Source organism: Chitinophaga sp. (assembly GCF_039596135.1).
In the GTDB taxonomy this organism is placed as follows: domain Bacteria; phylum Bacteroidota; class Bacteroidia; order Chitinophagales; family Chitinophagaceae; genus Chitinophaga.
Map to the genome: position 1 here is coordinate 57,672 of NZ_JBCNKH010000010.1, position 96,427 is coordinate 154,098.

A 96,427-nucleotide genomic window follows, 5' to 3' on the forward strand; every position below is an offset into this window, starting at 1 on the left:
TATCCACGTATTGATTCGCTTGACAACCGGTATGAAAAGATCACTGCGCGGATGGTATTGTCACATAGAACGGGTTTTCCTAACTGGGGAGATGATCAGCATTTGCCTTTATTGTTTACACCAGATAGCTGTTTCTCCTATTCAGGAGAGGGGTTTCTATTTTTGCAAAGGGCAGTGGAGAAGTTGACTGGGCAAACTTTAGATGAGGTCGTGGCGAAAGAGGTGTTTATTCCGCTGGGCATGAAGAATTCGAGCTATCAATGGCAGAGCAGGTTTGATACGATTAGTGCTTTTGGTGCAAAAAATGGAAAATGGCATATGACGCAAAATGCAGCTTCCAGTTTGCTGACGAATGCGCATGATTACTCTTTATTTTTGCAGGCATTATTGGCAGATAACAAAGGAATGTTTACAAAATACAGCCAGGGAAATTGGTTCAGACATGAAAAGCCTGGTGTAATGGAACATATTGGCTGGGGACTGGGAGTGGGTTTGACGCAGGATGACGGGCACCAGTGGATTTGGCACTGGGGGGATAATGGCGATTTTAAATGCTTCTTCCTGTTATCGCCGGATACACACGAGAGCCTGGTATACTTTACCTACAACAGGTATGGACTGCAGATAATGCCGGATGTGTTGAGCCTGTTCTTTGGTAATCATACCTGGTGGCCGTCTAAGTGGTTGAGTTATGACTTTGAGAAGGCGGATGAGATGCGTGCTTTCAGGGCGAAGTTGAAGCAGGAAGGTTATGTTAAGGCCGGTGCAATTATAAAAAAGGCGGGATACCATTTTCCGGAGGATGATCTGAATAATTTTGGATTTATGCTGATGCGAAATAAGCAGATCAACGAAGCGCTGGAAATATTCAAGCTAAACTTGGAATTGTACCCCGGTAGTGCGAATGGATATGATAGTCTTGCAGAGGCATACGAGGCGGCAGGGAATAAGCAGTTGGCGCTGGTGAATTTTAAAAAGGCATTGGAGTTGAATCCAAAGAATAAGTATGCAGCGGAGCATATAAAGCTGCTGGAGAAATAGCCACTTTTTCTTAAAACATGGGCGGCGTTGGGTTCAGGTCAGAAGTCAGAAACTCATTGACCATAGGAATCCAGTAATCTGTATGCACCATCATGCCGATATGTGTGGTACCTGGTAAAATCGCCAGCCGCGACTTTGGCAGCCCATGCAAGTCGCCCATCCTACCGCCGCCTTTGGCGCGGAATAGTTCCAGCGCATGTTCATATTGAACGCCATCTGCATCGCCGATGATCATTAATATGGGTGCTTTGATATTCTTCACTTCTTTTGACCAGTCGTATGGTTTCACATCGATACTGAGTACCTTCTTCACCCATGCAGGAAACTGCGCAGGGTCATTGCCATAGCTTTCATATTGTGTCTGAATAGGCGAGCCTTTGAACATCTCTGCATTCATAGTAGCGAAACTTGCTTCCACATCCGGCCACCAGCCATTATGTGCATAGGTACCTGATAATATAATTAACCTGCGTACCTGTTCCGGATGGCGTACTGCTACCTGGAAGGCCACACCACCACCCATGCTGTAACCTAATATATCTGCACTATCTACCTTCAGTAGTTTGAGCAGCCCCGATACGTCGTCAGCCATCGCTTCGTAACTAAATTCTCTTGCAATGTCTTTTGTGTGCCCGTGACCCTGTAATTCAGGGACGATTACCTTGTGTGTTTGGGCCAGTATAGGAATGACCTGCAACCAGTTCATAGCAATATTCATAAAAGAGCCATGCAGGAGCACGATAGGTTTACCTTCACCATATACTTCATAGTACATCTTCAGCCCGTTTACGTTTGCGTAGCCCGAGTCTTTATTTGCTTTACTATAGAGGGTCATGAGCAGCAGTATTACAGTGATAATATTTTTGCGCATATCTTTAATTGTTATGATACAAATTTCTGAAAGATTATTGTAGGGAGTGGTGTGTGCCTGCGACAATTATGTGGGGTGAAGGCGACATGTGGGAGAAATAAGTCAATAAGCAAAAAGCGCTCGGTTAGTTTAATTTTTAAACGGGTATTTCAGCCATATCATAATTAACGGCATGGCTAAAAATGGGATCTCTGTCAAAGCCATTTTCAAATTCCCTGTCCGTAAGGCCAATGCCATAATAAGAACAATTGTCATTGCATTTAACAGGTTGCCTAAGAAAAATGTTTTAGGGATCAGTAACAGCACGCCAATCGCAATAGTCAAAAACCCCAGGAACGGAATGGCTGGTTCACTAAGGCCCAGTCCCGTCATCATTTTGACTGTTTCGGGATTGTTTTTGTAGTTAAATGCGTCCCAGCCATGTTTGAAACTTAGCGACACCGAGACGATCAATAATAATAGAGAGATGATGTTCTTGGCCATATAAGTGTTTATGATAGTTGAAAGTTACAAAATAAAATGGCTGATGAGGTCCTTTATTGGATACGTTCTCACCCCCACGTTTTTCAGGGTCTTAAAGATTGTGTATATATGAAAACAACAGACCTGTGGAGAAAAAAGTGCCTTTTACATCATGTGCAATCCCAACCAGCAGATCAGCATCTTTAGGACTATCAAAATTAACAGGTTGCCTATATTTAGTCGTACGGCCATAACTTAGCAGCAGTCCGGCGCGGAGGTTGAACTTCCTTCTTTTGAAATTCCCGCCCAGTTGTGCATGAAAGTTATCCCAGCTAATCACATAGGGTAATCGCCCATTGTATTGTGCTGGCATGGGAGCGGCATAACTGAAATCTGTACGGAAAGAACCATAAGCAGTGAAATTGGAATTTAAATAATGACTGATGCCCAAAGCAAAGTTCGTTACCCGCTTATGTTCATTCCGGAATTGCAGGTAGCCTGGCGCATAGAAATCTGCATTACCGGTATCAGGCCGTATAAAAGATTCTTTTCGCGGAGTAATGATATCATAGCTGTTCACATTATGGAAATATTCTGCGGCCAGGTACACCTGGCCCTTATTATAATCAATAGCGTATGCGGCCGCTATGCTGAAAGGAAGTTTATATTTTGCCGAAAGCCCGGTTTGCCGGTCGTTTGCCATGATATTTAGAATGATACCGTTATCGGCGCTTATGCGAAGGTTGGATATAGCCATATCACTTTGTACAGTGGCAGTCCCTTTGATCGATATCATAGGAGAAGACAGTAGTAACCCGAAATGATGCCGGCCGGCATCATAGGAGAGTCCTGCTTTGAAACGAATGCCAATATGCGTGTATGAGGCTTCATAGGAAGACGTAACGCCTGTAAAAGGAGTTAATTCAATGGAGTCAGTATTGATAAGGGCTCTTGATTTGTAGTCTTCAAAAAAGCTCTGGGAGCGCACCTGCCCTTCGGCAGACAAGCCCACAGCCAGTTGCTCATTTAATTTTATGCCTGCACTTGCTACTGCGATCGTCTGACTAACGTTGTTGTATGCGGAGTACTGTCCCACGTAATACTCGGGTCCGGGGCTATACGAATCGTCCAGCACATTCATTTGCTTATCCTGTCTTTGATTGACGCTGTAGCTGAGCACCGGGTTATGGATCAGCGCATAGCCTATTGAAAGGTGCTTATTAAAGGCAATGGTGCCAGACACCATCTGGGGAACCATACGGAGCTTGTTGCTCTTCAGCGGTTTTCCACTGGCTATACCATCTTGTATATTCACATGCTCCAATTCATAAATAGTCGCAGAAATGGAAACACTGTTTTTAGGGTTAATAGCAAGCAGAGCGGGATTATAAAAGAATAGTCCGCTGTCACGGTTGTTGGCAATCACTGATCCGGGCAATAAGAATCCTCCGGGAGAGAACCCCGATTCCCAGTAGTGAGAATCCTGTCCGCTGGCTTCGTGTAGCATAAAAAACAGGGATGCAAAAATGGTAAGTAGTTTTCCTTTCATCTTCAATATTTGAGTTAACACAATTCGGGTTATAACAATTGAAAAAAGCAAAAGTTCAATGATTATCAAACACTTTTATGATCTATATTTGTACGAACTGATAAACATGTTTCCTCTGTGATTGTTCACCTTATTGTATAGCTTATGCTTAAGTGGCCCCTTTTCTTTTTATTGATCATCCTCTTTAATACCAGTTTAAGTGCCCGGAGCTTATCTTTCACAAAACCAGTGAGTTTCTTTGCGGGTGCCAGTTCAGATAAAGCGATCGATATTACCAATTTTAAGGATCATTACTTTGTTTGCTGGAAAGGAGCAGGCCAGTATGGAAACATACATATAGGGTACCTGGGCACCAAAATGAGTACAAAGTTCATTCAGACACAAAATACAATAGATAGTGCGGTGTCGGGTTTTGCGCCTGTTTCCCGTACTACAGGTAACCACATTTATCTTTTCTGGATAACCAAAGAGGGGACCCTAAAGTACCTGGTCAACACTTCAGATACCGGGTTCGCGAACGGCGCTGTTCATACGTTGGTTACCAATACGCCCATATCATTCCAGAAAGGGATCAATGCTGCATTTGCCGGAGGCAAAGTCATCCTGGCCAGCCATGCTGGTAACAGGGACGGGCTTTTTATAGCGGTTACCCAGCCTGATAAAGACGGTATATTGGGAGAGGCGGCTATTATACCGGTAAAAGATGCAAAATCCTGGGATTACCCTTTTATAGTGGCAATAAATGAGAATTCCAGGGCAAGGTGCTGTTGGGTAGGGAGTAAAGACAAACAGGTGTATTATGCTGATTTTGATCCTGCGGGCAATAACTGGTCCCTGCCGCAAACCCTGCCGGGAGCTGTCACCGAAATGACGCCTGCTCTGTACAGCGTATTTCATAATGACCGCCTCTTTTATGTGTGGAAAGGATCGGGCAAAGAAAACAGGTTATCTTACAGGGAACAGATCAATGGAATGCTTGCTGACCGCGAGACATACCTGCCAGCTTATTTTTCAACGGATAACCCGGTGTCCGTTAGCTTTATTGACCGGAACAATTTTATGATGGGCTTTACCGGCAAAGACCATCAATTATACATCAGCTATTTTTCAGACTATAATCCGGCCTCCTGGATAGGAGATCTCCTGTATCCCGAAAAGGCCGGTTACAGCCTGCGGGATATCGTCATCCCCGGCTCACATGACGCAGGTATGTCCGTGTTGAATGGCGTGGGTGGAAAGGGTAGCAAATCCATCAATGAATGTAATACACTGACCCAAAAACTGAATATCGAAAAACAATTATATGCAGGCATCCGGATGTTTGACCTGCGGATTGATAGTTATAACGGGGAATTATATACTAAACACGCTTCGTCAGATTGCATGGAAGATGCTATGGGTGGGGGATGGGGAGAAAAATTAAGTGACATATTGAAAGCAACCCGGTCTTTTCTCAGCGCAAACAGCAAAGAGTTTGTGATCCTGAATTTCTGCCACTTTTGTGAAAGGCATATATCCATAGAGGAGCAGGCCCGGTTCATAACGGATATGCTGGGCAGGGAACATATTTATTACAGTCAGGGTGGAAAACTCGAAGACGCAAAGCTGGAAGATCTTGCAGGGAAAGCGGTTATATTATTTGAGAACTATTCCTACCCGGAATTAAAAGTAGACTCAGGCACAATGGTCAGCAGTTCGAAGGCTTTTATTAATTATCGCAGGGAATATGCCGCCACTAATGATCTTGACAGGCTATTAGCAGCACAGCAGGCATTCTTTAAAAGGCTTAAAGGCGATGTGAAGGAGAATGATCTTATCCGGCTGGACTGGCAGTTGACCGAAGCAAGTAGTGAAGCAGCCATGATCTGCAACGATTTTCAGTCTGAAAAAGCGAATCCATTGGTAGATGGCGCTTTATTGCTGACTAATGTGATAGCGCATCACAAAAGCATAATCGATCTTTCCCTGACAGGAAACAGATATCTCATTCCTAAAGTAATGGAATGGATAGAGGATGGTACTATTGATAAAGAGAATAAACCTAACATACTGTATGTGGATGTATCCGGTAACTGGATCACCGATTTTTGTATTGACCTGAACCATATGCTATTGTATAATACCCCATCAAAGTAATATTCAACCTCCCTTTTCCTCATTTTAGTTCCCAATCTCATCACTTCAGTCTGATTTACCTTGTTGTAAGAAAGATGCTGTTCTACTTTTGGCTTTCGTAATTGCCAAAACAAAGAACCGACGAAGCGTTTGACAAAGAAAAAAATCAATGTACTGCCCTTATTTGTTACAGCTATACTCTTTTTGCAGGCTTGTAAAAATTCAGAAAAGGATACAACACAGCAACCCGAAACCGTACAGGCCGAAATTCTTGCGTTGCAACCCACAGCAGCCGTCATAGACCAATCCTTTCCGGCAGGTTTGCAGGGGAAAGACAACGTGCAGCTTCGTCCACAGATTAGTGGTTATCTCGACAAAATCTATGTCGATGAGGGAAGTTTTGTACAAGCGGGACAGGCATTATTTCGCATCAATGCCAGCGTTTACCGGGAACAGAAAAATATCACTTTGTCGCAGGTAAATATAAAAGAGATCAATAACTGGATGGTCCCTTCATAGCCGTTCCTTACACGCTGGAAGAATTGGAAGAACAGCTCGATCCGCAATATTTCTTCCGTGTAAACAGGCAGTATATTTTGCACATCAACGGTATCGAGAGCGTTCATAAGCATTTTAACGAAAAACTGAAAATCATTCTAAAAAGGGACCGAAATGCGGAGGTCATTGTAAGCCACATCAGGATGCCGCAGTTTAAATTGTGGTTGGATCGGTGATGGGGTTCTGTAAAAATTAAATGTTCATTTTATTTTTGTGAGTGCAGATGCTTTATGTGCAGCAATATGATTGGATTTTAAGCTTTTGATTTCATATTGAGGTGCTTCTTTGGACGCGTGATGGGTATAACCTTTGTATTCAAAATCCTGCGTGTGAATTTTGATGATGATGCCGGTTACGATTCCGGCTTCGGAATTCCAGCTTACTTTGTCGCCTATTTTGAAATCTGTTGCCATAACATTAATTATTTATTATTAGTGGAACAATCAGCATCGGTGTAACAAACATTCCCATCAACAATTTTGGCGGCCGATGTATAAGGATGCTCTTCAGCTTTCCCTTTTGCCATAATATGATACACTGTCCAGCCTTTTGCTTTCAGATAGTCTGAAACCATGGAACGGTGGCACCGCCACCAAACGGCTTCCGCACACATATAAGCTGTTGGCTTTTGCAGGGCAATCTGCTCCAGCTTTTCGATGGCATTTTTAAAATTTTCGGTCTCCATATAATCGGCGTACCCCCGGAAAGACTCATTTCTCCAACGGTTGTTCCTCGAATCTTTCTTTACTTTCCGTCTTCCGCCCAAATCGGGAAAATAAAGATATTGGATTCCTTTTTCTTCCAGGGACTTTTGCAAATTATCCTGATCGAATTGCGGAAATTTTCTGGAACCGGGCAGGCTCCGGATATCGACCACTGTCTTGATCCCGAACGATTCCAGCATCAGTAAAAAGTCTTCAATGCTGTGTGTGGAATGACCAATGGTGTAGATTGTATGCTTGTTCCCGTTATCCATTGTGATGTACTGTTGCTGCTCTTTGGATTTGTATAGTTATATGTATCCCGGATTGCTTCAACAAAAACCGGTACCCTAATTTACGTATATTGATTGGGCACCAGTCAGAATAATAAAAGATGACTTAGAAGTCTGCTCTATAATTGCAAAAAGAGGCTGCTCAATCTACTGAGACAGCCTCTTCTATTTACATCTGATTAATTTCAACTGGTGACGTTGAAACTATCATCATATTCCACAGTCCCTTCCGGTATCTTTCCAGTAAATGATTGTACCTGGAAATACTCAGCAGGAGCATGCAGGTACTGCAAACTGGCATCGCTCCTGAATCCGAACCGGCCATAATAGGAAGGCTCGCCCAGCACGACACAGCCGGCTGCATGCAGTTTCCCCAATGCGTCAATGGCAGCCCTGATAAGGTCGGAGCCTACGCCGGATCCCTGTTTAGAAGGGATCACGGATAAAGGCCCCAGTCCAAACCAGCCTTCGCTGCCTGAAGAAATGGTTACAGGCGATATAGCAATATGTCCAATCAATACTCCCGCCTCCTCTGCTACCAGGGAAATAGTCAGCTGACCATTTGCGCGCAGGGCTTTTATGATGAACGATTCCGTTCCACTGCTATATGCTGCTGAGGCAAATGCAGCCTTTGTTACCTGATCGATAGCCCCGATATCAGAAGGCTCTTCTCTCCTGATAGTATAATTGTATTTGTGCATTACTGATAGAATTGAATAAAAATAAGAAATGCTTCCGCTGCCGAAGGCGCAGAAATCATGAATAAAATTATCAGTTGAAGATGTAATTACCAGGACGATAATTACTGTAATACAATATCCATCATAGCTCAAATTGAAGAAAAGTAGAATTCCTCCCGAAGATAAAGAAAAATGTGATAAGCCCTTCATAACGGGCGTCTGCCGGTTATATCGGCGACACCTGCCTGTCGCATTCAATGGATCGTTACATTCAATGCATAAAAAAAGCGGCCCTAAAGCCGCTTCTGTGATCCCGTTGGGACTCGAACCCAAGACCCATACATTAAAAGTGTATTGCTCTACCAACTGAGCTACGGAATCATACCCCGTTTGTAATTGGGAGTGCAAAGATAGGAATTATTTAATATCTCCCAACTTTTTGACAACTTTTTTTAAAACATCCATACAATTTTACTCCAGGTCTCATATTATCCAATATCCCACCTATTTTTGTGATTGCTAAAAATTTCTAATGCAACAACCTTTCGAAAACAAAGTAGCCGTTATCACCGGCGGAACTTCCGGCATCGGCAAAGCCATCGCAATTGACCTTCTCCGCTCCGGCGCCAAAGTTGCCGTATGCGGCCGTAAGCAGGACGCCCTGCAGGCCCTGAGCGATGAGCTGAAAACAAATGCCCTGTTTACCTATGTAGCCGATGTCAGTAAAGAGGATGATTGTAAAGCTTTTATCGGACAAACGATTGCCCATTTCGGTAAAATAGATATTCTCATCAACAATGCGGGAATCTCTATGCGCGCCCTCTTCAATGGTGTCAATTTGTCTGTTTTAAAGCAACTGATGGATATCAATTTCTGGGGAACCGTGTATTGTACCAATTATGCACTACCTTCCATCCTTGAAAATAAGGGAACGGTTGTGGGTGTGTCTTCCATCGCTGGCTACCGTGGCCTGCCCGGCAGAACCGGTTACTCCGCCAGTAAGTTTGCCATGCAGGGTTTCCTGGAATCACTGAGAACGGAACTCCTGCATACAGGCGTAAACGTAATGTGGGTATGCCCCGGCTTCACGGCCTCCAATATCCGCAATACGGCGCTGAATGAAAAAGGAAATGTGCAGGGTGAAACACCGCTCGATGAAGGAAAACTGATGACTGCCGAAGCTGTAGCATCAGCTATCAATAAATCGATTGCTAAACGTAAACGTACATTGGTATTGACAGGACAGGGAAAACTGACCGTGTTGCTGAGTAAACTAATGCCCGGATTCCTCGATGGAATGGTATACAACCACTTTAAGAAAGAACCAAATTCTCCTTTAAAATAATTGACATTCAGTCCGGAACTGACTATTGTGCAGTTCCGGATTTTCTTTACACCGCCCCAAACCCTTATCTATACAAGTTCACAGAGTTATGCACATCTGAACAAGTATTTTCACAATGACAGTCTCCCGCATCTAAATATTATCTTACTTTGCATTAAAATCAACGCCAGTCTTCAATGGCATCAAATTTGAAGATAAAGCGAATCTAATAATCACGAATGTCCATTATAACACTAACATCAGATATCGGTTTACAGGATTACCTCGTTGGCGCCATGAAAGGGCAGCTGTCGCAGGACTGCCCCGGTGCTCAGTTAGTGGACGTTACTCACCAGATTTCTCCGTTCAACCTGCCGCAGGCTACGTATATCTGTAAAGGTGCTTTCGCCCATTTTGCAGCAGGTACATTTCATATAGTACTCATTAACCTGTTCGACAGAAAAGCAGATCATGTGCTGCTCGCCCAGCACAATGGTCAGTATATCGCCTGCGCAGATAACGGGCTGATTACCATGATTGCAGAAGGATTACCTGGAGTAGTAGTCAAATTACCGCTCGAAAAAGATCAGCCTAAAGATACCTTTGGCATACTGAAACGTTTTGCCCAGGCATTCAATGATCTCAAAAGCGGGAAGAAATTAACTGACCTGGGACAACAGGCAAACGAATACGTTATTAAGAATAATTTACAGCCCATGACCGGGCAGGATTATATCGATGGTCAGATCATTCATATCGACAACTTCGAAAATGTTGTGGTGAATATCACCCGCAAACAATTCGAAGAGCAACGCCAGGGTAGAAACTTTTCCATCTATTTTCGCAGGGATGAAGTCATCTCTTCCCTCAGCGAAAGCTATTCGGACGTACCGGAAGGGCACAAACTGGCCATGTTCAATGCCGCCGGTTACCTGGAGATCGCTATTAATAAAGGGAATGCTGCCGGTTTGTTTGGTTTGCAAGGTTTCCGGAGAGACCAGTTGACGGGTCAGCAGCACACCGGGTACCAAAAGCTGTCGTTTTACCAGACGGTCAGGGTCATATTTAACTGATTTTATGCCGGCCCCAGGGCCGGCATACGTCCTTCTCATTAAAAAAGCATTAAAAATCCCCATCCTAACTCCCATAAATCCCTGGAAATCTTCATTTTTTTTCACTTATTAAAGAAAAAGTTAAAACTGTTATCTCTAATTATCATAATTTGCCACTTTTTCTATTTTTGTCGGACCTAAAACATCTCTATGAATTTTAAAAGGACCAACAACATTGTGGGTTGGGTTATTTGTATCATTGCCTGCACTGTCTACATTATGACTATGGAGGCGACCGGCAGCTTATGGGACTGCGGTGAGTTTATTAGCACCGCTGCCAAGGTGCAGATCCCTCACCCTCCAGGGGCTCCGCTTTTTGTGCTGTTGGGTAGGCTCTTTATTATTTTCTTCGGCCAGAAGCATGCCGCTATTGGTGTTAACACAATGTCTGCCCTTGCAAGTGGATTTACTATCCTGTTCCTCTTTTGGACCATTACCCACTTCGCACGCCGCCTCATGGTAAAAGCAGGCGAATCGATCTCCGGCGAAAAAATGATTGCTATCATGGGCGCAGGTGCTGTAGGTGCCCTCGCCTATACTTTCTCTGACTCTTTCTGGTTCTCTGCTGTGGAAGGTGAGGTGTACGCTATGTCTTCTTTCTTCACCGCCATCGTATTCTGGGCTATCCTGAAATGGGAACACGAATCCGAAGAGGCTTATGCCGACCGCTGGATTGTGTTCATCGCTTTCATGATGGGCCTCTCTATCGGTGTCCACCTGCTGAACCTCCTCACCATCCCAGCTATTGTGATGGTATACTACTTTAAACGTTACAAAGCGACCCCAATGGGTACCTTCTGGGCGTTTATTATTGGTTGTGCCGTAACCGGTCTGATACAGAAATTCATTATCCAGGATACTATTAAGGCGTCTGGCTACATGGACGTGTTCTTCGTGAACTACCTGGGCCTGCCTTTCTTTACTGGTTTTGGATTCTACTTCGTTGCACTGGCTGCTGCCCTGATATATGGCCTGAAAAACCCGAAATTCGGTATTTACGGTCCATTGATCCTGATTTCTTCCGTGATCCTCATCCCTGCATTTATCGATGCTGATGGTGGTGGCATGATATTCTTCAAGATCCTTATCGCAGCTGCTGTATTAGGTATTCCATGGCTGGTAAAACAGTTCGGTGGTAACCTGCTGGCACAGGAAGCCATTCACGCAACCAAGCTGACGATCTATTGTACCCTCTTCCTCTTACTGGGTTACTCCACTTATATTACCACCATGGTGAGGTCTACTGCTAACCCTGCTGTGGATATGTATAACGTAGATAACCCGATCTCCCTGGTAGGTTACCTGGGTCGTGAGCAGTATGGTGACTTCCCGCTGATCTATGGCCAGGTATTTACTGCCCGCCCTACCGAATACAAAGAGACCGGCAACGTCTACGCACGTGGCCTGGATGAAAAAGGTAAATCTAAATATGTAGTTGCCGGCAAGAAACAGGAACCTGTTTATGCCCCGGAAGATAAAATGCTGTTCCCACGTGTTTGGGATGCATCGAACGATCAGGGCCATGCGGACTACTATCGTAGTTTCCTGGGCTTACAACAGGGTGAAAAGCCAACCTTTGGCGACAACGTGAAGTTCTTCCTCGAGTACCAGGTTAACTTTATGTACTTCCGTTACTTCATGTGGAACTTTGCTGGTAAGCAAAACGATACACAGGGTTATGGTAACGTGAGAGACGGTAACTGGATTTCCGGTATTCCTTTTATAGACAACTTCCTGTATGGTGACCAGTCAGCCATGCCAGATAGCCTGAAGAACAACAAGGCGCACAATACCCTGTTCCTCCTGCCGTTCCTCTTAGGTATTTTCGGTTTGCTGTATCATTATAAATACCACCGCCGCGATACACTGGTAGTAGGTCTGCTGTTCTTCTTCACAGGTTTTGCGATCGTACTGTACCTGAACCAGGCTGGTAACCAGCCCCGTGAGCGTGACTACGCTTATGTAGGATCTTTCTATGCTTATGCAGTGTGGATCGGTCTGGGCGTACTGTCAGTGTACCAGTTCCTGAAGAACAAAACCAAATTGCCCGTTGCAGCACCAATCGCTACTGTCATCTGTCTCCTGGCAGTACCTGTACTGATGGGTGCACAGGAGTGGGATGATCATGATCGTTCTACCAAAACTATTGCTAAAGACGTAGCATCTGACTACCTTGAGTCCTGCGCGCCGAATGCGATCCTCTTCACTGTAGGTGATAACGATACCTACCCACTGTGGTTTGCACAGGAAGTAGAAGGCGTTCGTACCGATGTACGTGTGATCAACCTGAGTTTATTGGGTGTTGACTGGTATATCGATCAGGCCCGCCAGGCGGTAAACCAGAGTCCTGCTATTCCAATGAGCTGGACCGCTGATAAATACCGTGGCGAAAACCACAACTATGTACAGTTCTATGATGGTGGCAACTTCCCACAGGATAAATTCTATAACCTGAAAGAAGTATTGGCATTCATGGGTTCAACTGACCCACGTGCCATGGTGACCACACAGAGCAACGAACAGATGAACTACCTCCCTGTAAAGAGACTGTTCATTCCTGTTGATAAAGCTGAAGTGCTGGCTTCCAATACGGTAAGCCCTTACGACAGCAGCCGTATCCTGCCACAGCTGCCATTCCAGATAAGCAAAAGTTACCTGCTGAAGAATGACCTGGCTGCACTGGATATTATTGCTACCAACGCATGGAAACGTCCTATCTACTTTACCAGCCCAACCGACCTGGGTCTGAACGACTACCTCCGTATGGATGGTCTGACCTACCGCCTGGTGCCGCTGAAGAAAGAAGAAAGCGAAGATCCAATGGGTGCTGAGAAGAATGTGAACGTTCCGATGATGTACGATGTGATGATGAAAAAGTTCACCTTCGGTGGTGCGAATATTCCAACTACTTACTTCGACGAACCTAACCGTAAACTGCTTCAGTACCTGAGAAATGCTTATACCCGCCTGGGTACTGCACTGGCGCTGGATAATAAGAAAGAGCAGGCGTTGCAGGCACTGAACAAGGCTGATAGCAACCTGCTGCCATCTACATTCCCTTACGCTATGACCACGCCGGGTCAGATGCATAACTACAGTTCTATGCAGACTGTATATGCTTACTACCTGGCAGGTGATAAGGCGAAAGCTGAGCAGATTGCCAGCCTGATCAAGAAGGATTGTCAGCAGCAGATTAACTACTATCGTAGTCTGCCTGAAAACAGGATGACCAGCGATCTGCAACGTGATGGACAGATGGCGCAACAGTTTATTTCATTACTTGATCGTATGAAGGCTGATTTCAGTGATACTACACATCATGCGCAGGATATGCCTGGCGGCAATGTGATTAGTACGGATGATACTACCGGCAAATAAGTATATTATTCAATTGTAAGCACAAAGGGGATGTATCAATACGATGATACATCCCCTTTTTCTTTGGCCATTTTTTTTATCTTAGTAGCTATCAAACCCCCAAAACATGCCCGCGCAAACTATTGACGAGGTGATCCTCCGCCTGGAGGCAATTATCTCAGAAGCTATCACCACAGGCAACAGGGCCGGCTATTTCGCTGCCTTATACCACAAAGTCACCTGCCGTGTAAAAGAAGGAATTGCAATAGGAGAGTTCCAGGATGGCCCGAGAATGGAAAGACTGGATGTGGTCTTTGCCAACCGGTACATTGCTGCTTATGATGAATGGACGGCGAAAAATACTGCCGGTGTTTCCCTGTCATGGCAATGGACGTTCCAGCAATTACAAAAGAAATCAGTATTGGTTCTACAACATCTGCTATTAGGCATGAATGCGCATATTAACCTGGATCTTGGAGTAGCAGTGGTGCAGATTGCACAGGAATACAATACTCCTTTGCAGCAAATTCATCACGACTTTAATAGTATTAATACCATCCTGGCAGCATTGAGTTATGAAGTGATCAATGAGCTGAACCGTATTTCGCCGTTACTTTCTTTATTAGGAAAGCATTCGGGAAATAATTCATTGCTGATCCAATTTGCATTGAGCAATGCAAGAGATGGTGCATGGTGCTTTGCAGAGGAGTTGTATAATAATGGCAATACGATTGCCTCGAGGGATCAGGATATTCATAAACTGGGTGGAAGTATTGTAAAAACGCAGGGGTTTATAAAACTGACAGTATTTATTATTCACCTGTTTGAGTTGAAAAACCCGTCTAAGGTCACCAGTATTTTAAGAAATTATCAAAAGACGTATATTAAGGTACGGCAATAGTTATTTCGCCTTGCTGCCGCAGGTCATTCAAATATTAGGTCTAAAATCCCCGTCTAAGATCACCAGTATTTTAAGAAATTATCAAAAGACGTATCTTAAGGTGCGGCAATAGTCATTTTTTCTCCTTGCCGCAGGTCAAAAACTAAATATGAGATACGTCGTTACCAGCTTATTATTAATAATATCCTTAGCCATACATGCCCAATCCACCTTCCTTTTTAAACCGGATCGTGTGTTTGACGGCACTGCCATGCATACGAACTGGTGGGTATTGGTAAAAGACAGCCAGATTGTGGCTGCGGGCGATCCGGCTACCATCCGGGTTCCTGAAAAGGCAACCGTCGTCAACCTGGAAGGTATGACCCTTATGCCCGGTCTTATAGAAGGTCATTCACATCTTTTCTTACATCCTTATAATGAAACCAGCTGGAACGACCAGGTCCTTACCGAATCGGGAGCTGAGCGTACAGCCCGTGCCGTAGTACATGCCCGCGCTACCCTCATGGCGGGTTTTACCACGGCACGTGATCTTGGTACCGAAGGTGCCATGTATGATGATGCAGGGTTAAAAGAAGCCATTAATAAAGGTATTATTCCCGGACCGCGCCTGCTGGTAGCCACCCGTGCCATCGTGGCTACGGGTAGTTATGGCCCTAAGGGGTATAATGGTGGGATTCCCCTGGGGGCTGAGGAAGCCGATGGCAATGATGGACTTATTAGAGCTATCCGCTCGCAGATCGGCCATGGGGCCGATGTTATTAAACTATATGCAGACTACCGCTGGGGACTCAATAAAACACCTGCACCTACCTTTACTGCTACAGAACTTAAACTTGCTGTAGCAGTAGCCGGCAGTAGCGGCCGCTATGTAGTGGTACATGCAGGTACTGAAGAAGGGATGCGCCGGGCTATAGAAGCCGGGGTACGCACTATTGAACATGGTGATGGTGGCACACCGGAACTTTTCAGGTTGATGAAAGAAAAGGGGATTGCACTGTGTCCTACATTGACTGCTACTGAGTCTATCGCCAGTTATAAAGGCTGGCGCAAGGGAATAGACCCGGAAACACCAGCTGTCAAACAGAAGCATAAAATCTTTAATGATGCAATGAAAGCTGGTGTTACTATTTGTATGGGTGGAGATGTGGGGGTGTTCGCTCACGGCGATAATAGCCGGGAAATGTTGCTAATGGTAGAATACGGCATGAAACCTATTGATGTATTACATGCTGCTACGGCTGTTAATGCCAGTGTATTTGACCTGCCATTGCTGGGAAATATCAAACCTGGTTATATCGCGGATCTCATAGCTGTACCCGGCGACCCGGCTGTAGATATATCTATTGTAAAGAAGGTGGCTATGGTGATGCAGAATGGGGTGATGGTGTCGGATGTTACCCGTTAATTGTATTATTCACCTGTTGTGAAAGAGGTTTTCATGATAATGCAGTGCTGTGTCATGCTGTCGCCTTATACCCGTGAATTATATTATTCACCGGGGTTTCCGTGGTGATGCAGGTACCTCCGTTATACTGTCGCATTTTACCCATTAATTGTCTTTTTCACCCCCGGTGAACCGTTTATAATGATCGTATGTTTACTGTATGGAAACAACGACATTACAAAACGATATTCTTGTTTACTGTGTCACTGCCAGTTCCTTTCCGGAAGGAGTGAAGCAGGCCCATGAAACCTTGCATAGCCTCGTGCCATTTGACGAAAAAAGGAAGTATTTCGGCCTGTCCTGGCCAGCCGGAGATGGTCGCATTCTCTACAAGGCGGCAGCTGAAGAACTGCATCCTGGTGAGTTGTCTAAACACAACCTGGAAACAAAAGTGATCTCAAAAGGAGAGTACCTGTATATTGATGTCCACGATTTTATGCGCGATATTCCTGCCATTGGCAATGCTTTCCAGCAATTAATTCATGATAGCAGGATTGACCCCGCCGGCTTTTGCATTGAATGGTATATGGGTATGGACCTGTGCCGTTGTTTGGTAAAAATGGCTCCTTAAAGAGTTGTATTGCAAAGCCTTCCTGAAAAGTTGCATTGCTAAACAGCTCCATAAAAGATGCATTGCACAATGACTCGTTAAAACGTTAAATGCAAAATGGCGCCAAAGTTGTATTGCAAATCAGCTCTTTAACAAGTTGTAACTACTTCTCAAAAACATAATTTATCACCATGAACAATTCCATCTATCCTTGCCTCACCATCAAAGGCAAAATTGCGGAAGCTGCTGACTTTTACCTGGATACTTTTGGAGACGGCACCATTACCTCCTCCAACCCAATCGTCATCACCCTCAAACTGAGTGGTCAGCAGTTTATGTTACTCAATGACGGACCTTCATCCACTCCTAATCCATCTATTTCCTTCATGGTATCGAGCGAAAATGAAAAAGATACAGAAGCCTATTACCAGAAGTTAATCAATGGTGGCAGCGCCCTCATGCCTTTAGATAGCTATCCCTGGAGTTCCAAATACGCCTGGGTACAGGATAAATTCGGCATCTCCTGGCAGCTATATACAGGTGGCCCAAATGAGATGAACCAGAAATTCAGTCCAACCCTGATGTTCACCGGTCCGAAAGCCGGCAAGGCAGAAGAGGCGGTAAATTTTTATAAAGATTTATTCCCCGAATCCAATATACAAGGCATTCTGAAATACAGCGAAGGAGAAGGTAACACTAACCATGTAAAACATGCCCAGTTCAAAATCAAAAACTTCGTGGTTATGGCCATGGATAACCCTGCAGAACATGGATTTGGCTTTGTAGATGCTGTCTCACTCGTGGTACTCTGCAAAGATCAGGCAGAGATTGATAAGTACTGGGATGGTCTGATTGCCAATGGCGGCCATGAGGTAGCTTGTGGCTGGCTGGTCGATAAATATGGCGTGAGCTGGCAGATTGTTCCTGATAAACTGGGACAGTGGATGAGTGATCCTGCTAAGTTTCAACGGGTACTGAGCGCACTGATGAAAATGAAGAAACTCATCTACGCTGAAATGGAAAATGCCTGATCATAATCGGACGTCTGATTAAATCAAAGCCATTCACCTGGCTAAATCAATCCATTCACCCGACCAAATCAAACTTTTTTTTCGCCTCCTAAAACCTCCAACCCCGCGCACCCCGCGGGGTTTTCTTATACAATTGTTTGTTAATATTTACCATCCGCTTGTTTGTTTTTCTCAGCTGTATTAGATTGGACCCCTGATGAGTATTTCAATTCTACACAAACAATTCGTATTACTAATTCTCCTGATCGCCATCCGATCGCTGGCCTTCGCCCAGGTAGTGCAGGTCAAAGGTACCGTGTATGAACGTACGGAACGCTACGGCATGGCAGGCGTGAGCGTAATGAGCACCGGCGGTGGTGGTGCTGTTACCGATTCCATGGGCCATTATACCATTCGCCTCAATTTAAAAGATTCCCTGAGTTTCTCCTACCAGGGCAAGGTAACCATGAAATTCCCCGTAAAGGAAATTAACATCAACCGCCCCTTCGATGTGGGATTGCACATAGATATCAAAGTGCTGCCTACTGTAGAAGTACAGCAAAAAAGCTATAAACAGGACTCTGCCGAATTCAGGCAGGAGTACAGGAAAGTATTCGATTATTCCCGTGAATACCTTGCCACCGGCATGGGCGGGGTAGGAGTGAACCTGGACCTCCTGTTAAGCTGGCGCAAGGCCAAAAGAATGGAGCACTTCCGCGATCAACTCATTGCCATTGAACAGGATAAATATATTACTCACCGTTTTAATATGCCCCTTGTAAGGCGACTGACAGGTCTTGAGTCGCCCGCCCTTGACACCTTTATGGTCGAATACCGACCCACCTACGACATGCTGATGGACTTCGAAAACGAATACCAGTTTTATGAATATATCAAAGGCTGGGGCGCCTACTTTGCTTCAAAGTGGAAAAAGGAGCATTCACAACTATAATCACTACTTAGACTGACGACGAACACAAATATCCACCCTCACGGGGGTTAACTTTGTATCATTATCTAGAGAATAAATAAAATTCAAGGATATGATAAAAGATGTGACCGCTGTTCCTTTCAAATCAGGTGATTGGAATACTACAATGAACGTATATGATTTCGTTGTAAAAAACATCAGACCTTACCAGGGTGATGCTTCATTCCTGTCCGGCATTTCAGCAAAAACTAACCGCCTGTGGGATGTCGTAAAAAAAGAATTGCTCAAAGAAAGAGCGAACAATGGTGTTCTGGCCATTGACACAGAAACCATCTCCAATATGACCGCCTTTGCGCCGGGCTATATTAAGAAGGATGATGAAGTAATTGTTGGCCTGCAAACAGATCAGCTGTTAAAACGTGCGATGAAGCCTTTTGGTGGTATCAAACTGGTTGAATCTGCTGTAAAGGAAAAAGGACTGACCGTTTCCCCAAGAGTGATCGACATTTTCAATTATGCCAAAAACCATAATGAAGGTGTATTCAATGCTTATGACAGCGAAATCAGGGCATTCCGTTCCAAACACGTACTGACTGGCTTACCTGACAACTATGCGCGTGGCCGTATCATTGGTGACTTCCGCCGTTTGGCCCTGTATGGTGCTGACCAGCTGATTAAGTTCAAAAAAGCTGACCTGAACAAGGTTGGTGGCGAAATGACTGAGCACAAAGTGCGCCTGCGTGAAGAAATCAATTACCAGATCAGCGCGCTGAAAGACATGATCACGATGGCTGCCGGCTATGGTTGTGATGTGGCCCGCCCTGCAGAAAATGCCCGCGAAGCTGTACAATGGGTATACTTTGCTTACCTGGCAGCTGTAAAAGAACAGGATGGTGCTGCAATGTCTTTGGGTAATGTATCTTCCTTCCTGGATATATATATTGAAAGAGACCTGCAGGCCGGACTGATTACTGAAGAAGAAGCGCAGGAAATCATCGACCAGTTCGTAATGAAACTGAGACTGGTACGCCACCTGCGTCCAGGCAGCTACGACGAGATCTTTGGTGGAGACCCTACCTGGGTTACTGAAGCCCTCGGTGGTAAACTGCACGACGGCCGTACGAAAGTAACCAGGACTTCTTTCCGCTTCCTGCAAACCCTGTACAACCTGGGTTCTTCACCAGAACCAAACCTGACTGTACTCTGGGCTGACAGTCTGCCAGAAGGTTTCAAACGTTTCTGTGCACAGGTATCTATCGATACTTCTTCTATCCAGTACGAAAACGATGACCTGATGAGGGGTACCCGTGGTTCTGATGACTATGGTATTGCTTGTTGCGTATCCTACCAGGAAATTGGTAAATCTATCCAGCACTTTGGTGCAAGAGCAAACCTGCCTAAGGCATTGCTGATTGCCCTGAATGCCGGCAGAGAAGAAATAGACGGCCTGGAAGTGATTAAGAACATTCCTGTACTGCCTGATGGCCCGCTGGAATACAACAAGGTATTGGGTGTGTTTAAACAAACTTTGACTGAACTGGCGAGAGTTTATGCCAAAGCAATGTTTATCATCCACTACATGCACGATAAATATTATTATGAAAGAGCCCAGATGGCATTGGTAGATACAGATCCTCATATCGATATTGCTTATGGTGCTGCCGGTATCTCCATCATAGCAGACTCCCTCTCTGCTATTAAATATGCGAAGGTTACACCAATCAGAGATGATCGTGGCCTGACTGTAGACTACAAAATCGAAGGAGAATTCCCTAAATATGGTAATGATGATGACAGAGTAGATAACATTGCAAAAGAAATTACTCACTTCTTCATCACAGAGCTGCGCAAGCATGCTACCTACAAGAATTCTACACCAACCCTGTCTCTGCTCACCATTACTTCCAATGTAATGTATGGCAGCAACACAGGTGCGACTCCTGACGGACGTAAGAAAGGCGATGCCTTTGCGCCCGGCGCCAATCCAATGCACGGCAGAGACTGTAGCGGTGCTATCGCATCTCTCAACTCTGTTTGTAAACTGGACTATAGAGATGCACAGGATGGTATTTCCAACACCTTCTCTATGATCCCTAAATCACTGGGTGATACGAGAGATGAGCAGATTAATAATCTGGTGACTACCATGAATGGCTACTTTAACAAAATGGCGCATCACCTGAACGTAAATGTGCTGAACCGCGAAACATTGATGGATGCTTATGAGCACCCTGAGAATTATCCTCAGCTTACCATCCGTGTATCCGGCTACGCTGTAAACTTCGTGCGCTTATCCAGGGCGCACCAGCTTGAAGTGATAACACGTACTTTCCACGAGAGTATGTGATCAATTGGGACTAAGTAAGACAACAGCGGATCGCGTCTGCGGTCCGCTGTTATGTCACCTTCCTTTTTTAAGACTATGTTGTACTTTCCTTTACAGGACCTCGAGGCTGCCGCGCTAAACCTCGATGATCCGGAACATCTGCGTATTCACTCTCTTGAAACATTCGGCACACACGACGGACCAGGCGTCAGAATGGTTGTATTCGTACAGGGTTGCCAATTCCGCTGCGTTTACTGCCAGAACCCTGATACACTCGATGTAAAAGGTGGAATGTTGATTGGCATTGATGAATTGGTAAAAAGAGCTGACAGACAGCGCTCTTATTTTGGAAAAGACGGCGGGGTCACCGTTTCGGGAGGGGAACCCCTGCTGCAACGGAACAAGATCACTACGTTTTTTAAAGCCCTGCATGAGATAGGAATCAATACCTGCCTGGATTCCAATGGCCGTCTTAATGACGATGCTACCCACGGGTTACTGGAACATACCGACCTGTTACTGCTGGATGTAAAGCACATCAATGATGAATGGCACCATAAACTTACGGGTCTGAGCAACCGGAATACGCTGGACCTGGCGGCCTATCGTGAATCAACAGGTAAACGCATGTGGTTGCGGTATGTATTGGTACCCGGGTGGACAGACCAGGTAGAATACCTGGAAGAATGGGCCAAACACTTTACAAGATATAAAACAGTGGACAGGGTGGAGATTATTCCTTTCCATCAGTTAGGCAGCCATAAATGGGAATTGCTGAAAATGAATTATCCTTTGAAGAACGCGGAGACGCCTACACTAGAGGTCAAGAGAACAGCTGTACATATATTTAATAAGTACTTTAACAACGTGGTGCTGAAATAAGAATATTTACCCATGAGTGATCAGCAACTCTCTCACCGTTTCATTTCCCGGCAAATCTACCACCACTACTATCACTTTGCCCCCTGGTGGCAGATTAGCCGCCTTATAATACCAATCCACACCATTCCGGCCTAAAACTGCCGACCCCCTTTCAATGACAACACCAGCTGCATCTACCACCCGTACCTGCACTTCAGCTACCCTGAATTCATCTTTCGCAGTCACTACTACAGTTTCTTCTTCAAATTGAATATTCTGCACTTCAGGAGACCTGTAAGCATCCTTCACTGCCATATTATAAGCATTCTGCCCCGGGCCTGCCAGCGACTTATAATAAGCCTTTATCTCCGGGTCTTCCAGGATCACCATGGCATAAGCCGCCGCTACCCGCATTTTATACCGGGCTTCCAGCTGCTTCTTCGTCGGCTTCTTCTTAGACGGGCCGCGTTTCTTCGCCATAATTATCTGCCCGTTCCTTTCGTAAATCGTGATCTGATCGCCCAGCGTACCCCGGACGAGTTGGAGAAGTATGTTGTCTTTAACAATGGCCATAAAAATTAGTTTTTGGGATTACAAGATCAATATTAATGATCTCACCCAAACTATAGTGAAGCTTTAACACTAAATGAGTACTAATACATCACTAAATGTGCACCTCAATATCCAATCGATATAGAAATGTACTTTTAATGTACTATTGATGACGTTATAGAAATAAAGCTATGCTATAAAAAAAGCGGCTGCTACCAGCAGCCGCTTTTTTTATAGAGTACTAATACCTAATTGATAAAATATAATCCAATCCCTCCAAATAAAAAAAACGAAAACCCTATAAAATTTCGTAATCTGCCACATTAATCTGAGTAGCGTAGTAATAATCCCCTGCAACCCCGAACCAGTGTAGAACCCTGACAGCAGGAAACACCACATTTTTTAACAACCAAAACTTGTAATACCATACTGTAGTCTGTAACCAGTCAAATTTCAACTCACATCTAAATCTCCAAGCTATGCTTTTGCAAAAATTTAGCTTGCTGCTACTGTTTTGCCTATTCAGTACTTATGCATTATTTGCGCAGCAAAATGTGACCGGACAAATAAGGGATGCGAAAACCGGTCAGCCAGTGCCCGGGGTGACCATCCGGGTCCCCAATACCAGCAGGGGCACCATGTCCGACGCCACCGGTAAGTATTCCATCGCCGTTCCTGCCGGCGCCTCCACGTTAGTGATCAGCTATACAGGGTACAAAACCCAGACGATCCGCCTCACCAGCAACCAGGCTGTTCTCAACCTTACCCTCGAAGAAGACCTGGCACACCTCGATGAAGTAGTGGTCACCGGCGCCGCTACCAGCATCAAACGAAGTAACCTGGCCAATGCCGTCGCCACCATATCTGCCAATCAGCTCAGTGGCGTGGCACCTGCCCAGACCTTCGACGCCGCCCTGAGTGGCAAGGTCCCGGGCGCCCTGGTCTCTGCCAACTCCGGCGCGCCCGGTGGTGGTTTCACCGTCAAACTGAGAGGTATCACCTCGGTATTCGGCAACTCCCAGCCACTATATGTCGTAGATGGTATCTTCTTTAATAACAGCAGCATCCCGGCCGGCCTCAATGATGTAACCGGTGCCGCTACCGCCGGTAACCCCAATAACCAGGACAACCCCTCCAGCCGTATTGCTGACCTCAATCCCACAGATATCGAGAACATAGAAATCCTGAAAGGTGCTTCTGCCGCAGCCATGTATGGCGCCAAAGCAGCCGCCGGTGTGGTGATCATCACCACCAAAAAAGGGAAGTCCGGCAAGACAAAGGTGAGCCTCAACCAGGAATTAGGCTTTGTGAAGGTGCGGCACCTGATGGGTGTAAGGCAGTTTACAGCCGAAACGGCGGCCGATCTCGCCGGCAGTGCAGACAATACTGACCCCGCTGTCATCGCCCGCAGAGAAGCCTATAAAACACAATTTAACGATGCCCGGAGCGCCGGGAAAATCTTCGACTACGAAAAGGAAATGTTTGGCCACACCGGCCAGGTGTTAAACACCAACCTCTCTATCAGCGGCGGTGGCGACAAGACAACTTTCTACCTCTCCGGCAACCGCCGGCAGGAAGATGGCATTGTAAAAGGTACCGGTTATTTCAACAACTCCGTTCGCCTGAATATTGACCATAAACTCAGTGACCGGGTTTCTTTCGGTGTTACCACCAACTATATCTATTCCTCTTCCGACAGGGGCTTAACGAACAACGATAACAATGGAGTGAGCTACGGCGTGGCACTTTCTTCCACTCCCGATTTCGTAGACCTGCATCCAAATGCCCTGGGCGAATATCCCCGCAATCCCTTCGCCGCCTCCAATCCGCTGGAGACCCGCGATAAGATGATCAACAATGAAACCACGAACCGCTTTGTGGGCGGGGGCAACCTGGAGGTGCACCTGCAACAAAGCGAACATTCACATACCCGCTTCATAGGCCGTGGTGGTGTAGATTATTTCAATTACAAAACAATGGCCCTTTTTCCCCGCGACCTGCAGTTTGAAGAAAATTCCAACCAGGGCCATTCTATCCAGGGCAATACCAATAACATCAATACGAACCTGGGCGGGTTCCTTGCCAATACATTCACGCCTGTTCCGGCTATCAGTCTCACAAGCACCGTTGGCGCCACGTTGGAAACAGGGTACATGGATAATATCGTGACCGTTGCTACCAATATTGTAGCCGGCCAGAGCAATGTGGATGCCAGTGCCAATACCACTACCCGCCAGTTCCGCTCCAAATACAGGGACAATGGTATCTTTATACAGGAAGACCTTTCCCTCATCGATGCCGTAACCCTGAGTGGCGGCGTTCGTTTTGACCGCTCTACCAATAACGGGGATTATAAAAAGTATTACGTGTTCCCGAAAGGTGCGTTCTCCGTCAACTTCGCCAAAATGAAATGGTGGTCTGTCGATAATATCGACAACCTCAAGGTCAGGGCCGCCTATGGGCAGTCTGGCAACGTACCGCCTTACAGCAGTAAATTCACCGGCATGCTGGGTAGCAATATCAATGGGCTCCCCGGTGTATTGGTCGATAACCTGCAGGGTAATCCCGGCATTAAACCGGAAAGACAGGAGGAGTTTGAAACCGGTCTGGACATCAGTGTGCTGAATGGCCGTATCAGTTTAGAAGCTACTTATTACATTAAAAGGATACAGGATGTACTGCTGCGTCACTCACTGCCTGCATCGAGTGGCTACAGTGCAGAGTGGAAAAACAGTGGTGACCTGAAGAACCATGGTATTGAATTAGGTCTGAACCTGGTGCCCGTAAACAAAACCAATATCAAATGGACCTCGGCTATCAACTGGTGGTATAACCGCAGCAAGGTAACCCGGCTTGTGATTCCCCCTTATGCCATCGGGGCATTTGGTAACTCCCTCGGTACATTCTACCTCGAACAAGGGCAGCCTGCTACCCAGATCAAAGGTACTGTAGGCAGTGACCTGAGACTGATCGGTAACTCAGAGCCTAAATTCCAGATGAGCTTTTTCAACGAGGTGACCGTGTATAAAAACTGGTCCCTGCGTTTTCTCGTGCATTGGAAGAAGGGCGGGGATAATATCAACCTGACTGAATTGCTCACCGATGCAGGTGCTACCTCGTTCGATTATGATGATATCATCAATGGCCAGAAAGCAGGTGTATACCGTGTTAGCGCCGGTGATGCCAGTATTTATGTACAGGATGCCAGTTATGTACGCATCAGGGAAATTGGCTTGTATTACAATATTCCATTGAAAAATACCAAAACCATTTCCGGTATCCGCCTGGGTGTATCTGCCAATAATTTCTTTACCTGGACCAGTTATGTAGGGTATGATCCGGAAGTATCCAATTTTGGCAGCAATACCATCACTACTTCTTCCAGCCGTGGTAGCAATGGTTTGTCTACAGGGGTAGACGTAATGCCTTTTCCTGCATCCAAGAGAGCCAGCTTCCATGTAGGTGTAGATTTCTGATCCTTTAAAAACATTCGACACATGAAACACATCATCATAGCCCTTTGCTTACTGGTATTGCTGAATGCCTGTCAGAAAGGGGAGATCAATAGTCTGAATACACCGGTCATCACCGGTATCACGGGCAATCCTACCCGTAGCGATTTGTTTAACCTGGCTACCGGTGCCGAATCGGGTATGCGTACCAGTATTAATTTTTACCTGGATGCGGAGGGAATCATCGGCCGTGAAATTTATCGGTTTTCCAGTTCAGAACCCCGCTATACGACCGACCTGCTAGGCGGTGGTACCAAGGTACTGGATAATAATACTTTTTATCTTACCAACCCCTGGGCATCCCGTTACCAGGTAATGCGGCAGTGTTATATTTTATTGGAAGCCATTAGTCATACCAGTGGGGCCGTAGCCAGCGAAGCACAGAAGAAAGCATTTTCAGGTTATGCAAAGACCCTCATCGGCTACCAGTTATTGCTCAATATCAATTTTACAGATTCCAGTGGTGCCCGCATCCCCGTGCCGAATGGTGCTGCACAGGGCCCAGTGATCACCGATCCGGGAGTGGTGCTGGATTCTGTTTTGAAATTCCTGGATGACGGCAAAACTGATCTGACAGGAGCGGAGGTAATCTTCCCATTATCAGCTGGATTTGCAGGATTTAAAGATGCTGCAGGTTTGCTGAAATTCAACCGGGCATTGGCAGCCCGGGTACACGTTTACCGGAAACAATGGACCGCGGCACTAACTGCATTGAATGAATCTTTCTTTGACCTGAATGGCGATCTGACTACCGGTGTATGGCATTATTTCTCTACCAATGGCGGCGATCTGGCCAATACCCTGTATATCGCGCCAAACAGTAATGGGGAAGTACGGGTAGCGCATCCTACATTTGCCACTGATATTGTGCCGGGGGATGACCGTATCAGCAAAACACAGGTACGTAATTCATCGGCCAGTCAGGGTGGGTTGACAGGCAACAGGGATGTGATTGTATGGAATTCACTGAATGCGCCTGTGAGCATCATCCGCAATGAAGAGCTGATTTTGATCTATGCTGAAGCCAGTATTCAAACGAATAACTTCCCGAATGCAATAGTAGCACTGAACCGTATTCGTACTGCCCACAACCTGCCGGCTTATGCAGGCGGGGTGACCAATGCAGCATTGACGACTGAACTGCTGTACAACAGGCGCTATTCCCTGTTTATGGAAGGTCACAGATGGATAGATATGAGAAGATATGGACTGTTGAATACTTTGCCAATTGACAGGGCAGATGATAATGTATGGAGTCATTTTCCATTACCACAAAGTGAAAGCAACCAATAAGTATATAGAAACGCTTCTGTCTCTTATGGCAGAAGCGTTTCGTATTTATAATATCTCCACCTGAATAAGACGATGGCGATCAATGTGAGCACAATAAACAGGGCGGGCAATCCGACTGTCATTAAAAAAATATACTGTACACAAAGTACGACTGACAATAACTTATAGAATTGTGATTTGGTAAAATGCCTGTAAAAAGTAAGGCTCGTCATCAGCAGCATACTGCTATAGCCGCATAAGCAAAAGATCAGTGCATCGGCGAGCGGCATATGCTTGGGTACTAATAATACCAATAGTAATAACTCTGGTATGATCAGTATAAAATCGAGTAAAGCATATTCCAGGAATCGGATGCTTTGTGGTACCGGCATGGTTCTGTAAAAATTCAGGTACACATCTTCAAATTCCCTGCAGCGGTATACTAAGACCCCATTGCCTAAAATACCCAGACTCACTACAATAAAAATAGTCTGCCCATTATAATACAGCATGTCGTTATTGACGGCAATCAGGTACAGCAGGCCGCAGGTGAAAATCTTTAATCCTGCCCATGTCGCGAGTTGTTTCGTTGCTATATATCGCAAGAGCATCCCTGTCATAGAAGTGAATTTAACAGATTTTAAAACCGGTGCTTTCCCTTCTGCAATATGCCGTAGCCGGTGTGCCAGCCATAGTGCCGACAATAGGCATAGTAATAATAAATAGCCAATGACCCCGCATACGCCGCCTATATAGCCATACTGTATGCCCGTATAAACGATAAATACCACATACGCCCACACAGGGATCATCAGTAGCAGGGTGGCAATGAACAGTAACCCGGTTTGCTTTTTCTTACTGAGATAATTGTAAACATGCAGGAACATATTTTCGGGCTTGTATATCTCCGCGACCACAAAGGCTGTAAATTTTCTCGTATACAGGAACCAGAGCAGAAATACCATACCCATCATACCCGGATGCCTGAAAGCACCCAGTACGAGGAATAAATGATATTCATACACACCCGCACCGGACTGGGAGCTGACGATAAACACCGTCATGGTGTAAATGAAAATTATCAGCCCGCCATTCTCTCTGAAGAAGGGTGAAACCAATGAACGGAGTAGATATCTTGTCATTTATTGTACGATGCTTTGGTTAATAACTGTCAATGCCCGCTGTGCATTCAGCAAACTGGTATCCAGGTCCTGGTGAGAGCTCATTAAAAAAGAAGTGCCGTTTTTCTGAGCGGCTTCCAGTATCAGATCAGACATTAGTGTAAATGAATTTGTATCCAGCGTGGTCAATGGCTCATCGAGGATAATAAGAGATGGATTCCCGATGAAGGCCAGTAACAGTGATAATCGTTTGGTCATCCCGGCAGAATAAGCAGCAGCCTGCCCCTGGATGAAATTACCGACATTGAAACGTTCTATGAGTTGATCAATTTCCCGCTGTGATACTTTCCTGATCCGCTGGTACAGGATCACGAGGTCCATACCTGTCATAAAAGGCGGAAACAGCGGTTCTGCTGCAGCCCACCCGATATGCTGCCTGTAGGCGAGGGGCGATTGCCTGAGACTGCTGCCTTTGAGATGGATATCCCCTTCGAAAGGGACCATGCCGGCAATGATTTTCAGCAAGGTAGATTTACCCGACCCATTGGCGCCCTGTATCCAATAGATGCCGGGATCCAGCAGGAGGGAAGGTATATTGAGTACTACTTTTCCCTGGTAGGCTTTGCGAACATTCGTGAGTTGAAGCATAGTTATCAATATAGAAAAATTATTGATGTATGATGAGACCGCTCCTATTTTTTAACATTAATTTTTGGATGAGGCACTTTAGTATTTTTTCGTATATTCGGCCTGATTTTTAACCCTTAACCATGTCTTTACATACCCAAACTTCATTCTCCATTGATGGGAACCTGTTTTCCTCATTTCATTCACTCAATCTGTACCAGCAAATCAGAGGACATCATTCATTTGAAATTCTCATTAGTTACGATTGGCTGAACAAGTTAGGAAATGGTCTGTTCAACGCCAGCAAGAACTTTCTAGGCAAAGAAATTAAAATTACCATCAAACCTGCAGATCCATTGAGCACTGCTCAACCATTGATTTTTGATGGCATCGTAACCGGTATCAATGCCGGTAAAGAAAACGATGGTACTAACGGTTTCTGTGTGATCAGGGGTTTCAGCCCCGACATCCTGCTGGAAAACGATCCTCACATTGCCACCTTTGAGCGCCGCCCGCTCAGCGACATTGTTGATACGGTCCTGAAATCAGGCGGGCCACTCATGCCCCCGTTATCGGTAAAACCCAATAACCAGGCGTCGCTCAAGTACATTGTTCAGTACAAGGAAACCGCTTATGCTTTTGTGTGCCGCCTTGCGGCCCGCTATGGCGAATGGTTCTTCTACGATGGGCAACAACTCAATTTTGGCCAGTACAAAAACCGGCAGACTGAATTGATCCACCAGGTGAATCTGCTGGATTTTGACCTGGCGCTGGATGTGAAGCCAAATAACCTGAAACTGAATGGCTACGATTACCGGCAGGAATCTGTGGTGCATAATGACACCCAATCCCAGGCAGCCAGCGGCACTAACCAATACAGCACGCATATGCAGGAGGTGAGCAAACAGCTGTATAGCAAACCCTCCCTGTATAAGATGAACTATGGTTTTGGCAGCAGCGCGCAGGCGCAGGTAGACGATCTGACTGCCCTGCAGTACAAGGGCAAAGCTGCCAGCATGGTGGTGATGAAAGGTCGTTCCAATGAAACGTCTTTAAGGATCGGCGATATCATTACTATAAAAGAAAACTTCCTGTCTACCGAAGACCATGGACAGTTCCTCATCACATCTTTGCAGCATTCCTGCACAGACAATGGCCTTTATGTAAATACATTCGAAGCCATTCCTGCAGATACTGCCATGCCATACATCGACCTGCATGCTATTCCATATTGCGAACCACAGAGCGCTACCGTCATCGAAAACCACGACCCCAAAGGACTGGGCCGTGTACAGGTACGCTTTCGCTGGCAGGATACCGGCACTACCCCCTGGATCCGTGTGCTCAATGCACACAGCGGTTCAGACAAAGGAATTTACTTTATGCCGGAAAAAGGCGAGGAGGTATGGGTCGACTTTGAAGGTGGTAATCCGGAGGCCCCGTTTGTAACAGGCACTACCTATAATGGTACGGCCAGAACCAGCTTTGGGGATGCCCAGAACAACCTGAAAGTGATCAAAACCCGCAGTGGCCACATCATTCGGCTGGACGATACAGATGGTAGTGAAAGCATTACCATCACTGACAAAAACAGCAATGTCATCTTCCTCAATACCAGCACTTCCAGTATTGAAATTACAGCGCCTGAGAACATGACGCTCAATGCCCGCAACATGAATATCAATGTAGGCGAGCAGATGGAAATGAATGTAGGTGGACAGTTGCTCATGAATATCATGAAAGCAATGGCAGTCAATACCCCGCTCATGACGCAGATGATTGCCGACTTCCTGCACATGCAGGCAGGCAAGGCGCTGTTCAATTCAAAAGATGAAATCAAGATAGAAGCCCAGCAACTCTACGCAGCAGGCCAGAGCAAAATCATGCTGCACAGTGATGAACAGATACTGGCCAACAGTAAAGGGGTGCTGAACATGAAAGGAGAGCAGGGCAATAAACACTATAATAAAGCAGATACCTACGAAACGGCAAAGCCTGAAATTCCGGCCAAGGTAATTGTGAGTTTCCGCCCCAAAAGCGGTTGGACCGGGGAGTATGGTTTTGACTGGTTGCGTATCAAAGATACCAGCATCGTGGGGGATGTGGAATACAAAAAGATTGTAGGTAGCTATGGTAGTGTATATGCTACCCAGTCGGGAGCTGTGTTTACACAGAGCGATGCCAAATTCAATACCCTGAAGACCACCCGATACAGTCCGGCCCTTATTCCCTGGAAGAAGGAAGCGGATGGCAAAACGACGGCGGAATACTACCAGTCATGGCTCTGTTTATTTCCCGGGGGTAAAAGTTATAATAATACCAAAGCCACCGTACAGGTGCTTGTAGAAGTAGAAGAAGAACCGGAAAAAATAGAACTGGAATATAAGGATGAATTTATTAAATGCGATAAAAAGCAGATCACACCGAAAAGCAAGGGGAGTCATAAACTGGAACTGACGGTAGAATGCCTGAAAGAATCAGATGCCGACCAGGAAATAAAGGTGATGGCTTATACCAAAAAGGCAGATGGTACTTTGGATACGCCTAAGCTGGCCGGAAAATTGATTGTAGTAAAAAACAAGGTGCGTTATAAAGCAAATGTTGTTTTTGTAAAAGTCAAAACCAAATTGGGTACAGCTGTCAAAACCGGTGCTACTACCGGTGAAAAGGCTTTCCTGGAGAAATACATGAACCAGGGTCTGATCATTCTGAACCTGGTAGAACAGGAACTGGATATGACAGCAGATGCGGATATTAAAACAAATGCGCTCACGGCAGATACGGGCAATGCTGCTGTAAATGCCTACCCGGGTGGTAACCAGATACACGATTCGCTGGAAAAGGCCTTTAATGCGAAGTATGCTGCTTATAAGGATTATTACAAAGTATTCTTCTTTGATGAAGAAGGCGGGTATATGAACGGCGGTAGTTACCAGGGGCTGAATGGCGGTGCCAAAGATATAGTCGCCAAGAGTGTAGTGCTCTTTAATACCCATAATACTGCGACCACTACCCACGAGTTGCTGCATGCTATGGGACTGTATCACACCTTCGACAATAGTGGTAGTCATGTGTTCAAGATTGGTGAAACGGAGAATATCATGGACTATTCCCACCAGTATGGCAAGACGCGTATCAGTACCTGGAAGTGGCAGTGGGAGAAGGTGAGAGCGAATGTAGGAAAAGAATAAATCAATTAATATGTATAAAAAGTTCTGGCTGGCCGTATTGATTATCATGCATTCATTTGCGGCCTGTGCACAAATCAAACAAACAAATATGAACAACCGATTCGATATAGAGACCTATAATAAAAACAAACAGGCAGGTGAATATACCTTTGAGCACGATGGTGTGAAGGTAAGACAGACCGACTTTGATGGTGGATATGCCGAAACGACCAGTAAACCGGGTACATATATTGATCACTATCGTGAGTATTATAAAAACGGGGTGTTGAAAGAAGAAGGTGACCTGTTTAATAAAGGCACGTTTCGCCTGGGTACATGGCACTTTTATAACGAACAGGGGGGAGCACAAAAATCTGTGAACTATGATGAGCCGTATACATTTACCCTGGATAAGGTGATGGAATTCCTGAAGCGCAATAACCTGTCACTGGCTGACCGCTGGACGAGTATTAACCGTAAGTCTGATACTATTGGCGATCGGTGGATTATTACCCATGAAGACGGGCATGTGGGTGGTGCGGATATTCAGTTGAAGCATGTGAACCTGGATGCTGTTACAGGCAAGGTGATTACAATCAAAACTTCTACTCATCACGATAATTAGTATGTTGACAATTATTACAGATACCGCCCAGATGAAGTGCGACAAAGGTGCGGCGCCGGCTGTGCTGAAGGTCACCAGTCAGTCGTATGTGTATATAGAAGATAAGCTGGTGGCTACTGAAAAAGATAAAAGTGCGAATACGAATATACCGCCGTTTGGGGTGTGTAGTGTGACGCAGAAACCGTGTATGCCAAAGCCTACGGCCTGGCAGGGTACGACATCGCTGGATGCGATTGGGGCTGATAAGGAATTGACGGATCAATCGTATTGTATGTGTGGGTTGGGTGGGAAGATATCTTTTGCATCGACGGGGCAGAGTGGTTTTGCCGCTACTGAGGGATGAATTGTGCCAGCGAAGCCGCCGGCAGGCCCCGCTCCTAAATTTAAAAGGAGATTGCGAAGCAATCTCCTTTTAAATTTACTTTTTAGGAAAGTTAGTACTAATATGATACTTATCCTCCATCTCCCACAACTTCGCCCCACCCTTAATCCCATCTCTATTCGTAAACAGCACCACATTCTTATCCAGCTTAAAATCTATCTTATCCGCATTCCCACCGCCCAAATACAACCGATCATAATTAAACACCACTTTCAGCACCTCCATCACCCTTTCCATCCGCCTATTCCACTTCTCCAACCCCTCCCTCTCCAACGCCTTATTCCCTATATACTCATCATAATCGCTCTCCTTCGTCAGTGGATGATGCGCCAGTTCCAAATGCGGCAGCAAATACCCATCAATCAGCAGCGCCGTTCCAAACCCCGTACCCAGCGTCACCGCCAGCTCATACCCCCTTCCACTCACCACACCCAGCCCCAGCTGATCCGCATCATTCACCAACCGCACCGGTTTATTCAACAGATCCGCAATCTGCTGTCCTAAATCAATGTTCTTCCAATGCGGATTTCCCAGGTTCGGTGCCGTAAACACGATCCCATTCCGCACATACCCCGGAAACCCAACTGATACTTTGTCGTACGCCGGCATGTCTTTCACCAGCTCTTCAATGGTATTCAATACCTTATCCGGTGTAGGAGCCTCCGGTGTCTTCACCCTTTTATACTCCATCTGCCATTCCCCTTCCTTATTAAGGATCGTACACTTAATGTGCGATCCACCTACGTCAATCGCTAAAATATGTCCTGTCTCTGCCATGTTATTAAAAATTTATGCAAATCAATACAAAAGTTACACCGGTTTTTGTTTATAAAAACTTAACACTCACTTTAAACTGGCCTCGTAATTTTGTGCGTCAATTTATATGATGCATTCCAATTCTAAAAATACTGCTGCGATTTTCGATAAGATCTTTAAAGAGACCTGGTCGGGTACTGTAGCATATCTCATAAAAATAAGCAATAATAAAGAACTCGCCGAAGATTTGGCCCAGGAAGCCTACCTGAAAGCCTGGCAAAAATTCCACCTGCTTCCTGTGGAAGAATCCGAAATCGCCCGCTACATTCTCGTCATCGCCCGTAACTGTTTCCTCGATCACCTGAAGGCAGCGCTCCGTGAGCGCAAGCAACACGATGCTTACACCGTCAGTTTCCCCGAATCCGGGCATTTTTCCCCGGCTATGACCGTGATCGAAGCCAAGGAACAGCAACAAATTGTCAACCACACCATTAATAACCACGAAGAAACGGTGCGCCGCTATTACCTCCTCAACCGCGAATACGGCCTCACTTACAAGGAGATCGCCCTGCAGGAAGGGGTGTCTGAAAAAACGGTAGAACGCTACATCGGCCGGGTACTCCGTTCTCTCCGTTCCCGCCTCGCAAGTTTCTTTTTTATCTGGTAACAATTCCTTAACCTACCAACCTGTCGGTGCCCATTTTAATTCGCCGTTCTTATATAAAACGACGTCTCTTAAATGAATATCTCCGACATCAGACGCAGACTGGATGACTATCAGGCAGGCAAATTGGATGCTGCCGGAAAACAACAATTGCAGCAGGCACTGGACCGCCTGTCCGAACAGGAATTGTCGGAGCTGTTTCCCGTAGACGCGTTCTTGAATAATAAAGAGCACCAGTTGCCCGAAGCTGAAATTGACGCAGCGCTGGAACGCTTCCACAAAAACCGGAAACCTGCTATCAGGTTGATCAACCTCACCCGCTACGCGGCCATTTTCGTTTTATTGTTAGGCAGCACTTTCCTGCTGAGAAAAATAAACCTGGATCGCAAAGCGGAACGACGCTTTCGTACCATGCGCATAGAAGATGGTAAGCACGGTGCAATCACATTGTCTGACGGTAGCCGCATTACCATCAACGGTGGTTCTACCCTGTACTTTCCTGAGGAATTTGACGACAGCGCACGTATTGTATATATAGATGAAGGAGAAGCTTATTTCGAAATTGCGAAAGATGCCAGGCGGCCCTTCTTCGTCCGTTCCCGCCAGCTCAATGTAAAGGTATTAGGAACGTCTTTTACCATGCGGGATTATAAAGATGAACGCACAGCGTCAGTAAACGTAAACAGCGGTAAAATCGGCCTCAAAGGACTCGTTTTGAGCGCCGGCATGGGATTGACCGCAGATAAGGAAAATGGGACATTTATCAGACAGGATATAGATACTGCCACTACAACTGCCTGGATCAGGGGAGAACTCATCTTCCAGGATGCAGGTTTGCAACAGGTCTTACAGGTATTACAGCACAGGTACGCTGTTCACTTTGATGTAAAGGATACCACTTTACTAAAACGGAAGTATACTGCCACATTCAGGAACAATACGATCGACAACATCATGCAACAGTTAAAATTGATGAGCAGTTTCCAGTACAAGATTTCAGACAATCAAATAGTTATCAGGTAAAAAAAGCACCCTGCGGTAACAGGGTGCCAAAATTCAGTACAAGCTAAATTTTTAAATGAATGGACAAATGTACAAAAAAGCGGGGATGCCCGTTCGGGATTTCCTACCCCAAACTTTCAGTATGGGTTTTATTCTTCTTTGTAGCATGGCTGCCCAACATCAATGCACAAACGGTTGAAAAAAAGCTGGACCTCACTGTGAGCAATCAGCCACTGAAAGATGTATTTCAGTATATCCAGAAAAACAGCCGTTTTCTCGTAAACTATAGTCCTAATGACGTAGATGCCAATGTACGCGTCAGCATTAAGGTCTATGACGCCACTGCAAAGGAGATTCTCCACGCAGCCCTGGCAAACACCGGTTATGTATTCACGCAAAACGGTAATACTTTCATCGTGACCCGCAAGCCCGAGGACATCATGATCCGGGGCCGCATCACTGACGAGCGGGGCGAACCCCTCGTAGGTGTAAACGTGCGCATCAAAAGTGGCAATATCGGTACCATCTCCGGTCCTGATGGGAACTACTTCCTGAAAGTACCCGGCAATAATCCTACACTCGTATTTTCTTTTATCGGATATATCACCCGCCAGGTAGCAGTGAACGAAACGCAGCAACTGAACCTGCAAATGGCGCCGGATGCCAAAGCCCTGAATGAAGTAGTGGTAACGACGGCCCTGGGTATCAAAAGGGAAGAAAAAGCCCTCGGCTATGCCACCACCGTTGTAAAAGGCGAGCAGCTGACCAATGCCCTGTCTAACAACTGGACAGACGCCCTTTCCGGCAAAGTGGCGGGCCTCAACCTGGTTCGTTCCAACGCTGGCCCTACCGGTTCCAACAAAATCATTCTCCGTGGCGAAAACAACCTGAATGGAGACAACGAAGCCCTCATCGTGGTAGATGGTGTGGTAATCAACAATGGTAGCGGACGCCGTACAGGTATCGATGGTGAAACCCCCTATGGTACCGGTTCTGACAACATGCCGGCTGACTATGGTACCGGTTTGAACGACCTCAACTCAGAAGATATTGAATCTGTTACTATCCTGAAAGGCCCTGGTGCTGCGGCACTGTATGGTCAGCGTGGGGCAAACGGTGCAGTGATCATCACCACCAAAGCCGGTACCCCCCGCAAAAGAGGCTTAGGTGTTACCTTCAATTCCAACGAATCGCTGGAACAGGTAAACCGCTGGCCGGAATTACAATATGAATATGGACAAGGGCTGGATGGCGCCGCTTATTATTCCTACGGCGCCTCTGCAGATGGTGCCAGCACCAGCGGTACCAGCTCTGCTTACGGCCCCAAGTTCGACGGACAAATGTTCTTTCAGTACGACCCTGTTACGCAAAAGGTAGGTACTGAAAGAACCCTGTGGAGACCCTACACCAACCAGCTGCAAAAGTTCTTCCAGACCGGAAAGACCTTCACCAACAGCCTCAGTGTAGATGGTGGTACGGACAAGACCACTGCCCGCTTTTCATTTACCAACGTGAACAATGACTGGATCGTGCCTAACACTGGTTACAAACGTAACACCGTTGCAATGTCCGTCAATTCAAAGATCAGCGACAAACTGACCATCTCTTCCAAAGTAAATTATACCAATAAATCGAGTGATAACCTCCCCGGTTCCGGTTATGGTAACCAATCCCTCATGTATTGGTACATCTTCTGGCAACCCAATGCCAGCATCGACTGGTTGCGTGACTATTGGGTGAAAGGGCAGGAGGGACGTGCCATCAAGTACCCATTCAGCTCTTATCCTGAAAACCCGTTTGCAGTAGCCAATGAGTTCATCAATAAAACAAACCGTAACGGTATCACTGGCAATGTGCAGGCTACTTACAACTTCACCAAGGACCTGAGTTTACTGGTGAGAACATCCATTGACTTTGCCTACGACCAGCGTGCACAGGAGCGACCATATGATGCAGGTGCAAAACTGCCAAAAGGTAGTTACCGTACTCAAAATATCTTCTCTATGGAAGCGAGCAGCGACTTCCTGTTGAAATACAACAAGCGAATTAATGAAGATATTGAATTCTCTGCCACAGCTGGTGGAAGCACCCTGACAAATAATTATAACAAAGATGAAACCCGTGCAGATTCACTGACTTTCCCGGGTATCTTCTCTTTCTCTAATGCGGCGGGTCCGTTGGTGACCATTCCATACAAGAGTAAATATTCCATCAACAGTTTTTATGGTATGGTAACCGGTAGTTTCAGGGATTATTTATTCCTGGACCTTACAGGCAGACAGGACTGGACCAGTACCCTGGCTACACCTTATCGTACAGCCAATTCCGGTTTCTTTTATCCTGCTGCCAACCTGAGTTTTGTGGCATCAGAAGTGTTGCACATGCCTAAGGCGATCAACTTTGCCAAACTTCGCCTGTCTGCTTCCAGCGTAGGTAGTGGTGGTACATCTGCTTACCTCACGTCTTACAATTATTTATCAGCAGGTAGTTTGTACAATGGTGGTTTGTCTGCACCAGACCTGCTCACCAATCCGAACCTGAAACCGCTGCGTACCATCACTTATGAATTAGGTGCCAATGTACAATTCTTCAACAACAGGCTGGGTATAGACGTGGCAGTATATAGGGGTAATACAAAAGACCAGCACTTAAAGCGTATAGTAGACCGTGCTTCCGGCTTTACACAAATATTGATCAATGCCGGCGATGTGAGAAATGAAGGGATTGAAATAGCGCTGAATACTACACCGGTGAGTGTAAAGGATGGCTTTAGCTGGAGTTCCAACGTGGTATTCTCCGCAAACCGTAACCGTATTATGAGTCTGGCCGATAGCTCCGTAGTACTGAGAACAGGTCCTGTAGGCGGTGGCCAGATCGTAGCGAAAGTAGGGGGCAGCATGGGTGACCTGTATGGTCGTGGTTACCAGCGTGCACCAGATGGTCAGATCATTTATGATGCCACCACAGGGGTAGCGCTGCTCACAGCAGAAGTAAAATACCTGGGGAATATCTTACCCAAAGCAAAGCTGGGCTGGACCAACGATTTCAGGTACAAAGGCTTCAACCTGCACCTGCTCTTTGATGCACAGTATGGCGGTGTGGCACACTCCCTTACCCACTACAAAATGGCAGAACAGGGTAAGCTGAAAGAAACACTGCCGGGTCGTTACAACGGTATTATCGGGAATGGGGTGGTAGCTACAGAAGATGGCCAGTACCGTAAGAACGATGTGATTGCAACGGATATAGACGAGTATTACCGTTCTCACTATGGTGTAGACAATGCAGAAGGCAGCGTGTTCCGCACCGACTTTATCAAATTCAGGGAAGCCCGTATCGACTATACATTCAGTAAGGGATTAGTGAAAAGACTGGGTTTCCAGCGGGCCACAGTAGGTGTGTATGGCCGCGATCTGTTCATCTGGTCTCCATGGCCAATGTTCGATCCTGAATTCGGTACCCTCTATGGATCCGACATCCTGCAGGGCTTTGAGATCGGGCAGTTCCCGTCTACACGTACCCTTGGTTTTAATCTGGTAATTGGACTTTAATATTCGACATGATGAAGCAATTTACATACATACTTTTACTGGGTATCTTTTTGAGCTCCTGTACAAAAAACTTCCAGGAGACCAATACAAACCCAAATGGTACGCCCACTGCCTTGCCTCAGCAATTGCTGGCGCCGGCACTGGTGAATACACTTACCTACAATATGCTGCGTAACCGCAACTTCAACAATGAGCTGATGCAGGTGACTGTGAACATAAGTGATGCAGAAGGCCAGGTGTTCCGTTACGACTACCGGTCTACCTGGTCAGATTACCTGTACAATGGTCTTTATTCTGAGTTGACCAATTACAAGGATATTTATACCATCGCCAGCGACGCACTGAACTACAATAAATCTTATATGGGGATCTCCCTCATCTGTCAGTCATGGATCTATTCTATTCTCACAGATACTTATGGCGATATTCCTTACTTCCAGTCCAATCTTGCAAAGGATAGTCTTATCTATGAGCCGCGTTTTGATGCGCAGCAGGATATCTATCTCGACATCTTCAAAAAACTGGATACAGCCAATACCCTGCTGAGTGCAGGTACTGCTATCACAGCGGCCAGTGATCCGGTGTACAATGGGGATGTAGCTAAGTGGCGGAAGTTTGGCAATTCACTGTACCTGCGTTTATTATTGCGTGTATCAGCGAAGTCTGATTCAGCGATTGCAAAGATTAAAGACATTGTTGAAACCAGCAAGAGTAACTATCCTATCATGACCAGCAATGATGAATCTGCCATATTGCGCTGGACGGGGGTAGGGCCTTATTCATCACCTTACCTGAGTGTGCGTGAGCAGGATTTCCGTACACCGGGTATAGCGAGTTTCTTTATTGACAATCTCTCCCAGTGGAATGACCCGCGTATCGATATCCCGACATATGGCACTGGTGGTTTTAACCGGTGGGGAATTGCGCCTTATTCCGGTACCTACCAGGGTGTGCCAAGTGGGTATGCACCGGGTGAGAACCCTGTAAAAAAATGTTATTTCTATTCCAATACATCGGCCGTATCGCTCATGACAGAACCGATGACGGGGATGATGATGAACTATGCGGAACTGGAATTTATCCTGGCAGAAGCAGCGGCAAAAGGTTGGATCAGCGGATCGGCAGAGACCTATTATAACACAGGTGCGCTCAACAGCATTACGCAGTGGATACCTACCTGGCCAATATCCATCACCACCTGGCTGGCAGCGGCAGATATCGAATGGCTGAATGATGAAACGCTGGACCAGAAGATGGAGAAGATACATAAGCAAAAGTATTACGCACTCTTCCTGACGGATATGCAGCAATGGTTCGAATACCGTCGTACAGGGCATCCTTATCTGCCCAAGGGAGCGGGGTTGCGGAATAATGGCGTGATGCCGGCGAGAATGACTTACCCGGTGTATGTACAGTCAACCAATCCGACAAACTATAAACTGGCTGTTGCCAGCCAGGGACCAGATGAAATCAGCACACAGGTATGGTGGCAGAAACCATAACAATAAAATCATCTTACAATGAAGAAATTCTTAGTATACTTACCACTTGTATTATTTGTTTGGGGTTGTGAAAAAAGTGAGACCTATCCCGGTGGCAGAATCAGCCCTTATATTTCGATATACGATATCAGGAATCTGTATAAGTCAAAACCCGTCACGCTCAGCCAGGACAATATGCTCGGCTCTACCAGTATAGCAGCCATGGTCGTATCTGATCACAGCGGCGGCAATTTGCCTGCCGGACTGCTCATCGTGCAGGATGCGCGCCGCTTGTCAAAACTGAGAGGGATTGCGATTAACCTGGGGGATGTAGCGAATAGTTATGTACCGGGCGATTCGGTGGTGATTGATGTACAGGGTGCAGTATTGGAAAAAGTAGACGGCAGGCTGGAACTGACTGGTGTATCGGCTGCGAACATGAGAAAGATCTCTTCAGGAAATACCATTCCTATTAACCGTGTCACCACTGCAGCTATCCTGGCGAACCCCGGCGATTATGAAAGTACACTGGCGATTGTGGTAAAAGGTGGATTCGATCCTTTGCCTGCCAAGGGCGAGGTATTGGCGGGTGATAAGGTATTGAATGATGGCTTTGGAAACCTGTTGTTACGTACAGCAGATACCAGTGCATTTGCACAGGTCGCAGCCCCGGTGAGTGCCAACTTCTACGGTATTGTATTCGTGGGTGCAGATAATACGCCTGAATTCCGTATGCGTACGGCAGCAGATGTCAGCGTATTGAGTTCAGAAATTTCTATCGCGCCTGTGATCATTACCGGCTTTATGTCAGACGCCAGTGGTGCGGATGGTAACTATGAATATATACAGATGATGGCGACAAGAGATATCGACTTTGCCACCACTCCATTTGCAGTGGTAGTGACGAACAATGCGAATGCCAGCACGCCTACAGGTTATCCATCCAAGGGATGGGCCACAGGTGAGAAACGTTCTTTTAAATTCAATCTCTACTCCGGCAAAGCTGCGAAAGGTACCTTCTTCTATGTGGGTGGTATCGGTAAAAAGATCAACGGTTCTAAATCAACAGATATCAGCAGTGCTAACTGGATCCGGACATTCGACTATACGACTACAGGGGGAGATGGTTTTGGTACAGCGACGACAGGTTTGATGGCGAATAGCGGGAATGCCTTTGGTATGGCGGTGTTCCAGGATTCGGTAGTGACGGTAGACTCCAAACCGGTAGATGTGATCTGGATTTCTACAGGTGGTAGCTTATTTACAGCAGGGCCTCCTGCGAAGGGGTATCGCATTGCCAATACGGATTTTTATGACATCATTAACCCGATTACGCTGGAAGAACAGCCTTTCTACCGTCAGGGTTCCAATACTTTGGCCCTGTCGTACAATACGGCAGACCTGGGTATTTTCAATATGCTGGGTGGTGTGTACAATGTGTCGCTTGGTAAATGGGTACAGGCACGTGCACAGAACAATAAACAACTGACTACTACATCAGCGATAACCGATATTGAAGGTGAAGGCGCTACAACAATTAAATAAAACGTATGCTTAACAGAAGGAACTTTTTAAAGAACGTAGGTGTAACCGGCTCATTGTTAGCCTTGCCGGCCGCAATTGTGAATGCAAAACCTTTGCTGCGTGCTAATAATATTGACCTTTCTACCGTGAGCCTCAAAGGCAAAGTGCTGTGTGAAGGGAAAGGTGTGGCGGGCGTACCGGTGACAGATGGAATAAATATTACCCTTACTGACAAAAACGGTGCATATGAGTTGCAATCCAATGGTACGGCAGAGTTTGTGTATATCAGCGTGCCACGTGGTTATGCATTTCCGGAAGAGCGGAGTATTGCATCCTTCTATCAACCTATTCCTAAAAATAAACCATCCTTTACGGCCGATTTCAAACTGGAGAAACTGAAGGTGGATGATACAAAGCATACCTTTGTGGTTTGGGCAGATCCGCAGATGAAGTCACAGAAAGACGTGGATCAGTTGCTGAAGGAATCTGTTCCTGACCTGCAGGGAGTGATTAAGTCTTATCCAAAGGATACGCTGATACATGGTATAGGTTGTGGCGACCTGGTATGGGATGAATTTGAGTTGTACCATGGATATCGCAGGGCGGTGGAGTTGTGTGGTATTCCATTCTTTAATGTGATCGGGAACCATGATATGGATAATGAGGCAAGGACAGATGATGGTTCTGCAAATACATTCAAATCTCATTTTGGGCCTACTTATTATTCTTTCAATAGGGGTGAGGTACATTATATCGTATTGGATGATGTGTTCTTTTTAGGTGAAGCAAAAAACTATATTGGTTACATGACGGAGAACCAGCTACAATGGCTGGATCAGGACCTGGCGCAGGTAAAGCCGGGTAGTATGATTGTATTGAGTTTGCACATTCCTACTTATACAGGTCAGGCACGGAGAGATGGGAAGAAAGATGAACCGGGTGGTGGTACAGTGGCGAACAGGAAGAAGTTGTACAAGATGCTGGCGCCTTATAAAGTACATATCATGAGTGGGCATACACACTTTAATGATAACTGGGAGGAAGGTGATATGATGGAACACAATCATGGTACGGTATGTGGTGCATGGTGGACCGGGCCGATTTGTAGTGATGGTACGCCGGCAGGGTATGGTATTTATGATGTAGATGGCACGGATATCAAATGGGTGTATAAAGGAACTGGTTTGTCAAAAGAAAAACAGTTACGTATATATGAAAAGGGGCGTGTACAGGCAGCGCCTGATGAGATAGCGGTGAATGTATGGAACTGGGATCGTAAGTGGAAAGTAGAGTGGTTTGAGGATGGGGTGAGTAAGGGTGAGATGGAACGGAGAGTAGCGTTTGATCCCTGGGCGGTGGAGTTGTATTTAGGGCCGGAGTTGCCGAAGAAGCATAAGTTTGTGGAGCCGACATTGACAGATCATATGTTTTTTGCGAAGCCGTCGGCATCGGCTAAGAAGATAACAGTGAAGGCGACGGATCGGTTTGGAAATGTGTATGAGGAGATGATTTAACGCCCGCTATTGGTTGCCAGCCGGGAGTTCATGGCTTTTGCCGAAGGCGAAGGCCCTGAACTCCCGTTTTTTTATCCCATATAATGATCGTTTCATCACTAATAAAAAATTTTCTTCTGCAAATAGTCAACCTTCGGAGAAAATTCCATCCATGAAACGACTCATCCTTTTTTTGTGCCTTATTCAATCATTCGCCCATGCTCAACTGGTCTCATTCGGGCAGCAGGACAGTATCTATTCTACTATACTAAAAGAAAATCGTCCTCTCTGGATTTATACACCTACACCTATTGATGATACGGCTTATTTTCAGCGGGCAGCTTATCCTGTCATCTACCTCCTTGACGGCAATTCGCAATTTGCTTCTTTACAAACGATGATTCAGTCCCTTGCTGTTAATGAAGGTAATTCTGTATTCCCTCAAATGATCATCGTAGGTATCCTCAATACACCCGGCAACAGAACGAAGAACATGGCAGAGCAACCAGCAGACCTCACCAGTTTTTTCGAAAAAGAACTCTTCCCTTATATTGAAAAAAAATACCCGACAGCACCTTACCGTGTATTGATCGGCCATTCATTAGGAGGTTGGTATGCCACCAATACCTTATTCCATCACAAAGACTTATTCAACGCCTATATCGCCTCCGATCCTAGTATATTTTATAATAATAGTGCTATTTTAAAAGAGGCGGCGCCATTGCTGCAACAGGATTTTAGTCACAAAAATTATTTTCTTGCTATTGCACATACCCTGAATCCTGCTTTGGATACTGCTGTCGTACATGGTGATACCACCATGGGTGGGCGCCATACCAGCGCAATCCTTGACCTGACTACGCTACTGAAAAAGAATAAGAACCACCTCCGGTGGGATTATAAATACTACCCGGATGATGACCATCACTCTGTTCCATTCATCGCCATTTACGATGGATTGAGATTTATCTTCCCACACTATCGTTTTCCTACTTATCTGTACTTTGATGACAGCCCTGCAGATTCATTAAAAAATCTTGTGATCGATCATTATAAAGTATTGTCTCAGGATATGGGTTATGAGGTTCGTCCTCCCGAATGGTTTCTGAACCAGATGGGGTATTGGAATTTAATGGATAAGCGGTATGCGAAATCTGAATTGTGTTTTCAAATGAATATAGATTATCATCCTGGTAGTTATAATGTATATGATAGTATGGGAGATTTTTATAAAGAAACCAATAACCTTCCCAAAGCGATTTTAGCGTGGAAGAAGGCGTTATCTCTGCGGGAGAATGCCGGGACAAGGGGGAAGCTGGAAAAGGCGTTACATTGAACGCCTCACTTCAGGAACAGGTAAACCCGGTACCGGCTCCAATCCTTCTTTATGAATGAATAATGAAATAGAGTGTCCGGGAATATTCACCTTACTACCTGCCGGGTACTTTTCTTTATCTTCCGTTTTCCACACACTGGTATCTAATATCCGTTCCCATTCCTTTGCATATTTTTCAGGGGGCAATGTATACGCTATCGTATCCTGGTGCGCATTGAAAATAACATAGAAGGTATCATCCACCATTTTTTCTCCTTTTTCATTTACAGCTCTCAACCCTTTCCCGTTCAGGAAAATACCGATAGATTTTGCGTAATATTCCTTCCAGTGATCTTCCTGCATTTCCATTGCATCAGGTTGGAACCAGCCAATATCTTCCACGCCTTTAATCGCCAGTCCCTGAAACCATCCCGGTCTTGCAAATGAGGTATGCGATTGTCGTAACCTGATCATAGACCGTGTAAATTCCAGCAATTCCGCATCCTGTTTGGCCCAATCCAACCAGCTGATTTCATTATCCTGGCAATAAGCATTATTGTTGCCATGCTGCGTATTGCCCAGTTCATCGCCCGCCACCAGCATGGGAACCCCTTGTGAAAGAAACAGGGTCGCTATAAAATTGCGTTTTATCTGTGCGCGTATGCTATTGATACCAGGATCATCAGTTTCACCCTCGGCGCCCCAGTTGAACGACACATTATCGTTGGCCCCATCCTTATTATCCTCGCCATTTGCTTCGTTATGCTTGTCATTGTAGGTAACCAGGTCATGCAGGGTAAAACCATCATGGGCAGTAATGAAATTGATACTGGCGGTAGGCAGGCGATAATCTGCCTGGTACAGGTCCGGACTGCCGGTAAACCGGAGGGCAAACTCGGCCAGCATACTTTCATCCCCTTTCCAGTAGCCCCTGATGCAATCCCTGTATTTGCCATTCCATTCCGCCCATCCGGGGGGAAACTTACCCACCTGGTAGCCACCTTCGCCTACATCCCAGGGTTCTGCAATCAGCTTTACCTGGCTGATCACGGGGTCCTGGTAGATAATTTCGAAGAATGCACTCAGGCTGTTCACTTCATGCAGTTCCCGGGCGAGGGCAGCGGCGAGATCGAAACGAAATCCGTCAACGTGCATTTCCTGTACCCAGTAGCGCAGGCTATCCATGATCAGTCTCAATACGTTGGGCAGCTGGGCATTCAGGGTATTGCCTGTGCCGGTATAATCCATATAGTAGCGCTTATCTTCTGTAAGGCGGTAATAACTGCAATTATCTACTCCCCTGAAGCTCAGAGTGGGGCCCATATGGTTACCTTCGGCAGTATGGTTGTATACGACATCCAGGAATACTTCGATACCGGCTTTATGGAGCGCTTTGACCATTTCCTTGAATTCGGTTACCTGTTCACCCTGGATACCTTTGGAGGAATACCTGGCATCAGGCGCAAAGTACCCGATGGTATTATAGCCCCAGTAGTTAGTCAGTCCTTTTTCCACGAGGTGTCTTTCTGCCACAAAGTGGTGGACGGGCATTAATTCAATGGCAGTCACACCCAGTTGCTGCAGGTAATCGATCGTCACCGGGTGGCCGATAGCTGCATAGGTACCCCGGATTTCTTCGGGAATATCAGGGTGTGTTTGGGTAAATCCTTTTACATGCATCTCGTAGATGATGGTTTCATTGTAAGGGATTTTGGGAAATTGATCGTCTTCCCAGTCGAAAGCATCAGATACCACGACGCATTTGGGAATATATGGCGCGCTGTCTTTTTCGCTGAAACTCAGGTCTTCGTCGGGGCTTCCTATCTGGTACCCAAAGAGGGAATCGTGCCAGTTGATGGTACCGCCGATGGCTTTTGCGTAGGGGTCTAATAGTAATTTATTTACATTGAAACGGCTGCCTTCTCCGGGGTTGTAAGGGCCCGTTACGCGATAGCCGTAGAGTTGGCCGGGTTTGAGGCCGGCTACATGCACATGCCATACCTGATGAAACCGCTCAACTATTTTGATGCGTTGCGATTCTTTTGGGTCTGAGAGGCTATTAAAGAGGCAAAGTTCTACGCCTTCGGCATAATCGGCGTAGATGGCGAAGTTAACGCCATTGTCATCAGGGGTGGCACCTAATGGATATGGGCTACCTGGGGTGATGTGAGCTGGTTGACCGGAGGTCTGCATCTTGGTATTCATTAATTTCAACGGCAATTGATTCTATGGCATAAGGTGGTAAAATTCATGCCATTACAATCGTTAGTCATATAAAAACTGGCAATTACTGCAAAAAAAGGATCTTCGCCGGGTGGTGCCAAGGTATTCTTTAATGAATGGGATATGGCAGCGGGGACAGGTTTTGCGGGTATGAGCAAGCCAGTGTTGTTTCAATACAAATGCTTTTTTCCAGGCGAGGAAGTCGAAGCTGTACTGACGGGCTTCGAGTATGAGTTCTTTCTTCTTTTTAAGGGGTAATTTCCCCACTTTGCTGAGCGGGTGGAGGTGGATGCGGAATAAGACTTCATTTTTTATGATATTGCCCGAACCGGCAAAGATATCCTGGTTGAGGAGGGCATCGCAGACCAGCATGCCAGGAACCTTTTTTAGTTGTTTCATTACCTTTTTTGCGTTCCATTGGTCGCTGAGTAAGTCGATTTCCCAGTCGTAGACTTCGTCCAGTGGTTCGTCGATGATATTGACGGCGCAGGTATAGAAATTGAGTTCATCTTTTTCGAAGGAGAGGCGGAGGGTGGGGTTGGATGTTTTGCGGTCGTTGATACGATAGGTGCCGAAGAGGAGGAGGTGGATGCGGATGGTGAAGTTTTTGAAGCAGATGAGCAGGTGTTTGCCCCAGCTTTTGATGGCGGTTATTTTTTTACCTTTTAGCTGAAGCAGATTGATTTTGGCATAGCCGGAGGCTTCAAGGACTTTTTTGCCTTTGAAGTGGGAGAGGGCGTCTTTTAGAATTACGATGGAAGGGCCTTCGGGCATTTGTCAGATAAATTTTTGAAGTTTATTCAGTACCTGTTGCATATTGATTCCTTTCCCTAATAATCCTTTTAACAGGTCTCCCTTTTGGGCGATTCTCTCAGGCATGTTGAACATGTCAAAATGTTTGATGCTGAGTCCCTTTTTAACTTCTTCCCATTTAAGCGGTGCGGATACGGTGGCACCGGGTTTGGGTCTTAAAGAATAGGCCACGGCCATTGTCTGGATCTGCCTGTTCTGGAGGTAATCCAGGTAGATCTTTCCTTTTCGTTTAGCAGGTGAGCGTTCAATACTTGTAGTGTCAGGTAGTCGTTTATTGATGATCTGAACGATCAGTTCTGCGAGCATCCGGGATTGATCGAAGGTATATTTGGCACCCAGGGGAATGAGAATGTGCATGCCGGTGGAGCCGGAGGTTTTGATATATGCATCGGCGCCTGCATCATCCAGCAGTTTTTTTATTTCAAGGGCAGTTTGAATCACTTCATTGAAATCGTTGGTGTCCGGATCCAGGTCGATGAGACAGTAGTCGGGATTGTCTGGTTTTTTGATGCGGCTATGCCAGGGGTTTAGTTCTATGCAACCCAGGTTCGCCATGTAGAGAAGAGTGGCTTTGTCTTTGCAGACTAAGAAGCTTTTTGTTTCACCGTCTGATTCACTGACGTATGGAAAGGTTTCAATCCAGTCAGCAACTTTATCTTCTACATTTTTTTGATAGAAGTGGAAGCCTTTTATACCATCGGGGAACCTGTTCAGGGATTGCGGACGGTCGACGAGGTAGGGGAGGATGGTATCGGAGATGGCCGCGTAGTAGTTGAGCATGTCCCGTTTGGTGATACCTTCGTCCGGCCAGTAGATCTTGTCAAGATTGGTGAACTTGAGGAGGTGTCCGTCGATTTTTATTTCTACTTCGTTTTCGTCTTCGGGAAGGAAGCCGCTAATGGGCTTTTTTTTTGAAGTGGTTTTCATTGTCTTTGTATTTTTATCAGAGGCAGGTGCCGCCACTACTTTTTCTTTCTTCTCATTCTTCGCACTCTTGTCCTCTCTCAATCCAAGAAAAACAGGTTGTCTCAAAATGCCTTCCCTTGTTTCCTCCGCAAACTTCACTTCGCACACTAACTCAGGTTTCAGCCAGGTGGCCGGCATATTGGTTTTAGGCTTTACTTTAAAAGGAGACTTATTTGTCACCAAAGGCTGGAATTTATCATACAATTCCTTCAGTGACTTCGTATCAAATCCGCCTCCGGTATGACCTATATAATGTAATACCCCATTCTTATACTTCCCTAATATTACCGCACCGAAATGCTTTCGGCTGTTTCTGCCCGCAGTATATCCACAGATAATAGCTTCTGTTTGCAGGTTGTTTTTAATTTTCAGCCAGCTATCAGAACGGCGGCCTGGAGAATAGGTACTATCCGCATCTTTGGCCATGATACCTTCCAGCCCTTTTTTCAGTGCTGCTTTATAGAAGGCGGTGCCTTCTCCTGTGATATGTTCGCTAAACTTTATGAAGTCGTTATCCAGTGGTAATACCTGTCGTAAAATTTCTTTTCTTTCTAATAAAGACAGATCTGTAATATCGTAACCATTGTACCACAACAAATCAAAGACATAGTAAGCCAGTTGTACAGACTTCCCCGTTTTCAGGTAATTTTGTAATGCCTGGAAATCAGGATTACCTTCTGCATTCAATGCGACTATCTCTCCGTCAATCACAGCTTTTGCATTCCATTCCTGCAGGGCATCGGCAATTACATCAAATTTTTTATTGAAGGGAAGTTGATTCCTGGAGAGGATGGTTACGGTACCTTTATTTATATAGCTGATAGCCCTGTAGCCGTCCCATTTTACTTCATAGAACCAGTCTTTTTTATCAAATGGTTTTTCTGTGAGGGTTGCCAGCATGGGTTTGATTTCTTTTGGCATGGGGGCTTTTTTGCCCTTTGATAGTAGGGTGGAAAAGTCTTTTTCAGGGTGCGTGGGCGCTGCTTCAGTTGCTTCGGTTTTTGTTTTTGAATTTCTTTTAGTTGCCTTTTCCTCCCTGTTACTCTTCCAAACCTTCTCCGGCTCTTTCTCTACCTGTGCAAGTGTTCTGCCGGATAAAACAGACTTCTCTTTCTTCGTCACATCTGCCGTACCAGCATATTTATCCTTTATCTTCATCAACAGCCACGCATTCTCGCCTCTGCCATGCGTTTTCACCAGCGCAAATTCTCCTTTCAGTTTTTCTCCCTCCAAAATAAAATGCAGCTTCCCGTTTTCAATCGCATGCAGCAATTCCTTCTTCCCGCTTACCTGCGGCACATATGTTCCTTCATCCCAAACGATCACCGTGCCTGCACCATAGTTGCCCGCTGGAATCACTCCTTCAAAGTCCTTATAATCATAAGGATGATCCTCCACCATCATGGCCAGTCTTTTCACAGCCGGATCCATAGATGGCCCTTTTGGTATTGCCCAGCTTTTAAGTACCCCGTTCATTTCCAGCCTGAAATCATAATGCAGACGTGAAGCATCATGCTTTTGTACGACAAAATGCAATTCCTTATTATCACTCTTACCACCTGTTGGTTCAGGTGTTTTCGAAAAGGTTCTTTTTTGCCTGTACTTAGTTAAGCTCATAGCGTTTATTTTTTAACGGGTCATTACCGTACCTCCGTTCGGATGCAATACTTCTCCGGAGATAAAGGCCGCATCTTCTGAGGCCAGGAAAATATAGCAGGGCGCAATATCTGCAGGGTGAGCGGCATATCCGAAAAGCGAATCTTTTCCAAAATCAGTAATGTTCCTGACAGCCGAATTCCATATGGCGCCGGGGGCTACTCCATTTACCCTGATTCCCTTTTTTATAAGCTGGGAAGACAGGGCCCTGGTAAAGTCGATAATGGTCTCCTGGGTGGAAGTATTGATAATGCTGCTTCCTGCTGCCAGGTGCGGAATGGTATGATTGACCAGGTAATATTGCGGAACGATATTTTCCAATGCTGCATTATTGACAAGTATATCGATCTTTCCAAACCAGCTGATCGTTTTATCGACAGCTTGCTTACAACTATTCTCTTTTGTCACGTCGCAGAAAATCAGGAGTGCCTGTTTGCCATATTCACTGATCATGTCTGCCGTTTCCCTGGCATGACTGCCATCATCATTGAAAAGGATAGCAACTTCCGCGCCTTCTTTGGCAAACTGAACGGCAACGGCGCGGCCCAAGCCAGTGTCTCCGCCCTCTAGCAGCGCAACCTGGCCCTGAAGACGGTGGCACCCGTCTTTTGCTGTGTCGTATACAATGGACGGGAAGATATATGTTTCGGGCTCGCCTTCTGTTTCGTTATCTCCACAAGGCATTTCATGATTGTATTTTTGTGGAGTATTTTGGGTGATTGCTTCCATAACTCAGTTGTTTTAGGTTTTTTCAATAAAGTATTTTAGTTTTCAAAAAGCTGTTGTGACTGGTAGCAAATTGCTTGTTTGTCTTACAAACTTCCAGAATTATGCCATTGTGCAGAATGGCTTTATTTATAAATGTTAAATTCGCTGTTGATATGCCGATAGATTATATTTTAGAAATGATAGAGGAGCTGGGAAGAGCCCTGAGAGCGATTATAGCTCGCAAAAAGGATCAGCCTGCAAAGGCGCGGGAGGAGATTAAAGCTGCGTTTAATGGGACGAAGTTTGGGAATAAGGCGTTTTTTGATAGTTTGAGTCCAGCCGATTTGGCTGCTTTTTTGAGAGAGCAGCAGGTGGATTACAGGGCTGCGGATTATATGATTGATATACTTTTGGAGGAAGCAGAGATCAATAGGGATCAGGTATTGGAGCGATTGGCGATGAGTGAGCAGCAGGACTTTCAGCCCGAAGGTACTGTTCAGAGTGCGGAAGGTGGTTCCGAAAACCAGGATTTTCGATTAATAGTAGATAGCCCCCAGCAGCTTCAATTGCTTGCAAAGATCCAGGTGCTGATTGATTATACTTCGGAAGTGGAAGCATCCCTGAAAATCTTTTCTTTGAAAAGGGGGCAGCAAAGAGAAAGATTGAAAGGGTTATCCTGATAATATTGGCGTGGCACTATCATTGCCGTGGTAAATGCTAAAAATCAAGTATTATGAGCAAGATTATAGGCGTTATTGCAGGCAGCCTGCGTAAAGAATCATTTTCGAAGAAAATAGCCAATGGATTGCTCTCCATGGCGCCTGAAGGGGTTGAGTTTAAAATCATCCCTATTGATGAGTTGCCCATTTACAACCAGGACTTTGATGATCACCACAATGTTCCTGCTGCCTATGTTACTTTTAGAAATGCGATACAATCCCTGCATGGAGTTATTTTCGTAACGCCTGAACACAACAGGTCTATACCTGCAGTTTTAAAAAATGCGCTGGATGTAGGTTCAAGACCTTATGGCAAAAGTGTATGGAATGGTAAGCCAGCTGCAGTGTTTAGTAATTCTCCCGGTAATATAGGCGGGTTTGGCGCGAATCACCACCTGCGGCAATGCCTGGTTTTCCTTAATATTCCTGTTATGCAACAGCCCGAAGTGTATATTCAAAAATCCCACGAGTTGTTTGATGATGCGGGGAACCTGAAAGAAGGGGAGAGGAAGGAGTTTATTGCAAAGGCGGTAGGAGCTTATATTGATTGGGCTAATAAGAATGCATAGTTGGCATGTTGCTAAACATGCCAACCAGGTTACTTCTTTAATTTATCCGCCGCCGGTACCAACCTCGCCCTCAGATCTGGATCCTTCATATCCTTATCAACGGGGAACATCGGGTGTGTTATATGCTTATACCCCAACCGTTCCAGGTTCTGGTCCACACCACCCGGTGTCAGTGCCAGCAACCAATCTGCACGCATATTATACAACTCTGGTTCAAGATACCCGATCTTCACCACCACAATATCCGCCTTACGTGGATTTAATCCCAAACGTGTAAAATCCTTTTCTTTATGATAAGGCTTCCGCTTCTGTGTCACAATTACATGCACACTCCCCACCTTCACCACTACCTCTACCAGGGCATCCTTATCACCATATTCAATTGACTCAATCGTACCAGAGAGCTTTACAGGACCTGCAAAACGCGCATCTACCTTTGCACCTGCGGCTGCTTCTATATGCTTCCCAACTCCGAGCTCAATGGCTTTCTTTACAAGGTCAGGGCCCGGAATACTTGCATAAATCAACGTTGGTCCATTTTCTGATTTAAATTCCGGACGTGCCAGTATCTGTGTCAATGTCCACGTCACATCGCCCGCACCACCCGCAGTTGGGTTATCACCTGAGTCACTGATATAGAAAGGATGTTTGTCGCTCTTTACAGCCGCATCCAGTGCTTCCTGCAAGGTAGCAGTCGGTGCCACAAATGCAAATTGTTTTCGCACATCCCAGAAACTATGCGCCAGTTTCTCTGCTGCTGTGGTTACATTTTCCTTGTCGTCGCCAGTCACCATTACTACGGCATGGTTGCGGGGCTCATCTGCCCATGCATACCCAATCCAGATGGCTGCATCAATCACCCCGGGCAGCCTGGAAGCCGGATCTACCTGTGCATATAAACTCTTGCCGGGTTCTATACGGGTAGATGTCTTTTCGCCCGGCAGTAAGATGGGTACAGGAATCCATGCTTTGTAAGCAGGTTTGCCTTTGCCGCTTTTGAGGCGATCTACCAGGTTGCGAACAGCTCTTTCTTTTGTATCCAGCGCATCTTCATGTGGGGCCATGCGGTAACAGGTAATGAGGTCGGTGTTCTCAGCCAGTCTCCAGCTCACATTCCCATGCAAATCCATAGATGTACTGATCAGGGTTTTAGTGCCTACTACCTTACGGATACGTACAATAAAATCGCCTTCCGGATCTTCCATTCCCACCACACTCATTGCCCCATGTATGTCGAAATACAAACCATCATAGGGGAGGTGTTGCTTTAATGAATCCAGTGTTTTTTTTACCAGCGATTCATAAGCTTCTTTGGTCACGGCACCACCCGGCAATGCATGGCCGGTGATAGTCGGGAACCATACCGCTGCTTTACGCAGGGGTGAGTCTGCAGACATAAACGGATAAGTTTTGAATACTTCATCGCCATACTGCGCCTTGAAAGCGGCTTCGTCCGACGTGGCAGGAGAGAATGTGCTGGACTCAATAGCGAGACCGGCGATGGCTATACGGGGCAGTTTTTGCTGTGCCACGGCGCCACCCAACAGGCAGTAACCTGCCATTAGAAAAAACACACGTTTCATAAGTATTCACTTTGATTCCCTGAAAAGTAATCAAAAATTTGTGGGAATGGTAGCTGATTTTAGACAGCCAGTTCATATAAATCGGCATACCGCTTTATTAACAGGTTGATAAACCGCTTCAGGTATACCTCATGCAGGAAAGTATTTGACCAGTCCTCATACCGCTGACACTGGATGCCAAGGTAGAAGAAATACATACTTATACCCAGGGCCGGTAGCAATGCTTTTTCTTCTTCCGAAATGGGCATTACGGAAGTATATCCCTCCAGGAAGGCTGCCACCTTTTCTTTACACACCTCCATATTTTCCTTTTCCGTGCTATGCACCTGCAGGATGTAATAAGCCAGATCGTAACACAACATGCCATTTCCACAAAAATCAAAGTCAAAAATTGTGAACGCTTCGTTATTAATATTCATGTTGTCAAACCACAGGTCCATATGTACTACGCCATGTCGTACTTTGCTATGATCGATGGTGGCATACAACTTCAATAGGTAGTCCTGTGCCTGCTGCATCCACTGCATCTCTGCTGTTTCCAATGGCAGGTAGCCTTTCAGTCTTTCGAAAGAATCGACCACCATTACAGAAGGGGTATATTCCACCCTGTTCAGTTTGAAATTTTCTGTTACCTGGTGGAGGCGGGCCACTGTGACGCCCATCTTGTAATGCAGTGCTGTGGGGTATTGTAGAACCTTTTCTCCATGGGCGTAGGAGAACATAACACCGTAGCGTAACCCTTCAGGTGCATGCAACAGCTGCAAATAGTCGTTGTCAAAATCTTCGATAGGGTAAGATACCGGCATTTCGTGGGCGCGCAATAAATTTAACAGCCGGATTTCTTCTGTAATATCCTGTTTCGTACGCCAGTTGATGCAGTACACCCTGAAGATGTACTTATTGTCACCATCGGTCACGAGGTAACTGTGATTGACGCCTGCTTTCAGCAACCTGCAGGTTGTATCACGACTCAGATTATACTTGACCTGAAATAAAGGGACCAGGTATGGGGCCGACAAAATGGAACTAACTACCGGTAAATGTGTCATGGTATAAATATAAATGGGTTTAAATGGGGCCAGTAAAAGTATATAAAAATCACGTATTTTAGCGCCCTACACAAAACAAATAACATGACTTCCAAAATACCGGTAACCATCATTACGGGGTTCTTAGGCTCCGGAAAGACCACGTTGATCCGCAACCTGATTCAAAATGCCAATGGCCGTCGTCTTGCAGTGATCGTGAATGAATTTGGTGAAATGGGCATAGATGGAGAGTTGATTAAATCGTGCTGCTCCAACGAAGAAGATGTGCTGGAACTGAACAATGGTTGCCTGTGCTGTACGGTACAGGAAGAATTTCTGCCAGTGATGTTGCAACTGATGGAAAGAAGAGATACCATCGATCATATCATCATCGAAACTTCTGGTCTTGCACTGCCTAAGCCACTGCTGCATGCATTCAACTGGCCTGACCTGAAATCCCGGATCACTGTGGATGCGGTGGTGACTGTTGTAGACCTGGTAGGGCAGGCAACCGGCGAGATATGTGACCGTGAACGTGTACAGGCACAGCGCCTGGCCGATGACTCCCTCGATCATGAAACACCGATCGAGGAACTTTTTGAAGACCAGCTCTCCTGTGCAGACCTCGTTGTGCTAACTAAGAAGGACCTGCTGGAAGAATTACAGTTCGAAACCGTAACTGGCATTATCAGCAGCAAACTTCGTCCTAATGTGAAGATGGTGACGGCCAACAATGGCGATGTGCCTGCAGAAGTACTGCTGGGTGTAAATGCAGCTGCCGAAAATGACCTGGAAAGCCGTCACTCCCACCATGAGGAAGATCATGCCAATGGACTGGATCACCACCACGATGACGATATAGACTCTATCGTAGTCACAGTAACGGCACCGCATACCCCGGAATCGCTTGTAGCCGCACTGAAAGAAATGGTAGCAGAGCATGAGATATACCGTATCAAAGGCTTTATCGATATTCCTGCCAAACCTATGCGTATGGTATTGCAAGGTGTATCTCACCGTTTCGACCATTACTTTGACCGTAAATGGAAAGATGGTGAAACCCGCAAAACCAGCCTGGTATTCATCGGCGATGAACTGATAGATAAAGACCTGTCTGCACTGTTACACGAAAAGTTAAACTAATATGCACCTGATCCCAACAATCCCCGGTGGGTGGAATCCCAACGGGGATGGGGTCTTCCACATACAGCAATCTGCAGGAGACGTTGTATTCCTCTCTGCTGCCGATACGGAGATCCATTCACTGAACAATGCTTACCGGGAACTGCACTCCGCTCACCCACAGCTGCCCTCCCTGCGAATTGCCAACCTGGTATACCTGAAGCAGGAACTGACTATCGATAAATATGTAGAGGAAGTGATCAGCCATGCAAAGCTGGTGATCTGCCGGTTGCTGGGCGGCAGGAATTACTATCCTTATTTATTCGAAGCGATTAGCATTGCCTGTGAACAGAACAATATCCCCGTACTCTTTCTGCCGGGTTATGATGCGCCCGATGTAGAATTGCTGAATAGCTCTACAGTAGATGTGACCATTGCAGATACCCTATGGAAATACTGCTGTGCCGGCGGTAAGCACAACCTGAAGAATGGATTGGCTTATATATTTCATCATTGCTTTAAAGCAGAATTAACATTCGCGCCCCCGCAAAAAATTGCTGACCTGTTTTTATTTCATCCGGAACAGGGCATGCTTTCTTCCTTCACAGCAGATGTAGCTATCCTTGTTTACCAAACGCATTACCTGGCAGATAACCTGGCGCCGGTATATTACCTGGTGCAGGCACTGGAAAAGCAACAGTTAAAACCGGTCATCGTCTTTGTCAGCAATCTCCGCGATCAGCATAGTCTCCTTGAACTGGAATCCTTATTAAAAGGAAAAGTAAAAGTGCTCATCAATACCACCAGCTTTTCTATCAAGTCCATGGATAAGGACGAAAGTTTCTTATTTGATAATCTCGATATACCCGTGATACAGGCCATCTTTGCTGCCTGCACAAAAGAGGTATGGGAGCAAAATCTATTTGGTCTTACACCGGTAGATGTGGCAATGAATATTGCATTGCCGGAGATAGACGGGCGGATCATTACTACGGCTATTTCATTTAAATCTTCTGTAGGAAAAGATGCGCTGACGGATTCAGATATTTTGCAATATAGTACGCATGAAGCAGGGTGTGACTTTGTGGTTGCCTTTGCAAATAACTGGATACAGCTTGGGCGGAAAAAGCAAAAAGATAAGCACATCGCACTCATCATGCCGAACTATCCTAACAAGGATAGCCGGCTGGCAAATGGGGTAGGGCTGGATACGCCTGCGAGTATTGTGGAAATCCTGCAGGCGTTGAAAACAGCCGGTTATGATACAGGTGATTACATTCCAGCTACCAGCGAGGAATTAATTACACTGATTACGCATTATGTTACGAACGATATAGATACTACACTTTATCGTCCTTACCAGATTAGTATAGAGAAAGATACATTTCAACAATATTTCGAACGGTTAGCACCTGCGTTAAAAGAAAAGGTCCTGGAACAATGGGGGCCTTCGCAGGAAGAAGACTTTATTATTCCTGGCTGTCTGCTTGGTAATATCTTCGTGAGCATACAGCCTGCCCGTGGCTATAACCAGGATGAAAAAGCGATCTATCACTCCCCTGATTTACCACCTACTTACAGGTACCTCGCTTATTACTGTTGGGTGAATGAGGTGTTCAGGGCCGATGCCCTGATTCACTGTGGTAAGCATGGCAACCTGGAATGGTTGCCGGGTAAGAGTGTTGCTTTGAGTAAGGAGAGCTGTTTCCCTGCTGTGTTATTAAATCCTGTTCCGCATTTCTACCCGTTTATCGTGAACGATCCGGGAGAAGGTACGCAGGCCAAGCGCCGGACGCATGCCATCATCATCGACCACCTCATTCCACCTATGACAAGGGCGGAGAACTATGGTACGCTTACGAAACTGGAACACCTGATCGATGAATATTACGAGGCTTTTAGTGTGGATCCGAAGCGTACAGCAGTGATCCGTGCGCAAATTACACAACTTGTAAAGGAGGCGAACCTGGAAACAGATCTGCAGGTGGCTGTTACCGATATTGATACTTTGCTTTTAAAACTGGATGGTTATCTGTGCGAACTAAAGGAAGCGCAGATCCGGGATGGGTTGCACATTTTAGGGAAAGCGCCGGAAGATGAGCAGCTCATTGATTTGCTGATTGCGTTGCATCGCGTACCCGTTGCAGGCCAGAAGGGAATTACACAGGTGCCTGCAGAGGAGCTTAATTTACAATTTGATCCTTTGGCAGGGGATTATGAAACGCCATTTGAAAGTGTGCATCCGTTGTTTAGGTATTGTCGCAATAATGGGGATGCGGTGGTGGTGCTGGAAGGAATTGTGAAAGATATACTGAAAGGAATTGATATAGATCTACCAGCCACAAAAGCCTATTGTCAACATATCCTTACCCACACCTTGCCAAAAATTGAAAGTACCACACAGGAAATAACGAACCTGCTGCATGGCTTAAATGCAGGGTATGTACCCAGTGGTAGCTCCGGTGCACCCACCCGTGGTCGCATGGATGTATTACCTACAGGAAGAAATTTCTATTCTGTAGATGTACGTGCTATCCCCACGCAGGCGGCTTACAGCCTGGGTGTAAAAAGTGCGAACCTCATCATCGATCGTTACATGCAGGAGCAGGGGGATTATCCGGAATCCATTGGCTTGTCTGTATGGGGTACCAGTACTATGCGTACCGGTGGAGACGATATTGCCCAGGCACTGGCCCTCATGGGGGTACAACCCGTATGGCAGGCCGCCAATAGGAGAGTGGCTGACTTTGAAATTATTCCCCTTATTCAACTGAGGCGGCCCCGTATCGATGTCATGCTCCGCATTTCCGGGTTTTTCCGGGATGCATTTCCGGATGTCATTTCTTTACTGAATGCTGTGGTAGAGAAGGTTGCTATGCTGGATGAACCAGTGGAGCAAAACCCTATCCGCAAGCGCTATCTTGCAGAAAAACAGGAATGGATCAATAAAGGACTGGATGAAACCAAAGCCCACAAAAGATCTCTCTTCCGGGTATTCGGTGCCAAGCCAGGTGCTTATGGTGCCGGGCTACAGGCTGTGATAGATGAAAAAAACTGGCAAACCCGGGAAGACCTCGCTAAGATTTATATCAACTGGAGTGGTTATGCTTATGGTGCTGACCGGACAGGTGAATCTGCTCATGAGGTATTTGAAAAACGCTTATCCGACCTGCAGATTGTGATGCATAACCAGGATAACAGGGAACATGATATTCTCGACTCGGATGATTATTACCAGTTCCAGGGGGGATTAGCGAATGCAGTGGAAACGATAAAAGGAGAGCAGCCGTCTATTTATTTTGGAGACCATGCCCGGCCGGAGACGCCGCGCGTCAAGAGCTTGAAAGAAGAGTTGCTGAAAGTATACCGTTCAAGAGTTGTGAATCCGAAATGGATGGCCGGTGTGAAGCGTCATGGCTATAAAGGGGCTTTTGAAATGGCGGCTACTATGGATTATCTTTTTGCTTATGATGCTACTACCAACCTGGTAGATGACTTTATGTATGAAGGGATCACCCAGGAGTACCTGTTCAATGAAGACAATCGTCAGTTCATAGAACAGGCAAACCCATGGGCATTAAAAGATATGACAGAACGTATGCTGGAAGCTATTCAACGTGGAATGTGGCAATCGCCTAAACCAGAAACGCTGGAAAAGCTGCAAAACATGTTTGTAGATATGGAGTAAATCATTCCGGCTGTTTCTTTCTCTTGTAAAGAAACAGCTGCCATTTCTCTTCTGCCACACCTGCTTTATCCATTTCCGCTCTTGCGAGAATAAAGAATAAATCAGACAGCCTGTTGATGTACGCTGGAATATAATCTTCAATAGTATCTACTTTCATCAGTGACACCAGTCTTCTTTCACCTCTTCTCAATTGGGTTCTCACCACATGGCACAAAGCAGAGATCTCATTGCCACCTGGCAGCAAGAAGTAATCGGACTTAGATGTCATGGCAGCTTCCAGTTCGTCAATCCATTCTTCACAAAAGGCGGCCCCATCTTCCGGCTTTGGATTCGGATTTTCCTTTTTACAATCAGAAGGACGTGCCAGATGCGACATCATGTCCATCATGTCTTTCTGAATTTTATGTAAGCGTGGCTGCCATGCATGTTCTGGTCCAAGCCTGGCCCGCAACAGGCCGATCGTGGAATTTACTTCATCCAGTGTACCATAGCTTTCTACCCTTACGTCGTCTTTATCTACACGACTTCCGCCGAATAAGGCAGTGGTACCCCGATCTCCTTTTTTTGTATAGATTTTCATAATAAGTTGAATGTATAAATTCCTCCGTAATTAATTTTCTCTGCCATAATTTCGTTCAGTGGCCTGCCTTCCAGCAGATGTCTGGCGGCACGGATAATGCCGGCATGGGTGACAATAACTATACGATCTGATAATGGCAATTCTTTCAAAAATGCTGCTAGTCTTTGTACCAACTGCTGTAGTGATTCGCCTCCCGGTGGGCCTGTCGTTATATAATTGGCGCCCCAATGATCCATTACGCTGCGATCAATTGCATCCCACGAAATTCCTTCCCACTCACCAAAATTCAGTTCCTTCAGTCGCTCATCTGGAATAAAGTTTTCTGAGAGCTTTTGAGCTAATAACTTGCATCTTTGCAAGGGACTGGTATATACCGCATTTACAGCACCCACCTTTAATGCTATTTCCTGGTGCACCGCTTCATAGCCGGCCTGTAGTGGCACATCCAATTGTCCATAGCAAATTCCTGTTTTGATGGAAGGTTGCACATGCCTTACAAAGTATAATTCCATATCGCGAGTAAACACAGGTAAAAAATAAGCTCATTCAATTGTTGCGTAGCGCCCAGGCAATCTCCTGTATATCCATCTATCCACTTCTGAAAATACCATCCTAAATACAATGTGAGCGTTGCACAAGGTATTACACTGATCCAGGCTGCTTCCACCCCTAATATGGCCAATGGTATAAACCCGGTAATTACGGCAAATACCAATGCTCCTATGCTGACCGGGGTGATCACAGCGCCAACCTTGCTACTTCCGTCTACTCTCGCATACTCCAAAAATCGCATTAAAAACAGCGGTGTCACCCGGCTGATGGTATGGCCACATACATAAATTAAAAAGAACTGATCCGGCAGCAAAATTCCCAACTTCGCCAGCACAAATATTTTTAATCCGATACTACATACCAGCGCCATCACCCCAAAAGCTCCTGTACGGGGATCCTTCATAATTTCCAGGATTTTCTCCTTCGTCCATCCGCCCCCAAAGCCATCCGCCACATCTGCCAGTCCGTCTTCATGAAAGCCACCTGTCATCAGCAGTGTGGCCACGATCGAGAGCACGGCTGCCACGTACGGATCTTTGAATAGCAAATGGCCCAGATAATATACCGTGGCACCAGTTGCACCTACCAGTATTCCTATCAGTGGCAAATACCTGGCGGCACTTTGTAACCCGACACTGATGTTATTTCCCGCCGGCAGACGGGTAAAAAACATCAAAGCGGCCCTGAAGTACAGGATCTCCCTTTTGATCATGTTAGTCTTTATTTGAAACACCCGCTGATGCAAAGCTGGCCATTTCATTCAGGAATGCTACGGCTGACTGTACCAGAGGATATGCTACAGCTGCACCGGTGCCTTCTCCCAAACGCATACCCAGTTGCAGTAACGGATCTGCTTTTAAATAGGTTAATAATTGCTGATGTCCCTGCTCGTTAGATTGGTGTGCAAATACGCAATAATCCAGGATAGCCGGATGTAATGCTGCTGCCACCAGCAAAGCAGCTGTTGTGATAAAGCCATCTACCAGTATCACCATTTTCAGCGCTGCTGCTTTCAACATTGCACCGCAGATCATGGCCACTTCAAAGCCACCGAAGGTTCTTAATATTTCCAAAGGAGACTTGTCAGCAGGGGCTTGTTTACGCAGTGCTTCACTCAATATTGCTTTCTTTTTTTCCAATCCTTTATCATCCAGCCCTGTACCTCTGCCTATACATTGTTCCAGCGGCAGGTTACATAACTGACTCATCAAAAGTGCGGCAGCAGAGGTATTGCCAATACCCATCTCACCGAATCCAATTACATTGCAACCGTCTGCATGTAATTGCGCCACCAGGTCAGCGGCACGGCTCATAGCAGTTGAGCACTGTGCCATACTCATGGCAGGTTCGTGCAGGTAGCTTTGTGTACCCGGTGCTACTTTCAGATCAATTAAATCCGGATGCGGTGCAAAGGTATAATTCACCCCTGCATCTACGACCTTGATGGCTATCTGGTGTTGGCGTGCAAACACATTGATACCCGCGCCACCTTGCAGGAAGTTGTATACCATTTGCCAGGTTACTTCCTGGGGATAAGGACTCACGCCTTCTTTAGCAATACCATGATCACCTGCAAATACAACGATTGTAGGTTTCGATAATACCGGCGAGAGGGTGTTTTGAATCTTTCCAATTTGTAAAGCCAGTTTTTCCAGTTTGCCCAGGGAGCCTAATGGCTTTGTTTTTAAGTTGATCTTTTCGGTTAGGGCAGCATCCAGGCTGTTGTTCAGTGATGTGATGTTAAATCCGGTCATTGTTAATTTAATTGATCATTCAGGCAGGTAGCATTCAGTTGTTGATGCTAAATCCGGTCATGTTTATTTAATTGTAATGGGCAGTCCTGATATCATCAGGGTTGCCTTATCAGCTTTTTGTGCAATGTATTGGTTCATCCATCCCTGCAGGTCTACGAACTTCCTGCCGATCTCAGTATCTGCATGTACGCCCATACCGATTTCGTTGGAGATGATGATGAGATTAAAATCCTGCGCTGCAAAGAGGTCAAATTCTGCCTGGGACTCTTTGAGTGCAATGTCTACGTTGTAATGTGCATCAGAGAAAAAATTGGTGAGCCACAACGTAACGCAGTCAAAAACCACGGTTCTGTTGGGCAGTAATAACCTGCTCACTTCTTTCTCTTCTTCTATATTTTCCCATTGATGATCTCGTTCCTGTTTATGCAGGGCAATCCTGGCCTGGTGTTCCGCATCCCAGATGCGGCTGGTAGCCAGGTAAACAGGGTTCGGTGACAGTTGCGAGGCTGTTTGCATAGCAAACTTTGTTTTGCCGGACCTTTGTCCGCCTGAAATGTAGTGGATCATCTGTTATAAGTTTAAATAAGTGGCTCCAATTACCTTTGCCAGTTCGGCCGCCCGGCCCAGTTTCACAAAACCGCATTCAATATTCACAACTGTCGTTGTGGACAAAGCCCTGAGGTGTTGTTTGAAATATGCCGCCAATTCGTGTAAACTACCACCGGCATTGATCTTTCCATCTGTGAAGATATATAGTTGTGTCTTGTCGGATGGTTGCATTTGTTGTATGAGCTGAAGCCCTGCTTTCAGGTTGGTTTTTCCGCCTGAAGACAATTGGGCAATACTTTGAATGAAACGGGTGACATCTGTTGTATAATGCGATACCAGTTGTGCATCACCCTGAGCCAGGGCTACAGCACCGTAGCGCAGGCGCTTGTGTTGGTGCTGCGCAATGGTTTGTGCAATGACGCCTTTGATGTAAGCGATCTGCCTGTCCCTGATCATAGAGCCGCTGCTGTCAATTAAAAATAACAAAGACAAGGCAGCTTTTGATGCTTTTCGCTGGTATTTTATAACTGGTTGACCTGTGAGCAGATAATTGGTCACAGTGCCGAGCAGATCCCGTGTTTTATAGTCATTGCCGGTGACCGGTGTGGTCTGCACAGGTACTGGCAGCCCTTTTTTGCGACCTTTTATACCACCTTGCAGTGGTAACCTCTTCTCCGAAGGTGCTGCCTGTAACAGGTAATTATTTAGATCGTGCTGACCTTTTTCGGCTCACCCTCCTTATCGCCCGAAGGCTTGCTTTCGCGGGAAGAGCTTTGCGGAGCAGGTGCCTGCTTTGAACGGTGGGAGAGAACGAAGTTTTGTACGGTTTCCACATCAGCAGCTGTTACAGTCGCTTGTCCGTGGTAAGCGGCATGTGCCCGGGCTGCTTTCATCAGTAATATATCTGCACGCATGCCTTCGACCTGGTGCCGGATGCAAAGTTCCGTTACTGCATCATAGATGGCGGCCGGTATTTTTACCGAAGGTAATACAGTTTGGGCGGCTACAATTTTAGCTGCCAGCAATGCTTCCTCATTTTTAAAACGGGCGGCAAACTTTGCTGCATCAGTATCAAAGGCTACCCTGCGCTGTACAATCTCCATCCGCAAAGCTTTATCTGTCGGCGTACTGATATGTACACTCAGGCCAAATCTATCTAACAACTGCGGACGCAGGTTTCCTTCTTCAGGGTTCATTGTTCCTACCAGGCAAAAACGGCTTTCCATCCATTGGGAGATGGTATCTCTTTCCAGGTAATAGCCACCGGTTGCAGCTGCATCCAGCAGTACATCCATGAGGTAATCACTCAGCAGGTTCACTTCATCAATATAGAGAATACCACGATGTGCTGCTGCCAGTAATCCCGGTTGAATTTCCAGGCGTTTTTCATTCAGGAGTACGTCCAGTTTCACGGTGCCCAGTACCCGGTCTTCCGTAGCGCCTATTGGCAGGTTTACAAAGGGAATATCCTGCAGCAGATGGCTCAGCCCTCTTACAGTGGTTGTTTTACCAGTGCCTTTGTCACCCAGTGCCAGCACGCCGCCCAGCCCGGGATCAATCATACAGAGCGTCAGTGCCAGTTTAAAATCTTCCTGTCCGCAGATAGCGGTAAAAGGATACGTGATCATACAAAACAATTAAATATCCATACACAGCCTACCCCAATAGAGAAGAGGCCAACGATTGCATTCATAGATTTGAACGCCACCTGGTTTCTTTCAATAAAACGGGATACGGAAAATGCCAGTACGCAACTATAGGTGGTCATGGCAATCACGATTCCCAGGCTTTGCAATATAATGATCCACATGGCAGTACCGGCATCTTTTGATGCCAGGATGAGGGCGATGGCACAGGCGCCGCCCGTACCCGCCAGTCCATGCAGCATGCCTACCCAAAAGGAACGGCTTAAGGGGTTCATGGCAATTTCCTGCCCCTGCTTGCCATGAATATGCAATGCATTGTTCAGGTGGTCGTGTGCTGCAAATTCCTTGTGTGTAGCCATTAGTTGCTTCAGCTGATGGTTTCTGCGGATGGCGGAAATACCCAGCCATATCATCACAGGGCCAACCGCCATTTCAGCATATCCGGATATATTTACCGGTAATGCTGATTTCAGTAGCAAAGCAAAAAAGCTGAACAGGATCAAAGAAACTGAATGCCCTAATGCCCATTGGGACGATCGCCAGATGAGTTTGCGGAGGTTCAGTTTATTGTTTGCCTTTTCAGATGCCAATACTGATACGGCAGCCATATGGTCCGGTTCAAAAGAATGTTGTACGCCTAATAGAATAGAATCCGTCAATAAAAATCCAATCATATTATATTATCATTCGCATCAATCAATAATATTTCCAGTTTCACGGCAGGAATGATGGGCTTGCACACATCATAACATCGTTCTGCCAATGTCTTGTAGAAAGGTTCCCCGGGTGTAAACGGAAACAGTTCCGTGAGTCTGCGGGCCAGGTTCAGGTCCAGGATTGGCTGGCATTGTGCTGCAGGATAGCCGCAACTCATAGCAAGTTCGTAAATGAATTGTTTATCCCAGCTGGATTTGCCACTATGTGTGTCGAGCTCTCCCTGTGCCAATTTGCAGGCTTTGCCCAGCATGATACCCATTTTCACATTTTGCAGGGGAGTGGTTTTGATTTTATTCAATGTTTCACCAATCCAGTTACCGTATTGTACAAAGGCATATTCAGGCAGATGGGCAAATCGCTTTCTTAGCAAATTTTCGGAGCGCCCGCCTGAGTTGATCACTATAGTGTCACAGCCATTGGCCAGGGATACGTCGATGCCTTGTGTAATGCTGGCGATATAAGCGGAGGCACTGAATGGTTTTACAATACCGGTGGTGCCTAAGATAGAAATACCGCCTATGATACCGATACGTGCATTTAACGTTTTTTTTGCAATCTCTTCTCCATTTACCACGAATACCTGTACATCTACACCTTGTGAGAGCTGGTGCTGATGGCGGATAAAGTTTACAGCATCCCGCATCATTTTGCGGGGCACCGGGTTGATGGCGGGTTCGCCTACACTGATGGCAAGGCCTGGTAGGGTGACTATGCCTACGCCTTCGCCTCTCAGAAAAACGATATCATCGCTCTTATTTAGTGAGACGGTACTACCTATTGTTGCGCCATGGGTGGCATCCGGGTCATCGCCACCGTCTTTGATGGTGGTGCAGGTGGCATTCAAAGTATTAAAGGAACAGGTCACTTTGAATAAAACCTTTTGACCTAGAGGTAGTGTGATCTCTGTTTCCTCTATGGGAGTTTGTGTTAATAGTGCAGTCAGCGCTGCTTTTGTACAGGCTGTAGCACAGGCGCCCGTGGTATATCCTGATCTTAGAGACATACTCCGTAACCTTTTAAGTGATCTAATAAGTTATGCTCGTGCACGGAAATAAATGCAGCAGGCAGGACGGGTCTGGTGATGATAAAAATGGGAATACCGGCAGCCAGTGCTGCATTGATTTTTACAGATAATAAGCCTGATTCACCACTTTCTTTTGTAAGTATACCTGTAATGTGGTGCGAAGCAATTAGAGCGGCTTCATTGCCGGGCATTTCACTTATTAATCGTTCCTGTGGAAACCCGGTTGATAATGCCAGTTCCAGGGAGCTTTCCCTTGGCAGGATTCTGAAAAATGTTTCGTGGGTATGCCAGTATTTACTTAATTGACTGATTGTTTGCACACCTGTTAAGGCTAATAACTTTTTTACAGGATGTATTGACAAATAGTCCAATGCTTCAGCATAGCTATCAAAATAGTGTACGAGCGGGTGTATTGTACGGGCAGGGTATTCTCTTTCAAAACGTAATACAGGCAGGTTTGCGGCTGCAATGGTTTGATGTAGAATGGTTGCAAAAGGATGACTGGCGTGTATGATTACGCGAATATCATTTGATGCACAAAATTCCTGTAAGGCGGTTGTGGTGAGTGGGCCATGCCTGTATGTGCCGTAGGTTTGTGGGGGGATTTCGAGTTTCGATTTGGTGGAATAGCAATAGGGGATGCCTGCCTGTTCCAGCAGGGTTATTGTTTTTCGTCCTTCTGTTGTTCCGCCGAATACGAGTATCATGATTTGTCAGATTTTAATCGCTTTTCCCGTTCTAAACGTATGTTTCCACTCAGGACTATACAAATGTGACCTGTTTTTCCTTGCACCAATCGCATCGCCAACAATCACCAATGTCGTAAGCGTCAGCTTATTCTCCCTGATTATCTGCGCCAGGTCTTTTAGCTGCCCGGTAAACACCGCTTCATCTTTCCATGTCACCCTGTACAACACCGCTACCGGCGTTTCCGGTGCATAATGTTCCAGCAATTGTGCCTGTACTGATTTAGCAATAGTCGCACTCAAAAAGATACACATCGTCGCCTTGTGCTTAGCCATCTCATTCAGTTTCTCATGCTCCGGCAATGGCGTTTTGCCTGCACCACGTGTAAGGATAATGCTCTGTACTACCTCCGGAATCGTAAACTCCGATTTCAGATAAGCGGCTGCTGCCTGAAACGAAGAAATACCCGGTACGATAGAATAGTCCATGCCTTTCTCATCAAAGATGGTCATCTGCTCCTGTATCGCACCATATATAGAAGGATCACCTGATTGTAAACGCACAATCAAATGTCCTTTTGCATAATGCTCTTCCATCAGGCTGATCTGATCTTCCAGCGTCATACTGGCGGAATTCCGTACCACGGCACCGGGTTTTGCATAATGTGTGAGTTCTTCCGGCACCAAGCTACCGGCATATAATATAAGGTCTGCAGCCTCTAATAACTGCTTCCCTTTAATACTGATCAACTCCGCATCTCCCGGGCCTGCACCTACAATCACAACTTCTGCCTTGCGCACGGCACTTTTATCAATCGCGATGGCCAGTGTATGTTTTTTGCCGGAAGCTACAGTGATCTTTTGTTTTTCCAGGAATACACTGGTATTACCAGACAGCAGCATGGCAGCTGCTTCAGATACACTATGTACACCTAACTTAGATAATACTATTGCTGATGCATTCGGAACTGTTTGCGTATTTAACTCGCCGGAAGTGAAGGTAACAAAGGGCACGCCCAACGTTGCGGCTAATGCAATAAAGGCGTTTTCATCTCCTTTAATATCAATAGAACCGATCGCTTTTAAAGAAGACAGAGCCAGTCCCTGAGCCTGAAATTGCTCACGTACAGAAGCCTCCAGCAGCTCAGTTTCAATATCTCTTGAACATCCCATACCAATATTCAATACCGGTGCATGGAAATGCAATGCCGGAACCGGGGGGGCATAGATCCTGTACGTAACCGCGATTAATAATTCATATTTCGAAAAATCAATCTCCTCATAAGCATAATAAATATCTGCAAAGGCTGGCTTCGTCCTTTCCAGATATTGGGTGCCCTTATCTTTAATATCTAATAGTACAGCTGTAGGCTTATTATTGACAAATAAGGCCGTCAGCGCATTAGTTGTAGTTCCTTTCCAGTTAAACTGCCCGGCTAATGTATCTAATGCCCACAACTGCTGCAGGTCACTACTGGTCGTAATCACTGCCTGACCTGCGGTAGCGCGTGCCAGTTTCGTAGCCAATGCATTCGCACCACCTTCATGACCAGATACTACTGCCTGCACATAATAACCATGATCATCCATATTGATCACTGCCGGGTCTGTATGTTTATCCTGTAAATGGGGCGCAATGCTCCTGACACAAATCCCCAATGCGCCTATAAACACCAGGCAATCAAACTTGTCGTAGTTGTCCTGTAAGAAGCCCGCAATGGCAGGAATGGTTGTTACCTGTTCATGTGTGCGCGTGCTCACCACTACAGCATGCGGAAACTCCTGCCGGATGCGCAAACCTAATTCCACGCCCTTGTCTGTACTGGCTATGATCGCTGTTTTATTCATGTCTATATTTTTTCTGCCGTCAGGACAGTAATCTGATTATGATCGTCAATTGTAATGTTTACAGGTGTATGCAGCTGATAATCTAATGCCATTGCTGTCTGCACAAATTGCTCCCTGCTTTCCGGCCTGACCGCATTCATTACAACACGGGTGCCTTTTCTTAAATAAATATTCAAGCGCTGGAATAATTCACCTAACCTATTTCCATGCCCGCCTATAAATATCGCATCGGGTAGGGGATACGCCGATAAATCGTGCTCAAACACATCGCCCATTACTTTTATAATTCCCGGTACACCAAATCTGCAGGCATTCAGATCCAGTAATGCATCACATTCTGCTCTCTTTTCAAAAGCCACTACCTGCAAATGAGGGAAATTATTCTTTGCTTCTATTGCCACCGACCCGGTACAAAAACCTATATCCCACAATGTTCTGCGCTCATATAGATCCAGCTGTGCTATACTCAATAACCGTATAGGGCTTTTGGTGATCATGTTCGGCCTGTTCGGCAAGCCTTCAAATAAAGCATCTGGTATGCCCATATATTTCCTGCGCGGAGTATCCTCTATTAATATCACACAATTCAACGCATGAAATAAACCCTCTGCAGCAGCTGATAACGAGATTGTTCTGATTTTTTCATCCACACCTTCCAACGCTTCGCCCACAATCATGGTATAGTTATCATACCCATATTCCAGTAACCGCTGTGCAATCGCCGCCGGGGTCTTTGCCCCATCAGTCAATACCCCGATCAGCTTTTCTCTCCTGATCAATGCTGCATCCAGTTCATCCCATCCACGCCCATGCACTGAAGTATTATACAATCCCGCATAACCAATATTGCTACGCTGGCACAATAACTGTAGGCTATTAAAATAGGGATACACTTTCATCTCCGCCGCTGGATCATATTTTCGGATACTATTCGCAAACCCATAAAACAAAGGATCGCCGGAAGCAAAGATCATCACACTACCATCCAGCTGCTGATACTGTTGTATCAATCCCGGTATATCTCCCGTAATATCAATCCACTCATACTCCGCAGGCAGGTATTGCTGCATTCGCTGATGATGTCTTTTCCCACCTGAAAAATACTGATGCTGTGGCAATAAGGATCGCACCTCTGCCGGCAGCACGAAGTGCTCATGATCTGAAATCCCTATGACCACATATTTATTCATAAGAAAACGCTGCATTTACTATACTCGCTGCCACATTGCTACCTCCCTTGCGACCTTTGATAATCACATAAGGAATATGCTTCATTGCCTGCAATTTCAGTTTTGACTCTACCACATTCACAAAACCTACGGGGGCACCAATGATACCTGCAGGTTTAAAACCCCTATTTCCCAGCTGGTCACACAACTCAAACAAAGCTGTTGGTGCATTCCCTACCACAAACAATGCCTCGGGGTGCTTCTCTATTGCCAACCGCATTCCTGCCTGGCTCCTTGTCAATCCTTCTTTTGCCGCCAGTTCCAACACACCCTCCGCATTCAGATAGCAATGTACCTGCGACTGGTACCTCTCCAAAAAAGAACGGGTAATCCCTGATTGTACCATCGTTACATCCGTCACGATCGTACCGCCCTTTTGCAGATATGCCTGCCAACGGTCAATCGCATTATCATTAGAATGATACAAATCTTCGTATTCAAAATCGGCGGTAGTATGTATACATCGTATTACAGCCCACTTATCTGCAGGGGATAAATCTGTACGTTGCATTTGCGCGGCTATTTGCCTGAAACTCTCATCCTGGATTTCCTGTCCGCTCTGCGGCTTTCTATCCAGGTACCCACGTGGCGTGACTAAGAATTGCTGGAACTGGTAGGTCTGTGAATTTCCCACCATCACCAGCGAAAACATATCTACTGTTTCTACCGGCAGGTCTTTCAACGTGGTGATCGTGATACTTTCTTCCGGACGTGTCACCTGTCGTATAATTGCCACAGGTGTATCTGGTGAACGATGTTCCAGGAAAATCTCTTTGAAGCGTTCCAGTTGCCAGAAGCGTTTTTTGCTTCTTGGGTTATATAAGGAAGTTACGAAGTCGCCAAAAGCTGCCGCTTTGATACGTTGCTCAATAGTCGTCCAGGGCGTCATGAGATCAGACAATGAGATACAGCAAAAGTCATGACCCAGTGGCGCACCCAGTTTTCCTGCAGCTGCTATAAATGCACTGATGCCGGGAATGGTCTGCAATGCAATCTCCTTTTCCGGGTGCCTGCCCGCGTACTGGTACACCAGCGATGCCATGGCGTAAATACCTGCATCGCCGGAGCTGATCACGACTACGTGCTTACCGGGGGCACAGCTGTCTACCGCCAGCACAGCACGTGCCTCTTCTTCTGTGAGGTCTTTGCCTATACAGGCGCAGCCTGGTTTCAGCAAATGACTGATGAACTGGAAATAGTAACTATATCCAATCACGATGTCCGCATCAGCCAATACCTGTTGCGCAACCGGTAATATATAATCAGCGCCGCCGGGACCTATGCCCACTACACTTAATCTCATAATTTCTTTAAAATAATCAGCGAAAAATAAGGTAGTTCCCTATCCTTAATGGCCTGTATATCTGTCGTAATAAACTGATCCGGCGTACCGAGTCGCTCGCAATACATCATGCGCAATGCCCTGTCGTGCATTACCGGTAACAGTGTCTTAATTACACTCCGTACTTTGATCAGTACCACCGTATCAAAAGCATCCAGGAAATGATTCAGTTGTTTTGCATCCTGCAGCCGTGGCAGAATAGCAATCTTTTCATTCAGCACGCCCAATGGAAAATGATGCGCTGCTGCACCATTCAGGAAAGAAGGTACTCCTGCTATCATTTCCACATCCAGCTTATATTGCTGAATATGTTCCATCAGGTAAGCAAATGTGCTGTAAAAAGAAATGTCGCCCTCACTCACAAATGCCACCTGCAATCCCATCTGGTAATCTTCCCACATCTGCAAAAACGTATTCGCATATGTACCTGCTACCTCACTTCTGTCAGTACTCATCTTCAGGAACATGCCCCTGAATTTGTTTTCATCCAGCTGATGATATTGCAATATTTTCAGGGAATAACTAATCGTACTGCCATCTTCCAGCAAAGAGCCGGGATAGTAAATTTTATCTACCTGCTGCAATACCTGCAGGCCCTTTACGGTTATCAGTAACGGATCGCCGGGGCCAAGAGATACGCCATATATTTTACCCTTTTTTGCCATAACTCAGATTCCCAATATCTTTTTAAACCTCGTAATCATCTTATTCCCCGTCTCTATCTTTTCATCTTCCTCAAACAATATTCCTTTTACCGCCAGATGATGCCCTACCTGCTCTTTCCCCACTTCTGCCTCAAATCCAATAATCTGCGTCCTGTATTTGCAAAGCTGGCAGTTCATCTCCGGTCTGCCGGTTTCTACCTCCCTGATTCGCTCATCAATAGTCTCCAACAGGAGCTCATCGCATTCAAACCCGGAAGTATATAATATCGTCTTATCTGTCTGTGCACGGAACTCGTCCAGCTGTGTATAGATCTTTTTCAATAACACCCCGGTAAACAGGAATACCGGTACCGCAATGATTTTTTTATACGGTAAGAGATTAACTAATGGCAAAGCCTCCTGCAGCAGGGGCTTCGTTACCCCGATATATGCCGTAGTTGCAAAGCCGAAGCCCATCCCTTCCCAAAGCATCCGGGTCATCTTGGCCACATCCGCATTGGCATCAGGGTCAGAAGTGCCTCTGCCTACTACCAGCAGGCAGGTATCGGACAGGTTGCCTGTACCACCTGCCTGCAGTATGAGTTGCTGTGCCAGTTTTAAGATGGATGGCGTAATGCCTATATGCCTGCCCAGCCGGATAGTGAGTCCTTCATACTGGCTTTGCAGGGTATTCATTTCATAAGGAATATCGTTTTTGGCATGCGCCCCGGCAAAGAGAATTGCCGGAATCGCCAGTATTTCGCGCACTCCCGCAAGGTACATACGTTCTACCGCTGCTGCATATACGGGATGTGAGAATTCCAGGAAGCCATAATCTACCATATAGTCAGGATACCGCTCTTTGAGCAGGGTGACCAGTTCTTTAAATCCCCGTACTCCTTCCGGGTCCCTGCTGCCATGTCCGCATATTAATATTCCTTTCATAATAATGCCAGTGGATTAGGGTATTTGAATGAATAATGCAGGCGGCTTCTGATCTTGTCTGAATTGATAATTTTGAAAGATAATGGCTTGCCTTCCGCAAAGGTAGGAACTTCCAGCCCCGCTTTTTCGGCTGCCAGGGTATAATATACTTTGCGGGTCGGATGCTCATCGGCGGCTGCATGGAAGATGCCTTCCCATACTTCCTGTTCAATGAGCGCACTGATCAGCCCAATACAATCATCCTGGTGGATCACATTGATAGGGGCATCGCCATTTTCCACATCTTTCTTGCCTGCCAGGAAGCGCGCCGGCATACGGTCGTAGCCGATCAAACCTCCTAATCTAAGTATGGTAGTGGTAAACTTCGTTTGTGACAGGAGCAGGTTCTCTGCGAGCAACAGGGCCTTGCCACTGCCCTTGGTGGGGGCCACAATGTCCTTTTCCGTTATCTCCCTGTTCAGGTCCGGATATACGGACGTAGAGCTGATAAACAGCACATGCCTGACGGGGCTCACTTCAATTGCCTGAATCAGCAGGGCAATCTGGGCGGGGTGGTAGGTATCGATGTCTGGTCTGCGGCCGGGAGGGAAATTGATGACCAGGATATCACTATCCAGGAATCCCCCCAGGTCATTACAGTCAATGGCCTGGTCGGTGATCTTCAACTGGTAGGGGAGCACCCCTTTGTCAGACAGTGTTTCCAGCTTTTCTTCGCTGGTCACAGACCCTTTGACCCGGTATCCCTGCTGAACAAAAAGCCCGGCTAATGGTAAGCCGAGCCAGCCACAGCCTAAAATGCTGATGGATTTGTTCTTTGTATGCTCATTCTGTTCCATTGTCTGGTTTGCTGAATTTGTGCCTCAAATATAAATCAGCGTACAATGAAATGATGATACTTATGAAAATTATTCCCACAATATTGTTCTGTGTGTCATTCAATTCCAGGGAAGTATTCCATGTACTGAGTATTTTATAGACCGGAATTACAAAACACATGATTGTAATCAGTACATTCAATTTGAACCGGTGGTTCCTGATTTTTTGCTGGTCAAAGGTCTTGAGTAGTTTGCTAAGTAGCATGGAATCGCAGGTGCCTGTGAGGATCAGGCCCAGGGAAAATACTACGCCACCCATAATGGCATAGATCCATTGGTTGGATACCGCCACAGCATATCCAAAAGCCGCAATTTGCGAAGAGGTGTCAAAGATAAATCCGAAGATAATGCCCGTGAGCACTACCGTAAAGGGATTCAGGCTGTTGCTGAATGCTTTTGGGAGTAGTCTTTTCCGGATACCAGTCAGCTGTACCTGGCCTCTTTTCAGGTACACCAGGTTCGAAATGCCCATGAAGAACAGCATGAGCGAAGCAGTCCATTCTACCACGATATCCAGCAATGGGGGGATATTAAAATTGTTCTTCAGTATACAAAGGAACAAAGCGATGGCAGTGACCATAATGCCGTGTCCAAATGTAAAGAGGGTACCTACCCATTTGCTCCACGTGCTTTTGTGCATGTGTAGCCGGTAAGTATAACCATCGATCACAGTGATGTGGTCCGGATCCAGTCCATGACGGAGGCCAAGGACGGCCAATACGATAAACCCTGAAATATCGGTTCCCATAATTAAGAGATGAGTGCTCAGACTTCCAATTGAGCGGGTTGAACGGTGTTTATTCAGCTTTTGCTGTGCTGAATATTACAGGTTGTAATGCGAGTGTATCTGCTTCGGGAAAGCATAATTGTGGTGTCAGTACCCTATTTTGTAAGAGGTGTAGCGTTACAATATCGCGCGCAATCTCAGGGTTTACGCCACCATACCACGCGCCTTCGGGGTGAATGAATACAATCGGGCCACTGGTGCATTGTCCCATGCATTTGGTGCGGATGGTATGAATTTCATCGTCCATGCCATATTGGGTGAGTTGTGCCCTCAGGGCTAACGTGTTTTCGTCTGCACCGCCTTTGGTACAGGTTCCACCATTGCAAATAAAAACCATCTTCTGAACCCTGGTCAGATCCTTAATAGCCATACCTTTAAAACATTTAATACAGTTAATTACCCGTTAACGATTAAACAAGCAGACAGGAGAAAAGAAGGTAAGCGCAAACACTGCATATGTTGTTTGCAATCCCTGTACTTTTTTCCCGAAAGCATTGGATAAGTAGTTATAGTTTTTGGCAGGTCTTCTGACTTGTTCCACTTTTAACGCCTTCCCGTTCCCGGGGGAACAGTGGCTTTGCAGATGTTAAAAGCGATTGATGGAACTTACAGCAGCGGGAACTGTTCTGGATTTGCACCGGATTCCCTTTTAATTTTAGCCACCGGGGAGGCGGATAAAAACCATAAACCGGGGTAAAAGTAGTAAATTAGTTTTACAATGGAATAAAAATAAATAATACGATCACCACGACCACAAAAGTTACTGCGTGATTTAGAAACATCACTTTTCGTAATTCGGAATGATCAATCTCTCTCTGGTGCTCCCCAATATACGGCTTCTCTACCAGCACCCCATGATACACATTTGGTCCGCCAAACCGGCAATTCATAATCCCCGCCAGCGCAGCCTCCGGGTAACCTGAGTTGGGACTCGCATGCCGGTGCCCGAATTTGAAAATATACTGCCATCCGCGCTTACTCAGGGTGACCAATACCATCAAAAATGCCGTTACTCTCGCCGGTATATAATTCGCCACATCATCCAGCCTGGCTGCGAAGCGGCCAAAATATAAGTACCGCTCACTTTTGTAACCAATCATTGAGTCCAGTGTATTGATCATCTTGTACAACATCATAGCCGGTACTCCGGCCACTGCATAAAAAAGCAATGGTGCAATCACCCCGTCACTGAGGTTCTCTGACAGGGTCTCCAATACCGCTATCCTTACCTGGTTCTCTTCCAGCCTGGAAGTATCCCGTCCTACGATCCAGGAAAGGCGTTTTCTGCCCGCTTCCAGCCCATGGTGTAATGCCTCATAAACGGCTGTGCCTTCCTGTAAAAGGCTCTTATTGGCCAATCCGTAAAAAACGAAGATACTGTTGAAAATATACCTGGCCCAAACCGGCAATATTTCCTGCATGTAATAAAAGAAAGCAAATACCCCCAGGCATAATACCACGGTCATAAAAGCTCCTTTCAAAAGACGATACCCGCCCTTATTCAGCTTTTTTTCACCAAAGGCGATCATATTGCCAAACAATCGTACGGGATGGGGCAGCCACCGTGGATCGCCCAATAGCAGATCCAGCACATACCCTACCAGCAAAGGGATCCAAATCATCTTTCCATCCATGCATTGATGCCTTTAATCAATAAAGCATTTTTATCCGGCGTCTGTGTTGCCACCCTGAAATGTTTTGGACCCAGACTTTTAAAATTGCTGGCATCCCTGATCAGTAAACCATGTTCTTCTACCAGCCAGGCTTTTAAGTCTGCCGCCGTACCCTGTATTAATTCACACAAAAAGAAGCTCGTACTTGTCGGCAGCACATTCACATGTATACTCAATGCTGCCATTAAGTTCGCCGTATCCTGCAACAAATCAGCTACCTCAAATGTGAGTTGCTCTTTATGGGCTGTAATATATAATCCCGCCTCTATTGCCAGTGCATTTACGGACCATGGCATTTTTGAAGCTGTAATTTTTGCTATTATCGAAGCACTGCTTAACAAGTATCCCAGTCTTAACCCGGGTATCGCATAAGTTTTCGTCAGTGATTTAATAATAATTAGATTGGGTAAGTCTGCCAATGAATTTACCAACGACGTTCTTTCACGGGTAAAATCTACATAGGCTTCATCGATTACAAAAGTTACCTCCGCATTATTAGCAATTAACGTACGCAGAAACTCAACTGACAGCAAAGCGCCTGTAGGATTATTGGGATTGCCTAAAAACACCAGCGCTGTTGTGAATTTCGAACCTGCATTTAGCGAACTCCATTCCAGATAAGAAACGGTTATATCATTAATTCTACAAGCATCTTCATACTCTGCAAATGCAGGGATTACAATTGTAGCCGACTGTCTCCGAAACGCATGCGCTACCAGGTAAAACGCTTCTGTTGCGCCATTTGTGGCCAATACCTGCGATGGCAGGAGGGAATGCCACTGTGCCAGTGCTTCCTGCAAACTCTGTGCATTTGCCTCCGGGTAATTTTTTAATCTGAAAAGTTGCGTACTCAGGTGTTGTACCAAACCAATGGAAAGTCCTTTGTAATAAACATTAGAACTAAAGTCAGCAAGGATTTCCCGGGAATACAGGTATCTGTCATCTCCATGACCTAATATCATTGTTCACTTTTTAATTGACTGTAAATGTAGGCAATATCGATATGTTCGCGCAGATGTTGTGCCAGTTTATCGTACTGCTCCTGCTTATAATGATTGTAATCGAAGGGGGCCGCTGCTTCCAGGCTGAAGGGCGAAAGCAGGTCGTCTACGACTACAGGGTTATCCAAAATGCCATGTACATAAGTGCCCCAACAGCGGTCGTTCAATAAATACCCATCTCCATGACCATGTGCCATTGTATTCAACGGGGTGCTGCTGGCAGTAATGCCCATATGAATTTCATATCCTTCACAGACAGCGCTGGTATTTTTATATTGAAAGGAACATTGCTGTGTAGTCTTTTCTTCCGTCAGTACCGTTGTTACAGGTAGCAGGCCCAGCCCGGGCATAAAAGAAACAGTGCCTTCCACACCAGCAGGGTCTTCTACATGCTGCCCCATCATCTGGTATCCCCCACAGATGCCGATCACGGTCTTACCAGCCTTGAATGCCTGGGTAATAGCCGTTGCCACACCATTGTTTTTGATATCTACCAGGTCTGCAATGGTGTTCTTACTACCGGGAATAATCACGATGTCTGCCTGTGCAATTTCAGCAGCGTTGTTACTATAATACAAATGAATCCGCTCATCTTTTTCCAGTACGGTGAAGTCCGTAAAGTTGGATAAGCGGTTCAGTAAAACTACCACTATATTGACTTTGCCACTGCCCGCCTGTTGTTGTTTGCGGGCCAGCGCCACAGAGTCTTCTTCTTCCACATAGATATCAGGACGATAAGGAATGATACCAACTACCGGTACGCCACACAGCTCTTTCAGCATGGTTTTGCCACTTTCGAAGAGACGTGCGTCTCCCCTGAATTTATTGACGATGATCCCTTTTAGTAATGCCTTTTCTTCAGGCGGCAATAATGCAATGGTACCATACACGCTCCCAAAGATGCCGCCTTTATCAATATCTGCAATGAGGTATACATCTGCACCGGCATGTAGTGCCATGCGCATATTGGTAATATCCCGGTGCTTCAGGTTCAGTTCACTGATGCTACCTGCACCTTCCATCACCACGGGGTTATATTGTGCCTGCAGTCTGTCAAAGGCTGCTTTGGCCGCATTAAACAATTCGTGCTTGTTATTGCCCATGAAGTAATCGTAGGCGGACTGACTCCCAACAGGTTTACCCATCAGTACCACCTGCGAGGTCTTGTCATTCGTAGGTTTCAGTAATACCGGGTTCATATCTGCACTACAGGGCAGGCCACAGGCTTCTGCCTGTACGGCTTGTGCACGGCCTATCTCCAGCCCGTCGGGAGTGACGAAGCTGTTGAGCGACATGTTCTGCGCCTTAAAGGGAGCTGGTTGGTAACCATCCTGTTTGAAGATGCGGCAGAAACCGGTATTAATAAAACTTTTCCCGACGTCTGAAGCGGTGCCTACAAACATGATGGGTTTTAATTGCTGCATAGCGTAGGGCGTATAGATAATTTTGCAAATGTACTATCTTTGACCAAATGAAGAAGCCTCAGTTTTTAATCGCCGCACCATCCAGCCATTCAGGCAAGACTACACTCACTTTGGGATTGCTGCGGGCATTGCAGAACAGGGGCTTGCAGGTACAGCCTTTCAAATGCGGACCTGATTATATCGATACCACCCACCATACCCGCGCCGCCCGCCGGCAAAGCATCAATCTTGATACTTTCATGATGAGCGAAGCACATGTAAAGGAATTGTATTGCCATTACAGCAGTGATGCAGATGTAGTCGTTACAGAAGGAGTAATGGGGTTGTATGACGGCGCAGTGAAATGGGAGGGGAGTAGTGCCGCGATTGCAATGCTACTGGATATACCTGTTATACTGGTGGTGAATGCAAAGGCGATGGCGTATTCAGTGGCGCCATTATTGTTTGGGTTGAAGAATTTTAATCCGCAGGTAAAAATCGCCGGGGTTATTTTCAATTTTGTCAATACAGAAAGTCATTACCAGTTTCTGAAGGATGCGTGCGAAGATGTGGGAATTACACCATTAGGGTATATTCCTGTCAATGAAGGGATAAAGATTCCTTCCAGGCATCTGGGACTGGCTTTGTCAGGTGAAAATGATTATGAAGCAATCATTGAGCAGGCGGCTGCTCATATCAGTAAGTGGGTAGATATTGATCGGTTACTGGCATTGACTACCCAAAGCACATCTTCATTCGAAATAAATCATTCTTTATCTTCAAAGCAATTAAAAATCGCCATTGCCCGGGACGAAGCATTCAACTTTATTTACGCAGAAAATATCCGGCAGCTGGAACGGCAGGGACAGGTGATCTTTTTTAGCCCGCTCCATGATACTGTTTTACCACAGGCAGATTTGCTCTATCTCGCCGGAGGCTATCCTGAATTATACCTTTCCGCTTTGCAGGATAACCTTTCCATGCGCACCGCCATCCGTTACTATTGTGAACAAGGCGGGCGTGTGATGGCAGAATGCGGAGGAATGATGTACCTTGGCCAGATTATTACCGACCAGCAGGGTAACCGCCATGAAATGTGCGGCTTTATGGATCTTGAAACCAGCATGGTAGATGCTCGCTTATCACTTGGTTATCGCAAAGTACAAATCGACAATGCCGTGTTGAAAGGACACGAATTTCACTACTCATACGCAAAAGAAAATAGTCCGCTCACCACCATCGGCCAGGTGCAGAATGCCCGTGGAAAAGCCGTGACGACACCCGTCTACAGACAACAAAACGTCGTCGCTTCCTACATTCATTTTTACTGGGGAGAAGACGTCGCAATACTATTATCATTATGGAACAAGTAAAGCTTTTTATGATCCTTGCAGGATGCAAACCTGCAGGCAGACACACAGAACAGCATGATGTATTCTTTGGCATTGCCCCTTCCCTGAAGGAGGTATTGCCGGCCCTGGAAGCCTTCTGGCCCGAAGCAAAAGGGAATCTTCACATCGATGGTTTTAGAGAAGTGACACTGGTAGATGATATGCAGGTACAGGTCATACCCCGTACTGAGAAAGTAGCCGGTGGCACACAACTGTATTTCATCAACCTGGGTGGATACAAAGAAAATGAAATGGAAGAGTTTCATTACAAACTTCTCTCCACTGGCAAGGAAAAGAACGAAGCCCTGAAAAAAGCAAAGGCCACGGCTTTCTTTAAACATACTTCATTCCCGGGTGCTACTTCTCATATCGATGACAAGTACGGAGTAGATATCGATGACTTTGCCCTGATAGAAGATATTCTACCTGCTGATGTCAGGGCGCAATATGCATTGCAATTAACACCTGCGGGGCCGGAGGCTGTGGCAGATAAATTGAATTTAGGATATTTCAAACTGGATAGGATACTGAAAGGAGAGCTTACTTCCGAATAGCCCGCAGCATCTCTCTTTTTCCCGGAGGGCCGGCTAATTTTTCGACGGCAAAACCTGCCGCCAGCATAGCCCTCCGCACATCTCCCTTGCTGCAATAGGTGACCAGTATACCACCCGGTTCTAAAAAAGAAAATAGTTTCTCAAAGACTGCTTTTGTCCATAGTTCAGGTTGTGCTGCAGGTGCAAAGGCATCGTAGTAAATGAGGTGAAAAGTTTGCGCAGGTGTTACTGTCATTAACGAGGTGTGTGCCTTATGTAAAGTAAACTGATCGGAAATTTTTACATCTTCATTCCAGGGGTAATGATGCATAGCGTTACCATAATTCAATCCTTCCACTTCTGTCGCTGTCAAAGGGAATTGCTCTACGGCATAGTAGTATACAGGTGTGGTAGCGTACTGCAAGGTTAACAACGCATTCAGTCCGGTACCAAATCCCATTTCAAAGATGCGGATAGCAGGTGCCTGCACGGCCTGCAGTCCCGCATGTATAAATACATGCATGCTTTCCTGGATAGCTCCGTGGGTGCTGTGATATGTTACATTCATATCCGGGATAGCTATCGTATGTGAGCCATCTGCCGTGACCTGTAATTCCCTTTTCATGGTACAAAGAAACTTAAAAACAACTTAAAAATCCACCCCTGCTACCCCTCTGCATCTATACAAGGTAACTTTAAGAACACTCCCTTAATAACCTGAAAACCCGATTACGCATGAAACACTCCTATGTTGGCGGCCTGATGCTCATCGCCGCTCTTTTCTTTGCTGCATGCGGCAAAGAAACCACCAAATCTGCCCCGGACACTACCCCTGTTACAACTGCTACCGTCGCTACCGACAATTCAGCGCAGGCTGGTATGGTACTCACTCCCGGAGGTTGGCGCCCTGCAGACAAAGTCAGCAAACTCGAACAGGGACAACACCTGGATGTACAGGATGGCCGGTTACGAGCCATTGACGATGCCACCGGCAAAGTCTCTAAAGACTTTGGCACTATCCATGCCGATGCCGGTGCATTGCCTGACTACCCCGGTAATGTCAACAACGCCGCTCCTTTAGCGCGGAAAGTAAAACCCCTCAGCTCCGGTTGGATTGCTTATACCTACTGGAGTAACCCGGTGAGCACACCGATTTCCTATTTCTCTACCACATGGACGGTACCACCCGCACCTTCCACTTCCAATGGTCAGACCATCTTCATGTTCAATGGCCTGCAAAACAGTTCCTACATCCTGCAGCCCGTTTTACAATGGGGCCCTTCTGCCGCAGGTGGTGGTAACTACTGGGCTATTGCCAACTGGTATGTAGATGGTTCCAATGGAACAGCTATCTTCAGTAACCTCGTCAGGGTCAGCGCAGGTACGAGTCTCACCGGTATCATGACCCTCACAGGCAGCAGTGGCAGTACTTATAGCTACACTTCCGCCTTCTCCGGCTATTCATCTATCAATCTCTCAGTGAGCAATATCCAGAAGCTCTATTGGGCTGCGGAGTCACTGGAAGTGTATTATCCTGTAGTATGCACTGATTATCCGAATACTACGAAGACAACCTTCAGTAATATCCAGATCCAGTTGCAGGGTGGCTCCCAGGCGGCATTGTCCTGGACGGTGGCAAATGCTGTAACGGATTGCGGACAGCATGCGAGTGTGGTAACGAATGGTACACCGAATGGTGTGGTAGATATTTACTATTGAACCTAAGATGAAAAAAGCAACAACAAAACGCATCTGCCTCCCGGTAGGTGCGTTTTGTACGTTATAACGTCTAAATATTATTCCCACTACGATCAAAACTTTTCCTTTTTGCGTAAATCCTCCCACTTTGGGATGCTTAGTTTTGCGGGCCAAAAACCAAAGACATATAAACAGGCCCATTATGAACCAATTTTTCAACCGTTACACTTTTACCATAACGCTGCTTTGTTCACTACTACTTAGTTACACCGCCAAAGCAGACGAATTCCTCTCCGCTATCAGGGGGAAAGTTATTACCGCCGATGGCCAGCCAGCCCCTTACGTAACCGTACAGGTCAAAGGAACCGGCAGGGGGATTGTAACAGATCAAAATGGTGAATTCGTTTTCAAAAAGATAAAACCAGGTACATATACCCTCCAGGTTTCCCTGATCGGATATGAAACCGTAGAGCAGACAGTAACCGTGGAAGAGGATAAGGTAGCCCATGTATCTATCCAGCTCAGTGCTACCAATCAACAAATGAAAGAGGTGGTAATTGTTGCTGACAGGAATAAATACAAGGTAGATGCACCATCCACCTCCCTTCGCATAGCCACCCCTATCAAAGATGTACCGCAAAGTATCGAAGTGCTTACACACGAAGTACTCCAGGATCAGCAGATCTTTGATATGCAGGAAGACGTGTCCAGGAACATTTCCGGTGCCATGCGTATAGGTCACTGGGATATTTATACCAAAATCCAGGCACGTGGTTCCCAGCTCTCTGCTTTTAGAAACGGTATGAACGTAGTAAGCAGCCCCTGGAGCCCGCTTACTGAAGATATGAGCATGGTAGACCGTATCGAGATCGTAAAAGGCCCTGCAGGCTTTATGCTCTCCAGCGGGGAACCTTCCGGTTTCTATAACGTAGTAACCAAGAAGCCTACCGGTTTGAGTAATAATAATGAAATTGCCCTGACTGTAGGTAGCTTTAATACCTACCGTGGTACACTGGACCTGGATGGCAAACTCTCCAAAAATGGCCGGCTGCTGTACCGCCTGAATGTAATGGGCACACAGCGTGATTCTTACCGTGATTATGAATTTAATAACCGTTACTCTATTGCGCCGGTATTGAAATACCTGGTAGATGACAGAACATCTGTAACGTTGGAATATAACCGCCAGTTCGTGCAGGAACAGGTAATCGGCAGCAATTACGCCTTCTCAAGAAAAGGATATGCCGATTTGCCGATTCACTTCACCACTGCTGATCCGAAACTGGATCCTACCAAAATCACCGACCAGAGCCTGACCGGTACTTTCGAGCACAATTTCAACGACAACTGGAAATTCACCGCACAGGTGGCTTACCTGCAATATGACCAGAGAGGTCAGAGCATGTGGCCTTCTTACTTCTCTTCTTTCAATGATAGCCTGCTGCAAAGGAATATCGGTATCTGGGATGCATTGGCCATTAACCGTACCGGCCAGTTCTTTGTAAATGGTAAATTCAAAACCGGCCCTGTTACTCACACCGTACTGGGTGGCCTGGATATGAAACGTAGTCAGTATTGGGCTGACTGGAACCAATCTCAGTCACTGGGCGATACTACCTTCAACATTTACAAACCTACTTATGGCAATGTAACCCAGCCTACCTGGGACCGTTCTAAAAACATGCGTGTAAGAGGTGTGGAATATGATTATGGTTATACCACCGAATACCTGCAGGATGAACTGGGTTTCCTGAACAATACCCTGCGCCTGACTATCGCCGGTCGTTATACCACTAATATCTATAATACCCCTTACGCTACCACGAAGAATGAAAGTAAATTCACGCCGCGTGTAGGTCTGAGCTATTCTGTAAACAGCAGCCTGAGTGCCTACTTCGTATACGATGAAGTGTTTATGCAGAATGGGGGTACGGACTGGGAAGGTAAAACCTTCAAACCACTCACAGGCTCCAACCTGGAACTGGGCGTGAAGAAGGATTGGTTCGGTGGCCGTTTCAGCACAAACGTTGCGATCTACCAGATCGTGAAGAACAATGTACTGGCTACTGACCTGGAACATGAATCACCTACTGCAGGCTTCATCTACAGCCGTACCAACGGCCAGCAGAAAATCAAAGGTGTGGAAGTGGATGTAAAAGGTGAGCTGGCGCGTGGTCTGAGTGTAGTAGCTAACTATGCTTACACCGATGGCCAGGTAACCAAAGATTCTTATGCTAACCTGGTAGGTAACTATATCTCCGGTACCGCAAAGCATATCCAGAACAGTTGGGTCACTTACCGTGTGCCTGTGGGTGTGTTGAACGGTCTGCGCATCTTTGCTGGTTACCAGTGGCAGATAGACCGTATTGCTGGTCAGGTGTATGATAAGTCAGAGAACTTCCTGCCTGATTACTTCAGATTGGATGGTGGTGTTGGCTATAGTGTAAACAAATTCAGCTTTAATGTGAATGTAAATAACATCCTGAATAAATACCTGTATACAGGTGCACCTTCTTACGACAACAACGGCAACCATATTTACTACTGGCAGGCCGAAGCCGGAAGAAATTTACGCGTATCTACTAGCTATCGTTTCTAAGTACCATTAAAAGATGACTAAAGTGTGCAACTGCACACTTTAGTCCTTTATTAAAAGCAAACTCATGACCTTTAAGCAGATCACTGGCAAATTACATTTATGGCTCGGGCTTTGTTCCGGGCTTGTTGTTTTAATACTGGGCATCACCGGTTGTTTGTATGCTTTTATTGAAGAACTAAAACCCGCGGTCTATCATGACCGCATGTATGTGACCGTACCACCCGATGCCGTGCGTTTATCACTCGCCACTTTACAGGCCAATGCACAAAAGGCCATCGGTGCCGATAAGCCACTGCAGGTAGCCGAAGTGCCGACTGCGCCGGACCGGACGGTCTACTTTCGCGCGGTGAAGGTGAATGAAGAAAAGACCTTTTACAACAGCTACCTGACCTATTATTACAAAGTATACATGAACCCATATACAGGAGCAGTCGTAAAAGTTGAAAATACGAAATATGAATTCTTTAATATAGTGCTTAACCTGCATATCAACCTGTTAATGGGACCTGTGGTAGGTAATAAAATTGTCAACTGGTGTGTGGTAATTTTCGTAGTGATGCTGATCTCAGGTCTCATCCTCTGGTGGCCTAAAAACAAAAGTGCCATGAAACAGCGGGTATGGTTCAAATGGAAAAAAGATACAAAGTGGAAGCGCAAAAACTACGACCTGCACAACATAGCCGGGTTCTATGCCATGTTCATCTTACTGGTGATCAGTCTGACCGGCCTGGTATGGAGTTTTGAATGGTTCAATAAAGCCGTACAATGGACGGCCAACGGTGGTAAATCTGCCCCTGAGCTGCCTGCCCTGACCTCAGACACACTAGACCTGCGCCCATTTTCCATGGATAAGATACTGCATAATGCCTTACAGCAGGACCCTACTGCCACAACCCTGTTCGTGTCTATTCCTAAAAACAATAAAGCAGCCGTTTCCGTATATGCCAGGAACGCCCGCCGACCCTATTTTACCAGTACCACCACCTTTTATGACCAGCATAGTGGTCAACAACTGAGAAGAAGTACCTTCAGTACCCGGAACAACGGAGAAAAGGTATTGTCATTTAACTATGATTTGCATGTGGGTAGCATATTAGGTCTGCCCGGGAAAATGCTGGCATTCTTTGCCTCCCTTATCGCTGCTTCCCTGCCTGTGACCGGAGTGTACATCTGGTGGGGCAGAAAAAACAAAAAGACGACTAAAAATAAAAAACAGGTACTCCGTAAACCAGTAGTCAGCGTACCTGTATAAACTACTTACTATGATGATATTTGTTAACTTATTCCCTTACGATTAAGGGGCGGCGCTGCTGTATACGAACTATTTTCCCGTCATATCTTTATCGGTTCAAACAGGTCATTATTTAACGTAACAAGAATAATGAACAAGACAGACACAATCCGTATCCTACTGGCGGATGCACAGCCTGTGTATAGAGAAGGGATCAGAAGTCTGCTCACTAATCAGGAAAACCCTTATGTAATACAGGAAGCAGGAAACACAGACGAGTTCAGACATGTGTTACAGTCATACGATCCTGATATATTGATCCTCGATTATAACCCGGCATTCTTCAGTCCCGAAGTAGTAAGTGCTGTGCCCACCCTGATTCCCTCGTGCAAAGTAATCATTATTTCCAGCCAGCAGACGAAAGCGGACATACTCCGCTCACTGGAACTGAATGTATACTGCTACCTCACTAAAGAATGTGGAAAGCAGGAATTGCAGGAAGCCATTACCGGCGCCTTACAGGGGCGCAAAAAATATGCACCATTTATTGTAGATCTGCTGCTGGATGATAGACGTAATGCTTCCTATACTACTACCATACTAACCGGAAAGGAAACTGCTATTATTCAACACATTGCCTCCGGAAAAGCAAATAAAGAAATTGCAGCTGCAATGAACCTGAGTCCCCATACGGTGCATACACACAGAAAGAATATTATGAAGAAACTAAATGTACATTCGGCGGTCGGACTCGCGAGCTTCGCCATCGAAAATAATTTAGTATAAGCTTTTGCCCCAGGTAAAAGCTTTTTTTGTGCAATCACATACCCTATATAGGGTATCCGCTTACCATCCGCGCATACCCTCTTTTTACCCCACCCAGGCGATTGCCATTCTATTATGGTATACCTAGTTTTACATCACTGAAAAACTGCGCTTAACCCAGGATTTACTACCATCAACAAAAACTATTTTATGAATACTGAAAAGGTTTACGACTTTGCGGCAATCGGTGCAGGTCCCTTCAATATCAGCCTCGCGGCCATGACACAACCCATTAAGACACTGAATGGCATTTTTCTGGATCAGCGCGAAGGTTTCAACTGGCATCCTGGTATGCTGCTACAGGACACGACATTACAAGTTCCCTTCATGGCGGACCTTGTTACCATGGCAGATCCTACCAGCCCGTTCAGCTTTCTGAACTACCTGAAGGAAGAAGGTCGCATCTATTCTTTTTACATCAGGGAGAATTTCAAAATATTGCGCCACGAGTATAACAAGTACTGCCAGTGGGCGGTGAAGAAGCTGTCCAATCTGCATTGGAATACATGCGTGGAGGATATTACCTGGGATGATGACCGGGAATACTATACCCTGTTTACCAATAACGGAAAGATCAACGCGAAAAGATTAGTGTTAGGTACCGGTACCGTGCCATATGTACCTGCCATGTGCAGGGAGCATTTGGGAAACGCCATTCACTCATCCAACTACCTCGAAAATAAAACTACACTTCAAAGTAAGCGTAGCATCACTATCGTGGGCAGTGGCCAGAGTGCTGCTGAAATTTATTATGACCTGTTAGGAGACATCGATACCTATGGGTACCAACTGCACTGGATTACCCGTTCTCCCAGGTTCTTTCCGCTTGAATACAGCAAGCTCACGCTGGAAATGACCTCCCCCGAATACGTCGATTACTTCCATGCCCTGCCCATGGAAAAGAGAGACCTGCTGAGCCGGAATCAACGACATTTGTACAAAGGAATTAATAACGATCTCATTGGCAATATCTTCGACCTGCTGTATACAAAAAGACTCCAACACGATATCACCGTATCACTGCGCACAAATTCCGCATTGAAGAAGGTCGTATATGATGATGGCTTCACGCTGGACTTTTACCAGGAAGAAGTAGAAAAACATTACAGGCACCATACCGAAGGACTGATACTAGCTACTGGTTATCATTACAGTATGCCCGCTTTCTTGAATAACATTAAAGACAGAATCGCTTTCGATGAAAAAGGCCGATTCGATGTAAGCCGTAATTACAGCATTGGTAAAAACATCTTCGTACAAAATGCCGAGCTGCACACCCATGGCTTATCTACGCCAGACCTGGGTATGGGCTGCTATCGCAATGCCATCCTGATCCGCGAAATGACAGGTATGGACTACTATGCAATAGAGAAAAGAATTGCCTTCCAGCAATTCATGGTTACCGACGATGAACAAATTTTACAGCATATTCCGGAACTGATTTAAGTATGAAGGTGAGAAATTTCCTGATCATCATGACGCTGGTGGCGGTGGTGAGTGATTATCTATTGCATCCGTTTTACCCTCATTTCTTTAAATCCCAGTTTGGGATTAGTGATCCGAAGGCCGTTGGCTTTTATTTCAGCACAGTATGCGCAACCGTTATGGTCGCCTTCCCGATGTGGGCATGGATCTCAAAAGGGAAATCAGAACTGCGTATTCTCGTTTATACCCAACTGATAGCCGGCACCCTGGCAGCCAGTTGTTTTTTTATCACCAGCTATGTACACTTCTGGATTGTTTCCTTATCGATTATTGTCTTTAAAGGAAGCTACCTGCTGGTATATCCTTTTATCCTGCGCATTACGAAAAAAGAGGAGCATACCCATATCATCGGGTTACTTGCAGTAATCATTCATTGCGGCAGTGTACTCGGTGCTGTATTTGGCGGTATGCTGATCGACTGGTTGTCGCCGGCATGGATCTTTATGGGCATGGCAGCCGGCGATTTTATACAGGCAGGTATGAGTTTCTACCTGCTCCAAACCTCCGGTGAGGTACCTCCAGCCGCAACGCCACCAAAGGTCAAAACCAGTATCTGGCCACAAGGTATGGTGTTGAAACTGGGTATTATCACCCTGATTTTGTACTTCAGTGATTTCATCATCCGGCCCTTTTTTGTAAAATACTGGGAAAGCCTGACCAATAGCAACAGTAAAATGTTGTCAGGCGCTGTATATGCTATCCCCGCCGTGGTCGCGATGATTGGCCTGTATATAAACAAGAAACAACAGGGTGCGCGCAATGTATACCAGGGTATTATCTCCGCACTGTTATTTGGCCTGGCAGGTTTGTTATTGCAGCGATATCCCATGGCCGGCGCGGTATTTATCGGTCGGTGTATTTACGGCTGGTCATTCTTCCAGGCTGCTGTTCGCTTCGATGCCCTGCTTTTTCATGTGAGCGACCCGGTAGCATATGCCATTGAATATAGTAAAATCCATTTCTTTCAGAATATGGGTGTATTGATAGCCAGCACCATGGCCGGGGTATTGGTAGATCAGTTTAGCCTGCGCATGCCCTTTATGGTAGCTTTTGCAGGTTTCGCCATTGTAACCGTCCTATATTATTATGTAATTAGAACACAGCCTTCCAAAACGTCAAAATTGATAGTATGAAACAAGCCGCACAAGTAGTTTCCAATTTACAACCGGCATTATGGGCACGTGCCAACCAATTGCACGTATGTAAGATCATCAGTGAGTTTGCCCATGAGCTGTTGCTCACACCCGTTTTGCAATATGAAGAAAATGAATGGGGACATTATACGCTGACTTCCCCAGAGGAAATAGTTTATAGTTTCCGTGCCCGGATCTTAAGGCTGCAGCACTGGTATATCGACAAAGATTCGCTGAAGAAATTCAAAGGTGATGAACAGGCACCTTTAGATAGCCTGCACTTTATATTGGAATTCAAAGACCTGTTAAATATTTCAACAGAGCAGCTGCCCAGTTATCTCGAAGAGATCACCAGCACCTTGTATGGCAGTACCTATATGATGGCCAATCATACGCTGAGTGCAGGGGAATTAGTGAATGCCGGTTACCAGACGCTGGAGCACGCCATGACCAGTGGCCATCCCTGTTTTGTGGCCAACAATGGCCGTATAGGATTTGACGCGGAAGACTACAGGGCATATGCACCGGAGGCAGATACACGCATCCGTTTAATCTGGTTAGCTGGCCATAAAAGCCGGGCGGCATATGCCGCGGTAGATGACCTACCTTACCAGTTATTGATGGAAAAGGAACTGGGAGAGCGGACGCTGGCCTCTTTTAATAAAGTTCTGAAAGAGAAAGGCGTAGATCCTGCTGATTACTTCTTTATTCCCGTACACCCGTGGCAGTGGTACAATAAACTGGCCATCATTTTTGCACCTGACATTGCCAGTAATCTGCTGGTTTGCCTTGGCGAAGGCCCGGACGATTTCAGCGCACAGCAATCCATTCGTACTTTTTATAACCTTAGCCATCCGGATAAACATTATACCAAGACTGCCATCGGCGTACTCAATATGGGATTCGTAAGAGGGTTGACCCCTTATTATATGGATAGTACACCACCGATTACAGCGTGGATCAAGTCAGCAATTGCAGGCGATCCTTATATACAAAAATTAGGATTTACCCTGCTATGTGAAGTTGCGACCGTAGGTTACCGCAACTTCTACTACGAACCATTTGGAAAGACATCGCCTTACAATAAAATGCTCGCTGCCCTGTGGCGGGAAAGCCCTGCCACTGTATTGCAACCGGGCCAGCGCCTGATGACAATGGCCGGTTTACTGCACATCGATTTCAATGGCAATTCATTATTGCATGAATTGATCAAAGCAGCCGGTATCAGTACAACAGACTGGTTACGAAAGTATTTGCAGAGTTATCTCACGCCTTTGTTGCATTGTTTTTATGAGCATGATCTCGTGTTCATGCCGCATGGAGAGAACCTGATACTTGTATTGGAGAACCATGCACCTGTGAAAGCGATCATGAAAGACATTACGGAAGAGATCGGGGTATTTAGTTACAAAGAAGAGATTCCTGAAAAGGGGAGAAGGATTTGTGTAACGGTGCCGGAAGAATTAAGAGCCTTGAGTATACTCACAGATGTATTTGATTGTTTTTTCCGTTTTGTAGCACAGATCCTGGTAGAACATTGTGACTATGCAGAAGATAAGTTCTGGCAGCTGGTAGCATCCACCATTCACGCTTACCAGGAAGAACATCCCGAACATGCGGAAAAGTTCGAACAATATGACCTGTTTGCAGAAGAGTTCATCCTCTCTTGTCTGAACCGACTGCAATTGAGAAATAACAAGCAAATGGTAGACCTGGCCGATCCGGCTGGTAGTTTGCAGTTGGCCGGTATGTTAAAGAACCCGATAGCAGTTTACAAAAAAGCTAATGCATCCTTACAGCATGTATGATGACGAAAGTGGAAATGATTACGGACCTGATCCGGAATCGCAGGAGCATTTTTGCTGACTACTATATAGATAAGCCTGTTCCTAAACCGGTGATAGAAGAAGTATTGACGAATGCTATTTGGGCACCTAATTATAAAATGACCCAGCCCTGGCGCTTTATCGTTTTGCAGGGCGAGCAGCTGACACAATTTGGCGTGTACCTCGCGGAGTATTATAAAACGCAGTATGAACGGCTATTACATTATCCGGCAAGAGCAGGTTGTGTGGTCGTCATCATCATGCGGAGAAGTACGAAAGTTGAGATAACAGAATGGGAAGAACTGGCAGCAGTAGCCTGTGCTGTACAGAATATGGCGCTCACCTGTACAGCCTATGACATAGGCGGATACTGGGATAGCTGTGCCGCCTGTATTGAATATGCGGCGCGGTTTGAACTGGCACCGAATGAAAGATGCCTCGGCTTTTTTTACATGGGTTATTATAATATGGCAGAATATACTTCCAGTAAACGGCGGACAGGAATTGAGAAAAAAGTGACCTGGTTAACATGAATACATATCTCCCCATCTTACTCGGAAAACTACAGGGCGTATTCGGCTATGTGGTCCTTGGCCTTGTAATCGTAGAATGGCTGTTACTAGTCATCAGTAAAAAAATGGAAAGCAACAGGGAAGGCTGGGTGAATGTCTTTTCGTATGTATTGGATAGCATTCCTTATTTCTTCTTAGGCAAAGTTGTGATCTTCGGTACTATGATGTGGTTGTACCAGTACCGCATCACCACACTGAGCGATGCCTGGTACATATGGATCCTCACCTACCTGGTGTACGATTTCATGTTCTGGCTGGTACACCTGCTGGGGCACCAGGTGCGCTTCTTCTGGTGTATACATGGTGTACATCACACCGCCGAAGAAATGAAACTGACGGTAGCTGTACGGGGCTCATTCCTGGGATTCCTGCATATTCCGCTCACAATTATCTGGCTACCCATCTTAGGTTTTGATCCATTCATGATATTTATCTGTGAATCCATAGCCAGGCTCTATGGCTTGTATGAACATGTGAATGATCACTTTGACCGCTATGTTGGCAAACAGCGGTTCCTGGAATTCCTGTTCATCACACCATCCGTACACCGGGTACACCATGCAAAGAATTACATCTACCTGGACAGGAACTATGGTGAAACTTTTTCTATCTGGGATAAATTGTTTGGCACATTCCAGACAGAACTGGATGATATAAAACCAGTGTATGGCATACTGAGTGAACAGATCAATCCCAAAAGCCTCTGGCAGGTACAATTACTACTCTGGCGGGATCTCTGGACAGATATCAGATCCGCACCCCGCCTGATTGATAAGATACGCTATGTGCTCAAACCTCCGGGATGGAATCATATAGACGGCGGCAAGATGGCTGCTGCATACAGGGATGAAGCCTGGAAGGAAAAATCACTCTCTAAAACGAAACAATATGGAACCCAATACAGCGAACATAATGCATGATGTGTTGCTCTCCGTAACACGCACCTATCCGCCAATGGCCCCACTCATCATAGATATCACTCCACGTGAACGCGCGGCCATTACAAAACTGGGCGATATGCTGGCACTGGCATTTGGAGGTTATGAAAACCCCGCATTCATTGCAGAGTTGCATTTGCATGCGTTTCAGTTATTGCCGGAAAGGATTTCCCGTATCCTCAGCAGTTTTGGAACAGATTTCTCTGCTTCGCAGTATGGTGCGATTGTATTGAGAGGACTGGTGAATGTAGACCAGGACCAGCTGGGTCCTACGCCACCTTCTTATAAGCAGTTGGATAATACGAAGATCAATCGTTATGGTTTTATTTGTGCTTTGTTGCACGGGGCGGTGCCTTCCAAACCGGTGCAGTACTATGCACAGCGCAGGGGCGGCGGGTTACTGCATGCGATTATTCCTGATGAGAAAATGAATTTTACGCAGACGGGGTCGGGATCAAGAACGGATTTGTTTGTGCATACGGAAGATGCTTTCCTGTTTAATGCGGCGGATTTTCTCAGTTTTCTCTTTTTGAGAAATGAGGAGCAGGTGCCGAGTTCATTGTATAGCATTCGTTCGCATGGCGAATTAAGTGATGCATTGTTCGAACCGATTTATAAGTGTCCGAAGGATGCCAACTATGATGCAGATGCAGCCAGGGGGGAAGAAGTCACCACCCCCGTATTATATGGCAACAGGGAGCACCCTTTTATCCGCTTTGATGCGGCGGAGCAAATATATAATGAAGCGGCCGGACAAACCCCGGAGGCAATGGCTCATTTAAAACATTTCTGGGAAGAGGCGCGCCAGCTCATTTACAATGATTTTATACCGGAGTCCGGTGATCTCATATTTGTGAACAATCATTTGTGTGCACATGGCAGGAATGCTTTTGTGGCAGGGTTCCGGAAGGAGAATGATCGGATGGTGAAATGTGAGCGGCGAATGATGTTGCGTATGATGAGCAAGACCAGTCTCATTGGCATCAGGGGCGTGACGCATGCAGACGACCCTTATTTAATTATGGAAGAACATTACGGCAGTCTATTTAAATAAATCAATTATGAATCAACCAACGTTGGTTGCTGCACCTGTAAAGGATATTTTTTACGAAGGTGCTGCGGCAGAATACAATGCTGCTATCACGGCTGCTGCAGAGCGGGTGACAGCTTTTCTTGAAAATAATAAGAAACCATTTAGCGGGATAAAGCCGGCGGCTTTGCTGGCGCAGTTCAGGGAAGTGGATTTTGATACCCCGCTTCCTGATTATGAGAGTTTGTTTGAGGAAGTAGATCGGTTGTATATACAGCATGCAACGGCGTTTCATTTGCCAAAGTACATTGCACACCTGAATTGCCCGGTGGTGATACCGGCGCTGGCGGCAGAAGTGATTATCAGTGCGATCAATAGTAGCCAGGATACGTACGATCAGAGTGCGGGTGGAACGTTTATGGAGAGAAAGCTGATAGACTGGACGGGCGCGCAGATTGGGTATGATGAGCAGTGCGCCGGCGTGTTTACGGCAGGAGGTTCGCAGAGTAATATGATGGGGTTGTTGCTGGCAAGGGATTACTATGCGTTGAACTTTCTGAACCATAATATAAAACTGGATGGACATCCTGTGGAGGCAAGCCGATTTAGGATTTTCGTGTCAGAGAAGGCCCATTTTAGTAATCAGAAGAATGCGTCGCTGATGGGGTTGGGGGAGCAGGCGGTGATAAAAGTATCGACTGATGAACGGTTCAGGATGGATGTGGGCGCATTGGAGGCGGCTATTCAAAAAGAACGCCAGTTGGGGAATATTCCAATAGCAGTAATAGCTACAGCTGGTACCACCGATTTTGGGAATGTGGATCCACTCAATGGCATAGCCGGCGTGGCGAAGCGGAACCAGTTGTGGTATCATGTAGATGCCGCTTATGGATGTGGGTTGCTGTTAACGGATAAGTACCGGTATTTGCTGGATGGAATTGAGCTGGCAGATTCGGTGACTATAGATTATCATAAGTCTTTTTTCCAGCCGATTAGCTCAAGTGCTTTTATCGTGAAGAATAAGTTGCACCTGAACATCATTAAGCACCATGCGGATTACCTGAATCCAAAGGAGCAGGATTATGATGCGCTGCCGGCACAGATTAATAAGTCGGTGACGCAGAGTACGAGAAGGTTTGATGCATTGAAACTGTGGTTTACATTACGCCTTATGGGCAGGCAGCAGTTGGGGGCGTATACAGATACGATTATTGAAACGGCAGAAGAGGCGGCATGTTATATAGAAAGCCAGGAAGATTTTCAGTTATTAAGTCATAGCGATTTAGGGGTGTTGGTGTTCAGGTATTATCCTGCTTCATTGACCGTTTCGCCTTGTGAATTGAATAGAAGAATAAAGGAAAAGTTGTTTTTTTCCGGTGAGGTATTGGTAGCAAGTACAAAAGTAGACGGGCGGTTTTATCTGAAGTTTACGATATTAAATCCTTTGACGACCATTGAGGATATAAAAGAGATATTAAATGCAATCAGAGCTGTTTGATATTGTCAATAGGGGGCTGTCTGGATTTTAAAGGATGGCCCCTTTATATGCGTTTAAATGGTTTCCTGCTTATCGTTATCACTTTTTCCTTTTGGTCCGGAATTTTTTGGAGGTGGAAGTAGGCTAAACAGTGATGGTCTGTTGGTAGGTGTATTTTGTGGTTGGGGAAGAGTGTCAAATAGTGATGGTCTGTTGGTAGGTGTAT

The 96,427-nt window shown here is 46.0% G+C and carries 80 protein-coding genes, 1 tRNA gene and 1 riboswitch (1 of these 82 running past the window's edge); of the genes, 42 read left to right on the plus strand and 39 right to left on the minus strand.

The window, feature by feature from the left end:
* Positions 1 to 1,041, plus strand: partial view of a serine hydrolase gene (locus tag ABDW16_RS09430; RefSeq protein WP_343669275.1) — the 3' portion only. 312 nt of this gene lie to the left of the window's left edge; the window shows 1,041 of its 1,353 coding nt (coding positions 313-1,353); its start codon lies off the left edge, out of view; it ends in the stop codon at positions 1,039 to 1,041.
* A gap of 10 nt (positions 1,042 to 1,051) precedes the next feature.
* On the opposite strand, the gene ABDW16_RS09435 is transcribed toward ABDW16_RS09430, so the two are convergent.
* From ABDW16_RS09435 to ABDW16_RS09445, 3 genes are all read right to left on the minus strand, one after another.
* Positions 1,052 to 1,912: an alpha/beta hydrolase gene (locus tag ABDW16_RS09435; RefSeq protein WP_343669276.1), complete on the minus strand. Its 861-nt coding sequence runs from the start codon at positions 1,910 to 1,912 to the stop codon at positions 1,052 to 1,054.
* Positions 1,913 to 2,041: 129 nt separating this feature from the next.
* Positions 2,042 to 2,395, minus strand: coding sequence for a hypothetical protein (locus ABDW16_RS09440; RefSeq protein WP_343669278.1), 354 nt, complete (start codon positions 2,393 to 2,395; stop codon positions 2,042 to 2,044).
* 91 nt (positions 2,396 to 2,486) lie between these two features.
* Positions 2,487 to 3,923 (minus strand): hypothetical protein, encoded by a 1,437-nt coding sequence (locus tag ABDW16_RS09445; RefSeq protein WP_343669280.1) that lies wholly within the window; start codon positions 3,921 to 3,923, stop codon positions 2,487 to 2,489.
* Between the two features lie 144 nt (positions 3,924 to 4,067).
* On the opposite strand from ABDW16_RS09445, the gene ABDW16_RS09450 reads away from it, so the two are divergent.
* Together ABDW16_RS09450 and ABDW16_RS09455 are read left to right on the plus strand one after the other, a co-directional pair.
* A complete protein-coding gene (locus ABDW16_RS09450; RefSeq protein ID WP_343669282.1) occupies positions 4,068 to 6,059 on the plus strand; it encodes a hypothetical protein in 1,992 nt (663 codons plus the stop codon).
* Positions 6,060 to 6,188: 129 nt separating this feature from the next.
* Positions 6,189 to 6,557, plus strand: a complete 369-nt coding sequence (locus ABDW16_RS09455) for a biotin/lipoyl-binding protein (protein WP_343669283.1) — start codon at positions 6,189 to 6,191, stop codon at positions 6,555 to 6,557.
* Positions 6,558 to 6,796: 239 nt separating this feature from the next.
* On the opposite strand, the gene ABDW16_RS09460 is transcribed toward ABDW16_RS09455, so the two are convergent.
* The 4 genes from ABDW16_RS09460 to ABDW16_RS09475 all read right to left on the minus strand — a co-directional run bounded on the left by ABDW16_RS09460 (position 6,797) and on the right by ABDW16_RS09475 (position 8,651).
* Positions 6,797 to 7,009 carry a DUF2945 domain-containing protein gene (locus tag ABDW16_RS09460; RefSeq protein WP_343669285.1) on the minus strand — a complete coding sequence of 71 codons (213 nt, stop codon included), beginning with the start codon at positions 7,007 to 7,009 and terminating at the stop codon, positions 6,797 to 6,799.
* An 8-nt stretch (positions 7,010 to 7,017) separates the two neighbouring features.
* The gene (locus ABDW16_RS09465; RefSeq protein ID WP_343669287.1) at positions 7,018 to 7,572 is read right to left on the minus strand and encodes a DUF488 domain-containing protein; all 555 of its coding nucleotides are present in this window, start codon (positions 7,570 to 7,572) and stop codon (positions 7,018 to 7,020) included.
* Positions 7,573 to 7,775: 203 nt separating this feature from the next.
* Positions 7,776 to 8,291: an N-acetyltransferase gene (locus tag ABDW16_RS09470; protein WP_343669289.1), complete on the minus strand. Its 516-nt coding sequence runs from the start codon at positions 8,289 to 8,291 to the stop codon at positions 7,776 to 7,778.
* Between the two features lie 287 nt (positions 8,292 to 8,578).
* Positions 8,579 to 8,651 (minus strand) — tRNA-Lys (locus tag ABDW16_RS09475).
* A 151-nt stretch (positions 8,652 to 8,802) separates the two neighbouring features.
* Here ABDW16_RS09475 and ABDW16_RS09480 point away from each other — a divergent pair.
* The 10 genes from ABDW16_RS09480 to pflA all read left to right on the plus strand — a co-directional run bounded on the left by ABDW16_RS09480 (position 8,803) and on the right by pflA (position 22,107).
* Complete coding sequence (locus tag ABDW16_RS09480) at positions 8,803 to 9,615, plus strand: SDR family oxidoreductase (protein WP_343669291.1); 813 nt, start codon at positions 8,803 to 8,805, stop codon at positions 9,613 to 9,615.
* 218 nt (positions 9,616 to 9,833) lie between these two features.
* Positions 9,834 to 10,667 (plus strand): SAM-dependent chlorinase/fluorinase, encoded by an 834-nt coding sequence (locus ABDW16_RS09485; protein ID WP_343669293.1) that lies wholly within the window; start codon positions 9,834 to 9,836, stop codon positions 10,665 to 10,667.
* A 189-nt stretch (positions 10,668 to 10,856) separates the two neighbouring features.
* Positions 10,857 to 14,084: a DUF2723 domain-containing protein gene (locus ABDW16_RS09490; RefSeq protein WP_343669294.1), complete on the plus strand. Its 3,228-nt coding sequence runs from the start codon at positions 10,857 to 10,859 to the stop codon at positions 14,082 to 14,084.
* A gap of 106 nt (positions 14,085 to 14,190) precedes the next feature.
* A complete protein-coding gene (locus ABDW16_RS09495) occupies positions 14,191 to 14,964 on the plus strand; it encodes a DUF5995 family protein (RefSeq protein WP_343669295.1) in 774 nt (257 codons plus the stop codon).
* Positions 14,965 to 15,112: 148 nt separating this feature from the next.
* Positions 15,113 to 16,369 carry an amidohydrolase family protein gene (locus ABDW16_RS09500; protein WP_343669297.1) on the plus strand — a complete coding sequence of 419 codons (1,257 nt, stop codon included), beginning with the start codon at positions 15,113 to 15,115 and terminating at the stop codon, positions 16,367 to 16,369.
* Positions 16,370 to 16,568: 199 nt separating this feature from the next.
* On the plus strand, positions 16,569 to 16,979 hold the full coding sequence (locus ABDW16_RS09505; protein WP_343669299.1) for a hypothetical protein: 411 nt from the start codon (positions 16,569 to 16,571) through the stop codon (positions 16,977 to 16,979).
* A 170-nt stretch (positions 16,980 to 17,149) separates the two neighbouring features.
* Entirely contained in the window at positions 17,150 to 17,989 is an 840-nt protein-coding gene (locus tag ABDW16_RS09510) for a VOC family protein (protein ID WP_343669300.1), read from the plus strand.
* 196 nt (positions 17,990 to 18,185) lie between these two features.
* Positions 18,186 to 18,920, plus strand: coding sequence for a hypothetical protein (locus ABDW16_RS09515; protein WP_343669301.1), 735 nt, complete (start codon positions 18,186 to 18,188; stop codon positions 18,918 to 18,920).
* Positions 18,921 to 19,011: 91 nt separating this feature from the next.
* Positions 19,012 to 21,246, plus strand: coding sequence for a formate C-acetyltransferase (pflB, locus tag ABDW16_RS09520; protein WP_343669302.1), 2,235 nt, complete (start codon positions 19,012 to 19,014; stop codon positions 21,244 to 21,246).
* A gap of 75 nt (positions 21,247 to 21,321) precedes the next feature.
* Positions 21,322 to 22,107 carry a pyruvate formate-lyase-activating protein gene (pflA, locus tag ABDW16_RS09525; protein ID WP_343669304.1) on the plus strand — a complete coding sequence of 262 codons (786 nt, stop codon included), beginning with the start codon at positions 21,322 to 21,324 and terminating at the stop codon, positions 22,105 to 22,107.
* 6 nt (positions 22,108 to 22,113) lie between these two features.
* Here pflA and ABDW16_RS09530 read toward each other — a convergent pair whose 3' ends face one another.
* Positions 22,114 to 22,659, minus strand: a complete 546-nt coding sequence (locus ABDW16_RS09530; RefSeq protein WP_343669305.1) for a hypothetical protein — start codon at positions 22,657 to 22,659, stop codon at positions 22,114 to 22,116.
* Between the two features lie 458 nt (positions 22,660 to 23,117).
* Here ABDW16_RS09530 and ABDW16_RS09535 point away from each other — a divergent pair, with 458 nt between their 5' ends.
* Complete coding sequence (locus ABDW16_RS09535; protein WP_343669306.1) at positions 23,118 to 26,114, plus strand: SusC/RagA family TonB-linked outer membrane protein; 2,997 nt, start codon at positions 23,118 to 23,120, stop codon at positions 26,112 to 26,114.
* Positions 26,115 to 26,135: 21 nt separating this feature from the next.
* The gene (locus tag ABDW16_RS09540; RefSeq protein WP_343669307.1) at positions 26,136 to 27,443 is read left to right on the plus strand and encodes a RagB/SusD family nutrient uptake outer membrane protein; all 1,308 of its coding nucleotides are present in this window, start codon (positions 26,136 to 26,138) and stop codon (positions 27,441 to 27,443) included.
* A 23-nt stretch (positions 27,444 to 27,466) separates the two neighbouring features.
* On the opposite strand, the gene ABDW16_RS09545 is transcribed toward ABDW16_RS09540, so the two are convergent.
* Positions 27,467 to 28,564 carry a hypothetical protein gene (locus ABDW16_RS09545; RefSeq protein ID WP_343669308.1) on the minus strand — a complete coding sequence of 366 codons (1,098 nt, stop codon included), beginning with the start codon at positions 28,562 to 28,564 and terminating at the stop codon, positions 27,467 to 27,469.
* Positions 28,565 to 29,191: an ABC transporter ATP-binding protein gene (locus ABDW16_RS09550; protein WP_343669309.1), complete on the minus strand. Its 627-nt coding sequence runs from the start codon at positions 29,189 to 29,191 to the stop codon at positions 28,565 to 28,567. It abuts the gene before it with no gap.
* Between the two features lie 122 nt (positions 29,192 to 29,313).
* On the opposite strand from ABDW16_RS09550, the gene ABDW16_RS09555 reads away from it, so the two are divergent.
* From ABDW16_RS09555 to ABDW16_RS09565, 3 genes are read left to right on the plus strand one after another with little or no spacing between them, the layout of a single operon-like run.
* Entirely contained in the window at positions 29,314 to 32,361 is a 3,048-nt protein-coding gene (locus ABDW16_RS09555) for a contractile injection system protein, VgrG/Pvc8 family (RefSeq protein WP_343669311.1), read from the plus strand.
* A gap of 10 nt (positions 32,362 to 32,371) precedes the next feature.
* Positions 32,372 to 32,965, plus strand: coding sequence for a hypothetical protein (locus tag ABDW16_RS09560; protein WP_343669312.1), 594 nt, complete (start codon positions 32,372 to 32,374; stop codon positions 32,963 to 32,965).
* 1 nt (position 32,966) lies between these two features.
* On the plus strand, positions 32,967 to 33,308 hold the full coding sequence (locus ABDW16_RS09565; RefSeq protein WP_343669313.1) for a DUF4280 domain-containing protein: 342 nt from the start codon (positions 32,967 to 32,969) through the stop codon (positions 33,306 to 33,308).
* 75 nt (positions 33,309 to 33,383) lie between these two features.
* Here ABDW16_RS09565 and ABDW16_RS09570 read toward each other — a convergent pair whose 3' ends face one another.
* Positions 33,384 to 34,124: an ROK family protein gene (locus ABDW16_RS09570; protein WP_343669314.1), complete on the minus strand. Its 741-nt coding sequence runs from the start codon at positions 34,122 to 34,124 to the stop codon at positions 33,384 to 33,386.
* Between the two features lie 106 nt (positions 34,125 to 34,230).
* On the opposite strand from ABDW16_RS09570, the gene ABDW16_RS09575 reads away from it, so the two are divergent.
* From ABDW16_RS09575 to ABDW16_RS09605, 7 genes are all read left to right on the plus strand, one after another.
* Positions 34,231 to 34,770: a sigma-70 family RNA polymerase sigma factor gene (locus ABDW16_RS09575; RefSeq protein ID WP_343669315.1), complete on the plus strand. Its 540-nt coding sequence runs from the start codon at positions 34,231 to 34,233 to the stop codon at positions 34,768 to 34,770.
* A 72-nt stretch (positions 34,771 to 34,842) separates the two neighbouring features.
* Positions 34,843 to 35,790 carry a FecR domain-containing protein gene (locus ABDW16_RS09580; protein WP_343669317.1) on the plus strand — a complete coding sequence of 316 codons (948 nt, stop codon included), beginning with the start codon at positions 34,843 to 34,845 and terminating at the stop codon, positions 35,788 to 35,790.
* A 59-nt stretch (positions 35,791 to 35,849) separates the two neighbouring features.
* Complete coding sequence (locus tag ABDW16_RS09585; protein WP_343669319.1) at positions 35,850 to 39,320, plus strand: SusC/RagA family TonB-linked outer membrane protein; 3,471 nt, start codon at positions 35,850 to 35,852, stop codon at positions 39,318 to 39,320.
* Between the two features lie 8 nt (positions 39,321 to 39,328).
* Positions 39,329 to 40,822 (plus strand): SusD/RagB family nutrient-binding outer membrane lipoprotein, encoded by a 1,494-nt coding sequence (locus ABDW16_RS09590; RefSeq protein WP_343669321.1) that lies wholly within the window; start codon positions 39,329 to 39,331, stop codon positions 40,820 to 40,822.
* 18 nt (positions 40,823 to 40,840) lie between these two features.
* Entirely contained in the window at positions 40,841 to 42,346 is a 1,506-nt protein-coding gene (locus ABDW16_RS09595) for a DUF5689 domain-containing protein (RefSeq protein WP_343669322.1), read from the plus strand.
* A 5-nt stretch (positions 42,347 to 42,351) separates the two neighbouring features.
* A complete protein-coding gene (locus ABDW16_RS09600; RefSeq protein ID WP_343669323.1) occupies positions 42,352 to 43,839 on the plus strand; it encodes a calcineurin-like phosphoesterase family protein in 1,488 nt (495 codons plus the stop codon).
* Positions 43,840 to 43,990: 151 nt separating this feature from the next.
* Complete coding sequence (locus ABDW16_RS09605; RefSeq protein WP_343669324.1) at positions 43,991 to 45,154, plus strand: alpha/beta hydrolase-fold protein; 1,164 nt, start codon at positions 43,991 to 43,993, stop codon at positions 45,152 to 45,154.
* On the opposite strand, the gene glgX is transcribed toward ABDW16_RS09605, so the two are convergent.
* Genes glgX through ABDW16_RS09625 form a run of 4 tightly spaced genes read right to left on the minus strand, consistent with a single transcriptional unit; the run spans position 45,146 to position 51,520 of the window.
* The gene (glgX, locus tag ABDW16_RS09610) at positions 45,146 to 47,338 is read right to left on the minus strand and encodes a glycogen debranching protein GlgX (RefSeq protein ID WP_343669325.1); all 2,193 of its coding nucleotides are present in this window, start codon (positions 47,336 to 47,338) and stop codon (positions 45,146 to 45,148) included. The genes ABDW16_RS09605 and glgX overlap by 9 nt on opposite strands.
* 60 nt (positions 47,339 to 47,398) lie before the next feature.
* Positions 47,399 to 48,130 carry a DNA-formamidopyrimidine glycosylase family protein gene (locus tag ABDW16_RS09615; protein WP_343669327.1) on the minus strand — a complete coding sequence of 244 codons (732 nt, stop codon included), beginning with the start codon at positions 48,128 to 48,130 and terminating at the stop codon, positions 47,399 to 47,401.
* Positions 48,131 to 48,133: 3 nt separating this feature from the next.
* Positions 48,134 to 50,752 (minus strand): DNA ligase D, encoded by a 2,619-nt coding sequence (gene ligD, locus ABDW16_RS09620; RefSeq protein ID WP_343669328.1) that lies wholly within the window; start codon positions 50,750 to 50,752, stop codon positions 48,134 to 48,136.
* A 12-nt stretch (positions 50,753 to 50,764) separates the two neighbouring features.
* Positions 50,765 to 51,520, minus strand: coding sequence for an SDR family oxidoreductase (locus ABDW16_RS09625; RefSeq protein WP_343669329.1), 756 nt, complete (start codon positions 51,518 to 51,520; stop codon positions 50,765 to 50,767).
* A 152-nt stretch (positions 51,521 to 51,672) separates the two neighbouring features.
* On the opposite strand from ABDW16_RS09625, the gene ABDW16_RS09630 reads away from it, so the two are divergent.
* Positions 51,673 to 52,179, plus strand: a complete 507-nt coding sequence (locus tag ABDW16_RS09630; protein WP_343669331.1) for a hypothetical protein — start codon at positions 51,673 to 51,675, stop codon at positions 52,177 to 52,179.
* A gap of 53 nt (positions 52,180 to 52,232) precedes the next feature.
* Positions 52,233 to 52,787 carry an NAD(P)H-dependent oxidoreductase gene (locus tag ABDW16_RS09635; RefSeq protein ID WP_343669332.1) on the plus strand — a complete coding sequence of 185 codons (555 nt, stop codon included), beginning with the start codon at positions 52,233 to 52,235 and terminating at the stop codon, positions 52,785 to 52,787.
* A gap of 29 nt (positions 52,788 to 52,816) precedes the next feature.
* On the opposite strand, the gene ABDW16_RS09640 is transcribed toward ABDW16_RS09635, so the two are convergent.
* Together ABDW16_RS09640 and ABDW16_RS09645 are read right to left on the minus strand one after the other, a co-directional pair.
* On the minus strand, positions 52,817 to 54,370 hold the full coding sequence (locus tag ABDW16_RS09640) for a M81 family metallopeptidase (protein ID WP_343669333.1): 1,554 nt from the start codon (positions 54,368 to 54,370) through the stop codon (positions 52,817 to 52,819).
* Between the two features lie 59 nt (positions 54,371 to 54,429).
* Complete coding sequence (locus tag ABDW16_RS09645) at positions 54,430 to 55,419, minus strand: phosphotransferase (protein ID WP_343669334.1); 990 nt, start codon at positions 55,417 to 55,419, stop codon at positions 54,430 to 54,432.
* Positions 55,420 to 55,503: 84 nt separating this feature from the next.
* On the opposite strand from ABDW16_RS09645, the gene cobW reads away from it, so the two are divergent.
* A complete protein-coding gene (cobW, locus tag ABDW16_RS09650; RefSeq protein ID WP_343669336.1) occupies positions 55,504 to 56,541 on the plus strand; it encodes a cobalamin biosynthesis protein CobW in 1,038 nt (345 codons plus the stop codon).
* A 1-nt stretch (position 56,542) separates the two neighbouring features.
* Positions 56,543 to 60,208: a cobaltochelatase subunit CobN gene (gene cobN, locus ABDW16_RS09655; protein WP_343669337.1), complete on the plus strand. Its 3,666-nt coding sequence runs from the start codon at positions 56,543 to 56,545 to the stop codon at positions 60,206 to 60,208.
* A gap of 1 nt (position 60,209) precedes the next feature.
* Here the strand turns inward: cobN and ABDW16_RS09660 are convergent, their stop codons facing one another.
* The 21 genes from ABDW16_RS09660 to ABDW16_RS09760 all read right to left on the minus strand — a co-directional run bounded on the left by ABDW16_RS09660 (position 60,210) and on the right by ABDW16_RS09760 (position 79,484).
* Entirely contained in the window at positions 60,210 to 60,788 is a 579-nt protein-coding gene (locus ABDW16_RS09660) for a cob(I)yrinic acid a,c-diamide adenosyltransferase (protein WP_343669338.1), read from the minus strand.
* The gene (gene cobC / locus ABDW16_RS09665) at positions 60,785 to 61,300 is read right to left on the minus strand and encodes an alpha-ribazole phosphatase family protein (RefSeq protein WP_343669339.1); all 516 of its coding nucleotides are present in this window, start codon (positions 61,298 to 61,300) and stop codon (positions 60,785 to 60,787) included. Before cobC ends, ABDW16_RS09660 begins: the two co-directional genes overlap by 4 nt.
* Entirely contained in the window at positions 61,282 to 62,052 is a 771-nt protein-coding gene (locus ABDW16_RS09670; protein WP_343669341.1) for an adenosylcobinamide-GDP ribazoletransferase, read from the minus strand. The genes cobC and ABDW16_RS09670 overlap by 19 nt, the downstream gene beginning before the upstream one ends.
* A gap of 1 nt (position 62,053) precedes the next feature.
* Entirely contained in the window at positions 62,054 to 63,094 is a 1,041-nt protein-coding gene (gene cobT / locus ABDW16_RS09675) for a nicotinate-nucleotide--dimethylbenzimidazole phosphoribosyltransferase (RefSeq protein ID WP_343669343.1), read from the minus strand.
* 63 nt (positions 63,095 to 63,157) lie between these two features.
* Positions 63,158 to 63,661: a bifunctional adenosylcobinamide kinase/adenosylcobinamide-phosphate guanylyltransferase gene (locus ABDW16_RS09680; protein WP_343669344.1), complete on the minus strand. Its 504-nt coding sequence runs from the start codon at positions 63,659 to 63,661 to the stop codon at positions 63,158 to 63,160.
* Between the two features lie 3 nt (positions 63,662 to 63,664).
* Positions 63,665 to 64,258 (minus strand): VWA domain-containing protein, encoded by a 594-nt coding sequence (locus ABDW16_RS09685; RefSeq protein ID WP_343669345.1) that lies wholly within the window; start codon positions 64,256 to 64,258, stop codon positions 63,665 to 63,667.
* Positions 64,259 to 64,347: 89 nt separating this feature from the next.
* Positions 64,348 to 65,271 (minus strand): AAA family ATPase, encoded by a 924-nt coding sequence (locus ABDW16_RS09690; protein ID WP_343669346.1) that lies wholly within the window; start codon positions 65,269 to 65,271, stop codon positions 64,348 to 64,350.
* Positions 65,268 to 65,963, minus strand: coding sequence for a hypothetical protein (locus tag ABDW16_RS09695; protein WP_343669348.1), 696 nt, complete (start codon positions 65,961 to 65,963; stop codon positions 65,268 to 65,270). Before ABDW16_RS09695 ends, ABDW16_RS09690 begins: the two co-directional genes overlap by 4 nt.
* The gene (locus tag ABDW16_RS09700; RefSeq protein ID WP_343669349.1) at positions 65,960 to 67,009 is read right to left on the minus strand and encodes a cobalt-precorrin-5B (C(1))-methyltransferase; all 1,050 of its coding nucleotides are present in this window, start codon (positions 67,007 to 67,009) and stop codon (positions 65,960 to 65,962) included. Before ABDW16_RS09700 ends, ABDW16_RS09695 begins: the two co-directional genes overlap by 4 nt.
* Positions 67,000 to 67,737, minus strand: a complete 738-nt coding sequence (locus tag ABDW16_RS09705; protein ID WP_343669350.1) for a precorrin-6A/cobalt-precorrin-6A reductase — start codon at positions 67,735 to 67,737, stop codon at positions 67,000 to 67,002. Before ABDW16_RS09705 ends, ABDW16_RS09700 begins: the two co-directional genes overlap by 10 nt.
* A 6-nt stretch (positions 67,738 to 67,743) precedes the next feature.
* Complete coding sequence (cobM, locus tag ABDW16_RS09710) at positions 67,744 to 69,564, minus strand: precorrin-4 C(11)-methyltransferase (RefSeq protein ID WP_343669351.1); 1,821 nt, start codon at positions 69,562 to 69,564, stop codon at positions 67,744 to 67,746.
* 2 nt (positions 69,565 to 69,566) lie between these two features.
* Positions 69,567 to 70,754 carry a precorrin-6y C5,15-methyltransferase (decarboxylating) subunit CbiE gene (cbiE, locus tag ABDW16_RS09715; RefSeq protein ID WP_343669353.1) on the minus strand — a complete coding sequence of 396 codons (1,188 nt, stop codon included), beginning with the start codon at positions 70,752 to 70,754 and terminating at the stop codon, positions 69,567 to 69,569.
* Complete coding sequence (gene cobJ, locus ABDW16_RS09720) at positions 70,747 to 72,096, minus strand: precorrin-3B C(17)-methyltransferase (protein ID WP_343669355.1); 1,350 nt, start codon at positions 72,094 to 72,096, stop codon at positions 70,747 to 70,749. Before cobJ ends, cbiE begins: the two co-directional genes overlap by 8 nt.
* Positions 72,093 to 72,800 (minus strand): precorrin-2 C(20)-methyltransferase, encoded by a 708-nt coding sequence (gene cobI, locus ABDW16_RS09725; RefSeq protein ID WP_343669357.1) that lies wholly within the window; start codon positions 72,798 to 72,800, stop codon positions 72,093 to 72,095. The genes cobJ and cobI overlap by 4 nt, the downstream gene beginning before the upstream one ends.
* A gap of 3 nt (positions 72,801 to 72,803) precedes the next feature.
* Positions 72,804 to 73,724: a sirohydrochlorin chelatase gene (locus ABDW16_RS09730; RefSeq protein ID WP_343669359.1), complete on the minus strand. Its 921-nt coding sequence runs from the start codon at positions 73,722 to 73,724 to the stop codon at positions 72,804 to 72,806.
* Positions 73,721 to 74,560 (minus strand): SDR family oxidoreductase, encoded by an 840-nt coding sequence (locus ABDW16_RS09735; protein WP_343669360.1) that lies wholly within the window; start codon positions 74,558 to 74,560, stop codon positions 73,721 to 73,723. Before ABDW16_RS09735 ends, ABDW16_RS09730 begins: the two co-directional genes overlap by 4 nt.
* A complete protein-coding gene (locus ABDW16_RS09740) occupies positions 74,547 to 75,347 on the minus strand; it encodes an NAD+ synthetase (RefSeq protein WP_343669361.1) in 801 nt (266 codons plus the stop codon). The genes ABDW16_RS09735 and ABDW16_RS09740 overlap by 14 nt, the downstream gene beginning before the upstream one ends.
* Before the next feature lie 49 nt (positions 75,348 to 75,396).
* A complete protein-coding gene (locus ABDW16_RS09745) occupies positions 75,397 to 75,756 on the minus strand; it encodes a (2Fe-2S) ferredoxin domain-containing protein (RefSeq protein ID WP_343669362.1) in 360 nt (119 codons plus the stop codon).
* A gap of 129 nt (positions 75,757 to 75,885) precedes the next feature.
* Positions 75,886 to 76,087: riboswitch (cobalamin riboswitch) on the minus strand.
* A 12-nt stretch (positions 76,088 to 76,099) separates the two neighbouring features.
* Positions 76,100 to 77,008 (minus strand): adenosylcobinamide-phosphate synthase CbiB, encoded by a 909-nt coding sequence (gene cbiB, locus ABDW16_RS09750; RefSeq protein WP_343669363.1) that lies wholly within the window; start codon positions 77,006 to 77,008, stop codon positions 76,100 to 76,102.
* Entirely contained in the window at positions 77,005 to 78,021 is a 1,017-nt protein-coding gene (locus ABDW16_RS09755) for an aminotransferase class I/II-fold pyridoxal phosphate-dependent enzyme (protein WP_343669364.1), read from the minus strand. The genes cbiB and ABDW16_RS09755 overlap by 4 nt, the downstream gene beginning before the upstream one ends.
* Positions 78,018 to 79,484 carry a cobyric acid synthase gene (locus tag ABDW16_RS09760; protein WP_343669365.1) on the minus strand — a complete coding sequence of 489 codons (1,467 nt, stop codon included), beginning with the start codon at positions 79,482 to 79,484 and terminating at the stop codon, positions 78,018 to 78,020. The genes ABDW16_RS09755 and ABDW16_RS09760 overlap by 4 nt, the downstream gene beginning before the upstream one ends.
* A 47-nt stretch (positions 79,485 to 79,531) precedes the next feature.
* Here ABDW16_RS09760 and ABDW16_RS09765 point away from each other — a divergent pair, with 47 nt between their 5' ends.
* On the plus strand, positions 79,532 to 80,836 hold the full coding sequence (locus tag ABDW16_RS09765; RefSeq protein WP_343669366.1) for a cobyrinate a,c-diamide synthase: 1,305 nt from the start codon (positions 79,532 to 79,534) through the stop codon (positions 80,834 to 80,836).
* On the plus strand, positions 80,824 to 81,408 hold the full coding sequence (locus ABDW16_RS09770) for a DUF1543 domain-containing protein (RefSeq protein ID WP_343669368.1): 585 nt from the start codon (positions 80,824 to 80,826) through the stop codon (positions 81,406 to 81,408). Before ABDW16_RS09765 ends, ABDW16_RS09770 begins: the two co-directional genes overlap by 13 nt.
* Here the strand turns inward: ABDW16_RS09770 and mnmD are convergent.
* Complete coding sequence (mnmD, locus tag ABDW16_RS09775) at positions 81,395 to 82,012, minus strand: tRNA (5-methylaminomethyl-2-thiouridine)(34)-methyltransferase MnmD (RefSeq protein ID WP_343669370.1); 618 nt, start codon at positions 82,010 to 82,012, stop codon at positions 81,395 to 81,397. The genes ABDW16_RS09770 and mnmD overlap by 14 nt on opposite strands.
* 110 nt (positions 82,013 to 82,122) lie before the next feature.
* Between mnmD and ABDW16_RS09780 the strand changes: the two genes are divergently transcribed.
* From ABDW16_RS09780 to ABDW16_RS09830, 11 genes are all read left to right on the plus strand, one after another.
* Positions 82,123 to 83,106 carry a hypothetical protein gene (locus tag ABDW16_RS09780; RefSeq protein ID WP_343669372.1) on the plus strand — a complete coding sequence of 328 codons (984 nt, stop codon included), beginning with the start codon at positions 82,123 to 82,125 and terminating at the stop codon, positions 83,104 to 83,106.
* 181 nt (positions 83,107 to 83,287) lie between these two features.
* Positions 83,288 to 85,684: a TonB-dependent receptor gene (locus ABDW16_RS09785; protein ID WP_343669373.1), complete on the plus strand. Its 2,397-nt coding sequence runs from the start codon at positions 83,288 to 83,290 to the stop codon at positions 85,682 to 85,684.
* A 64-nt stretch (positions 85,685 to 85,748) separates the two neighbouring features.
* Entirely contained in the window at positions 85,749 to 86,936 is a 1,188-nt protein-coding gene (locus ABDW16_RS09790; RefSeq protein WP_343669375.1) for a PepSY-associated TM helix domain-containing protein, read from the plus strand.
* Positions 86,937 to 87,065: 129 nt separating this feature from the next.
* Positions 87,066 to 87,701 carry a response regulator transcription factor gene (locus tag ABDW16_RS09795; RefSeq protein WP_343669376.1) on the plus strand — a complete coding sequence of 212 codons (636 nt, stop codon included), beginning with the start codon at positions 87,066 to 87,068 and terminating at the stop codon, positions 87,699 to 87,701.
* Positions 87,702 to 87,890: 189 nt separating this feature from the next.
* Positions 87,891 to 89,186 (plus strand): SidA/IucD/PvdA family monooxygenase, encoded by a 1,296-nt coding sequence (locus ABDW16_RS09800; protein ID WP_343669378.1) that lies wholly within the window; start codon positions 87,891 to 87,893, stop codon positions 89,184 to 89,186.
* A 2-nt stretch (positions 89,187 to 89,188) separates the two neighbouring features.
* Entirely contained in the window at positions 89,189 to 90,358 is a 1,170-nt protein-coding gene (locus ABDW16_RS09805) for an MFS transporter (RefSeq protein ID WP_343669379.1), read from the plus strand.
* A complete protein-coding gene (locus ABDW16_RS09810) occupies positions 90,355 to 92,166 on the plus strand; it encodes an IucA/IucC family siderophore biosynthesis protein (protein WP_343669380.1) in 1,812 nt (603 codons plus the stop codon). Before ABDW16_RS09805 ends, ABDW16_RS09810 begins: the two co-directional genes overlap by 4 nt.
* Positions 92,163 to 92,717 carry a nitroreductase gene (locus tag ABDW16_RS09815; protein ID WP_343669382.1) on the plus strand — a complete coding sequence of 185 codons (555 nt, stop codon included), beginning with the start codon at positions 92,163 to 92,165 and terminating at the stop codon, positions 92,715 to 92,717. The genes ABDW16_RS09810 and ABDW16_RS09815 overlap by 4 nt, the downstream gene beginning before the upstream one ends.
* The gene (locus ABDW16_RS09820; protein WP_343669384.1) at positions 92,714 to 93,676 is read left to right on the plus strand and encodes a sterol desaturase family protein; all 963 of its coding nucleotides are present in this window, start codon (positions 92,714 to 92,716) and stop codon (positions 93,674 to 93,676) included. The genes ABDW16_RS09815 and ABDW16_RS09820 overlap by 4 nt, the downstream gene beginning before the upstream one ends.
* Positions 93,645 to 94,748: a taurine catabolism dioxygenase TauD gene (locus ABDW16_RS09825; RefSeq protein ID WP_343669385.1), complete on the plus strand. Its 1,104-nt coding sequence runs from the start codon at positions 93,645 to 93,647 to the stop codon at positions 94,746 to 94,748. Before ABDW16_RS09820 ends, ABDW16_RS09825 begins: the two co-directional genes overlap by 32 nt.
* 7 nt (positions 94,749 to 94,755) lie before the next feature.
* Positions 94,756 to 96,222, plus strand: coding sequence for an aspartate aminotransferase family protein (locus ABDW16_RS09830; RefSeq protein WP_343669386.1), 1,467 nt, complete (start codon positions 94,756 to 94,758; stop codon positions 96,220 to 96,222).
* The last annotated feature ends 205 nt before the right edge of the window (positions 96,223 to 96,427 follow it).

Bases quoted from the DNA above. Each gene is read 5' to 3' on its own strand.
- ABDW16_RS09435 (WP_343669276.1), bottom strand. From the start codon at position 1,912: ATGCGCAAAAATATTATCACTGTAATACTGCTGCTCATGACCCTCTAT.
- ABDW16_RS09440 (WP_343669278.1), bottom strand. From the start codon at position 2,395: ATGGCCAAGAACATCATCTCTCTATTATTATTGATCGTCTCGGTGTCG.
- ABDW16_RS09445 (WP_343669280.1), bottom strand. From the start codon at position 3,923: ATGAAAGGAAAACTACTTACCATTTTTGCATCCCTGTTTTTTATGCTA.
- ABDW16_RS09450 (WP_343669282.1), top strand. From the start codon at position 4,068: ATGCTTAAGTGGCCCCTTTTCTTTTTATTGATCATCCTCTTTAATACC.
- ABDW16_RS09460 (WP_343669285.1), bottom strand. From the start codon at position 7,009: ATGGCAACAGATTTCAAAATAGGCGACAAAGTAAGCTGGAATTCCGAA.
- ABDW16_RS09465 (WP_343669287.1), bottom strand. From the start codon at position 7,572: ATGGATAACGGGAACAAGCATACAATCTACACCATTGGTCATTCCACA.
- ABDW16_RS09470 (WP_343669289.1), bottom strand. From the start codon at position 8,291: ATGCACAAATACAATTATACTATCAGGAGAGAAGAGCCTTCTGATATC.
- ABDW16_RS09480 (WP_343669291.1), top strand. From the start codon at position 8,803: ATGCAACAACCTTTCGAAAACAAAGTAGCCGTTATCACCGGCGGAACT.
- ABDW16_RS09485 (WP_343669293.1), top strand. From the start codon at position 9,834: ATGTCCATTATAACACTAACATCAGATATCGGTTTACAGGATTACCTC.
- ABDW16_RS09490 (WP_343669294.1), top strand. From the start codon at position 10,857: ATGAATTTTAAAAGGACCAACAACATTGTGGGTTGGGTTATTTGTATC.
- ABDW16_RS09495 (WP_343669295.1), top strand. From the start codon at position 14,191: ATGCCCGCGCAAACTATTGACGAGGTGATCCTCCGCCTGGAGGCAATT.
- ABDW16_RS09500 (WP_343669297.1), top strand. From the start codon at position 15,113: ATGAGATACGTCGTTACCAGCTTATTATTAATAATATCCTTAGCCATA.
- ABDW16_RS09505 (WP_343669299.1), top strand. From the start codon at position 16,569: ATGGAAACAACGACATTACAAAACGATATTCTTGTTTACTGTGTCACT.
- ABDW16_RS09510 (WP_343669300.1), top strand. From the start codon at position 17,150: ATGAACAATTCCATCTATCCTTGCCTCACCATCAAAGGCAAAATTGCG.
- ABDW16_RS09515 (WP_343669301.1), top strand. From the start codon at position 18,186: ATGAGTATTTCAATTCTACACAAACAATTCGTATTACTAATTCTCCTG.
- pflB (WP_343669302.1), top strand. From the start codon at position 19,012: ATGATAAAAGATGTGACCGCTGTTCCTTTCAAATCAGGTGATTGGAAT.
- pflA (WP_343669304.1), top strand. From the start codon at position 21,322: ATGTTGTACTTTCCTTTACAGGACCTCGAGGCTGCCGCGCTAAACCTC.
- ABDW16_RS09530 (WP_343669305.1), bottom strand. From the start codon at position 22,659: ATGGCCATTGTTAAAGACAACATACTTCTCCAACTCGTCCGGGGTACG.
- ABDW16_RS09535 (WP_343669306.1), top strand. From the start codon at position 23,118: ATGCTTTTGCAAAAATTTAGCTTGCTGCTACTGTTTTGCCTATTCAGT.
- ABDW16_RS09540 (WP_343669307.1), top strand. From the start codon at position 26,136: ATGAAACACATCATCATAGCCCTTTGCTTACTGGTATTGCTGAATGCC.
- ABDW16_RS09545 (WP_343669308.1), bottom strand. From the start codon at position 28,564: ATGACAAGATATCTACTCCGTTCATTGGTTTCACCCTTCTTCAGAGAG.
- ABDW16_RS09550 (WP_343669309.1), bottom strand. From the start codon at position 29,191: ATGCTTCAACTCACGAATGTTCGCAAAGCCTACCAGGGAAAAGTAGTA.
- ABDW16_RS09555 (WP_343669311.1), top strand. From the start codon at position 29,314: ATGTCTTTACATACCCAAACTTCATTCTCCATTGATGGGAACCTGTTT.
- ABDW16_RS09560 (WP_343669312.1), top strand. From the start codon at position 32,372: ATGTATAAAAAGTTCTGGCTGGCCGTATTGATTATCATGCATTCATTT.
- ABDW16_RS09565 (WP_343669313.1), top strand. From the start codon at position 32,967: ATGTTGACAATTATTACAGATACCGCCCAGATGAAGTGCGACAAAGGT.
- ABDW16_RS09570 (WP_343669314.1), bottom strand. From the start codon at position 34,124: ATGGCAGAGACAGGACATATTTTAGCGATTGACGTAGGTGGATCGCAC.
- ABDW16_RS09575 (WP_343669315.1), top strand. From the start codon at position 34,231: ATGATGCATTCCAATTCTAAAAATACTGCTGCGATTTTCGATAAGATC.
- ABDW16_RS09580 (WP_343669317.1), top strand. From the start codon at position 34,843: ATGAATATCTCCGACATCAGACGCAGACTGGATGACTATCAGGCAGGC.
- ABDW16_RS09585 (WP_343669319.1), top strand. From the start codon at position 35,850: ATGGACAAATGTACAAAAAAGCGGGGATGCCCGTTCGGGATTTCCTAC.
- ABDW16_RS09590 (WP_343669321.1), top strand. From the start codon at position 39,329: ATGATGAAGCAATTTACATACATACTTTTACTGGGTATCTTTTTGAGC.
- ABDW16_RS09595 (WP_343669322.1), top strand. From the start codon at position 40,841: ATGAAGAAATTCTTAGTATACTTACCACTTGTATTATTTGTTTGGGGT.
- ABDW16_RS09600 (WP_343669323.1), top strand. From the start codon at position 42,352: ATGCTTAACAGAAGGAACTTTTTAAAGAACGTAGGTGTAACCGGCTCA.
- ABDW16_RS09605 (WP_343669324.1), top strand. From the start codon at position 43,991: ATGAAACGACTCATCCTTTTTTTGTGCCTTATTCAATCATTCGCCCAT.
- glgX (WP_343669325.1), bottom strand. From the start codon at position 47,338: ATGAATACCAAGATGCAGACCTCCGGTCAACCAGCTCACATCACCCCA.
- ABDW16_RS09615 (WP_343669327.1), bottom strand. From the start codon at position 48,130: ATGCCCGAAGGCCCTTCCATCGTAATTCTAAAAGACGCCCTCTCCCAC.
- ligD (WP_343669328.1), bottom strand. From the start codon at position 50,752: ATGAGCTTAACTAAGTACAGGCAAAAAAGAACCTTTTCGAAAACACCT.
- ABDW16_RS09625 (WP_343669329.1), bottom strand. From the start codon at position 51,520: ATGGAAGCAATCACCCAAAATACTCCACAAAAATACAATCATGAAATG.
- ABDW16_RS09630 (WP_343669331.1), top strand. From the start codon at position 51,673: ATGCCGATAGATTATATTTTAGAAATGATAGAGGAGCTGGGAAGAGCC.
- ABDW16_RS09635 (WP_343669332.1), top strand. From the start codon at position 52,233: ATGAGCAAGATTATAGGCGTTATTGCAGGCAGCCTGCGTAAAGAATCA.
- ABDW16_RS09640 (WP_343669333.1), bottom strand. From the start codon at position 54,370: ATGAAACGTGTGTTTTTTCTAATGGCAGGTTACTGCCTGTTGGGTGGC.
- ABDW16_RS09645 (WP_343669334.1), bottom strand. From the start codon at position 55,419: ATGACACATTTACCGGTAGTTAGTTCCATTTTGTCGGCCCCATACCTG.
- cobW (WP_343669336.1), top strand. From the start codon at position 55,504: ATGACTTCCAAAATACCGGTAACCATCATTACGGGGTTCTTAGGCTCC.
- cobN (WP_343669337.1), top strand. From the start codon at position 56,543: ATGCACCTGATCCCAACAATCCCCGGTGGGTGGAATCCCAACGGGGAT.
- ABDW16_RS09660 (WP_343669338.1), bottom strand. From the start codon at position 60,788: ATGAAAATCTATACAAAAAAAGGAGATCGGGGTACCACTGCCTTATTC.
- cobC (WP_343669339.1), bottom strand. From the start codon at position 61,300: ATGGAATTATACTTTGTAAGGCATGTGCAACCTTCCATCAAAACAGGA.
- ABDW16_RS09670 (WP_343669341.1), bottom strand. From the start codon at position 62,052: ATGATCAAAAGGGAGATCCTGTACTTCAGGGCCGCTTTGATGTTTTTT.
- cobT (WP_343669343.1), bottom strand. From the start codon at position 63,094: ATGACCGGATTTAACATCACATCACTGAACAACAGCCTGGATGCTGCC.
- ABDW16_RS09680 (WP_343669344.1), bottom strand. From the start codon at position 63,661: ATGATCCACTACATTTCAGGCGGACAAAGGTCCGGCAAAACAAAGTTT.
- ABDW16_RS09690 (WP_343669346.1), bottom strand. From the start codon at position 65,271: ATGATCACGTATCCTTTTACCGCTATCTGCGGACAGGAAGATTTTAAA.
- ABDW16_RS09695 (WP_343669348.1), bottom strand. From the start codon at position 65,963: ATGATTGGATTTTTATTGACGGATTCTATTCTATTAGGCGTACAACAT.
- ABDW16_RS09700 (WP_343669349.1), bottom strand. From the start codon at position 67,009: ATGTCTCTAAGATCAGGATATACCACGGGCGCCTGTGCTACAGCCTGT.
- ABDW16_RS09705 (WP_343669350.1), bottom strand. From the start codon at position 67,737: ATGATACTCGTATTCGGCGGAACAACAGAAGGACGAAAAACAATAACC.
- cobM (WP_343669351.1), bottom strand. From the start codon at position 69,564: ATGAATAAAACAGCGATCATAGCCAGTACAGACAAGGGCGTGGAATTA.
- cbiE (WP_343669353.1), bottom strand. From the start codon at position 70,754: ATGAATAAATATGTGGTCATAGGGATTTCAGATCATGAGCACTTCGTG.
- cobJ (WP_343669355.1), bottom strand. From the start codon at position 72,096: ATGAGATTAAGTGTAGTGGGCATAGGTCCCGGCGGCGCTGATTATATA.
- cobI (WP_343669357.1), bottom strand. From the start codon at position 72,800: ATGGCAAAAAAGGGTAAAATATATGGCGTATCTCTTGGCCCCGGCGAT.
- ABDW16_RS09730 (WP_343669359.1), bottom strand. From the start codon at position 73,724: ATGAAAGGAATATTAATATGCGGACATGGCAGCAGGGACCCGGAAGGA.
- ABDW16_RS09735 (WP_343669360.1), bottom strand. From the start codon at position 74,560: ATGGAACAGAATGAGCATACAAAGAACAAATCCATCAGCATTTTAGGC.
- ABDW16_RS09740 (WP_343669361.1), bottom strand. From the start codon at position 75,347: ATGGGAACCGATATTTCAGGGTTTATCGTATTGGCCGTCCTTGGCCTC.
- ABDW16_RS09745 (WP_343669362.1), bottom strand. From the start codon at position 75,756: ATGGCTATTAAGGATCTGACCAGGGTTCAGAAGATGGTTTTTATTTGC.
- cbiB (WP_343669363.1), bottom strand. From the start codon at position 77,008: ATGATTTGGATCCCTTTGCTGGTAGGGTATGTGCTGGATCTGCTATTG.
- ABDW16_RS09755 (WP_343669364.1), bottom strand. From the start codon at position 78,021: ATGATATTAGGTCATGGAGATGACAGATACCTGTATTCCCGGGAAATC.
- ABDW16_RS09760 (WP_343669365.1), bottom strand. From the start codon at position 79,484: ATGCAGCAATTAAAACCCATCATGTTTGTAGGCACCGCTTCAGACGTC.
- ABDW16_RS09765 (WP_343669366.1), top strand. From the start codon at position 79,532: ATGAAGAAGCCTCAGTTTTTAATCGCCGCACCATCCAGCCATTCAGGC.
- ABDW16_RS09770 (WP_343669368.1), top strand. From the start codon at position 80,824: ATGGAACAAGTAAAGCTTTTTATGATCCTTGCAGGATGCAAACCTGCA.
- mnmD (WP_343669370.1), bottom strand. From the start codon at position 82,012: ATGAAAAGGGAATTACAGGTCACGGCAGATGGCTCACATACGATAGCT.
- ABDW16_RS09780 (WP_343669372.1), top strand. From the start codon at position 82,123: ATGAAACACTCCTATGTTGGCGGCCTGATGCTCATCGCCGCTCTTTTC.
- ABDW16_RS09785 (WP_343669373.1), top strand. From the start codon at position 83,288: ATGAACCAATTTTTCAACCGTTACACTTTTACCATAACGCTGCTTTGT.
- ABDW16_RS09790 (WP_343669375.1), top strand. From the start codon at position 85,749: ATGACCTTTAAGCAGATCACTGGCAAATTACATTTATGGCTCGGGCTT.
- ABDW16_RS09795 (WP_343669376.1), top strand. From the start codon at position 87,066: ATGAACAAGACAGACACAATCCGTATCCTACTGGCGGATGCACAGCCT.
- ABDW16_RS09800 (WP_343669378.1), top strand. From the start codon at position 87,891: ATGAATACTGAAAAGGTTTACGACTTTGCGGCAATCGGTGCAGGTCCC.
- ABDW16_RS09805 (WP_343669379.1), top strand. From the start codon at position 89,189: ATGAAGGTGAGAAATTTCCTGATCATCATGACGCTGGTGGCGGTGGTG.
- ABDW16_RS09810 (WP_343669380.1), top strand. From the start codon at position 90,355: ATGAAACAAGCCGCACAAGTAGTTTCCAATTTACAACCGGCATTATGG.
- ABDW16_RS09815 (WP_343669382.1), top strand. From the start codon at position 92,163: ATGATGACGAAAGTGGAAATGATTACGGACCTGATCCGGAATCGCAGG.
- ABDW16_RS09820 (WP_343669384.1), top strand. From the start codon at position 92,714: ATGAATACATATCTCCCCATCTTACTCGGAAAACTACAGGGCGTATTC.
- ABDW16_RS09825 (WP_343669385.1), top strand. From the start codon at position 93,645: ATGGAACCCAATACAGCGAACATAATGCATGATGTGTTGCTCTCCGTA.
- ABDW16_RS09830 (WP_343669386.1), top strand. From the start codon at position 94,756: ATGAATCAACCAACGTTGGTTGCTGCACCTGTAAAGGATATTTTTTAC.